Raw genomic sequence first — 115343 nt, 5'->3', positions numbered from 1 at the left:
CCAGTCGTTCAGGTCAACGTCGCAGGCCTGAGCGCAGCGGGTGCTGGCGGGGCTGGCCAGAACAGCAACTGGAACGAAAGCCGTTACGCCCGCGCCAGCGACCATGGTCGCCGGCTGGACGACAGCCCACCTTCGTGGGGCTGGCGTCTGGCGTCGCTCCTGCCTGTCATTGCCCTGGTGGCTGGCCTTTGGGGCATCCACCGCTATTACAAGCAGGAACAGGTTCAGGCCGCCACCGACGTGGACATGGCCCTGCTGACCGATGACCTGCCCCCTGCCGCCTATTCGGATCCCGGTTTTGTGGAATTCCTCAAGACCGACACCGGCCCGACTGTCCGCCCGATCGAAGAGGCGGCCCCCGAGGTGGATGGCGATCTTCAGACCACCGAGACGGCACCGGCTTCCTCCACGCCCTGAGATCTGGTCATGAAGTTGCCCCTGTTCATCGTTCGCACCTTGCCCCCGGCCCTGGCGGCCGTGGGTTTGCTGTGGGCCACACATGCGCCCGCCAAGGCTGACGCGGTGCTGAACAAGGCCAATGCGAGCCAGACCGTGCTCATTGACTCCCCAACCGATTGGCGCGACCTGTCCCCCGAGCAAAAGCAAATCCTTCAACCCTTGGCCCCTCACTGGTCGCGCATGGACGAGACCGGGCGAGACAAATGGGTCAATGTCGCCAAGCGTTACAAGGATCTGTCACCGGCCGAGAAAACGAGGATGCGTGAGCGCATGTCGCAGTGGGCCAAACTGCCTGCACAGGAGCGCGGTGAAGCGCGACTGCGCTTCCAGCAAACCCGCCAACTGTCCCCCGATCAGCGCCAGGAAAAATGGGCGGCCTACCAGGCCCTGCCTGCGGAAGACAGACGGGATCTGACCCGCCAGGCGCAACGCCGCGCCAAGCCAGTCCTGCTGGCAGAGAACATGGTTGGCCCAAGGGAAGCCAAACAGGTGTTCGCTGCCAAGCGCACGGTAACCGCCAACTCATCGGACAAAAAGTCCAATGTGGTTCCCAACGCCATCACCGGCACGGCGCCCACGCCCACAGTGGTTCGCCCCACCATGGTGAAAGCCGGCACGGGGGCCACCACCACCTTGGTCAACCAACGGCCCACGCCTCCGATGCACCAGCACACGGGGATGACCAAGATCGCAGCCAGCAAAGGCTTCGTCGATCCTGTGACGATGCTGCCCAAAAAGGGCGCGCAAAGTGCAGCCATGGCCTCGCTGCCAGCCTCTGCCGTCGGCAACGAGCCTGCCACTCGCCGCTGAAGCTACCCAGGCTGAGCGGCGGCACCAAGCTGGTGTATCGTTCGCGCTCCGCTGATTTCCTTTCCCTGCGTCCATGACGGCTTCTTCCGCCCCCCAGCCCACCACGCTCAGCGCTGCCACCTGCAAGGCGCGGGCTCAAGGCCCGGCCCCTGCATTGCGTCGCCGCATGGCGGCGTTCACCTACGAGGGCGTTCTGCTGTTCGGCCTGGTCATGGTCGTGGGTGGCATCTACTCCGTTCTGACCAACCAGCGCCATGGTCTGCATGGTCGCGAAGGCATGATGGCCGCACAGTTCCTGGCCTTGTCTCTGTACTTCATCTGGTTCTGGACGCATGGTGGGCAGACGCTGGCCATGAAAACCTGGCATGTGCGACTGGTCACCGAAAAGGGCGACCCGATATCACTTGGCCAGGCCTTGCAGCGCGCCCTGCTGGCATGGTTGTGGTTCATGCCGCCGTGGGCGGCCGCGTGGCTGGTGGGATGGCATCAGTCCAAGCTCCTGTATGGCGCCATGGGTGTCTGGATTCTGATCTACACCTCGTTGACGTGGCTATTGCCCCAAGGCCAGTTCCTGCACGACATCATCTGCCGCACCCGGCTGATCGACACCCGCGCCTGAAACACCTCTTTCAATTGTTAGTTAGCAACGAAAGCCTGAACATGTCCTTGTCGCTGTGCGTCTATTGCGGCTCCCGCAATGGCCTGGACCCCGCCCACCTGGCTGCCGCGCGCGAGGTGGGCAGGCAGATCGGCCTGCGAGGCTGGCGCCTGGTCTACGGTGGCGGCAGCACCGGCCTGATGGGCGCAGTGGCGGACGCCGCACTGTCAGAAGGTGCCGAAGTCATCGGCGTGATCCCGCACCGGTTGATCGAGAAGGAGCTGGGCCACGGTGGCGTGACCGAACTCCAGGTCGTCGACAGCATGCACGAGCGCAAGCACAAGATGGCCATGCAGGCGGATGCCTTCATCGCCTTGCCCGGCGGCATCGGCACCATGGAAGAAATCTTCGAGGTCTGGACCTGGCGCCAGCTGGGCTACCACCGCAAGGCGCTGGGCCTGCTTAACGTGGCCGGCTATTACGACGAGCTGCTGAGCTTCATCGACCGCAGCCGCGATGGCGGCTTCCTGTGGCCCGATGTCCAGGAGCTGCTGCTGGTGGACACCGAGATCCACAGCCTGCTGGACCGCATCGAAGATGAATTTGCGCGCCTGAAAGCACAAACGCCGCCGGACCTGGCTCAACCTGGCCCGGGCGGCGTCGCGTCCGAGATCTAACCCCCCCTACGCGCTTCGCGCCCCCCCTCAAGGGGCAACACCAGCAGACCTGCAAAGCCGGATCTGCGGTGTTTGCTTGGTAAGGTAGTGCTGCGCGGAAAAATCAAACAGCTGCTTCGTCGGTCTCGCCGGTGCGGATGCGCACCACTTGCTCGACAGGCGTCACGAAGATCTTGCCGTCACCGATCTTGCCGGTCTTGGCGGCCTTGATGATGGCCTCGATGCAGCGATCGACATCTTCCGTCTTGACGACGACTTCGATCTTCACCTTGGGCAGGAAGTCCACCACGTACTCGGCGCCACGGTACAACTCGGTGTGGCCCTTCTGGCGACCAAAACCCTTGACCTCGGTCACGGTCAGGCCGGTCACGCCGACTTCGGCCAGGGCTTCGCGGACTTCTTCCAGCTTGAATGGTTTGATGACGGCGGTGATCTGTTTCATGGCGGGAACTCCGAAATAAAGTCAGCGAAAAATAGGGGCGATGCTGCATCGCATTGCAGCTATTTAAGCACGTCTGAGGGCTTTTAGGCGCAGGGCAATCTGCGGAAAAGCAATCAGGCGCGGAATCGCGAAGTGATCGGGTAGCGCCAGTCGCGACCAAAAGCACGGTGCGTGATGCGGATGCCCACGGGCGCCTGTCTGCGCTTGTACTCGTTGATCTTGATGAGGCGGGTGACCTTGTCCACATCGGCGCGCGGGAAGCCCGCCGCCACGATCTCTTCGATGGACTGATCAAGCTCCATGTAGCGCTCCAGGATGGCGTCCAGCACCTCGTACTCGGGCAGGCTGTCCTGATCCTTCTGATCGGGGCGCAGCTCGGCCGAAGGCGGGCGCGTGATGATGCGCTCGGGGATGGGCTCGACATGCCCCGCTTCGACGGCCTGGGCATTGCGCCAGCGCGACAGTCGGTAAACCAGGGTCTTGGCCAGGTCCTTGATGACGGCAAAGCCGCCGGCCATGTCGCCATACAGCGTGCAGTAGCCCGTGGCCATCTCGCTCTTGTTGCCTGTGGTCAACACGATGGCGCCCGTCTTGTTGGACAAGGCCATCAGCAAGGTGCCACGGATGCGGGCCTGGATGTTCTCTTCCGTCGTGTCCTCGGCACGCCCCACGAACAAGGGCGCCAGGGACTGGTTGAAATCTTCGAACATCGGCTTGATCGCGATTTCATCGTGGCGCACGCCCAGGCGCTCGGCCATGTCGCGGGCGTCGATCCAGGAGATGTCGGCCGTGTAAGGCGACGGCATCATCACGGTGCGGACCTTGTCGGCACCCAGCGCGTCCACCGCGATGGCCAGCACCAGGGCCGAGTCGATGCCACCTGACAAGCCGATGATGGCGCCCGGGAAGCCGTTCTTGCCGACGTAATCGCGCACGCCACAAACCAGGGCCGCCCAGATTTCAGCTTCGTACGACAACGCAGGGGCCAGCGTGCCGCTGACCTGCCCTTGAGGCTGCAGGGTCACGGCCAGGGTGGCCACTTCAAAACTGGGCGCACGCGCGGCCACCTGGCCTTGGGCGTCCACCGCGAACGAGGCGCCGTCGAACACCACTGCGTCCTGGCCGCCCACCATGTGGGCGTAAACCAGCGGCAAACCCAGGGCACGGGCACGGTCGCCCATGCGGGCTTCGCGCTCGGCACGCTTGCTGGCGTGGAAAGGCGAGGCGTTGAGCACCACCAAAGCCTGCGCGCCTTCGCCCACTGCCGAGTGGGCGGGCTCGTCAAACCAGGCGTCTTCGCACACCAGCAGGCCCACGCGCCAGCCCAGCACGTCCACCACCACCGGGCCCAGGCCTGCCTCGCGGCCACTGATGAAATAGCGGCGTTCGTCGAAGACCTGGTAGTTGGGCAACTCGCGCTTGGCGTAGCTGGCCACCAGACGCCCACCGTGGATCAGGCTGGCCGAATTCAGCCGACGCGGCACGGACCAGGAGCGGGTCCGCACATCGTCACCCGGCCCGGTCTGGGGGTGCCCCAGCACCAGATGGAGATCCGGCAGATCGGCCAGGTTTCGGGCGATGTGCGCGACCATGTCGTCGCACGCCTCCATGAAGGCCGGACGCAGCAAGAGATCCTCAGGGGGGTAGCCGCACAGGGCCATTTCCGGCGTCACCACCAGGCGCGCGCCATTGGCGTAGGCTTGGCGGCTGGCGTCGATGATGGCCTGGGCATTGCCCTTGAGGTCACCCACGACAGGGTTGAATTGCAGCAAGGCCACTTCCAGTGCGTGAGCAGGGGTGGCAACAGACGACACAGCGTTCATGGACAGATTCGATTCAGTGGGTGCGCACAGTCAGGCTGGTGCGCAAGCCAGCATGGTACCGGGCCTGAGGGCTCATTGGCACGAGCGGCTCGATCAGATCCCTTTTGAGCAGTGGGATGAACTGGTGTCGCCGGTTGATGGTGGCACCCCATTCCTGCGCATGGCCCTGCTGCGTGCCATGGTGGACAGCTGCAGCGCCTGCCCGGACACCGGCTGGCAAGTGCAGTTTCTGACCTTGCAGGACGCCACGGGGCGCATCCAGGCGGCCTGCCCGCTGTTCCTGAAAAGCCACTCCTATGGCGAATACGTGTTCGACTGGTCCTGGGCAGACGCGCACGACCGTGCGCTGGCGAAAAACGGTGAGCGCTACTACCCCAAGCTGCTGGGCGCCGTGCCGTTTTCGCCCATACCCGGCCCCAGGCTGCTGACTCACCCGGCACTGAGCGATGCGGCGCAAGACGAAGCACGTGGCCTGTTGTTGCAGACCATGGTCGATCGCTGCGCCAGCGAGGGCTGGTCTTCGGCGCATGTGCTGTTTCTGCCCGAAGCCGAAGCCGAGCGCGCCCGGCGAGCGGGCTGGCTGGTCCGCCAGGGTGTGCAGTTCCACTGGCAAAACCGGGCACCCGTGCCGTATGGCAGCTTCGAAGACTTCCTGGCGAGCCTGCAGCGAGACAAGCGCAAGAAGATCCAGCAGGAGCGGCGCAAGGTTCGCGAAGCCGGCGTCAGCTTCGAGGTCCTCACCGGGCCGCAGATCACGGAGGCCGACTGGGCCTTCTTCGCACAGTGCTATGCCCAGACTTACCACGAGCGAGGGCAGCGCCCTTACTTGACACCCACGTTCTGGCAGATGGCCGCCCATGCCCTGCCCGACAACTGGGTGTTGTTCATCGCCAGCCAGGCAGGCGAAAGGGTGGCATCGGCCTTGCTGGCATATGACCCGGAACATCGTGTGGCCTACGGCCGCTACTGGGGCGCCATGAAAGACATCTCCTGCCTGCACTTCGAGGCCTGTTATTACCAGCCACTGGCCTGGTGCATCGAGCACAGTGTGCGCCGCTTCGAAGGCGGCGCACAAGGCGAGCACAAGCTCACCCGCGGGCTGCTGCCCGTCCCGACTCGCTCGGCCCACTGGCTGCGGCACGAGGGATTGCGCCAGGCGGTTGCCGATTTCCTGATGCGGGAAACGCTTGGCGTTGATCAATATGCAGCCGAATTAGATGCGCGAAGCCCGTTCAAACCCGGAGATCAGGACACTTGACGAAGTGCGACACTGTTCAAGCACATGCACCATCCTAGAAATCAGGGCAAAAGATGTTGGTCTCGACTGCACAGGCTACGGCCGTTGTACCCCCCGCCATACTGGATATAGAGGCATCCGGTTTTGGCCTGGGCAGCTATCCGATTGAAATCGGTTTCGTTCAGCCCAACGGCCAGACCTGGTGCAGCCTCGTCAAACCCCAGGCGGACTGGCAGCACTGGGATCCCAATGCCGCCACGGTGCACAACATCACGCGCGAACAACTGCAGCACAGTGGCCGCAGCCCGTCGGAAATTGTGGACGTGCTCAACGAGCACTTGCGCGGCATGACGGTTTACTCGGACGCCTGGGCGCACGACTACACCTGGCTCAACCGCCTGTACGAGGCCGCTGACCGCAGCCCGACCTTCAAGTTGGAGAGCCTGCGTGCCTTGCTGTCAGACAGCGAAGCCGCGGCGTGGCATGAAGTCAAACGTGGCGTGGCGATCAAGTCCGGCCTGGCACGCCATCGCGCCAGTGCCGACGCACGCATCCTGCAGCAAACGTGGATGGCTTTACGCGGCGAAGAACGCGCTGCAGCCTGACTCGAAACCCAGTCAGTAATTGGGCCGCTGGGCAGCCTCCTGCTGGCGCATGCGCTCGCATTCAGGATGCGCGGCGTAGTCGGCTCTTGAGCAGTGCCGCTTCATGCAGATCGCCAGCAAGATGAAGTTTTTGCCTGCGCAGGCCTTTCGGGGGCTCAGTGGTTCGCCCGCGTCTTCGGCTGCGCTTGTGCCACCATCCTTGCGAAGCTGAGCTTGTTCCTCTCGGGCAGAACGCTTTGGCTTGTTGATGGCGACCGTACTGGCGGGTGAGGCCGCCGACGCGGATGGCAAAGCGCGCTTGCGAGGCTCGGCCGGCAAGCTGGCTGCCTTCTTGGATAAGGTCGAACTGGCCGCTACAGGCGATGACACAGGTTGATCCTTGGGCCGACTGTGCTGCGACCACCACAGTGCCAAGCCTGTCAAGACCGCCATCACCGCCAGGCCCCACTTCAACCAGTTGGACTGAACGGCAACATCACGCTCTGCCTCGCCAGGTTCAGGCATGCCGGTGTTGTCGCGCAATGGCATGGGCACGGTTGGCTCGACAGAGGCATCGCCCAACACCTGGCGAGACTGCGCAGAGGTGGCCTCAGTTGGCCAAGCTGGCGGGCCATTGAGCTTGCCCGCAGCTGGAATCGTCGTCATGTAGGCCTGCGCCTCGATCGCCTGATGGCCGGGTGGCGCCTCTTGCGCCGCGTTGCGCACGAGGACGGTCTGAGGTGACCTCTCTGGATCGGGCGCCTCGGCACCACCAAGCGGCTTGCACACGATGCCGGACAGCTCCTCGCGCCAGGCCGCGACCGAATCAGGCCGGTCTTGCGGCCGCACCGCCAGTGCATGGTCGATGGCCCCGATGAAGGGCTCGCTGAGGTGGCAGTCAAAGTCGCTGGCCAGCCCAGGGCTCATTTGCCTGAGCGTAGGCAAGGCGTCGTGCACGGTGCGCGCCGTGGCCGGCATGGGGGGGCGCCCCGTGATACAGAAATGCACCACGGCCGCCAGCGCGTACAAGTCCGTCCAGGGGCCCTGGCGGATCTGCACCGTTTCCGCGTATTGCTCGATGGGGGCAAAGCTGGGTTTGACGATGGCTGTGAGCGCCTGGGTGTGATCGCCGATGACGTGGCGCGCTGCGCCCAGGTCGAGCAAGACGGGGCGCCCCATACCCGGGCCACTCTCGTCGTCCAGCAGCAGGATGTTGTCGGGGGCGATGTCGCGGTGGAAGACGTTTTCCCGGTGCAGGCACTCCAGCGCGCCCAACAGAGGGATCATCAGGCGACGCAACCACGCCTCGTCCGGCGGGCCACTCATATTGCGGCGCACCTGCTGCAGTGTCTGCCCTTGGTAGTAAGGCATGACCATGTAGGCCGTGCCGTGCTCTTCCCAGAAGCGGTAGACCTTGACCAACGACGGGTGATCAAAACGCGCCAGCAGGCGAGCCTCGTTGATGAAGGAGCGCAAGCCCAGCGCAAAGGTGTCTGCATGCGCGGCGGAGCGAACCACCACCTCCAGATCGGGGCCGCGACCGGCCAGCGAGCCAGGCATGTACTCCTTGATGGCCACCTGGCGCTGCAGCGCGTGGTCCAAAGCCAGATAGACGATGCCGAAGCCACCGACACCCAGGATCTTCCGGATCTCGAATTCACCCAGTCGGGCGCCTGCGGGCAAGGCTTCGTGCTCGAAAATGGTCGGCATGGAATGGCTATGGCCACCCAGTGTGCCGGCAGCCCTCTCAACAGCTTGTCGTTGATGCAATCCACCAGCTTAACTCAGGCTTGCACCGGGGAATCAGGAAACATTCAGTTCAAGATGAGCTAAAGGTCCGGCGCCAGCTTCCGAAATCCCGGATGCTGTTGTTTTGCAGTCGGGGTGTCCATGTCTTCATTCATCCAATCGATGAACATGGGGACGCCCACCATTTACCGTCGCCCCTCGGTCACAGCCCAGTTGCTGTCGGCCGCAGGTCTGGTCCTCGGTCTTGCGTTGTCGTCCTCGCCACAATCTTCCGCCCATATCTCGGGCATCGTGATAGCGGGAATCGCAGGGTTGAGCATGTGGTTCAGCCACAGGCGCATGCATCAAACGCTACAGCGCACGCTCGAGACGGAACGGCTCTGGCAGGCCGTGGCCAAGGGTTGCGAGGTCGGCGTCATGACGCTGGCCGCACGGCGCGATCAGGTCGGGCGCTTCGTGGGCTACGAGATCGTGCAGGCCAACCCGCGCAGTGGCGACCTGTTCCATACAGAGAAGCCCTTACAAGGTCAGTTGCTACTAGACGTGCTGCCTTCGCACCTGCACGCGGCCTTCCTGCACCGGTTGACCTGCGCCATCGAGTTGAACCAACCCCAGGTGGAAGAGCACGCCTTCACCCGCCCAGGCAGCAAATTGCCGGTGCGCTGGTTGCACCATCAGATCGTGCCGCTGGATGATGGCCTGGCCGTGATCACGCGCGACACCAGCGAGGCCCACCACGCCATGGGTGTGGCACGCGAGCAGACGGCCTTCTACCGCACGCTGGTCGACTGCCTGCCCATGGCGGTCTATGCGCGCAGCACGCGCCCCAGCAGTGCGGGCGAATACGTGGTGTGGAACAAGGCTGCGGCGGAAGTCATGCAGTTGCCGGCTGACAAGGTGCTGGGCCGCAAAGCCAGCGATCTGATGCCACCTGACGTGAGCCGCCGCGGCGACGAGCAGGATCTGGCGGTGCTGCGCGACCCGCGCATCCACCACTTCCCGAATCTGACCTACCAGACTCCCAAGGGCGAACGCATCGTTGATCTGATCAAGGCGCCGGTCTATGGCGTGGATGGCGAGGTCGACCACATTCTCTCCATCGCACGCGACGTGACCGACCAGCGCCAGGCAGCAGAGCAGCTCAAACTGGCGTCGCGCGTGATCGACGAAACCGGCGACGCCGTAGTCGTGAGTGACGCCGTGGACCGCATTGTCATGGTCAACCCGGCCTTCCTCAATCTCACCGGCATGACGCCTGCCGAGGTGGTTGGGCGAAGTGCCGAGTTGCTGGGCATGCCGCCACTGCGCGAATCGCATCTCCCAGGTGTCATTCAGGCACTGAAGGGCAACCAGCGTTGGTCCGGCGAAAGCAGGCAGGTCTGCCAGGACGGTCGAACCCTGGATACCTGGCTGAGCGTGAGCACACTGCGCAATGATCTGCAAAAAGTCACCCAGCACATCCGGGTGTTCAGCGACATATCGGTGCTCAAGGCCCATCAGCGTGAACTGGCGGAACAAGCTCGGCATGACAGCCTCACGGGCCTGCCCAACCGCCGGGCTTTCGGGGAGCGGCTCAACCAGGCCATGGCCCGCGCACGCCGCAATCCTCAGGCGCTGGGTGTGCTCTACATTGATCTGGACGGGTTCAAGGGCGTCAACGACCGCTATGGCCACGCTGCCGGCGACCGTCTGCTGGCCGAAGTGGCCAAGCGACTGCTGACCTGCGTGCGCTTGACGGATTGCGTCTGCCGTCTCGCGGGCGATGAATTCACGGTGATTCTGGAAGGCGCGGGCAACCCGGGCGAGGTGGTGCGCATCTGCCAGCGCATCGTGGAGCGCTTGTCCGTGCCGCACGACATGTCGGGGGATTCGGTGGTCGTCAGCCCCAGCATTGGCGCGGCCATCATGCAGGCCAGCGAATCGGCCGAGGCCTTCTGTCAGCGCGCCGATGCCGCCATGTACGCGGCCAAGCACGCAGGCAAGGCCGGTTTCATCATGTCAAAGGATCCCGTTGCGTCAGACGGGGAAACCATGCCTTTGCTACGACAAGGGACGAATTGATGCAAATTACCCGCAATCAAGGGGCGCACCAGGGCGGTGCAAGGCCACATGGCGCAGTGGGTTACTGGTATAAATACTTAGTTCTTTAGGACGCTGGAGCAGAAGTGGCTGGCGTCTGTTCGTACCACCTTCCTTCTTGTCGCGCATGACCCTATCTACCTCGTCGTTTTCTGGTACCGGATCAACCCAAGCGCAACAAAAGCCTCGCGTCGTGATCATCGGCTGCGGCTTTGGCGGCCTCGAAGCAGCCAAGGCGCTGTCTGATGCCGATGTCGAGATCGTGGTCATCGACCGCACGAACCATCACCTGTTCCAGCCCCTGCTCTACCAAGTGGCGACGGCCGGCCTGCCCGCGCCCGCTATTGCCGGCCCGATCCGCCACATCCTGCGTGACCAGATTGCCGGCGGCAAGCTGACGGTGCTGATGGGCGAAGTCACGTCCATCGACACGGCGTCGAACTGCGTGGTGCTGGATGGCGGCGAACACATCCACTACGACAACCTGATTCTGGCCGCTGGCGCCACACACAGCTATTTTGGCAGAGACGACTGGGCCAAGTACGCCCCCGGCCTCAAGACGCTGGGTGACGCCTTCACCATCCGTCGCCGTGTGCTGACCGCGTTCGAACAAGCCGAACGCGAAACCGATCCCGCGCGCCGCGAACCCTGGCTGACCTTTGCCGTGGTGGGCGCAGGCCCGACCGGCGTGGAAATGGCCGGCACCATGGCCGAGATTGCCCAGCAGACGCTGAGCGCCGAGTTCCGCCGCATCGACTCGCGCGTTGCCCGCATCATTTTGCTGGAAGGCGCCCCACGGGTGCTGGGCACCTTCACGGAAGACCTGTCCAAGCGCGCCAAGGAGCAGCTGGAAATGCTGGGCGCCGAAGTGCTGACCGGCGCCAAGGTGACCAACATCACCGCCTTCGGCATCCACTACGACCTCAACGAAACGCAGCCTGACGGCACGACCAAGGCCGTCTCGCACTTCCTGCCCAGCCGCACCGTGGTCTGGGCGGCCGGTGTGGCGGCCTCGCCGCTGGGCCGTGCGTTGGCGAAAAGCACGGGTTGCCAGCTTGATCGCGCCGGCCGGGTCATCGTGCAGCCTGATCTGACCATCCCTGGCCACAACAACATCTACGTGGTGGGCGACCTGGCCTCTGCCAAGAGCTACCTGGATCCGGAGAACCCGACGCCCGTGCCTGGCGTGAGCCCTGGCGCCAAGCAGATGGGCCGCAAAGCAGCGTTCAACATCATGCGCCGCATGAAGGGGCTGGAGACGCAAGCCTTCCGCTACTTTGACTACGGCTCGATGGCGACCATCGGCAAGCGCGCCGCCGTGGCCATGCTGGACATCCCCTTCACCAAGAAGCAGATCAAGTTCAGCGGCTTCTCGGCCTGGCTGTTCTGGCTGTTCGTGCACGTGTACTTCCTGATTGGCTTCCGCAACCGCACCGTGGTGATGATGGACTGGGCCTGGGCCTACTTCACCTCACAGCGCCATGCCCGCGTGTTCCCGGACCCGCACGCGCTGGAGCCCAATGCGATGCTGGTGCGCGTGACGCCGCCGCCCGTGCCACCTGTGAGCGTCACCGCCGCCACGCCGGCGGTCACCCCACCTGCCACGTCGACGCAAGGCGCGCCCGCTACCCAGCCGTCACCTGCACGCTGAGCAAGCCTGGTGGCCGGGTGTCTGACGCCCGCCACCGCTTGCCCCTTGCGCGGCTGAGGCCGGCCTTGTCATGGCAACATGGGGGCTTGTGTCCCTCATGCGCGCTTCCCAGCGCCGCCTGCACGCCGTGAACGCTTCTGCCGCCGCTTCCAGCCCCGCCCCCTCTCCCGTTTCCGCTCGTTTGCAGGCTCTGCGCCAGCGCATGGCCAACAAGGGCTGGCAAGCCGTGCTCATTCCGAGCAGCGACCCCCACCTCTCCGAATACCTGCCTGATCGCTGGCAAGGTCGTGTGTGGCTCAGCGGCTTCACAGGCTCATCGGGCACCTTGCTGGTGTCGGCCGCCCAGGCCGCCGTGTTCACGGACAGCCGCTATTGGGAGCAGGCCGAAGTCGAACTGGCTGGCTCGGGCGTAGACTTGGTCAAGCTCGACGGCCCGGCCGTGCCGGCCTATGTGCAGTGGCTGGCAGCACAGGCTGGGCTTGCATCACCGGCTGCAGCGTCCACGCTGGCGATCGATGGCACCGTGATGGGCCTGGCCCAGACGCAACTCTTGCAGGACGCCCTGAAAATCAAAGGCTGGCAATTGCACACCAACGAAGACGTGCTTGACGGCATCTGGCCGGATCGCCCTGCCCTGCCAGCTGCCGCCGTGTTCGAACACGCCCTGCCCTACGCCGCCACCCCTCGCGCCGACAAGCTGGCCGCCTTGCGCCAGGCCATGAAGGACAAGGGCGCCACCCACCACTGGATCGCCACGCTGGACGATCTCGCCTGGGTGCTGAACCTGCGCGGCGCCGACGTGGAATACAACCCCGTCTTCCTGGGCCATGCGCTGATCAGCCTGGATGACGCCGCCCTGGTCGTGGCAGAGGGCAAGATCGACACGGCACTGCAGGCACGGCTGTCTGCCGATGGGGTGGCCGTGCGCCCCTACGACCAGGCCTTGTCGGCCATGAAGGCTTTGCCGGATGGCAGCACGCTGCTGATCGACCCAAAGCGCATTACCTGGGGCTTGCGCGAGGCCGTGCCCGCGGGTGTGAAGCTGGTCGAGGCCATCAACCCGACCACGCTGGCCAAATCCCGCAAGACGCCAGAAGAAGCCAGCTTCATTCGTGAAGCGATGGAGCATGATGGCGCGGCCATGTGCACCTTCTACGCCTGGCTGGAACAGGCGCTGGGGCACGAACACATCAGCGAGCTCACGATCGATGAGCGTCTGAGCGCCGAGCGTGCGAAGCAGCCGGGCTACGTCTCCTTGAGCTTTCCCACCATCGCCGGCTTCAATGCGAACGGCGCCCAGCCGCACTACCGCGCCACAGCCGAATCACACGCCATGATCAGCACGCCGCAAGGGCTGTGCGAGGAAGGTCTGCTGCTGATCGACTCCGGGGCCCAGTACGTGGGCGGCACCACCGACATCACCCGCGTCTGGCCTATCGGCACGCCCAGCGCCGCGCAAAAGCGCGACTACACCCTGGTGCTCAAGGGCACGATGGGCCTGTCGCGCACGCGTTTCCCGCGTGGCACCCTGGCCCCGATGCTGGACGCCATGGCACGCGCCCCACTGTGGGAACACGGCATGGACTTCGGGCATGGCACGGGCCACGGCGTGGGCTACTTCCTCAATGTGCACGAAGGGCCGCAGTCGATCTCCAAGGCGGTGCCCGATGCCAACATGGCCATGCAGCCCGGCATGATCACGTCCATCGAGCCGGCGCTGTATCGCCCGAAACAATGGGGCATCCGCATTGAAAACCTGGTGCTCAATGTGCTGCTGGAATCAGCGGTTCCCGATGCGGCACCGGGCACGCCCGAGTACGGCGAGTACCTGGCGTTCGAAACGCTGACGCTGTGCCCGATCGACACACGCTGTATCGACCTGTCCCTGATGCGTGATGATGAAATCGCCTGGCTCAATGGCTATCACGCCGAGGTGCGCAGGCGCCTGAGCCCGTTGCTGAAGGATGATCCGCTCGCCTGGCTCATGCAACGCACCGAAGCACTGACACGCTGATAGGCTTGCCCTTTTCAGCCCGCCATGGCCAAGGCCATGGGTTCGGTCTGCCGATCCGAGCGGCGAGCCCCGCCCGTCACGTAGCGCTTGACCACGCGCAGCAAGTCCCCGCGCAGGAAAGGCTTGGACAGGCAATCGTTCATGCCCGCCTGCAGGCATTCCTGCTGCACCTCCTGCTGCGTGCTGGCGGTCAGCGCCACGATGGGCACGGGCGCCACGCCGCGCTGTGACTCGATCATGCGGATGTGCCGCGTGGCATCGAAGCCGTTCATCTGGGGCATGTGGCAATCCATGAGCACCAGGTCAGCCTCGTGTCGGGCCAGCCACTCCAGCGCCAACTGACCGTTTTCGGCATGGGCCACGCGCAAGCCCATCTGCTCGAGTTCGGTGAGTGCCACGATCGCATTGACCGGGTTGTCTTCCACCAGCAGCACCGTAGCAGTTGGGGCCTTGCCTGGCGTCATGGCCACCGGCGTGATGGTGGGTGCCGCCTTGGTGGCAAGCTGCGCAACATGCGCCGTCATGCGCGCCAGCGGCAGGACGCAGCGGAAGGTTGAGCCCTCGCCCGGTCGGCTGTCGCAGCTCAGTTCGCCGCCCATGGCCACGCAAATCTCGCGCGCGATGCTCAGCCCCAAGCCACTGCCGGCCGCCTTGCGCTCATAGCGTCCGTCAACCTGATGAAAGGCATCGAAAACACGGGCCAGTTCATCCTCAGGGATGCCAATGCCGGTGTCGCTGACTTCCAGGCCGATGCGCGATGGCTGATCTGCTTCTTGCGGCAACTCGAACAGGCGCATGGTCACCTGCCCCTGCTCCGTGAACTTCACGGCATTACCCAGCAGGTTGAGCAGGATCTGCTTGAGGCGGCCACCATCCACATGGACCAGGTAGTCGGATGGCAAGGCGGAATCCAGCACCACATCCAGTCCTTTTTCCGTGCCGTTGACCGCGGCGAGCGACGTCACCTCACGAGCCAGTTCGGGCAGGTTCACCGGTGCCGGTGACAGCTCGATGCGGCCGGCCTGCAAGCGGGAGTAGTCCAGCACGTCGTTGATGACACCCAGCAGATGCTGCCCGGCCGATTCGAGCAGGTTCATGCGTTCGTGGGCCTCCTGGCTGCGCAACTCACCGCGAATCAGGCGAGACAAGCCCAGAATGCCGTGCAAGGGCGTGCGCATCTCGTGGCTCATGGTGGCCAGGAACTGACCCTTGGCCTGGCTGAGCGCCTCCGCCTCGCGCAAGGCCACTGCTTGCGACGCGGTAATCCGATCGTTCGTGTAGCGCAAGAAGAGCAGCTCGCCCACACGACGGTGCGCCCGCCCTGTTTCAAGCCACAACACGCCCATGAAGCCCGTGATGCTGATGGCGCCAAACAGGCCCAGTACCGAATTCAAGGTAGCGCAATACAAGGCGACCGAGGCCAGCATGGGCATCAACCAGATGCGTGCAGCCGAACGTTCTACCGTGAGCATGAAAGCCCCGCAGGCGGCCAATCCGGAGAGCGTGCCGATCAAGGTCGCCTGCAAATCGAGATGACCACGAACGGGCAACATCCACAACATGGCGCCCCACCAGGCACTCAGGGCGAAGATGGTGTATTTGATGTTGCGCATCCACCTGGGATGCTGGCGGTCCTTGGCACGAAAATACAGGATGCTGCGGGTGATGTGAATGGTAGCGAGCACGATCAGACCAGCCAGCCAGCCCCACCCCAGGGCACCCATCGGCTCGGCCACCATGTAGTCAACCATGATGGCGATCAGGCAGCCCAGACCAGCCGCAATGGTGGTGCCCATCGGGATGTGCGAAAAAAGCATACGGGTCCTCGCGGAGAGGACCTGTTCGGTCAAATGATCGGCTTGTGCGTGATCGGTGTGCATTTTTCGGCCGCCCGTCAGGAAAGGGCTTGGCACCGGGAAAAGCCCGGCGCCAAGCCAAAGGCAACGCTTTCAGTATCGACAAGACGCGCAAGCCGCAACACGGTGAACGCCCTTGGATGCGCCGCACCAATGCGCCAGACTGCTACATATTCCCACCCTCATATCGGGGGGATGCACCACTTCATGTCAGGCCATCAGGCGATCAAGGCGATCTGGCACCAGTTTCAGGCACAAACCTGACGGCAAGGGGGCAAAAGGGCTGGCATCAAGTTTGCTTACATTCAAGCCAGAGAGGAACGACGTCATGTCGTTGCTTCGAAAAGGTGGCTAGGGTTCCGGTCCCGCTCATGGCGGGATGACTGGTCCGAGAGCTGCCGGCCCGAGTCGGTTCACTGCCGGCACTGGCTCCACGGCGGGACAAAAGCCCGGGAGGTTCGCTTCAGCACTTGAAGTGTCCTCTCTCGTGCTTCCCAACCTGCCCGGAGTCAGTCCCATGTCAGCCGACGAACAGCGTAGTCAGTCCTCCATCAACACGGTGGATGACCACAGTGCCTGGAGCCATGATCGCGGTCGCCACGATCATGGCTCCCCAGGCACCCCTTCTACCGAAACGGCACCTGCCAATCCCCCCGCCGATCAGCCCGTGGACGCCCTGCCCCACTGGCAGCGCTTCGCACCAGATCTGCCCGCCGAGCGCGTGATGTGGTCGGAGGTCGTGCCCGGTGGTGGCCACTGGTCTTACGTGATGCCCCGCGGCAGCCGCCTGCGCATGGTGGCCCTGGATGCCGGCGCCAACCTCAGCATGGTGCTCTACCACGCCAGGGAAAAGCTCGAGCGCTACAACATGCCCGACTCGCTCAAGGCACAGCACACCGCCCACTACACGCGCGGCCACGTGCTGATGAGCGACATGGGCCGCGCCCTGGCCAGCATCACCGAAGACACCCTGGGCTGGCACGACCCCATGGGTGGTCTGCTGGATGCCGAGCGCCTGCACGCCAGATACGGCGACCGCAGCTTCCACACACACCGCAATGCCATGTACCGCAGCGGCAAGGATGGCCTGCTCATCGAGATCGGCAAGTACGGCTTGAGCCGCCGCGATCTGATTGCGCCGGTGAACTTCTTCAGCAAGGTATCGGTGGATGCCGAAGGCCGCTTCCAGTTTGCGCCCGGCCACGCTGCCGCAGGCGCCATGGTGGAGTTGCGCTTCGACATGGACACGCTGATCGCGTTTTCCACCGCGCCACACCCGCTGGACCCACGCCCTGACTACGCCCCCGGCAAGGTCGGGCTGGCCGCCTGGAAGTCAGGCCCTGCGCCCAAGGACGACTTCAACCGCGCCTTCCGCCCTGAGTGCGCGCGTGCACTGCACAACGCCGACATGACTTACCTCTGAACCGGAGCGCCCACCATGAACGCCACCGCAGACAACATGAACACCGCCGCCGCGACGGCCGTGCGCATCCAGGAAAGCCCGCTCGACCCAGCCCAAGCCGTGGTCAACCACGTGCTGCCATCGGGTGAGCCCCATCTGCTGCACATCGCCCAGGGGCAGACCCTGCGCATCGTCGATCTGGAAGGCAACCAGGCGGTCGATGTGATCTTCTACAACGCCAACGACGCGGCCGAGCACTACAGCGCCACGGACACCATGCTCAGCCAGGGTGGCATCTACCTGACCACGGGCTCGGTGCTGATGTCCAGCGAAGGCAACCCCATGCTCACCATCGTGGCCGACACCTGCGGGCGGCATGACACCCTGGGTGGCGCCTGCGCGGCAGAGAGCAACACCGTGCGCTACGCCTTGCAAAAAAAATTCATGCACAGCTGCCGCGACAACTACCTCATCGCCCTGCAGCACGCCGACATCGGCCTGGGCAAGCGCGATCTGGTGCCCAACGTCAACTTCTTCATGAACGTGCCGGTCACCGAGGATGGCCAGCTCACCTTTGCAGATGGGGTGTCGGGCTCGGGCAAGTACGTGGAGCTGCGCGCCGAGATGGACATCCTGATGCTGGTGTCGAACTGCCCGCAGCTCAACAACCCGTGCAACGCCTACAACCCCACCCCCGCGCAATTCCTGGTCTGGGACTGAACGAGCATGACTGACACCTCGCCACAAGCCAAGGGCTTCACCACCGTTCTCATCGCCAACCGGGGCGCCATCGCCTGCCGCATCATCCGCACCTTGCGCAAGATGGGGCTGCGCAGCGTGGCCGTGTATTCCGAAGCCGATGCCGATGCCCGTCATGTGGCCATGGCCGATGAGGCCGTGTGCATCGGGCCCGCCCCTGCTGCACAAAGCTATCTGGACGTGGCCCGCATTCTGGACGTCGCCAGGCAGACGGGCGCCGGCGCCATCCACCCCGGCTACGGCTTCCTGTCAGAAAACCCGGGCTTTGCCCAGGCCTGCGAGGAAGCCGGCATCGCCTTCATCGGCCCCACCGCCAAGCAGATGCTGGCTTTCGGGCTCAAGCACACCGCGCGTGAGCTGGCCCAACAACATGGCGTGCCCCTGCTGCCTGGCAGCGATCTGCTGGCGGATGCCGCAGACGCCCGCACGCAAGCCGCACGCATCGGCTACCCGGTGATGCTGAAAAGCACGGCCGGCGGCGGTGGCATCGGCATGCGCCTGGTACGCAATGAAGCCGAGCTGGACGCGGCCTATGAAGCCGTGGCCCGGCTGGCGCAAGCCAACTTCAAGGACGCCGGCCTGTTTCTGGAAAAATTCGTGGAGCGTGCCCGCCACATCGAGGTGCAGTTGTTCGGCAATGGCCTGGGCCAAGTCGTGGCCCTGGGCGAGCGCGACTGCTCGGCCCAGCGTCGCAATCAGAAGGTGATCGAAGAGACGCCCGCACCTGGCCTGGCACCCGACACGCGCCAGGCCCTGCTGGAAGCCGCCGTGCGCCTGGGCGAGGCGGTATCCTACCGCTCGGCCGGCACGGTGGAATACGTGCTCGACGCCGACACGGGCGCCTTCTACTTCCTGGAGGTCAACACCCGCCTGCAGGTGGAACATGGTGTGACCGAACAGGTCACCGGGGTCGACCTGGTGGAGTGGATGGTGCGCCTGGCCCGCGGCGATCAATGGCCCTTGTACGCGCCCAAGCCCAAGGGCGCCTCCATCCAGGTGCGCCTGTATGCCGAAGACCCGGCGCGCAACTTCCAGCCCAGCGCGGGCGTGCTCACCGAAGTGGTATTCCCTGAAGACGTGCGGCTGGACGGCTGGGTGGAGCGTGGCACCGATGTGCCGCCCTACTACGACCCCATGCTGGCCAAGCTCATCGTCACGGGCGACACGCGTGAAGAAGCCGTGCACAAGCTGCAAAAGGCCCTGGCCGAGACCAGCCTGGCCGGCATCGAGACCAATCTGCGCTACCTGCGCGCTGTGACAGCTGCGCCCGTGTTCGCGCAAGGCGAGATCGTCACGCGCACTTTGGGGCAGTTCGATTGGCACCCGCGTGCCATCGAGGTGCTGGACGGCGGCGTGCAGACCACCGTGCAGGACTGGCCCGGCCGCACCGGCTACTGGGATGTGGGCGTGCCCCCCTCAGGCCCCATGGACGACCTGCACCTGCGACTGGCCAACAAGCTGGTCGGCAACGAACAAGGCGTGGCCGCGCTGGAGTGCACCGTGGGTGGCCCCGCCCTGCGCTTCCATGCCGACATGGTGGTGGCCCTCACGGGTGCCCCCATGCCCGTGACCCTGAACGGCATCGTGCTGAGTACCGATCAAGCCTTCAACCGTGCCTTGCCCATCAAGGCGGGCAGTACCCTGAAGCTGGGCACAGCGCCACTGGCCGAAGGGGGCGCACGCACCTACCTCGCCACACAAGGCGGGCTGGATGTGCCGCTGTACCTGGGCAGCCGCAGCACCTTCACGCTGGGCCAGTTCGGCGGCCATGCCGGCCGCACCTTGCGAACCGGCGACATGCTGCATGTGAGCGCAGCGCCTGCCGGCTCGCCCGCCTTCGGTGACCTGTCCTTGAGCTCGCCCAGCCACCCGGCTCACGCCCTGCCCCAGGAGCTCTCCCCCACGCTCAGCCGCCATTGGGACATCGGCGTGATGTACGGCCCGCATGGCTCGCCGGATTTCTTCACGCCCGATGACATCGCCGTCTTCTTCTCGACCGATTACCAGGTTCACTACAACAGCAGCCGCACCGGCGTGCGCCTGATCGGCCCCAAACCGCACTGGGCGCGCACGGACGGCGGTGAAGCCGGCCTGCACCCCTCCAACATCCACGACAACGCCTACGCCATCGGCGCCATCGACTTCACCGGCGACATGCCCGTGATCCTCGGCCCGGACGGCCCCAGCCTGGGCGGCTTCGTGTGCCCGGCCGTGGTCGTGGGCGCCGAGCGCTGGAAGCTGGGCCAACTCAAGGCGGGTGACACGGTGCGCTTTCATGCCATCACCTTGGCGCAAGCCGAAGCCATGCAACAGGCCGTGGATACGCTGGTGGCCTCCGTTGGCGCGCAACGTGGCCACACAGCAGCGATCAGCGCCCCCGCCTTGCCACAAGGCGTGCCCGCGCATGAAGTCACGAGAAGCCTGTCACCCATCATCGACACCCAGGCTGACCGCGTGATCCGCCAGGCCGGTGACCGCTACGTGCTCGTCGAATACGGCCCCCTGCAGCTGGACCTGACGCTGCGCTTGCACGTGCATGCCGTGATGACCGCCCTGCAGGCCCTGCGAGATCAAGGCAAGCTGCCCGGCATCGTCGACATGACGCCGGGCATCCGCTCCCTGCAGATCCACTTCGATCCGATGGCCCTGCCCCGCACGCAACTGCTGACCGCGATCAACCAGGCCGAAGCCACGCTGGCCGCCAGCGACGACATCTCGGTGCCCACGCGCACCGTGTGGCTGCCCTTGTCATGGGATGACAGCGCCACGCGCCTGGCCATCGAGAAGTACATGCAGTCCGTGCGCCCCGACGCCCCCTGGTGCCCCAGCAACATCGAGTTCATCCGCCGCATCAACGGGCTGGACAGCATTGACGACGTCAAGCGCATCGTCTTTGACGCGAGCTACATCGTGATGGGTCTGGGCGATGTCTACCTGGGTGCCCCGGTGGCCACGCCGCTGGACCCACGCCACCGCCTGGTCACCACCAAGTACAACCCCGCCCGCACCTGGACGCCCGAGAACGCCGTGGGCATTGGCGGCGCCTACATGTGCGTCTATGGCATGGAAGGCCCTGGCGGCTACCAGTTCGTGGGCCGCACCGTGCAGATGTGGAACCGCTGGCGCGACACCCGACACGGGGCAGCCGACTTCGAAGCCGGCAAGCCCTGGCTGCTGCGCTTCTTCGATCAGATCCGCTTCTACCCGGTCAGCGAGGCCGAACTGGCCCAGATGCGCCGCGACTTCCCGGCCGGCCGCATGAAGCTGAAGATCGAAGAAGGCCGCTTCAGCCTGCGTGACTACCAGCGCTTCCTGAACGACGAGGCCGCCAGCATCACGGCCTTCAAGCAGGCCCAGCAAGCCGCCTTCGATGCCGAGCGCGAACGCTGGAAGGTCTCCGGGCAGGACGGCAGCCTCAGCGAGCCCGATCAAGCACCCGCGCGCGACGCAGATGCGCTGCCGGAAGGTGCCACCGCCGTCGGCAGCCCCGTCCCGGGCAGCGTGTGGCAGGTGCTCGTCAAGGAAGGCGACGAGGTGCAGGAAGGCCAGACGCTCGCCGTGGTTGAATCCATGAAGATGGAGTTCCCGGTCCTGGCGCCCGCTGCAGGCAAGGTGCTGCAGGTGCGCTGCCAGGAAGGCAGCGGCGTGTCTGCAGGTCAGAGTGTGGTGGTGCTGGCCTGAGGCTGTTCGCCCCGGTGATCAGGCCAGGTCAGCCCGCCACTTGCCCGGGCTGACACCGAACCAGCGCACGCAGGCCCGGTTGAAGGCACTCTGCTCCGAGTAGCCCAGGCGCTGACTGATCTCGGCCAGCGGCACGCCACCGGTCAGGTACTGGCGCGCCAGGCGCTGGCGCACGGCATCCACTGCCGCCGTCAGGGAGGTGCCAGCTGCACTGGCCTGAGCACGAAACTGCCTGGGCTCCAGAGACATGGCCTGCGCCACGCTCTCCAACGTCAACACACCGTCCGACAGGCAGGCCTCGATGGCGCGGTCCATGCGCACGATGAACTGCTCGCCACGGGCATAGCGCTCGATTCGGCGCTGCATCTCTTCGCGCATGAGGCGGCAGACATCGGGGTTGGACGCGGCCAGGCGATGCCCCAGCAACTGGCGGTCAATGTGCACCGCGTTGCGCCCCCGCTCGAACAGCACCGGGCAGTGGAAGAAAGCCTCGTAACGCGCCTGCGGTGCGTCTGCCGCGTGTGCGAACTCGATGCAACGAGGATGAGACACATTGCCCGTGATCCAGCGCCCGAACTCGATCCAGCCCGCCAAGGCGGCCTCGATCTGCAAGGGCAAGCTGGGCCACGAACCTTGCGCTTGCAAGGTCACCACAGCGTCATCGCCCTCCTCGCTCAATTCACATTGTGCAAAGCCCAGGCGATAGGGCTCGAACTGGCAAAGCAGCTTGATGGCATCGCCCAGGGTGCCGCTGCTCATGCTGGCATAGGCCAGCACATCCAGCGCCACGGGGGTCACGGCCCCTCCGAGTTGCAGGCTCAGCGGCATGCCCTCGGCGCGGTCTTGTGCGCGAAGGGCTTCCTGCAGCAGCTCGTCAACCAGATCCAGCGCCACCCGGCTGCCGGGGTCAGCCAGTTCGGCCAGCACCACGCCCTTGGTCGACGCCAGATCCGCCAGGTCCATGCCCAGGCTCGACATCGCGTCAAGAAGGTATCGCAGATAAAAACCAGCAGCAGTCAACAAGTTAAAGCCCAACGCCACAGAAAGTGAAGGTGATGTCAAAACCGCTTGTCAGCCGCGTCAAGACGCCACACCAGCCCCGACTTTACGCTCAAGGCCAGTCAAACCAACAAGCAAGGTGACATCGTGACGCTTCCCACCTCCGAGGCCTACCAGCAATTCTCCCAACAAGGCGACCCGCTCGCCGATGCCGTGATCTCGGCACTCATGCAAGGCGGGCGGCGCGGCGGCGACCTGTTCAGCCAGGTTCAGCAACTGGCCAAACAGGAAGGCGGCATCTACAAGACCCTCATGGACCAGATCAGCCATGTGCCCAGCTGGGCCGACACGCAGGCCATGCGCAAGGGGCAAGAGCTCTTCCTGCGCTGTGCACCGCTGTCCATTGCCTCGTTCGTGCTGGGCAGCCTGCTGGTGACCTACACACCGCCTGGCTCGGCCAAGGTGCTGCTGCACACGGGCCGGCTGCGTCAGGATGTGGTCAGGCGCTTGTTCGAGACCTCCACCATGGTCCACGCCGTGATGCAGCCCGGCGCGCTGGAAGTGGGGGCGCCTGGCCACCAGGCCATCATCCGCGTGCGCCTGTTGCACGCCATGGTGCGCTACCACGTGATGACGCGTGCGCAGTGGCCGAGCGATGAGCTGGGCAGCCCGATCAACCAGCAGCAGATGGGCCTCACCTCACTGGGCTTCAGTTCCCTGCTGATCAACAGCATGCGCAGCCTGGGTGTGGTCATCCCTGAAGATGAAGCGCGCAGCTACCAGTTGCTGTGGCGCTATGGCAATTACCTGCAAGGCGTGAACCTCTCGCTGCTGCCAGACACGCTCGAAGACGAAGCGCACCTGTACGAGCTCTTCCAGCGCACATTGATGACACCGGACGACAACAGCCGCACCCTGGTAGCTGCCGTGCACCAGGGCCTGGCATGGCAATCACCCTTCTTCCTGCCGCAAGGTGCCCTGGAAGCCATATCCAGAAGACTGCTGGGCAGCAAGCTGGCCGACAAACTGGCCATCCGACGCCATCCCTTGTGGGCCATGGTGATCGCCGTGGCCGCGGGCTTGCACAAGGCCACGGCACTGCGCTACCGTATTCCAGGCTGGCGCGACATGGAAGTGCGTGCAGGCGCGCGCTACTTCACCTACCTGGTCAACAAGGGTCTCAAAGGCAAGCCAGCTGACTACGCCCTGAAAACCTCGACCTGAGGTTCAGAGCCAGCCCCATGGTCCGAAAGGTCTCGCGGCGGCTTTGCTCCTGCACACCATTGAACTTGAGCGACAGCTGATCGGTGACTTCCCAATTGGCCTTCACACTGGTCGTGTAAAGCACTTCGCTGACGTTGTCGCCATCTTCGGCATGGGCCACCCGATAGCCTGACCCCAGTTCGGCACTGACCGTCCAGTCACCATCGCCCCCAAACTTGCGCCCCACCCCGGCGCGCAAGGCTTGCGCCGATTGGTAGTAGCCGAAGCGGTTGTGCCGCACGCGTGGCGACACATAGGCGTCATACGGTGAGCTATCAAAGAACTGCTTGAACTTGATGTTCGCGTCATAACGGTCACGGTTGATCGACTGAGGCGTATCAGCGTCCTTGATGTACTCGCGATCGAAGCGCAACTCCCCGTCCAACTCCCTCTGCGGCAGCAGATGCGCCACATCAACTGCCAGTGTCAGGCGACGGCTGGTGTATTCAGACAAGTGCGCATCACGCCCGCAGTCAGAGGTCGCACCCACGACCCAGGCAAGTTGAGGCAACACAAACGAATGCGCGACCACCGTCGCCCTTCCGCATCAGCCCAGATGAGGGCTGGCATTTCTTGAACTGCTTCAAGGACAGCCCACTTCACCAGATCGAACATCCCCTTGCTTCACATGAGGGTATGTCGCCACCCCAAGCAGGTCCTTCACCAACCGGTACCTCAACGGCACAGCACCGGGTCAGGTTGTCCGCCGGCCCCATCGATACTGGAGAAACAAAGATGAACACTCCGCGCATGGCCAGACTGGCTGCCGCCTTGACGGTGGCGCTGGCATTCGGGGCACACGCTGAAGAAGCCAAGAAGCCCTCACAGTCCGAGATCAACTACCAGGCAGGAACCTCGCCGCTCGCCAATGAGCCGATGTACCAGAGCGCCAATCCCAAAGCGCCCGCCATGACCCAGACGGAATTTGACAAAGCCCGCAAGATCTACTTCGAGCGCTGCGCGGGTTGCCACGGCGTGCTGCGCAAGGGCGCCACGGGCAAAGCATTGACCCCGGACATCACACTGGCCAAGGGTACCGATTACCTCAAGGTCTTCATCGCCTATGGCTCGCCCGCCGGTATGCCCAACTGGATGACCTCTGGCGAGATGAGCGAAGCCGATGTGGATCTGATGGCCCGCTACATCCAGCAGGATCCTCCGCAGCCACCCGAGTTCGGCATGGACCAGATGAAGGACACCTGGAAAGTCATCGTGCCGCCCGAGAAGCGCCCGACGAAAAAGCTGAACAACTACAACATCAGCAACATCTTCTCGACCACGCTGCGTGACACCGGCGAAGTGGCCCTGATCGACGGCGACACCAAACAGATCATCAACATTGTCAAAACCGGCTATGCCGTGCACATCTCGCGCACGTCAGCATCGGGGCGTTACCTTTATGTGATCGGCCGCGACGCCAAGATCAACATGATCGACCTGTGGATGACCAAACCGGACAACGTGGCCGAAATCCGCGTGGGCCTGGAAGCCCGCTCGGTTGACACGTCCAAGTACAAGGGCTATGAAGACAAGCTGGCCATCGCGGGCAGCTACTGGCCGCCGCAGTACACCATCATGAAGGGCGACACACTGGAGCCGCTCAAGATCGTGGCCACTCGAGGCATGACGGTCGACAAGCAGGAATATCACCCAGAGCCCCGCGTGGCGTCCATCGTGGCCTCGCACTTCAAGCCTGAATTCGTCGTGAACGTGAAAGAAACCGGCAAAACACTGCTGGTGGACTACTCGGACATCAACGCACTCAAGACAACCGAAATTGGCACAGCTCGCTTCCTGCATGACGGCGGCTTTGACTCCAGCAAGCGCTACTTCATGGTGGCAGCCAATCAGAGTAACAAGATTGCCGCGGTTGACCTCAAGGACGGCAAGCTGGCTGCCCTGATCGATGTGGGCAAGATCCCTCACCCGGGTCGCGGTGCGAATTTCGTACACCCGAAGTATGGCCCGGTATGGTCCACAGGGCATTTGGGTGATGACACCATCGCACTGATCGGCACGGACCCGGTTCACCACAAGGCGCAGGCATTCAAGGTGGTCGAGACCATCAAGAGTCAGGGCGGTGGTTCACTCTTCATCAAGAGCCATCCGAAATCGAAGCACTTGTACGTAGACAACCCCCTGAATCCAGATCCCGCCATCTCGCGAAGCATCGCCGTGTACGACATCAAGAATCTGGCCAAGGGTTACACCGTGCTGCCAATCGCAGACTGGACTGGCATCAAGGATGGCGGCGCCATGCGCGTGGTTCAGCCGGAGTACAACAAGGCTGGTGACGAAGTCTGGTTCGCCGTGTGGTCGGCCAAGGACAAGCAATCCGCCATCGTTGTGGTGGATGACAAGACGCTCAAGCTGAAGTCGGTCATCAAGGATCCACGGCTGATCACGCCTACTGGCCACTTCAACGTCAACAACACCCAGCACGACATCTACTGATCACAACAGAAGGAAACACATCATGATCAAACAACTGTTGATCCTCAGTTCGCTGGCCTTGGCAGCCACCACAGCCCTTGCCACACCCGACGAGGCCATGGGCAAAGCGGGATGCATGGCCTGCCACACCAAAGACAAGAAGGTGGTGGGGCCGTCCTTCAAGGACATCGCCGCCAAGTACAAGGGCGACAAGGAGGCCTCGGCCAAGCTGACTGAGAAGGTCCGCAAGGGTGGCGCTGGTGCTTGGGGCCCCATCCCCATGCCGCCTCACCCGGCCGACAAGATCAGCGATGCCGACCTCAAAGGCTCGGTTGATCAGATTCTCAAAACCCAGTAATCCTGCAACCAGCATGCCGCCAATCGTCCATGCACATCAGTTCAGGCGATGGTGGGCTGCATGCGTCAATATCGCAGTATGGGGGCTGTGCTGGCTGCCGTTTGGCGCCTGGCCTCAGACACAGACACCTGAACCCGAGCCAACGGCTGTCAGGCAACAGGCCCTCATTCACATCGTCAGGCAGGACTGTGGCTCATGCCATGGCATGCGCCTCACAGGCGGGCTCGGCCCCGCACTGACACCCACATCATTGGCCGAGCGCCCCGTGCCCGCGCTCGTGGCCACCATCCTGCAAGGCCGCTACGGCACACCAATGCCAGGCTGGCAGAGCATGCTGGATGAACAAGACGCTCGCTGGATTGCAAAGCAACTCCTGCGCGGCTTTCCCGAGGTGAAGCAACCGTGAACACCGTACGCTTGATCCTCTCCCTGGCCGCCTCACTGTTTTTGGGCGCCTGCACCACGCCCCCCGTTCCCGTCGGTACGGGTGATCTGGGCGTGGTGATTGAACGGGCCAACGGCACCGTGGCCGTGGTCAACACCAGCTCGCCAACCATCCTGGGCGAGATCAGCGGCCTGGGCGATCTGTCGCATGCATCGGTCGTGTTCTCGCGCGATCAGGCCCACGCCTACGTCTTCGGCCGTGATGGTGGACTCACCAAGATCAATATCCTCACCCGCCAGATTGAAGCCCGCAGCATGCAGGCCGGCAACAGCATCGGCGGCGCCATCTCGCAAGACGGCAAGCTCGTTGCCGCGCAGAACTACGAGCCCGGCGGCGTCAAGGTATTCGACGCCCACACACTGAACCTCGTGGCCGACATTCCAGCCGAATACGCACCCGGCAAGCGCTCCCGCGTGGTCGGCCTGGCAGACTTGCCCGGCCACCGCTTCATCTTCTCCCTGTTCGATGCAGACCAGATCTGGCTGGCCGACCTGGCTGATCCTTCGCAACCAAAAGTGCAGCGATTCACGCAGATCGGCCATCAGCCATACGACGCCCTGGTCACTCCAAACGGCCGCTACTACATCGCCGGGCTTTTTGGTGAAGACGGCTTGACCCTGATTGACCTGTGGGCACCCAAGCCCGAAGCACGACGCATCCTGCAAGGCTATGGCAGAGGGCAACAAGCCCTCCCCGTCTACAAGATGCCCCATCTGCGAGGCTGGGCCGTGGCAGGTCGGCAAGCCTGGTTGCCCGCGATCGGGCGCCACGAAGTGCTGGTGGTCGACACCGACACCTGGCAGGAAGTCGGGCGCATCGCCGTAGCTGGGCAGCCTGTCTTCGTGATGGCCCGCCCTGATGGTGGCCAAGTCTGGGTCAACTTTGCCGTGCCAGATTACCACCGCGTACAGGTCATCGACACGCAAAGCCACCAGATCGTCCGGACGCTGGAGCCAGGCAAGGCCGTCCTGCACATGGAGTTCACACCACGTGGCGAAGCCGTGTGGATTTCATCGCGAGATGCCAACCTCGTGACCGTCATCGACACCAACTCCCTTCAGACGCTCGGCACGCTGAGCCTGCCTTCACCCAGCGGCATATTCTTCACAAGCCGCGCAGCACGAATGGGGTTTTGACATGAACCTGTCCGACCGGCCTGCTCTGGACCAGTTGTTACTCAACGACTGGCAGCGCGACTTCCCTCTGTCCGACTCACCCTTTGCCGCGATCGCTCTGAAATGCGGCAGCGATGAAGCCACGTTGCTGACCACCTATCGACGCCTGTTCAAGGACGGCAGCGTCAGCCGCATTGGCGGCATCTGGGGCGCAGGCGCTGGTGGTGCCGCCATGCTGTGCGCCTTGTCGGTACCGGAAACCCGCCTGAAAACTGTAGCCGAACAGGTCAACGCCATTGAGGGTGTCAACCACAACTACGAACGCGAACACCGCTACAACCTGTGGTTCGTCATCACAGGACGAGACAAACCGGCCGTTCATGGACAGGTTGATCAACTGGAGCACCGAACTGGATTGACCGCACTGCGCTTGCCCATGATTCGGCCCTATCGCATCGATCTGGGCTTCGATCTGCGACAGACCCAGCCAGCGCCCCACCCTGGCGAGGCAACCCTAACAATTCGGCAGCGATCCGTACCCGTAGCAGTTGACGAGGAACGCCTCGCTGCATTGGTCGAAGAGGGACTGCCATTGATGCCTCGCCCCTACGAAGCATGGGCACAAGCACTTGGTTGGTCGACCGACCGCATTCGTGCGACATTGAATCGCTGGCTGCATCAAGGCACACTGCGCCGCTTTGGCGTCGTGGTACGCCACCATGACCTGGGCATCTGCGCCAATGCCATGACGGTGATCGATGTGCCTGACGACCTGGTTGATGGTCTTGGTGCCAGGCTGGCGGTTCAAGATGGCATCACCCTGTGCTATCGCCGTGAACGACATCGAGACTGGCACTTCAACCTTTACTTCATGGTTCATGGCCGGGATCGAGCCACGGTGGGAGGCGTCATCGAAAAGGCCATCGCGCAAGCCGGCCTCGCAGGCCGTCCTCGCCAGACCCTCTTCAGTGGCCAGCGATTCAAGCAAACAGGCGGCCGCTACTTCCGGGTTCAACCCGCACCATCCAGGCAGGAGCTTGCGCATGAACAAGCTGCTTGACCCCATCGACGCACAGCTCATTGACCGGCTCCATGGCGGATTGCCCTTGAGCGAGCGCCCTTATGCCGATGTCGCCACAGACCTTGGTCTGACCGAGGCTGAGGTATTAAGACGTTTGCAGACGCTGCTGGCCAACGGCCTGCTGACCCGCTTTGGCCCGCTGTTCCAGATCGAGCGAGCCGGCGGTCAGTTTCTGCTGGCGGCGATCGCCGTACCAGAGGCGGACTTCGAACGTGTCGCCGAGCAGGTCAATGCGCTGCCAGCCGTGGCGCACAACTATCGTCGCACCCATCGACTCAATATGTGGTTCGTTGTGGCCGGCGAAACGCCAGAGCAAGTGACCCTGGCCTGCCGTCAGATCGAAGCCGAAACCGGCCTGCATGTGTATGCCTTCCCCAAGGAGCGCGAATTCTTTGTTGAACTGCGTTTAAGCGCCCAGGCCGCAATGGCCAAGCAGCAGCATGTACAAGCAGCCAGCCGAGGAGAACCCCATGTCGCTCACTGATTTCGACCGCCGCCTGATCACAGCCACGCAAGGCGGCCTGCCACTGGTGCCGCGGCCGTACGCTGCCGTTGCCGAACAACTGGGCGTGAGCGAAGCCGCTGTGCGCGAACGCATGGCAGGCATGCTCGACGAAGGATTGATCAGACGCATCGGCGCCATACCCAATCACTACAAGCTGGGCTACACCGCCAATGGCATGACCGTGTGGGACGTGGATGACGAACGTGTGGACGAACTCGGCGCCAAGATTGGCGCCCTGCCAACTGTGTCGCACTGCTACCGCCGCCCGCGCGCCCTGCCCGAATGGCCCTACAACCTGTTTGCCATGGTGCATGGGCAAAGTCGCAGCGAGGTCGAACGCGAAGCCATGCGCATCCATTGTCTGCTGGCCGATGCTTGCCGTAGCTTTGACATCCTCTACAGCACGGCCATCCTCAAGAAAACCGGTCTGCGCCTGGCCTCAGCCTGATCGACCGAGAAGCCTCGCACCAGGAGCTCGTCATGTTTCGCATTTCCCAATACCTGCGCGAAGTGGCCCAGGCAGAACAACAAGGCGTCTACCCCATGCCGCGCCGTGGCGGCTCACCGCCAGGGCCCGTCGTGATCTGGAACCTCACACGCCGCTGCAACCTGACGTGCAAGCACTGCTACGCCTTGTCGGCCGACCACGCCTACCCTGGCGAGTTGAGCACGGAAGAGGTCTTCGACACCATGGATGATCTGAAGGGCTATCGTGTGCCCGTGTTAATCCTCTCGGGGGGGGAGCCCTTGCTGCGCCCGGACTTGTTCGAGATCGCCGCGCGTGCTCGTGATCAGGGCTTTTACATTGGCCTGTCCACCAATGGCACCTTGATTGATGCCCCCATGGCAAACAAGATCGCCCAGGTCGGGTTCGACTACGTCGGCATCAGTCTAGACGGACTGCGTGAAACTCACGACAAATTCAGACGACTGGAAGGGGCCTTCGACGCCTCTCTCAACGCGCTGCGACTGCTCAAGACGCACGATGTCAAGCTCGGCCTGCGCTTCACCATGACGGCCATGAACGCACATGATTTACCAGCGTTGTTGACACTCATGCGCGACGAAGGCATCAGCAAGTTCTACTTCTCGCATCTGAACTATGCCGGGCGCGGCAACATCCACCGCGCCAAGGATGCCCACTTCAACGCCACGCGTGAGGCGCTTGATCTCTTGTTGCGCACTGCCTGGCAAGCCGCGCTCGAAGGCCGCAACGAAGAGTACGTGACGGGCAACAACGATGCCGACGCCCCCTACCTGCAGGCCTGGCTGCGCGAACACATGCCGCAATGGGCCCCTGCCTTGCGCGAGCGCCTACGCGCATGGGGTGGCAACGCATCAGGCCTGCACATCGCCAATATCGACAACCTCGGCGACGTGCATCCGGACACCATGTGGTGGCACCACAGCCTGGGCAACGTGCGCCAGCGGCCCTTCTCCCAGATCTGGTCCGATACCAGTGATCCCTTGATGGCGGGCCTCAAGACGCAGCCCCGCCCTGTCGAAGGCCGTTGCGCCAGTTGCGTGCATCTGGATCTGTGTGGCGGCAACACACGCGTTCGCGCCCAACAGATCACCGGCAACCCCTGGGCAGAAGATCCGGGCTGCTATCTCAGCGATCATGAAATCGGCCTGCACCCCACTGATGCGCCGGCCCGGGTGGCCGTCACGCCGTTCTGCAGCACCAAAGTGCCCCATGCCCCCAAGCCCGGCGTGATACCCATCGTGAATCAACTGGCCACCGAGCCCTGAACAAAGCAGACACCCATGAGCACCGACATCATCTGGCGCGTGTTGCTGGCCGCATCCATGCTGCTGATGGGCTTGGACATGAGCCACGCCGCGGAGGCGGCGCCACTCGTGGCGACGCCTCAACTGTTCCAGCAGCACTGCGCCACCTGCCATGGCGAGCAACGCACAGGCGGTATGGGCCCGGCTCTGCTGCCTGAAAGTCTGGAACGACTGCGCAAGGCAGAAGCGCTCAGGGTGATCACGGCCGGACGGCCCGCCACCCAAATGCCAGCCTTTGGCGACAAACTCAGCGAAGCGCAGATCAATCAACTCGCGGCGTGGATCTACACGCCTGTGGCGCCTCCGCCCAACTGGGCCGAGGCCGACATCCGCCAGTCTCGTACAGAAAACAAGCCAGTCCCATCAGCCAAGGACAAACCCGCCTGGACGGCCGATCCGCTCAACCTCTTCGTGGTTGTGGAAGGCGGTGATCACCACGTGTCCATTGTCGATGGCGACAAACTGGAGGTCATCCACCGTTTCGCCAGCCACTATGCCCTGCACGGCGGCCCGAAGTTTTCGCCAGATGGCCGCTTCGTGTACTTTGGGTCCCGCGACGGCTGGATCACCAAATACGATCTCTACCAACTGCGCGTCGTGGCCGAAGTGCGAGCGGGCCTGAACATGCGCAATGTGGCCGTCTCAGGCGATGGTCAATGGGTGCTGGCAGGCAACTACCTGCCCGGCAACGTGGTGCTGTTTGATTCGCAACTGAACCTGGTGCGCATCTATCCCGCCACCAGTCTGGATGGCAAGCAGACCTCTCGTGTCTCGGCCGTGTACGACGCGGCACCGCGCCAAAGCTTCATCATCGCACTCAAGGATCTGCCAGAACTGTGGGAGATCTCTTACAACCCCCAGGCAGCGCCAATTCACGATGGCTATGTGCATGACTTCCGAATGGGCGAGGGCATCGCCAAAACGGGCTACCTGGGGGTACGCCGCACGCCGTTGAGTCAGGCTCTGGATGACTTCTTCTTCGACCCGCCTTATCGACATGTGATCGGTGCGGGGCGTCCAGCGGCCACCAAGCGTAGCGTCGAGGCGTCGGCCGCATCGGCGACGTCGACTGCGGCATCCAGCACCGCCGTGAATGACGCACCCAGCGCACAGGTCATCAACCTGGATGCCCGCCAACGCGTGGCAAGCCTGCCCTTGCCCGGCATGCCCCATCTGGGCTCAGGCATCAGCTTCCAGTATCAAGGGCGGGCCGTGCTCGCCACGCCCAATCTGCAACAAGGCCTCATCAGCGTGATCGACATGAAGACCTGGCAGATCATCCAGCAGATCCCCACACCGGGGCCCGGCTTCTTCATGCGCAGCCACGAACGATCCCACTATCTGTGGGCCGACTCGATGATGTCCCCACAAGCAAAGAACACCCTGACCATCATCGACAAAAAGACCCTGCTGCCCGTCACGCAAATCAAAGGCCCCGAAGGCCAGACCTTGGCCCACATCGAGTTCACACGAGATGGGCGTTACGCGCTGGCCAGCCTGTGGGAGATGAACGGCGCCTTGATCGTGTATGACGCGGCTACATTGAAAGAAGTCAAGCGACTTCCCATGAGCAAGCCCGTTGGCAAATACAACGTGTTCAACAAGATCACGCGCTCGGAAGGCACCTCGCATTAACCCAGCATTCGCCTGGGAATTGCCATTCGATTGACGAGCATCAACAGGAAGGTTATTTGATAACGGAACACTATATGTAGCGTTTTAGATCACACACAAACACTACAGATAGTAGGAGCCCGCATGTCAGACAGCCCCCTCGTATCCGCGCAGACCTGTGCGGTCGCCGTCATCAAGCGCAATGGCGCCACCGCCAGTTTCAAGCTCGACAAGATCACGCGAGCCATCGAAAGCGCAGGCAAGGCCTCCGGTGAATTCGACGCCACACGTGCGGCCGAACTCGCCCGGCAAGTCAGGCAAGCCTTGCAACGTCGCGTCCCCACCGTCGAGCAGATTCAGGATCAGGTCGAACGGGCGTTGATGGATGCGGGGCACTTCGATACCGCCCGCGCCTACATCGTCTACCGCGAACAACGCAGTCAGTTGCGCGCAGACAAGGCCTGCGCAGTGGATGTGGAGCGCTCGGTCAACGAATACCTCTCTCAGCAGGACTGGCGTGTCAATGCCAACGCCAACCAGGGCTATTCTTTAGGCGGGTTGATCCTCAACGTATCAGGCAAGGTGATCGCCAACTACTGGCTGGCCCATGTGTACCCGCCCGAAATCGGCCAGGCGCACCGCGAGGCCGATCTCCATATCCACGATCTGGACATGCTTTCGGGCTACTGCGCCGGCTGGTCATTGCGCACCTTGCTCCACGAAGGGCTCAACGGTGTGCCAGGCAAGGTGGAGGCGGGCCCGCCCAAGCACCTGTCCAGCGCCGTGGGCCAGATCGTCAACTTCCTGGGCACGCTGCAAAACGAATGGGCTGGTGCGCAGGCCTTCAGCTCGTTTGACACCTACCTGGCCCCCTACATCCGCAAGGACTGCCTCAGCTACGAACAAGTACGCCAGTGCATCCAGGAGCTGGTCTACAACCTCAACGTGCCCTCTCGCTGGGGCACGCAAACGCCCTTTACCAACCTGACCTTTGACTGGAGTTGCCCGGAAGACCTGCGTGAGCAGGTGCCCATCATCGCGGGACAGGAGATGCCTTTCGCCTACGGCGATCTGCAAACCGAGATGGACCTGATCAACCAGGCCTACATCGACGTGATGATGTGCGGCGACGCCAAGGGCCGTGCCTTCACCTTCCCCATTCCCACCTACAACATCACCAAGGACTTCCTCTGGGATCATCCCAACACCGACCGTCTGTTCGAGATGACGGCCAAGTACGGCCTGCCCTACTTCCAGAACTTCCTCAACTCGGATCTGCAGCCCAACATGATCCGCTCGATGTGTTGCCGCCTCCAGCTCGATCTGCGTGAGCTGCTCAAACGCGGCAATGGCCTGTTCGGTTCCGCCGAGCAGACAGGCTCCCTGGGCGTGGTCACCCTCAACTGCGCGCGGCTGGGCTACCTTTACAAAGGCGATGAAGCCGCCCTGCTGGCCCGCACCGATGAGCTGATCAGGCTGGGCAGGACCAGCCTGGAGATCAAGCGCAAGGTCATCCAGCAGCACATGGACAACGGGCTCTTCCCCTACACCAAGCGCTACCTGGGCACGCTGCGCAATCACTTCTCCACGCTCGGTGTGAATGGTATCAACGAGATGATCCGCAATTTCACGGGCGATCAGGAAGACATCACCACCCCATGGGGCGAAGCCTTCGCGCTGCGCTTCCTGGACCACATCCGCGCCCGCATCACGGACATCCAGGAAGAAACCGGCCACCTCTACAACCTGGAGGCCACACCGGCAGAAGGCACCACCTACCGCTTCGCCAAGGAAGACCTCAAGCGCTTTGACGACATCCTGCAAGCCGGGCCCAGCGACATGCCGTACTACACGAACTCATCGCAACTGCCCGTGGGCTTCTGCGACGATCCGTTCGAAGCCCTGGAGCGACAAGAGGCCTTGCAAGCCAAGTACACAGGGGGTACCGTATTGCATCTGTACCTGGGTGAGCGCGTCTCATCTGCGCAGGCTTGCAAGGAACTGGTCAAACGGGCCCTGACGCGTTTCCGCTTGCCCTACATCACGATCACGCCCACGTTCTCGATCTGCCCCGTACACGGCTATCTGGCGGGCGAACACGAGTTCTGCCCCAAATGCGACGAAGAGGCACTGGCACGCAACCGCACAGCCAGCCCATCCGACAGCAACTGCTGCGCTCATCACTGATCCCGACCGCTCTTACCAACCGTCAAGCAAAGCTTCAACAGGAGTCTCACCACATGAACACCATCCGCCATCCCTCGCAAGCTCACCCCGCACTCGCCGAGGGCGAACGCCAGCGTTGCGAGATCTGGACCCGCGTCATGGGCTACCACCGCCCGGTCTCGTCGTTCAACACCGGCAAGAAGGGCGAGTTCGCCGAACGCATCTACTTCAAGGAGCCCGGCCAGCCCTGCGCCACGCGTTCGCTTGAAGAGGCCTGTGCGTAAGCCCTTGCGCTTGTTGACAATCCCATGCTGAAAATCGGCGGCTTCACACCCTTGAGCACCACGGACTGGCCAGGCAAACTGGCCGCCGTGGTCTTTGTGCAAGGCTGCCCCTGGCGCTGCCACTACTGCCACAACGTCGACTTGCAAACCCGCGAAGGCGGCCTGCCTGGTGGCTGGCTAAAGGTTCTGGGCACACTGGCGCGCCGGCAAGGTTTGCTCGATGGCGTGGTGTTCAGCGGCGGCGAGCCCACACTCGATCCCGAGTTGCCGGATGCCATTCAAACCGTGCGCACAATGGGCTTCAAGGTTGGCTTGCACACCGCTGGCGTCTACCCTGACCGACTCGAAGCCATCCTGCCTTACGTGGACTGGATCGGCTTTGACATCAAGGCCAACTTCACCGATTACGAAGCCATCACTGCGATCCCCAGAAGTGGCCAGCCTGCCTGGCGCAGCCTCCAGGCCGCGCTGCAAGCGGTGAAGCACCAAGGCCTTGAACTGGAGATCCGCACCACCTGGCATCCCCAATTACACCGCGACAACGCGCTGGTCGCCCTGGGTCAGGCTCTGGCCGAGATGGGCATACAGCGTTGGGTGCTGCAACCCTTTCGAGATGCCCATATTCAAACGGCCGAGCACGCAGAACTCAGCGCCAGTTGGACCCCGCCGTCAGCCGAACTGCTGCAACGCCTGCGCGATACCGGCTTGACGCTGGAAGTGCGCTAGCGATCAAGCCTGTTGGCCCGGCACAGGCGCGGCACGCACAGGCGGCTTGGGCGGGAAGGAATAGCGCCACATCGCCGACAAATACTGACGAATGGCCACACCCCAGTTCGGATTGCACTTGTAGGGAATGTTGTACTTGGCGCAGACCTGCTTGACCTCCCGGGCCATGTCCGGGTAATGGCGCGAAGGCACATCGGGGAACAGATGGTGCTCGATCTGGTAGTTCAGGTGCCCCCACAAGATGCTCATGCGGCGGCCACCCTTGAAGTTCACGGTTGAATCAAGCTGAGACAGGTACCAGCGGCCTTTGTGCGCCAAAGCATCTTCCGGCTGCAAGGGTTCGGTCAGGTGCGTGGCCTGGATGGTCAGGCTGATCCAATAGTTGTTCAAACCATCGACCAGCATGTTGCCCAGCATCACCTTGAAGAAGGAGTAGCCCGTTGCAAAGGCCAACAAGGGCATCACCAGGTACTCCTTGGCCATCACGCGCCCGACAGACAGCCAATGGCGGCGCCTGAGCGTCTTCTCATCGCCACCAGGGAACACCGGTGCATAACCCTCGTTGCCCTGCGGAAACCGCGTGGCGCGGTCAGCCTGCCTGAAGCCCAGGTTCTGCGCGTTGAAACCGTACAGCACGATGGGATAGGCCGCGAACAGATAGGTGGGCACCTGCCACAGATGGTACTTGTTCCACGGCTGCCTGTCATTCATGCGCAGGATGCCATGGTTCAAATCGGGGTCCATCTCGTACACATTGGTGTGCACATGATGTTGCCCATTGTGTTCACGCCGCCAGCCCTCCTCGTCCACCGGCGCCTTCCACTTGAAGTTGTGTGAGTGGAACTGCGGAATCTCCGGGAAATAGTCGTACTGACCATGCAGCACGTTGTGCCCGATCTCGATCGACTCCAGATTGCGATGCAACCAGGTAAAGGCCACACCCAGGCTGAAAGTCAAAGGGTCCGGACTGATCCACAACAGGCCACGCCCCAGCACCTCGGCAATGCGAGACTTGAGGCGCAAGCCCTTGATATAGGCCACGTCCTCAGGCCCCAATTTGGCCCGATACCGCTGTTTGATGGCATCGAACTCTGCCTCGATCTGATCGTAGAGGGCCTGGCGGTCGGCCTCATCACAGGAGGCATGCTCGACAACAGCGTGTTTCATCTCATGCAAGAGGGGAAGACTGAACAATGGCCGGCATGTTAATGAAGCTCGTTAAATTGCCACCCAATGTTTTCCCTTGCATTCGCGCCCCGACCACGCAGCCCAGGGAGGGGTCAACCCGGACGCCCGTCCACCCGAGGCTGGCCGTACCAACGCCCATAACGCAGAGACCAGGCGCCCATGACCAGCAGCCACGCGCTCGCGGCCCCCACCAGCAAGGCAGGAGATGAGGCACTCCACAGCACAGCAGACATGCGCAACAGCACGGCCACCTGCAGCCCCCAGAAGAGGCCCCACGCCAGGTTGTCTGCCGTCAAAGTGCGGCCACTGTGCCCGCAACTCACGCGTGTGACCATGGCGATCAACACGCTGCCCAGAAACCCCATGGTGAGCGCATGCAGGGGCAAGAGGCTCAGCTGAACCTGCCCGACTGCGCCCAGAATCACCGAAGCGGCATCCAGGCAGAAAGCCAGGCCCAGCCACACAAAACCAATGTGGAGCATGGCCAGCAGGCGAATCCGCAGGCTTTGGACCAAACCCCAACGCACAGCCAGCCCGATGACCAGCGCACCCGATGCGCTGGATGCCACGGCGCGCAAGCCCAGCCAGACGGGCCCTTGCCATCCCAGCTCTTCGAGCACCAACCAACATCCCTGCACACCAACCAGGCCCAGCAAGGTCCACAACAACCAGTTGGGCCGCCAGGCATCCAGCACAGGCAAGGCTGACGCCGTGAAAAAGGGAATCATGCGGTGCGCGACGGTCACGTACACCGGCACGATGAACCACCACAAGCCCAGCAAGGCAGCCAGGCGGATGATGCGGTAGTCGCCCAAAACAAGGCACACCGCGGCGCTCAGCATGACCAGCACGCCCAAGCTGCATGCAACTGCGATGAGCTTGGCGTGCAGGCGATCCCGCGCCGGGCTACGCCGAACCAGACCAAGGAAGCGCCAGGTCAACATGGCCCAGCCGATCGCCGCAAGGGCCACGCCGGCAGACGCCAGCCCATGGCTCACGAGCGAACCGCACAGCAAAGCCAGCCACCCGGCACCCGTGGTGAACACACCCGGCGCAATCGCCCGAGCTTGAACCTCACCCATCTGCAGCCACTTCGGCCCAGCCGTGAACAGGAAACCACTGAAGAACAAGGGCATGAAGCCCAGGCTCATCACCACGGCATGAACAAAAGTGGGGGGCACTGCCATTTCCAGTGAAGGCCACGCACCTGACCTGGCCAGCATTTCGACCCACCACCAGGCAGCCGCAGCCGACATCACGCAGGTCGCCGTGAAGAAACTCAGCCTGTGCGGCGCAGCCAGCAAGGTCGACAAGCGCCAGGGCCTGGCACCGTCACCCGGCATGGTGCGCCCCCGTCGAACGTGAGGACGCTCCGGAGGATGGCCAACGTGGGGGCCCCACGGCATCCAGCGTGTTCTTCAGCAAGAGGCCGAATTCGGTGTCGCCCTCCATCACCATAAGGCGATCAAAGAACAAGGTGTCGGGGTCATCACGGCCTTGCAGCAAGCGCCAGTAAATCGGCGCACAGGCCTTCAAGCGCAAAGCCACGGTCTGACCGCTTGCCGCTGGCACCAAGCCTTGCGGTCCGGCCATCAAGCGGAAAACCACGCCAAGGTCATCCACACACAATTCGACAACACGGCCGGACAAGGCCTTTTGTGTCTCGCCGTCCACCATCGGCCACCACAAGCGGTTGAGCGCCTGCGCTGCCACCAGTGAAGGGGGCCACGATGGCAGACGAGTCGCGATCTGCCGCAGCCACGGCGGCACAGGTAGGGACTGATGGCGGCTCATGATGTCACCCACTCCAACCCGGCACGTTTGGGCTGGGCAAAACCGTTGGACAAAGGCCCGGGCAAATCCAGATCCTTTAGAAGCTCGATGGCCGCCGTTGCGGGCGCACCGCCATTCATCACGGCGTCAAACTGGCGCACGACCTCGGCAAAACCACGCGACGTGGGAGACAGGCGCAAGCGCGTCACACCCGCCTGGACCAGTGCAGCCTTCTCACCCAACAGGCAATGCACCGAACCCGACTGTGTCTGTATCCCGTTGATGGCCAGGAAGTCCTGCCCTTCACGCGTACGCAGCACCAGGCCATCGGGATCATCCAGGCAACGGAAGCCACAGGTGTCCTTCTGGAGATGATGATGGCGGGCCGTGAAGCAGCGCGCCGACAAGGCCAATGGCATGCGCCCGAATGCGAATACTTCAGAGGGCACCAGAGAGCCCGGCGGATTGATCTGCCCTACAGCCTGCAAAGACAACTCAACCGGAGCCACCCAACGCCTCGCACCCAAGGAGATGTACTCCGCCAGCGCGGGTGCGCTGTACACGTTGACATGCAAGCCGATCACCCAGGGTGCATGCCCGGCCAGCAGGTGCACAGCAGCGGCATCATTGGCCTCCACAATGAAATCGCCTTGCTCGGCCAGACGGCGCAAGGTGCGCAACTCGGCTTCGGTTTCAATCAAGGCCTGTGTACCGATGACGACGTCCTTGCCGGACTGGCGCAAATCACGAGCGAGATCCAGCCAGTCATCCGGCTTGAATTCATGACGCCGTGAACACACCACCTCACCCAGGCAAACAGATGTTGCGGCCGAATCAGCCACATCAGCATAGAAGTCAATCACCGCCTGCCTGGACCAGTAGTACTGCACTGGCCCCACACTCAGGTCAAACATGTTTGTCCTCAAATGGGCTGCGAGCCCTTGTTGTCAACGACTATTGCCAAGGGCGCGAGTAGGCACCCAATGTGTGCTGCTGGCCTTCGGCGAGGCGCCCCAGCGTGCTTGTCCAGACTGGGTGCACTTTGTAGAGATCTGGTGCGACCAAACAGGCATCAATGGCCTGCCGCCAGGTGCGTGTAACCTGCTCCACATAAGCTGCGCTGCGCTGGCGCCCTTCAATCTTGATCGCCGATACGCCCGCCTTCATCAACTCAGGCAGGATGGCCAGCGTGTTCAGGCTGGTGGGTTCTTCCAGCGCATAGCCCACATCACCCGCTACTTCAAAACGACCTTTGCACAAGGTGGGATAACCGCGCGACTCATCTGCCTCGAAACGGTCGATCAGGATGCCGCCCAGGCGGGCGTCCACGGCATCGCCTCGCGCATCCCAGCGCACCGCAGAAGGCGGCGAGCACACACCCGCCGTATTCGGCGCCTGCCCCGTGGCGTAGGACGACAAGGCACAACGCCCTTCCACCATGACACACAGGCTACCAAAGCCAAACACCTCAACTTCGACGTCGGTGTGACGAATCACATGAGCCACTTGCGACATGGTCAACACCCGGGGCAAGACAGCACGCTGGATGCCATAGTGTTCACGGTAGAACCCGATGGCCTCGTAATTGGTGGCCGAGGCCTGAACGGACAGATGCAGCCTGAGATCAGGGTGGCGCTTGCGGCTATAGGCCATCACCGCAGGGTCAGCCAGAATGATGGCATTCACACCCAGATCCGCCGCCATGTCCACCGCGTTGAACCAACGACCAGGATCGTCGGCCTGGGCATAGGTGTTGAGCGCCATTAACACCTGACGCCCTCTCTCTCGCGCATAACGCACACCTTGGCCTGCCTGATTCTGATCGAAATTCAAGCCCGCAAAATTGCGGGCGTTGGTCGCGTCTTTCAAACCCATGTACACCGCGTCGGCCCCGGCGTCCACAGCCAGTTGCAAGGCACGCAATGAGCCTGCAGGGCAAACAAGATCCGGCCTCTTCAAGATTGTCATGATGAACCTTTGACTTCACTGCAGGTGGTAGCGAGACAGGCCCTGGACGTCCAGAATCCGAATATCCCGCCGGTCAATCGCGATGAGGCCGCCATCCTCCAGTTCCCGCAACACACGCGAGAAATACTCGGGCGTCAATGACAGCAGTGATGCGATCGTGGCCTTGCTCACGGGCAAGGACACCGTGGCCATCTGCCCTGGCCCCACGTCCTCCAGGGACTGGTCGCGCAACAGGTAGCCAATCACACGCTGGATGCCTGAGTGCAAGGCGGAGGACTCCACGTCTTGCACCAGACCGTGCAAGCGCCGAGAAATACCGGCCAGCATGCGCAGGGCAAAACGAGGATCCCGCTCGATTTCATCCATCACGGCCTGCTTGCGGACCGTCAGGATCAAGCTTTCCGTCAGAGACTGTGCATTCACAATATATGGCTTGCCTGTGAACATCAACGCTTCCGCAAACGTGTTGCCCGGGCTGATGAGCTCAATCACCTTTTCATGGCCGGTGGGCGCCAGTGCATACAGTTTGACCTGGCCGCTCATCACCACATGAAAGCCATCACAAACCTGGCCGACATGGAAGATCTCGTCACCTCGCTCGCAGCGCTTCAAGACGGCTGACGCTGCAATGCGCTCCAACTCTGCGGGCCGCATTTCATGGAACAAAGGCAATATCGACAGATAGGCAGGAATGTCCAGACTGGATGGCGGCATGTGAGGACTCCTTGAGGGCTGTGAGGACGGACTGCCGCGGATTCTGAAAACACGATTGCTTCATGGATTTGCGTTAGCGCAAAGTCCACCAGTCGACCGATGCACCCATGTGGTGCCATCGTTCGAAATGAGTAGTCACAGAAGAACAGGCGTGGACAAGGCCATTTGACTCACCGCAAGGCACGCGGCGAAGCCGTGAAGACCCTCTCGCGATTGCCATAGCATCACGCTTCACGCGCCTATACAACAGTGCACCAGGGATCGCAGCCTCATGACCGAATCCATCATTCCCAACTACAGCGGCGACGACGCGATGCTCGCTCCGATCATCAAGGCCTTACGCCGCGTGGTCGACCCCGAATTGTCCTTGTCGATTGTGGATGTCGGGCTGATTTATGGCATCTCCGTGATGCCCGACAAGGTGCATGTCCTCATGACCATGACGTCTGCCGCCTGCCCAGTCACCGACATGTTGGTGGACGAGGTTTACGACGAACTGGCGCAACTCTTCCCCATGGAAGTGGACATCTGCGTTGAACTGGTTTGGGCCCCGGCATGGACGCCCGAGCGAATGAGCCCACGCGCCCGCGCCCTGATGAACTGGTAAGCGGGTGAGTTGATGTTTACTCTCGCCACTGGTGCACTCCGGCCAAGCTTGATCGCGCTGATTGCCTTCAGCCTGCTGTCCGGGGTCGTGGGCGGACTGTTGCGTGCCGGCGTACCCGTCTTCCAAGCCATCCCATCCGAATGGGTCATCACCACGGCCAGCCAGCACGCAGCCCTCATGATCTGCGGCTTTCTGGGCACCGTCATCGGCGTTGAGCGCGCCACGGCCATCCATGCGCCTTGGACATTTCTCGCGCCCATTTCGTCGGCACTTGGCGGGCTATTCCTGACCACGGGCCACGCTGGCATCAGCCTGTGGCTCTTTGTTCTGGCCGCCCTGGTGTTCGTGATGGTCAACGTGTTCATCGTTGGCCGGCAAGCCACCGTCCACACCTATCTGCTTGTGTTGTCCGCATTGTTGTGGCTGGCTGGAAATGTGCGCTTCATGCTACACGGCCTGCACAACGCCACATTGACCGCCTGGTTCGCGTTCCTGGTGTTCACGATTGCAGCAGAACGCCTGGAGATGGCCCGACTGACACGACCTCACGCTTTCTCACTGCCCTTGCTGGGATCGGCCCTCGCCATCGTGCTTGCAGGCACCGTCGTCATCGAGTGGCACGACAGCATCGGCTGCGTCTTGTTTGGGACAGGCCTGCTTGCCCTGGCCCTGTGGCTCATCCGATTTGACATCGCCCGCCATACCGTCAAGGCGCCTGGCTTGAGCCGCTACATGGCCGCATGCCTGTTGACAGGCTACGCCTGGCTGGGCGTGTCCGGCCTGTGCTGGGTGGCCTTGGGCATGGGGCAATCCACACGCGATGCGGCGCTGCATGCGCTGGCCCTCGGTTTCATCATGAGCATGATCATGGGGCATGCGCCCGTGATTCTGCCTTCTGTGGCCGGCATCAAGCTGCATGTGGACGCCCGCTTTTACCTGCCGCTTGCCCTTCTGCACTTCTCTCTATTCGTGAGGCTGGCACCAGGCCATGCAAACGCCATCTGGCAAGCACACGGCGGCATGCTCAATGCGCTCGCCATCCTCGCTTTTGCCTTGACCGTCGTCAGCGCCATATGGTCGTGGCGACGTCGCCATCCAGAGCAGCGCCCAGACAGGCGTCGCACCAACAGACTGCGTCACTAAGGGGGTAGCCATGCCGAGGAACACCGATCATCAAGCCCTGGTCTACGCCTGCTCCGGCTGCTCAAACGCAGCGCAACTCGCCAACCACCTGGCCGTGCGCCTGGACCGAGATGGCATCGCGGAAATGTCCTGCATCGCGGGCATCGGTGGACGTGTACCCAGCCTGATCAGAAAAGCTGAAGCTGCAGCCAGTTGCGGCCGCAAAATTGTGGCCATAGATGGATGCGCATTGAGTTGCGCCAAGGCTTCTCTCACTCAACTTGGCATCGCCACCCAACTCCATGTTCAGCTTGCCACGTTGGGCGTGCGCAAGGCCTACCGCACCGATTTTGACCCAAATCAAGCACGCGACCTGCTACAAGATCTGACGCGACAATTGCAAGCAGTCGACACCGACGACAGCTGATCCAATCGGCTTGAGCCACATCAACTACAAGCCCCCTCGTCCAAGCCTTGTGTGACGTACTGCCATTGAACGCCATCACATACAGCCGAAGTGAGCCGAATATGCGTTCAGCAACGTGCCGATATGAGCGCGCTTTCAGGAGAGGCCCCACTTATCACTTCAAGAGGTGAATGGTGAAACGCATCTCCCTGCGCATCGGGCAAAGACTTGCCATCGGATTTGGATTGTTGCTGGCCATGTTAACCCTGGCCACCTTGTTCGCGGCCTGGCAGTTCAACAGCATCGGCCAGATCAATCAACGCATCATTGAGCAGGACTGGCAAAAGGCGGAGGCGGCCAACTTCATCAACGCCACGACACGCACCAATGCCCGCCTGACCATGGCACTGCTCATCACGGATCAACCTTCGCGCTTGGCCGATATCAACCAGCGCATCGATCAGAACAAGGCCCTGATCGATGGTGCCATGGCCAGGTTGGACAAATTGGTCTACAGAACAGATGGGCGAGCCTTGCTCAAGGACATCAAGGACAAGCGCCGTCAGTTCGTTGCATCCTTCAGCAAGGTAAGAATGTTGGTCGCCAACGGACAGCGAGCGCAAGCCACGGAACTCATGAACAGCGAGACGTTGGAGGCCATCGATGCGCTGCAGGCCCCCATCACTGCATTGTCCGATCTGCAAAAGCAGATCGTGAGCGAAAGCAGTCAGCTCGTTCAGGGCAAGATTCAACAGGCACAAATGCTGATGATGCTGTTGGCGCTCACTGGCCTGATGGCCGGCGTGGCCGCGGCACAATTGATCAGCCGGTCCATCACCAGGCCCTTGGATCAAGCCGTGTTGCTGGCACAGCGCGTCGCGGCGGGAGACTTGAGCACCCACATCGACGTGCAAGGTCACGATGAACTGGCCAGACTGCTCCAGGCACTGCAGAGCATGAATGGCAGTCTGGTTCAGATCGTCCGTCACGTCAGGACAGGGTCGGGCTCCATCTCGACCGCCACAAGCGAAATCGCATCAGGCAACATGGACTTGTCTCAGCGCACCGAAGAGCAGGCCAGTTCGTTGCAGGAAATCGCCGCCTCTCTGGAGCAACTCACCGCCACGGTTCAGCAAAACCTCGATAGCGGCCGATACGCCAACCAGATCGCTGGGTCCGCCGCAGACGTCGCACTCAAGGGCGGCGATGTGGTCGCCCAGGTCGTTCAGACCATGGATGCGATCAACGAGTCGTCACGCAAGATCGCTGACATCATCGGCATCATCGACGGCATCGCGTTTCAGACCAATATCCTGGCGCTCAATGCTGCAGTGGAAGCAGCCCGGGCCGGTGAACAAGGTCGAGGGTTTGCGGTCGTGGCTTCCGAGGTTCGCAGCCTGGCTGGTCGCTCTGCCAGCGCTGCCAAGGAAATCAAGGATTTGATCAACCACTCCGTTGGCAACGTTTCAGAAGGCTGCAAGCTGGTGGAGCAGGCGGGTAGCACCATGGACGAAATTGTCGTGAGCGTGCGCCGGGTGGCCGACATCATGGGCGACCTGACGAGCGCGGCCAAGGAGCAATCAGCCGGCATCAGCCAGATCAGCCAGGCCATGGGACAAATGGACCAAGTCACGCAAGGCAATGCTGCCCTGGTCGAACAGGCTGCAGCGGCGGCGCAATCCCTGGAGCATCAGGCCAAGTCACTGGTTGCTTCCGTGGATGTCTTCAAGCTCGACGAATCCGCCACTTTGCTGGCAGCCTGAAAGGCCTCAACCATGGCTTACTTCGAATGGGCGGATGACCTGGTCATCGATCGCGGCCCCATTGATCAGGATCATCGCCATCTGATCGACCTGGTCAATGAGTTACACACTGCTACCAGCCGGGGCTGTGGACACGAGGTGGTGGGCGACATCCTGGACAGGCTGTCGCAATACACCCACGAGCATCTACGGCGAGAAGAGCAGGTGATGGCATCGGTTGGGTTCCCTCATCTTGAGGGGCATCAGCGCGGTCACGGGAAATTTGTTGCCGATCTCGAATCTCTGCAAACAAAGTACGAACATGGCAGCATCACCACGGCTGCTCAACTCTCCGCCTTGCTTCGCGATTGGCTGTCGCTCCACATCAGGCGGTCTGATCGCGAGTTGCGCAACTATCTGGAGGGCAGCGTGCGCAGCGCCCGGCATCAGGCGGAAAGCTGACCGACGATCTGTGTCAGACGCGACACCAGTTCTTTCGGCTTGTGCACCAGCGCATAGCCATGCTGCCCGAACAGATACGGCAGGTAATCTGAGGCCTCTTCGTCAATCGTGATGCAGAAGGGATGCAAGCCGGCCGACTTCGCTGCTTGCACGGCGTGACGCGTGTCCTCCAGGCCGAATCGCCCTTCATAGTGATCCAGATCATTGGGCTTTCCGTCGGTGAGCAACAGCAACAGTCTTTGCTTCTCCGGCCTTATGGACAACTCCCTGGTGGCATAGCGAATGGCAGCGCCCATGCGCGTGTAATAGCCGGGTTTGATCGCACCAACCCGATCACGCGTGAGCGCACTCCAGGATTCGTCAAAACGTTTGAGTGCGTGTACACGCACATTGTGGCGCTTCACCGAACTGAAACCCAGCATCTCGAATGGATCGCCCAGGCCCTCCATGGCCTGCCCGAAAACATACAAGGCCTCTCGTATGACATCGATGACGCGCGCATCTTGCGAAGCCCACGCATCGGTGGACAGTGACAAATCCGCCAACAGCAAGGTCGCTAGACTGCGCTCACTGCGTTGAGGCCGGGCAAAAACTCGGGGTTCGCTCATGATGGCCAACGTCCCGTCATCGCCACGGCATTCGGTCTGCCAACGCACCCAGGCATCCATGTCGAGCCGTTCGCCACTGGTGTAACCCGCCTGCCATCGAGGCAAGGCTCGCAGGCTCTCCAGCCGGCGGCGCATGCGTGAGGCCGTTGTGCGCAAGGACGCCGGAACCTGCCAGGGTTCAACCACAGTCGGCAGCAGCACCTGCACCGAACAATGTTGCGGCAAGAGGCTCGCCTTGCGGTGATCCCACTCTGGCAACTTGATACCTTGTGCGATCACCACGTCATCGGCGGCCGAGCTAGGCAGATCCAAGTCGAAGCGAACACGCGAAGCCAAAGTCTGCCCGCCTGGCGCCAGTGACAAAACATCCATGTCATTGGCGACCTGACTGGCATCGTCCAGTTCGTCTTCGTCCGTCTGCCGGTTGACACGCACGAACTCCGTCCACGACAGCAGCGACTCGGCGCGGAAGAACATCATCAAGCCATGCTTGTCGTTCGTGGCATCAGTTTGCCGGGCACGCCTGCGGGCGCCATCCTTTGGCTTGGGCGCCTGTTCTTCCCCACCACTTTCACGATTGAGCTCCTGGCGTGCTGGCGACAGCATGCGAACCTGGGAAGCGGACACGTCCACCCACAGTGTCACGGGGTGGACTTCATCGCTACCAACATCCTGCGCGCCCGCGGGCAACGCCCACTGCCCGACCAGCGAGCGGCGCAAGGCCTGCTGCACAAGTTGCTCCGCTTGAGCCTGTCGGCCCTTGAGGCCAGCCACATCTGGCCGTTGCAACAAATGCGCTTCAAGCAAACGGCGATATCGCGATTGCCAACCTGGATAGTGCATCAACAAAGCTCGCGTGGCCTGGAGATTGCCCTCCACCCATCCTCGCTCAGCCAACTCGCCCCCCGCCAGCCATTGCAGACGCATCGCGCCCTGCCCCGCCAGCCACAGGTACAGATCTCGATTCAACTCCAGCTTGTCGAACAGGGCCAGCACGGGGGGCAAAGCCAAAGTCTCAGCGTCCAGCACGGGCGTCGCAAAGCGTTGACCGCCCCCTGCAATCTTCTGCATGAGCGTGCGCGAACCACCGTGAAGTCGCTCAGACGCTGATGCCAGGCGCCACTGAGGCAATCCCCCCATGGCGCGAAAGATCACCCCCAACTGGGTATTCATGTCTTCGAGCCGCACCGCTGCCTGCGGATACTGCCGATCCGCCAATCTCGTCACAATGCGGTGCCACCATTGGCCAACCCATTCTTCCATCAGCGGGCCTCCTTCGACACCGACTCACCCTGCAAGGCTTGCTGAGCCTGTTCGGCCTTTTTCTGTCGCAAGGTTTCTCTCACCGCGTCCACGCCCACTGCCCAGCTCAGCACGGGGGTTCGATCCTGCAGGCCTTGGGAACGATCGCACTGACTGAGGCACTGTCCGCACTGCACGCATGAAAACATCATGCGCTTGATGTCGCGTGGGTGCAGTCGCATGGGGCAGGCATTGTCACAGGCCGATCCGATTGGTGCATCGCAGGTTCGGCATTCCCTGGCACGTTCGCGCTTGAACGCCACGACCATCCCTTTAGGGTTGGCCATCCAAACCAGGCTCTGGAACAGGCCGACCGCACAACCAAAACGGCAAAACAGGTGACGGGCCAGCACAAACTCGGCGGTGAACGCGGCGGTACCGATCCACAGGAAGCGGGCTTCTACCGCCGTCAATGTGCCCTGAAACAGATGAGACCAGATCCGCACGGGTGGCAACAAATAGCTCAGAAGCGTGATCGCCCAGGTAAAGCCCAACGCCACACTCAACACCAAAAAGACAGGCCACCAGGCTTTGCGGGGCGGGACCAGTTCTCCGCGACCATCTCGGCGTCGGCTCACATGTTTGTCCCACAGGCTGAACTTGCCCATGGCCCGGTGCAAGGTCTGATTGAGAAGTTCGACGGCAGAGAAGTGTGGGCACAGCCAGCCGCAATACAAGCGCCCGAACTTCCAGGCCACGGTCAAGAACGTGCCGACAACCAAGACGATAGGCAACAAACCGCGCACCAGCAACTCCAAGCCTGCCTGGGTCGCGGTGATCTGCCCCTTCATCAGGGCATCGATACCCAAGGACCACTTGAATCCCAGCACCCACAGTTGCGTCTCTGTCAGATCAAACCGGAACAGGTTGAGTACCGGCGCCAGCAAGAAGACCACAAAGAACCCCACCTGCCAACGCAAACGCCGGCTTTGCAGGTCAGGGGCTGTCAAAGACACCACGTACGATCTCCATCAACGCTGCGGCGGTATCGACATCGTCGGTCAGCGCGTCCACGACCGCAGCACGGCAGGCAGTATTCACATTCATGCCAGCACCGATCAGCCGCGCAGCCATCACCAGCAAGCGGGTGCTGGCCGTCTCCTCCAGATCATGATCGGTGACGCGGCGCAATGCATGCGCCAGGCGCACCAACCCTGCAGCCACGTCGGCATTCACACCTGACTCACTGCGCACAATGTCTTGTTCGACACCAGCCTGCGGATACTCAAACGTGAGGGCCACGAAACGCTGGCGGGTACTGGGCTTGAGCGCCTTGAGCAGATTCTGGTAGCCGGGGTTGTAGGAGACCACGAGCATGAACTCCGGCGGTGCAATCAACAACTCTCCGGTGCGCTCAATGGGCAACACGCGCCGGTCATCGGCCAGTGGATGCATGACAACGGTCGTGTCCTTGCGGGCCTCTACCACTTCGTCAAGATAGCAGATGGCGCCCTCACGCACAGCACGCGCCAGCGGCCCATCCTGCCAGATGGTACTGCCCTGCCCGATGAGGTGCCTGCCAACCAGATCGGCAGCACTCAGGTCATCGTGACAGGACACGGTAATCAGAGGCCGCCCAAGGCGGGCGGCCATGTGTTCCACAAAACGGGTCTTGCCACAACCCGTCGGCCCCTTGATCAGCAGGGGCAACTGGCAACGCCAGGCGTGCTCGAACAAAGCGCATTCCTGCGCCTGCGGTACGTAATGGGGAAGCCCTTGCGGCGCTCCCACCAAGTGCCTTGCACTGAGCATGTCCATGCTGATCTCTCTAGGCTGACGGGTCGGTTCTATCAGGCTCGTTGAGCCGGTACAGCGCGGGCATCACCGCCAGCGGCGGCAAGCACAGGCTCCTCTCCGCCGATGAAGAAGCTCATCAGATAGGTCACCAAACCTACCAAGAATCCCACGCCACCCCACAACCGGATCCAGTAGAAGAAGTTCAACTGATCTTGCGTGGCCATGAAGGGTGTTGGGTTGGTGGCCATACGTTGCAACCAGACTTGCAGGATGCCAGCACCCGTCAAAGCCAGCACCATGATGCCCATGCTAACGGTCATGATCCAGAAGGACCACATTTCGACATTCTGGGCACGCTGGCTGTTGGCCACACGACCACGCAATGTGGGCATCGCGTAGCTGATCATCGTGATGACCACCAACACGTAGGCGCCATAGAAGGCCAGGTGCCCGTGTGCTGCAGTAATCTGCGTGCCATGGGTGTAGTAGTTCACGGCAGACAGGGTATGGATAAACCCCCACAGACCGGCCCCCAGGAATCCCATCACCGAGGTACCCACCGCCCACAGCACAGCTGCCTGGTTAGGGTGTTCACGGCGGCGACGTTGCACCATGTTGAAGGCAAACACCGTCATCATGAAGAAAGGAATGGGCTCCATGGCGGAGAAGATGGAACCAATCCACTGCCAGTAGCCAGGCAGACCAATGAAGTAGAAGTGGTGGCCGGTACCCAGAATGCCAGTCATCAGCGCAAAGGCGATGATCACGTACAACCACTTGTCAATCACTTCGCGGTCCACACCCGTGGTCTTGATCAGCACGAAGGCCAGCAAGGCGCCCAGGATCAACTCCCACACACCCTCCACCCACAGGTGAACCACAAACCACCAGTACATCTTGTCGCGGACCAGGTTGCTGGGATTGACAAAGCTGAACAGGAACATCAGCGCCAGCCCCCACAAACCGATATGCAGCACCAGGGAAATACTGGTCTTGCGCCCCTTGAGCAAAGTCATCGAGGTGTTGAAGAGGAAGCCCAACGCCACGATGACGATGCCGACTTTCGTTGGCAACGGCTGCTCAAGGAACTCTCGCCCCATGGTGTTGAGCAAGTCATTTCCAGTCCACTCGGCCAGCTTGGCGTAAGGCACCATGAGGTAGCCCACCACCGTCAGTGCACCAGCCAACAGGAAGATCCAGAAAAGGGCCAAAGCCAGTTTGGGACTGTACAACTCTGTTTCAGCCTCTTCGGGCACCAGGTAATAGGCTGAGCCCATGAACCCGAACAGCAGCCACACGATCAGCAGGTTGGTGTGGACCATGCGGGCCACGTTGAAGGGAATGGCTGGGAACAGGAAGTCCCCAACGATGTACTGCAGCCCCATGGCCAGGCCGAAAACGATCTGCCCGACGAACAGCAGCAGTGCGGCCGCGAAGTAATACTTGGCGACCGATTGCGATTGGTATTTGAGTGTCTTGATCATGATGTCGCTCCGCCTTGATCAACCTTCGACGTTAGGAGGCCACTTCTCGGTGTTGACCCCATTGGTCCACTTGAGAAACTCCACCATGTCATCGAGTTGCTGGTCGCTGAAGTTGAACTGCGGCATCTGGCGACGCCCCGGTGCGCCCGTGGGCTGCCCCTTGATCCACGCCTTGATGAATTCGGGCCCACGGCGTGTGTAGACGTTGCCAAGTTCAGGTGCGAAATAGGCCCCTTCCCCCAGCAACGTGTGGCAACCGATGCAGTTGCGCGTCTCCCATAAGTGCTTGCCACGCACTACCGCTTCCGTGATGTTCTCGGCGTTGGATCGCTTGGGAATCTTCTGCTCGGTATCGAATACGATGGCCGCGAACACGAGTATGAAAAATACGGTGCCGCCATAAAAAATATTGCGGGCGGCCTGCTTGGTAAAGCCGCCTTGCTTGCCCTGGGTCATGCCATTCTCCTTATTGTCAAGGGACGACAAGAGCCTAGGGCTTGACCTGAGACATTTCCTTGAACCGCTTCAAGAAACAGGGCCCGAAGGCCCCGCATCGTTCTTCAGGCTTAGTCACCACCAAAGCATGCGGTGAACTCGCTCTATCAGGAGAACTGCGCCAGCCCATGTGCATCCCGAATGTGGATGTGGCGCCGCTCCACCTCGATCAAGCCTTGGGCTTGCAGGTCGTGCAGGATGCGAGAAAAATGCTCTGGCGTCACAGACAACAGGGAAGCAATCGTGCCCTTGCTGGCAGGCAATGACACGGTCAGATCCCTGTTCACGTCTTGGACATCCCCCACGACTGGTGAATGCAGCAGGTAGTCCACCACCCGCTTGACACCTGAGTGCAAGGTCACGGCTTCTATGTCCTTGACCAGTCCATTCATTCGCCTGGACAAGCCCTTGAGCAAACGCATGGCCAGGCCAGCGTTGTGCTCGATCTCGTTGACCAGCACGTCCCTTGGCACCACCAGCAACTGCACATCCATCAGCACACTGGCGTTCACGCTGTGGGCACCTTCGCTGAACATCAAGGCTTCTGACACGCAACCGCCAGCACCTATCACCTCCATGACCTTTTCCTGACCACTAGGCGCCTTGGCGTACAGCTTGATCATGCCGTCGATGACGAAGTACAAACCTTCGCACACCTGCCCGGAGTGAAACATCTCCTGCCCTCGCGACAGGCGCCTGACACTGGACGCCGCAGCGATCCGCGCCAACTCCGGCGCCGACATGTCCTTGAACAAGGCCAGGCTGCCCAGGTAGGACACCACATTCAGTCTGCGCGAACCCATCATATTGCTCCTCGAATTCCCATGAACCTGAGTTCATTCTGGGCACCCACAAAAAGCATGGATTTGACAAGGCGCAAATATGGCCAACAGATTCACTAGGGTAAAGGAGCTAAGCATTTCGGACGACAGCCATGACGCCCGTTTGACGCATCAGCGCCCCTGATACCAGGACGCGTCCACCTCGTTGAAGATGGAGCCACTATCTGGATCGACATCCTGGTAGGGGCCCGTCCCGCTGTGCTCGGCGTGAGAAGCAGGCACGAAACTGCCGGACTTCACGTCAAACACATGTACCTCGCCCTCTTCAATGACGTAGTGCCATCCGTGTAGTGAAATCTGGCGTTTTTCCACGCGTTGCCGCACCATGGGATAGTCCATCAGCCGCTCCAACTGCAGCACGATTGAGCGTTGCTCCGTACGCCGCAGGGCCTCCTCGGACACCTGAACCGGCAAGGCCGCTTCACGGGCCAGATCCAGCCACGCCTGCAGGTTTTTGGCCTCCGGCGAAATCTCTTCGTACAAGGCCTTCATGGCCCCGCAGTGAGAGTGCCCGCACACGATGATGTGACTCACGTGCAGATTGAGCACAGCGTACTCAATGGCAGCGGCCGTGCCATGCAAGCCGTGCAGGCCGTTATAGGGTGGCACCAGCGCCCCCACGTTGCGAACGATAAACAGCTCGCCAGGGCCCGTGCCTGTGAGCATGTAGGGCACGAGACGAGAGTCCGAGCACCCAACGAACAGGATCGTCGGGTGCTGCCCCTGCTCTACCAGGTTTTGGAACTTGTCCTTGTAGTCAGGGAAGAAGTCGTTGTGGAAGCGCCGCAGGCGCTCCAGTAAATGGTCATCCATGGATGATCACTGTAGCAAAGGTGAATCCGCCGAATTCAGATCTATACCCTGCACATCCCAACGAGATGCCAGCACGCTCATGGTTTGACGCAAAGCGGTGATCCAGGCCTGCTGGTGCAGGGCCTGCGCCACGGCTTGGCGTACCACTTCGTAGGGCTGGGCCTGCCCTGCCTGACGTGCCAGCACTTCCACCACATGCAGGCCGAATCGGCTGTGCACCAGACGAGGCAAGACGCCCACATTGGCCTGAGCCTCGTCCTGCGCAAACAACTCCTTGGCGAACTCCGGGGCGCAATCCTGGGCGGTCAGCCAACCCAGATCTCCGCCCTTTTCACTAGACGGGCAGTTCGACAACTCACGGGCAACCTCGCCGAATCGTTCCGGATCAGCACGCACGTCCAGCAAGGCCTGCTCGGCACGTGCACGCAAGGCTTGCACATCAACGCCTGGCGTCACGGCAAACAAGATGTGACGAGCCTGAATGGCCTCACCGATGGCGTACTTGGCTGCGTGAGCCGCATGGTATCGCCTGCACGCCTCTTCGTCAGGTTCGGGCACGGTCACATGCTCCAGCAGATAGCGGTCAATGGCTTCGATCGCTTCTTCCGTGAAGACACCACCCTGCGGTGGCGCGTCGCTGGCTGCGAGCAGGCCCACCTCAATGGCAGCCTGCCGCAGCAACTCCAGACTGGCGCGCTGACGCTTTTCGGCGTCCGACAAGCCCATCTCGTCATCAGCCAGGATCACCTGACCAACTCTCAATACAGCGGGAAGATCAAGGTTTTCCGGCAACATGGCTATTCCCTTTGAAAATATCACAGACCGGTGCGACGGCTACGCACCACTTGCCAAGGACGCAGCACATAGCCTGCAACGGCAAACCCGCTCCACACATGAACAAGACGGGTGAAGGGAAAGATCGCGAACAGCGACATGCCCATGAACATATGAACCTTGAACACCATGGATGCATCCGCGATGAAGCTTGGCGCATCACCCTGGAATGTCACCAGATGTTGCGCCCATGACATCAGCTTGAGCATTTCGCCACCATCGCTGTGGTGCAGTGACAGAGGAATGGTGGACAAGCCCAGCATCAAGGTCGCCAGGATCCAGAACAAAACCAGAAAATCACGGCCACGGGAAGTAGCACGGATGCGGCTGTTGCTCAGGCGGCGATGGATCAGGATGATGAGCCCGATCAGACCAAGACTGCCCAACGTGCCGCCGGCCACCACGGCCAGCAACTGCTTCTGAGAGGCCGTCACACCCAGTGCGTGGATGATCTCAGGCGGCGTCAGCATGCCGAAGAAGTGCCCGAAAAACAAGCCGATGATGCCCAGGTGAAACAGGTTGGAACCCACACGCAGGCTGCCAGTAGAGAGCATCTGGCTGGATTCGCTGCGCCAGGTGTACTGGTCGCGATCAAAGCGGATCAGACTGCCCAACAGGAAGATGGCGCCGCAGATGTAGGGATAGATGCCGAATACGAATTGATGAGAGAGGCTCATGCTGCTGCTCCTCGTTGTGGTGTCGATGTAGTACGCCGCACGATCTGAATGGGCTGCGGCTGACTAGGGCTTTGTTGGCCTTTGCTGGTGCACCCGGCAAAGGCTTCAGGCTCTGCCCAGGCAGCGTCCAGATCCTCGTCTTCCGGCACATCCGGTGTGGCGATCTCTTGCTGACCGATCTCCAACACGGCTGCCAGCACGTGGGCGTACAGGCTGCGGCGCTTGATCAAGGCTGCGTGGACAGCATTGAGAATGTGCGCGATCTCAGACAGGAATTCCCGCATCTGCGCCGCCGGCAAGGTGGAGGCGAACTCCAGCACCACCGGCAGATAGTCAGGCAACTCGCCTCCGATCTTGTCGGGATCCAGTAACAAGCCACCTTGTTCGTAGGTCTTGACCAGGTCGATCATGGCCGGGCCACGATCTCGGGAGTCGCCATGCACATGCTCGAACAGGTGCAAGGACGTGGCGCGGCCACGGTCGAACAGCTCGACGTAGGCCTGCTCCACTTCCATCACGTCTTGATCAACCAGGGAGCCCAACAACATGTTCAGGCCACGCAGGCGAGCCGGCGACAAAACAGACTCACTCACGAGCACCTTTTGCAAGTCAGGTACCAGCTCGCGCAAGGCTGCGTCCGGATAGGTGAGCATCCGAGCCAAGGCACGCAGGGTGTAGGGGGTTGTCATCATGTTCAAACCTCCGACTTGATGGGAATGGTGCGCTTCTTCTTGCTGCCGAACAAGCTGGTGTCCGTGGCGCCATCTGAGCAGCCATTGCCAAAGGAGAAGCCACAGCCACCGCGCACATCGAAAGCATTTTCGGCGTATTCACGGTGAGCGGAAGGGATCACGAAACGGTCTTCGTAGTTGGCAATCGCCATCACGTGGTACATGTCTTCCACGGTGTGTTGGTCCATGCCGACCTGCTCCAGCACACGCTTGTTCTCCACGCCATCCACATGCTTGCTGCGCATGTAGCCGCGCATGGCCAGCATGCGTTCCAGGGCGCGCGTCACCGGCATGGTGTCGCCAGCTGTCAGCAAGTTTGCCAAGTACTTGACGGGTATGCGCAACTGGTTGACATCAGGGATCTCGCCGTTGACGCCAATCTGGCCACTGTTGGCAGCCGACTGGATCGGCGACAGCGGTGGCACATACCAGACCATGGGCAAGGTACGGTACTCTGGGTGCAGCGGCAATGCGACCTTCCAATCCACGGCCATCTTGTAGACCGGGCTGTTGCGGGCAGCCACCAGCCAGGCTTCCGGGATACCGTCCTTGCGGGCCTGCTCGATCACCTTCGGATCGTTGGGATTCAGGAAGACGTCCAGTTGGGCCTGGTAGAGATCGCGGTCCTGCTCGACGCTGGCGGCCTCCTCGATGCGGTCTGCGTCATACAGCAGCACGCCCAGATAGCGGATGCGGCCCACGCAGGTTTCCGAGCACACGGTCGGTTGACCGGCTTCGATACGGGGGTAGCAGAAGATGCACTTCTCGGCCTTGCCAGACTGCCAGTTGTAATAGATCTTCTTGTACGGACAACCGGAGACGCACATGCGCCAGCCGCGACACTTATCCTGATCAATCAGGACAATGCCGTCTTCCTCGCGCTTGTAGATCGAGCCCGACGGGCACGATGCTACACATGCCGGATTCAGGCAGTGCTCGCACAGGCGAGGCAAGTACATCATGAAGGTGTTCTCGAACTGACCGTAGATATCCTTCTGGATATCGTCGAAGTTCTTGTCCTTGCTGCGCTTGCTGAACTCGCCACCCAGAATTTCTTCCCAGTTGGGGCCCCACTCGATCTTCTCCATGCGCTGACCTGTGATCAAACTGCGTGGGCGGGCGGTCGGTGCGGCCTTCATCTTCGGTGCCGACTGCAGGTGTTCGTAATCGAACGTGAAGGGCTCGTAGTAGTCGTCGATCTCCGGCAGATTGGGGTTGGCGAAGATCTTCATCAGGAGGCTCAGCTTGCCGCCTTGGCGAGGCGCAATCGTGCCGTCCGACTTGCGAACCCAGCCACCATTCCACTTATCCTGGTTCTCCCACTCCTTGGGGTAACCAATACCGGGTTTGGTCTCGACGTTGTTGAACCAGGCGTACTCGACGCCGGGGCGACTGGTCCAGACGTTCTTGCAGGTCACCGAACAGGTGTGGCAACCGATGCACTTGTCCAGATTCAGCACCATGCCGATTTGAGCGCGGATTTTCATGCGTGTACTCCTTCGGTTGTGGCCTCGTCATCCAGCCAGTCAACCTTGTTCATCTTGCGAACGATCACGAACTCGTCGCGGTTGGTACCGATGGTTCCGTAGTAGTTGAAGCCGTAGCTGAACTGGGCATAGCCACCGATCATGTGCGTAGGCTTGAGCACCACACGCGTCACCGAGTTGTGAATACCGCCTCGGGCACCAGTGATCTCGGAGCCAGGTGTGTTCACGATCTTCTCCTGGGCGTGGTACATCATGGTCATGCCAGGGTTCACACGCTGACTCACCACCGCACGGGCTGCGATCGCACCGTTTGTGTTGAACAGCTCGACCCAGTCGTTGTCCACGATGCCTGCGCTCTTGGCGTCGTCTTCACTCAACCAGATTACCGGCCCACCACGGTTGAGCGTGAGCATCAACAGGTTGTCGGAGTAGGTGGAGTGAATGCCCCACTTCTGGTGCGGCGTGATGAAGTTGAGCGCGATCTCCTTGTTGCCATTGGGCTTGACACCGGCCACATCGTCGAGCGTCTTGAGGTCCACCGGCGGACGGTAGGACACAAAGCCCTCGCCAAAGGCGATCATCCAGGGGTGATCCATATAGAACTGCTGACGTCCAGTGAGGGTGCGCCATGGAATCAGCTCGTGCACGTTGGTGTAGCCCGCGTTGTAAGACACCTTCTCGCTTTCCAGGCCAGACCAGGTCGGCGAGGAAATGATCTTGCGAGGCTGCGCCTGGATGTCGCGGTAGCGGATCTTCTCGTCTTCACGATGCAGTGCCAGGTGGGTGTGATCGCGGCCTGTCTGCTTGCCCAACGCCTCCCATGCCTTGACTGCGACATGCCCGTTGGTCTCGGGTGCCAGCATCAATACCACCTCAGTCGCGTCAATGTCAGACACGATGCGTGGCAAGCCCTTGGTGGTCCCCTCTTCGCGCACGACGCCGTTGAGACTGGCCAGGCCATTGACTTCGTCTTGTGTGTTCCAGCCGATGCCCTTGCCACCATTGCCCAACTTGCTCATCAGCGGGCCCAGAGAAGTGAAGCGCTTGAAGGTGTTGGGATAGTCGCGTTCGACCACAGTGATCTGCGGTGCAGTCTTACCAGGAACCAGATCGATCTCACCCTTCTTCCATTCCTGCACACCGAATGGCTGAGCCAGCTCGGCGGCCGTATCGTGCATGATTGGTGTGAGCACCACTTCCTTTTCGACGCCCAGGTGACCCACGCACACTTCGGAGAACTTCTGGGCGAAACCCTTGTAGATCTCCCAGTCGGAACGGGCCTCCCATGCAGGGTCCACCGCTGCGGACAGCGGGTGGATGAAAGGGTGCATGTCAGAGGTGTTGAGGTCGTTCTTTTCGTACCATGTCGCTGTGGGCAACACGATGTCCGAGTACAGGCATGTGGTGCTCATGCGGAAGTCCAGCGTGACCAACAAGTCCAGCTTGCCTTCCGGCGCCTGAGCGTGCCATTCCACCTCCTGAGGCTTGGCGTCGTTGGCACCCAGATCCTTGCCTTGCACACCGTGACTGGTACCCAGCAGGTGCTTGAGGAAGTACTCGTGACCTTTGCCTGATGAACCCAGAATATTGGAGCGCCACACGAACATGTTGCGCGGCCAATTCAGTGGGTTATCAGGGTCCTCGCAGGACATCTTGAGCGTACCGGCCTTGAGCGCCTGAACCGCATAGTCCTTGGCATCCATACCCTGTGCTTGCGCGTCCTTGATGACCTTCAGCGGGTTGGTTTGCAGTTGCGGCGCCGACGGCAACCAGCCCATGCGCTCGGAACGCACGTTGTAGTCGATCATGCTGCCGCCAAACTTGCGCTTGTCAGCCAACGGCGAGAGTACCTCGTTGACGCCCAGCTTTTCGTAACGCCACTGGTCGGTGTGCGCATAGAAGAAGCTGGTGGAGTTCTGCTGACGTGGCGGACGCGCCCAGTCCAGGGCAAAGGCCAACGCCGTCCAGCCAGTTTGTGGCCGCAGCTTTTCCTGACCCACGTAGTGGGCCCAACCACCACCAGATTGGCCGACACAACCACACATCATCAACATATTGATGATGCCTCGGTAGTTCATATCGCAGTGATACCAATGGTTCATCGCGGCGCCGATGATGACCATGGACTTGCCCTTGGTTTTGTCGGCGTTGTCGGCGAACTGACGCGCCACGGCGAGCACCTGGGCACGGGGCGTGCCAGTGATCTGCTCTTGCCATGCGGGTGTGTAAGGCACGTTGTCGTCAAAGGACTTGGCGCCGTCGTCCACCAACTCGCCCTGGGCGGTCTTCAGACCGCGGAACACCCCGTAGCTGGCCACCTGCAGGTCGAACACGGTGGCCACCCAGACTTCCTTGGTCTGGCCGTCTTGCTGGATGCTCAAGCGCTGCATAGGCACATTGCGCAGCAGCACATCGCCTTGCTTGTTGGACGGGAAGTTCGGCGTATCGATGCCACCGAAATACGGGAAGGCCACCTTGTTGACGGCGCCCGCAACCACTTCGGCCTTGCTGGCGTCCTCCAGCACGGAAAGCTTCAAGCTGACCTCGGCGTTGCCCACACCTTCCTTGGTCTCCAGGTTCCACTTGCCCTCGTCGGAGCGGCCTGCAGCACCCCAACGGAAGCCGATCGAGCCGTTCGGCGCCACGATGCTGCCGTCAGCGTTGTAGGCCAGAGTCTTCCACTCCGTGTTGGTACCTTGAGCGAGATCGCCCGACATGTCGCTGGCACGCAAGTAGCGCCCCGGCACCAGTGCTTTGCCGGCTGGTGTGTCCTGCTCTTCGAGCATGACCAGCATGGGCAGATCGGTGTAGCGGCGAGCATAGTCATCGAAGTAGGCACTGCGCTTGCGATCACCTTCACCGAAGTAGAACTCCTTGAGGATCACGTGGCCCATGGCCATGGCCACGGCGGCATCGGTGCCCTGCTTGGGGTGCATCCAGATATCGGCCAGCTTGGCAACCTCGGAGTAGTCCGGGGTGACCGCCACCGTCTTGGCGCCCTTATAGCGGACTTCGGTGAAGAAGTGCGCATCAGGCGTACGCGTCTGGGGCACATTGGAACCCCAGGCGATGATGAAATTCGAGTTGTACCAATCAGCCGACTCAGGCACGTCGGTCTGCTCACCCCAGATCTGTGGGCTCGAAGGAGGCAGGTCGCAATACCAGTCGTAGAAGGACATGCACACGCCACCGATCAGGCTCAGATACCGACTGCCCGCCGCATAGCTGATCATGGACATGGCCGGAATCGGCGAGAAGCCAATGATGCGATCAGGGCCGTACTGCTTGATCGTGTAGACGTTGGAGGCGGCCACGATCTCGTTGACTTCCTCCCAACTGGTGCGCACGAAGCCACCCAGGCCACGTTCCTTTTGCCAGGAACGACGCATCTGCGGGTTGCTCATCAAACTGGCCCAGGCGTCCACTGGTGTCTTGGATACAGTGCGTGCTGCCCGCCAGTGCTTGAGCAACTCACCACGCACCATGGGGTGCTTCACGCGGTTGGCGCTGTAGAGGTACCAGGAATAGCTGGCACCGCGAGCACAACCACGAGGCTCGTGGTTGGGCAGGTCGTCGCGAGTACGGGGGTAGTCCGTCTGCTGGGTTTCCCAGGTCACGATGCCGCCCTTGACGTACACCTTCCACGAGCAGGAGCCCGTGCAGTTCACGCCGTGGGTGGAGCGCACGACCTTGTCATGCTGCCAGCGGTTGCGATAGGCGTCTTCCCAAGTGCGGTCTTCGCCGTTGGTGACGCCATGACCATTCGCGAACGTTTCCTTGGGTTGCGCGAAAAAGGTCAGTCGGTCAAGAAAATGACTCATGTTGGATTCCTTGCTATAGCTCGAAGGCCATGAGGACGATCATCGCGAGAACAGCGACCAGGCGCCATACCCTGCAATAGCTAGTCCTAACAGCAGGTTCAAAGGGCGCGTACGCTCATTGGCCTGCGGGATGAACAGCGCGTCAATGCGCATGGCCTCCGTAAGCGGATGGCGAACGATGCTGGCCAGCACCAGCGTGACGCCGTAAGCGACGGCCCCTGCATTGACGACGATGTCCATGGCGCTACTCCTTTTGAACGATGTCAGGCAGCTTGACCGAGGTCGATGCGCTTCATGCGCTCCTTCTCGGCTTCAGAAAGCTTGTCCCACCAAGTACCGCCGCCGTTGCCGTAGTCAAAGCGCTCAGCACCGTTGCGGGTGTAGTACCACCAGTTGATCAGCAGCGAGTACACGTAAAACACAGCGGCACCGATGAAGAAGGCGTTGACCGCTCCGGTCTTTTCCAGCGATGTGGCGATCAGCGAATTCCAGACGAAGGGACCGAAGGCTGCCCAGGCACCCGTCCAGCCCAGCATCTGCGCGCCCTTGGCAGGCGAGTACGCAAACACGATCGGGTACTGACGGAAGGTGGCCGCATTGTTGATGCCGGACATCAGGAAGATCCACAGCATGCCCCACAGGAAGCCACTGAACTGATCAATGCTGGTGGGAGTCAGATAGCCGCCAATCACCAGGAAGGCCACGCCACCAATCTGACCGACGGTCGTCCATTGCATTCCCTTGGAGCCACCGATTTTGTCGAAGAAGCCCCCCGACAACATGCGCACCAGGCCGCCCAGCAGAGGGCCAATGTAGGCGTACTGCAGTGGATCAGGTGCACCATCAAAACCACCATACAGTGTCTTGATCAGCATGGGGAAGGCCGCAGAGAAGCCGGAGAAGGACCCGAAAGAGCAGATGTAGGTCATCGTGCAGTTCCAGGTGTGAACGCGAGCGCGATTGCGACCGCTCAGGATCTCGAACTGCCCCATGAAGCCGCGCGAAGGCATCTGCAGGCTGCGCAGGAACACGGCAGACAGCACAAAGGCCAGCAACAGGAATGGCACCCACACAAACGCTGCGTTCTGCAGCCACATGGGCTTCTTGACCACATTGCGCAACGCCACATCGGTGATCGCACCGGCGTCGTTACGTTTGACTTCCAAGCCCATGCCCTTGGTCGGATTCACCGCGGTGATCACGCCATCGGCATCCTTGACCACATCGGCCTTGATCAGCTTGACTGTGTCGGTCTCGCGCAGCTTCACGTCCTTGAGCGCACCGGCCTCATCACGGATGATGTCGATCGCACCGACATACTCAGGCTTGTTGACCTTCACATCCTTGACGATCTTGCCCTCCTTGACCACAGTCAGCGCCCCCTTGACGGGCTCGCCTTTTGTGAAAACGAGTGGGCCACCAGCCGTGGCACCCAGTGCCGCCACACCAATGATCCAAGGTGCCACGAACTGGACAATGGACACACCGAAGTTGCCCAGACCAGCCTGGATGCCCATGGCCGTACCTTGCAATCGCTTAGGGAAGAAGATCGATGTCGATGGCATGAAGGACGAGAAGTCACCTCCGCCCAAGCCACACAGAAAGCCGATGATCATGAAGGTGGTCCACGGCGTATTCAGGTCCTGAACAGCGTAGCCCAGCCACACCATGGGGACCACCTTGATGATCGTGGAGATGCTGATCACGGGTCTGGTACCCAGCACCGGGATGAAGTTCGAGTGGATCAGACGCAAGATGCCTGACGCCAGACCTGGAATGGCGGCCAGCCAGAACAACTCAGACGTGCTGAACTTGAAACCGATGGCCGGCATGCGCACGACCACCGCGCTCATGACAAACCAGGTCGCGAAGGAGAAGATCAGCGAGAAAGTAGTGACACCGCAGGTACGCCACGCGAGGGCGCTCCCCTGCTCACGCCAGAAGATGGGGTCTTCTGGCTTCCAGTTTTGGATCTTTGCCATGGTAATTCCTTGAGAGAGTTCAATGCTTGAACGATTGGCTGAAAGGGGCAGCCGGGGCGTTGCGGCCCATGACCTCGGTCTTGCGAACCTCGGTCCAGTACATCCAGATCAGCGAGACCCAGACCACCGCGTACAGCAACATGAACGCGCTGGAGCGAATCCCGGTGACATCAAGCAGGTAGCCGAACAGGATCGGCAGGATGAAGCCACCCATGCCGCCAGCAAGGCCCACGATGCCGGAGATGGCACCGATGTTGTGGCTGTAGTCATCGCTGATGTACTTGAAAACGCTGGCCTTGCCAAAGGCCCAGGCGACACCCAGCACCCCCATGATGGCGGTGAAGGCATAGACGTTCAGGCCAATATGAAAAGTCTGCGGTCCGTTGATCGTGCTGATGGTGAAATCGGTCTGCGGATAGCTCAGCACGAAGAGGCAGATCCAGCTCACCCACATCACCCACCAGGTCACGGTATGGGCGCCGTACTTGTCAGACAGCCAGCCCCCGATCGCACGCAGCACGCCGCCAGGCAAAGAGAAGCAGGCAGCCAACAAGGCGGCCACACGGATGTCCAGACCGTATTCACCCACGTAGTACTGCACCATCCAAAGGGACAGGCCGACATAGCCACCAAACACGATGGAGTAGTACTGGCAGTACTTGAGAACCTTGGGATCCTTCAAGGCCTTGAGCTGTGCACCCAGACCACCCTTGACCGGCGGTACCACGTGAGCTGGATCGTGCGAGCTGCCAAACCAGAACAGGATGGCTGTGCCCAACATGATGGCGGCGTACACCTTGGGCACCATGGTCCAGCCAGCGGCAACCAGAATGACGGGGGCCACAAACTTGTTGACGGCCGCACCAGAGTTACCGGCGCCAAACACCCCCATGGCAAAGCCCTGCTGACTCTTGGGGAACCAGCGCGCCACGTAGGGCGTCCCTACCGAGAACGAACCACCTGCCAGACCAACGAAGAGCCCCAGCACGAGAAAGTGCCAGTACTCGGTGGCATAGCTCATCATGAAGATGGGCAGCACGCATAGCAACATGCACACAAAGAGCACGATGCGGCCACCGAAGCGGTCCGTCCATATGCCCAGAGGCACACGAACCAGGGAGCCCGTCAAAACGGGTGTGGCCGTGAGCAGGCCAAACTGGGTGGCCGTGAGGCCAAGTTGCTTCTTGATCGGGATGCCAATCACCCCGAACATCATCCACACCATGAAACACACTGTGAACGACAGTGTGCTCACGGCCAGCACCGACAGTGCCGTGCGCCTGTAGCTTGCAGTCATGGAGGTCTCTCCTTTTTCCATGACTGGCAGTGTGGGAATTTCAGCCTTCTGCGACCATCCTTCTATAGATCAAGTGCAGTGCAGCAAAAGAACGAGACGCCACATGATCGGGCCGACAAGCATCGTTCGGATGGATGAGTCAACCACCACCCTTGATGCGTGTCAAACACCCCCATCCACCGTTAGGGTAACCTGCGAAGGTTTCACGTGTTTTTCACGTCGCCATCAGGCGCCACGTGTGGTGGCATACACAGCCGCCTGCACACGCGAGGTCAAATTGAGCTTGCGCAGGATGTGTTGCACATGGATCTTGACCGTGGTCTCCGCAATATCCAGCGAACGCGCGATTTCTTTGTTGCTGGCACCGCGAGCAATTTCCCTTAGGATGTCCCGCTCACGCGGCGACAACCTCGCCACACCAGCATCCTCTTGAACAGGACTCACTGGCACGGGTGTGGACGCCCCCTTGACCTCACGGGCCTGGACAGGCGCGCCTGCGTCTGACTCTTCGTCCGCTGGCGCAATCAAAGCCGACCGATAGGCGGCCACCAGCTTGCTCGTCATTTCAGGTGACACCACGGACTCCCCGGATACCACACGCTGAATGGCATCAACGAGGTCGTCGCCCTCAACAGTCTTGAGCAAATAACCTGCCGCACCACGCGCCAGCGCTTGAGCCAGGTCATCCGCATCCTCGCTGACGGTGAGCATGATGATGCGCGTGGCAGGCAAGGCAGTACACAGTTGCGGCAAGGCCTCCACGCCATGCACGCCGGGCAGATGGTTGTCCAGCAGCATCACGTCTGGTTGATGTTGCTGCCCCAGCTTGAGCGCCTCGCCTGCATCACCGGCTTCAGCCACGATGCTCAGGCGAGGATCTCTTGACAGCAGGGCAATCAAGCCTCGGCGAAACAAGGTGTGATCATCAACAACCAACAAACGCAGAGTGGGGGAAGGTGTCGTCATGTCGCTAAGGAGGCGATGTTGAGGGATGAAGGCGCTTTGCTGGCCGACACTGGCGGCAAACGCAACTCCACTCGAGTACCGTTCGCACCGGACTCGAATGAGAGCGCCCCACCTATACGCTGCGCACGCTCACGCATGATACGCAAACCCACATGGGTATCGTCCGGCGGCCCCGCTGCAGGATCAAAGCCCTGTCCGTCATCCCGCACGCTGACCCGCCAGCCCGGTTGGGTATAGACATCCACCCAGACCTGGGTAGCCTGCGCGTGTTTACGCACATTGGACAAGGCCTCCTGAACCACGTGCAGGACCTGGATCTGCACGTCTGGCGGCAGCGGCAAGCCATGCCCGTGGATGGTCAAGGTCGATTTCAGGTGGGCCTGGTGTTCAAACTTGGAAAGGGTTTCGCGCAAGGCCGGCTCAATGTCGTCTGTGTGGGTACGGACCCGGAAGTGCAGCAACAGTTCGCGCACGTCCGCATAACTCTCGCGCACACCGGCATCCAACTCCTTCATGGTGACTTCAATGGCGGAGTGGTCGTTCTTTTCCATGGCGTCACGCAAGATCTGCATCTGGATCTTGAGGAAAGCCAGCGACTGGGCGATAGAGTCGTGCAACTCCTGCGCCAGTAGTTGTCGCTCGTTGGCCACCGCAGCCTCGCGACCCATGGCGGCCGCTCGCAAACTCTCCATCGCACTAGCGAGGTGACTGGACAGCGCCTCATATAGCCCCCGCTCGCTGTCGCTGATCACCGGCATCCCGCGATAGAACAACTCCACCTCACCCAAGGTTCGCTGATGCAAACCCAGCGGCACGGTAACCAGCGTGGTGTAGCCTGCGCGCTCGCAGTGATCTCGCACCTGCGTGCCGCTTTGGCGCCGCATGTCGTTGGATGCCTCCATGATGGGAATCACGCGCAAGGCCAACGAGCCACCCGTTTTGAGCGAATTGCCACAAAGGCAGTCCCCAGAGAGGACGCATTGCTCCTCCTGCGCCATGACATGGGGCAGACAGTCACTGGCCAGCAAGACATAACGCTCGTTGGCCTCGTTGGACCACCGGATGGCCACCGCATCAGCGCCTGCGATACGGCGGATTTGCTTTGCAAAGCCCTGCGCCAACTCATCGAGCTTGTCTGTGCTGGCTACAAACGCTGCTACTTCATAGAGTGCCGCCAGACGCTGTTGCTGCTCTTCGAGTCCCGCAGTCTTTTCCCGAACCTTCTGCTCCAGATTGACGTAGAGCGACTCCAGCTTGGCGGCCATGGCGTTGAAGCCCTCCCCCAAGGCGCCCAACTCATCTCTGGTAGACACCCGTACCCGCGTCTCAAAGAAGCCCGACTCCATCCGCCCGAGAGCCAGCTTCAAGCGGGAGACCGGCTCCAGCACCAGCGACCTCAAAGCGTAGAACAAAGCCAGCGAGCTGAGGATGGCAAGCACCAGCATCGCGACCTGGACCGAGTGCAACACCCCCGTCCATCGAGCCAGATGCCGCTCAATGGCGGAGACCAAATCATCAATGTGTCGAACGAACTCATCCACATCCTTGGGAAAGGCATCCGGGGCTCGTTCACCTCGGGCAATCTGCCGGGCTTTGGTCTGAAGGTCATCCCAATCGGCTACCACACGATCGAACTGATGACGGGAATCCGCATCCCAAGGCACAAACAGGGGGCGCACAGCATCCCCAACCCGCAACAGGGCCAAGCTGTCGTCAAACGCCGCCAGACGTTTGTCCACCACACCAATGAGCAAAGCTCTGTCCGCCGGACTCGTTTGCGTCAGCGTCAACGCCAGTTCGTAGCCCCGCATGCGCATTCGGCCTGCCTCATTCACAGCAGCTGCCCCGCCAACCAATTGCCAGGTGACCCACATGGTCAGTGCAATCGACGCCATCGCCACGGCAAAGAAGGTGCTGCCAATGGCGATCAGCTTGGACGTCAGCGACATGCCGGCCATGCGCCGCCCCAGATAGCTCTTTGGCATGTCCACCCCGTCAAACACCGACGTGGTGGCACTGGCCGATGTGTCCTCTTGTGGTTCAGTCACCCACGCCCCTCACATAGAAAAGCACCCACAGACAGGGCACGATAGCCAGATTGTCCAGCCGGATGAGGGTCTGCGCAACGTCGACGCGGCCATCAGCCGCCAGTCTGGGACATGAAACGCACGATTTGCTGCGGTCGCTCGTTGAATTCGTGCCGCTCAGGCTTGGCGGCGATGCCAGCCAGAATGGCTTGCGTCAGGGTGGCGTCATCGGCGCCATTGCGGAGCAATTGCCCCAAGGGCACCCTGTCATTTTGACCCAGGCAAAGGTAGAGCGTGCCATCCACACCCAACCGCACGCGGTTGCAGGCCGAACAGAAATGCTGAGACATGGGCGTGATCACCCCCAGACTCATGCTTCCGTCTGGCGTACACCAGTAGCGGGCCGGCCCCGCACCCTGCCCCAGCAGCTGCGGCAACAAACCATGTTCACGAGCCAGCGCCTCGCCCAGCAAGCTCAGGTCCACACCCTGGCTGGCGCGCCCGGTGTCACCCACCGGCATGGGCTCGATCAGGCGCAGCACAAAGCCTTGCTCGATGGCAAACCCCACCATGCGGCGAACCTCGTCCAGATTGACGTCTGCCTGCACCACCATGTTGAGCTTGATGGGTGCAAATCCTGCCGCACGGGCCTCGCGCAAGCCATCGAGCACATCAGCCAGGCAATCGCGCCCAGTGATGCGAGCGAAACAGTCACGATCCAGTGAGTCCAAGCTGATGTTGAGTCGATGCACACCAGCCGCTTTCAAGGGACGCGCATGCCGAGCCAATTGCGTGCCGTTGCTGGAAACGGACAAATCATCCAGTCCAGGCAGCTTTGTCAGTGAGCGCGCGAGATCGGTCAGACCGCGACGCAACAAGGGCTCCCCGCCTGTCAGGCGCACCTTTCGCACCCCCAGCGACGTGAACAAGCCAACCAGCCGAGTCATTTCATCGTGACGCATCCAATGAACTGGCTCCTCAAAGCCTTTGAAGCCCTTGGGCATGCAGTAGGTGCAGCGAAGATCGCATCGGTCCGTCACGGACACACGCAGATAGTCAATGCGACGCTGGAAGGAATCAATCAGACGGGCACTCATTTGAAACACCTTGGCACCAGAGAATCAGCACCAGTTACCAGCACTCTAGTCAGCACGACCGAGTTTGACCATCGACCGGAAGGATTAGTCCTTGAGCGCTTCACAGGGCTACCACAAGCGTGGTATCAATGTCGCATGCGTCCGCCACTGCAACCCATTGCCCCCTGCATCGACGACCCGATCGAGTTGCTCATGGCCTGCCACGAGAAGGTCAGGCGCTTTGCGAGCCTGACCGTGAAGTTGCGCGACCACCTCACCAGAAAAGGCCCGGATATCCAAGCCCAGGAAGCTGCGCAATCCATCCTGCGCTACTTCAACATCGCCGCACCGTTGCACCATGATGACGAAGAATCGGATCTATTTCCCGCATTGCGGCAACTGGGGCATGAGGCGCTGAACACCAGCATGGCAGCGTTGGAAGCACAACACGCCGAACTGGCAATGCTCTGGCAAAGCCTGGGGCCCTGGCTCCAGGCAATCTCACAGGGCACGGCTCATGCGCCACCGGCCACTGTGGACGACTTTGCACTGGCTTACCCTGCACACGCACAGCGCGAAGAAGACGAGGTCTACCCCTTTGCCTCGCAGTTGGCGTCGGCGCAGATCAAGCGCATCAGTGACGCCATGGTCGCACGACGCACTGCAAGCTGAAGACCTTCACTTCGCGCCAAGGCGTCACTGGCCAATTTGGCAGCCTTGGCATCAGCCACGTGGCATGGACATGACCAGCGCCATCGTGGCATGCGCCAGCAGGTTGACCACAGCCTCTTCATCGGTCTGCCGTTTTTCTGCCAGCGCCAGCCCGAATTGCAAAATCAGGCTGACGATGCCTTCGGCGACCAGAGTGAGCTGATGGGGTTTCAAACCAGCCGTGAAAGGCAACTCCGCCACATCGGCCACCAACTCATCACGAATGTCGCCGAGCAAGGTCTGCGCGCACGCACCCAATGTGGATGCCGGGCGGTACTGCTCAGACAAGAAGACCCGCAACAGATCCGCATGCTCGATGCAGGCCCTGATGGAGATGCGAAATGACTCACGCGAGGCGGCCACGACATCTGATGCACCACGCAGCGGCTGGCGAGCCTCACGCAAAGACTTGCGAAGTTTGTCCACGATGTCGGTGGCAAGCTCTTCCAGCAGCGCCTCCATATCAGGGAAGTGAACATAGAAAGTCGGCTGGGCCACGCCGACGATCTTGGTCACAGCACCCGTCGTCAGGGCCTCACGCCCTTTTTCCAGCAGGATGGACATGGCCGCCTGCAGAAGGCGCTGACGGGTAACGAGCTTGGCCTCCTGCCGGCTGAGAGGGCGTGCAATTTGCGACATGGCGCCGATCTTATGAGCAATTCAGCCCCCTTCCGGCGCTTCAGGTCAACGATCCATGTCGTAGTAGAAAAGGTCCGTCGCCCTACGGTTCGTGCCCTCGAAGATCTCCCGAACCAGTTTCGGATTGCGCCAGAGGTACCAGTCGCCAAACATGTCGAACTTGCGGCACGAGGTGGTGATGCCGTGGCGCTTGATGGTGCCGTAGTGCTGCCCGAACTGCCTGCCATGCGCCTTCAGCCGCAGCGCAAAGTCGATGTCTTCCACGCTCAGCAGATTCTCGTCAAAGCCCCCCACCGCGTCAAAAGCGTCGCGCTTGAACCAGAACATGCCGGCGGATACACCCCGCTTGAGCACATAGGGGATCACCACCAGCATGCTGAAGAAGATACCTACCGACACCCGCTCGGGCCACATATAGGTACCGCCACCGATGTAACGCGGGTCATGCACGTGGCGCAGCACGGCCGACACGCTGCCCGGCGCCATCCAGCTGTCGGCGTCCAGGGTGACCACGGCCTCGGCGGTGGTACCTCGCACCGCCTCGTTGCGCACCGCAGCAATGCACTTGGTGTCGTTGACCACGCAGCGCGCGCCAGCCGCCTCGGCGATGGCCTGCGTGCGGTCAGTACAGCGGTTGAGCGCCACCACGATCTCCACCGGCACACCGGCCTGTGCCGCAGAGGCCTGGATGCTCTCCAGGCAGCGCCCGATGAAGCGGGCTTCGTTGTGGGCGGGAATGGCCACGGACAGGGCTGGTTTCATGGTTGAACGGGTCAATCGGGTGGGATGCGGGAATCGGACGCGACAAGCCGCGTCGCAGCCGATTTCTTGATGTGTGCATGCTATGCGCATTCCGCCATCTCTCCATCGCCAGACGCCGCATGTGACCTTCACCCTATCCAGATCAGGGCCTGATTTCTTGATCTCTCTACAGTTATATGCATGGCTGGCACGAACCGATGCAAGGGGACGTCAGCCCAGCAGTCAGATGCCACCGCAGTTCAGGCATCTGGCGTTGTCAGACAAATGTTCTCGTGGAGACCTGCAAATGACGAAATACCTCAAAGGCTGGCTGATGCCAACGCTGGCCGTACTGATGATGTACATGGTGGCGCAAGGCGGCTGGTACATGTGGGCACCCTGGGCCTTCGTGCTGACCGTGTTCCTGTCGGCCGACATGTTCCTGCCGCATGACCTGTCCGAGCCACCCAAGTACCAGAACGCGTTTCTGCTTAACCTGCCGCTCTACACCATCCTGCCCATGCTGGCGCTGCTGAACTTCACGGTGCTGTGGATGGTTGGTTCCGGCGACATGCTGGGTTTTGGCGCCTGGGTGCAACAGCACATCGGTCTCGATCTGTTTGCAGCACGGGCCAAGACCGACCACTGGGCCATGTGGGCCGGTTGCATCCTGGGCGTGGGCCTGATGAACGCTGTGGGCGGCACCGTGGCCGGCCATGAGTTGACCCACCGCTCAGGCAAATTCGACCTCTTCATGGGGCGCTGGATGCTCGCCTTCACCTGCGACACCTCGTTCGCCATCGAGCACGTGTATGGTCACCACGTTCGCGTGGCCACGCCTGCTGACCCGGCCACGGGCCGTCGCGGCGAAAGCTTCTACCAGTTCACCGTGCGCTCGACCATCCAGAGCTATGTGCATGCCTACCAGCTTGAAAAGGCTCGACTGGCCAAGCTGGGCAAGTCGGTGTGGAACCCTTTTGCCAGCCCCTTCCTGCGCGGCAATCTGGAAAACATCTTCATGTTTGTGGCGGCCTACCTGATCGCCGGCCTGCCTGGCCTGGGCTTCTGGGCCTTGCTGGCCTTCGTGGGCAAACAGTACCTGGAAATCACCAACTACTTCGAGCACTATGGCCTGATCCGCGTGCCTGGCGAACCTGTGCAACCCCGCCACTCGTGGAACTCCAACCACTGGGGCAGCACCAATGTGCTGTGGAGCCTGGCTCGCCACTCCCACCACCACGCTGAAGGTGAAGCGCCTTACTGGACCCTGCACGCCTACCCCAACGCCCCCATGCTGCCCAACGGCTATCTGGGCATGCTGTTGATCGCGCTGGTACCACCCCTCTTCAAGAAGTTCATGACACCCGCCTTGAACGAGTGGGACGAGAAGCACGCATCGCCAGCCGAACGCAAACTGGCCCAACAAGCCAGCCGTGAATCCGGCATGGCAGGTTTGAAGATCATCAATGCCAAGCTGGCTTGATGAGTGCAAACTGTTCATGAAGTAGCCGTGCGCCGATGTACTCGGCGCACACACCGACCGCAGGCCAACCGGCCTTGCGGTCTTTGTCTTGACAGGACACCCGCCGTGCCCCCCAGCCTGTTCAGCCGCCTGTTTGGCAGCAGCCCTTCCGAATTCAAGTTGCAGGTCAATTCGCCCGATCTGACCGTGACCGCACAGGCCAAGGAAAGCCTGTTGCTGGCCGCCTTGAACCAGGGCATCGCCTTTCCCTACAACTGCCGCGTAGGCGGCTGCGGCGAATGCAAGTGCCGGCTCGTGTCGGGCAAGGTCAAGGAGTTGACCGACAAAAGTTACCTACTGTCGGCCGAAGAATTGAAGCAGAACTACATACTGGCTTGCCAAAGCCTGCCCAAGTCGGATGTGGTTGTTGAAGTGGTCCTGCGTCAGGGTGTGGTCAACCACCCCATCGTGGAAACCTCGGCCCGTATCTCAGCCCTCACGCCACTGACGCACGACATCCTGCACGTGCAGATGCAAGCCGAGCGCCCCTTGAACTACACCGCCGGGCAGTATGCCGAGCTCGTCATCCCCGATGCGGTTGAAGCCGAGGCTGGCAAGGGCCGCAGCTATTCGTTTGCCACGGCACACGATGCAGCGCGTCCCAACGCGCTGGATTTCTTCATTCGCAAGGTGCCCGGTGGCGCCTTCACCGAGTGGCTGTTCACCAAGGCCGAGGTGGGCCAATGGCTGAAGCTGCGGGGCCCGTATGGTGATTTCTGTCTGCGTCCCAGCGCCAACGCCATCGTGTGCATTGCGGGGGGCAGCGGGCTGGCGCCGATCAAGGCGCTGCTGGAGCAAGCCATCAGGGACAAGCAGGCCAACCGGCCACTCGTGATCCTGTTCGGCGCGCGCACCCAGCAAGACCTGTACGGCCTGGACGCCATCGACCAGATCCGCCGCAACTGGACGGGCCGCTTCCTGTTCGAACCCATCCTGTCGAACGAGCCGCAAGGTTCGAGCTGGCAAGGCCGCCGCGGCCTGATCACCGATCACCTCAAGCCGCTCCTGGGTGAACGCCTGCCCGATCACCATGCCTATATGTGCGGCCCACCGCCCATGATCGACGCCTGCGTCGAGGTGCTCACGCAAGGCGGCACGCCCTCCGGCCAGATCTTCTTCGACAAGTTCCTGGACAGCGGGCACGCCGCGCACCCGGCTGCCTGACATTCAGAGCCCCTCCATGCCAGCCGGCATCGGGGGGCTCGCCAAGGCCATCGCTGGCTTGGCGACGGGCAAAGGCCAGGCGTCCCGCTGGGCGGACCAGCCGCCTCCCAGGGCCTTGTACAACAACACGGTATACAGCGCCCGAGACACATCGCCCTGGATGGTCTCGTCTTCACGCTGCAGGGCCGTAGCCTCGGCCTCCAGCGCCGGTTGCAGCAACTCCTGACCGGCCACGAACAACGACTGCTTGTGCTCGGCCACCTTGCGCGCCAGCCTGGCCGAGTTGCTCAGCTTGTCATAACGCGCGTCAAAAGCCTTCTTGGCCGTGAACGCATTTTCCACATCCTCCAGCGCGGTCAGCACCGCTTGCTCATACTGAGCTGCCACGCCTTCCAACTGCGCCTGATTGACCGCGATATTGGCTCTGATCCGACCACCTTCCAGCAAAGGCAAACGCATCCCAACACCGAGAGACTGCACACTGAAGTTGCTACCCTCGATCGCATCAGGATGCATGCGCCCGGCCAAGGCACCAAAGCCAATGTAGAACTTGGGGAACAACTCAGCCTTGGCAGAGCCCAGTTTCGCCGCCTGTGAGCGCACCTTGCGGGCGGCGCCTCGCACATCGGGTCGACGCTCCAGCACGTCACTGGGCATGACCTCAGGCAAAGCAGTTGGCAAGCGCAGACTGGTGGGCTGGGTTGGTAGCGCTGTCAATGTCTCGGGGGCTCGCCCCATCAACACGGCGATGCGCCTGATATGGCTTTGAAGCAAAGCCTTGAGAGGCTCGATTTGCGACTCGGTGTAGTCAACCTGCAAAGCCGCTCGGTCCACCTCGGAGGCTGTGGTTTGCCCGGCCTTGAATCGACCCTGAGCATACTGATGAAGGCGCCGTGCCACGGTGACGCCTTGCTGAAGCAGGATCAGGCGACGCTCAGCGCCACGGGCTTCGAAATAGCGGCTGGCGATGTCGGAGGCAACGAGCAACTGGGCACCGTGCTGCTGCTCCTGCGCGCCAAACATCAGTTGGCGCACCATCTCGGCTTCACTGTGACGAGCGCCGAATATATCGACCTCCCAGACCGCATTGAGCCCGAAGCCATGCGTGTTACCAAGCGACGTGGAGGGCTGGGTGTCCACCTGCGGCATGGGAATGGGCAGATCAGCTGGCATCTGAATCTGGTTCTGAATAGGCACCGGTGTGTTTTGTCTGGTGCGCCCTGCCCCGGCGCTGGCTTCGACCGTCGGGTAGTAGGTTGACTCTGCCACACCCAGATAGGCCCGAGCTTCCTTGACGCGGGCCAGTGCCACGCGCACATCGGTGTTGTTCTTGAGTCCTTCGTCGATAAAGCCGGTGAGAACCGGATCGTCCAGTGTCTGCCACCAATTGGCCAGGTCGGCCATGGGCGTGCCAGGGGCGCGAGGCGACGCGGCATCCATTTGCCCCGGCAACACGGTCTGCAACTCAGGCATGTCGACCTTGACGGTTGTGCAGGCAGGTAGCACCGCAACAGCCAAGGACACCGCAAGCATCTTGAACAAAAATGCGTTATGTGGGGTACTCACAAGCAACTCCATGAGTCCATCAATCGATGAAGAATCAACCTTGGCGAGCCAGCATGGCCCGAAAGCGCAGCAGCGCCATGACCAGAAAGGCCCCGCCTATGCCAGCCACAGCCAGCATCTGGGGCCAAACGATGTCCACGCCTGCTGCGCGGTACAGGATGCCCTGCGCCAAGCGCACGTAATGTGTCGATGGCGACAGCAACATCACGTTCTGCAGCCACGCAGGCATGCTTTCGCTGGGCGTGCCGGAGCCCGACAGCAGGTACATGATCACGAAAACGGGTACGGACAGCAGTCCGAACTGCGGCATGGAAGACGCCACCGTGGCCAGCAGGATGCCCAGCGCGGTCAGCGAAAACAGGTAAAGCCCGGTGCCGACCAGAAAGAGCGTCAGCGAGCCGGTCACCGGCACCTTCAACAAGCCTTGCACGACCAGCAGCACAGACAACCCTACAGCCAGCAAGATCAACAAGCCATTGGCCACGATCTTGGCCACCGCGATCTCGCTGGGCCGCACCGGCATCACCAGCAAGTGCTCGATGGTGCCGCGCTCTCGCTCGCGGATCACGGCCGCGCCTACCAGCACCACCGAGAGCACGGTCACGTTGTTGATGACCTGCATGATGGAGGTGAACCAGCTCGTGGTGCTATTGGGGTTGAACAACACATGGACCACCGAGCGTGTAGGCAGCATCGAGTCGAAGTTCTTGACGCGCAGGTAGTCCAGCGTTTCACGCAGGATGATCTCGCTCACGTAAGCCATGCCCAGCCCGCCCTGGGCCATGGCGGTGGCATCCACAGCCACCTGTACCGCAGGCGAACGCATGCCTTGTACATCGGCCTCGAAGTGTTCGGGGATGTAGAGCACGAACATCAGGCGCCCCTCGTCCATGGCCACCTGCGCTTCCTCAGCTGACATCTCGATGGGTGGTTTGAACATGGGCGGGCGCAAGGCATCACGCAAGCGCATGGACAGCCCTGTCCGATCAGCGTCCACGATGCCGATGTCGACGTTGGTGACGTCACTCTTGGCACCTGTTGCCACCACATAGACCGCCACCGTGAAGGACACCAGGATGGCCCCCATCATGGTCCGGTCACGCAGGGCGCAACGCAACTCCTTGATGCTCAGATGTAGCACATTGATCAGCCAGATCATGGTTCACGCCTCCTGCTTGCTGACAAACAACCGGGCCAGCGACAGGTAAGCCACCGCGAAACCCATCATGGCCAGGCAGGCCGGCCCCAATTGCGCCCATTGCAGGCCCCAGCCCTTGGTCATCACGCCCAGGCTGACGCTTTGGAACCAGGAGGCCGGAAAGCCTACGGCGATCAGGTAGTTGCCGCCCGACAAAGTCGAGATCGGCGTCAACAGGCCCGCGAAGTTGGTGGTCAACACCACGCACAGGATGGCTGTGAGGAACTGGGCCGCCACCTGTGTCTGCACAAAGGCCGATATCAACAAACCCAGCCCTGTGACGGCGAAAGCGTAGGTCAAGGCACCCAGCGTCAGGGCCAGCACATTGCCTGTGATCGGGATGCCCAGAATCCACACCAGCACGGGCAGCAGCACCGTGTAACTCAGCATCGTGAGCGCCACATAGGGCAGTTGCTTGCCCACCAGGAACTCGCCGATGGCCCCAGGCGAGGCGTACAGGTTCACGATGGTACCCATCTCCTTTTCGCGCACCACGCCCAGGGCGGTGAGCATGGAGGGAATGAGCGTCAAGGCCAGCATCAGCATGCTGGGCGCAAAGGCGTACTTACTCAGAAAGCCCTGGTTATAGGCCATGCGAGGCTCGATGCGCACCGGCAGCTCGCCCAGTTCCACACCAGGCACAGAGCGGGCAAAAGCCAGTGCATGCTCCATGGCCACGGCTCGGGCCCCATTGGCGATATTGGCGGCACGCACCAGCGTTGCCCCGTCCACAAAGAAGCCCACTTCGGGCTGACGCCCGCCGATCAGGTCTCGCCCAAAACCCGGCGGAATGTCGATCACCAGCCAGGATCGCGACGAGCGCATTTCGGAATCGATCTCACTGGGCTCGCTCAACTCCGACTGCGGCGAGAAGAACGACGAGCCGGCAAAGTGCTCCACCAAGCGGCGGCTGTCGGTGGTCTGGTCGCGGTCCAGCACGGAGAAGCGGATGCGATCCACATCGAAGCTCATACCCCAGGTGCCAGCGCACAGCACGATCAAAGGGCCCAGCAAGGCAAACGACAAGCGGATCGTGTCATGGCGCAACTCCATGGCTTCGCGCCGGGCATAGGCCCACATGCGCGCTACCCAGGTTCGCCAGTTCACGTGGTGCGTGTGCTCGACCAGAATCGGTGGCGGATCGTCGGCGCTGGGCTCCTCCTGCGCGTGGATCGGGTCCATGTGCTCGGCCTCGCTGTCGGCCTCCAGATAGTCGATGAAGGCCTGCTCCAGCGTCTCGCAGCCCTGGCGTTCACACAGCTCGGTGGGCGAACCCACGGCCAGCACGCGGCCATGGTGCATCAGCGAGATGCGGTCACAGCGCTGGGCTTCGTTCATGAAGTGGGTCGACACGAACAGCGTGACGCCCTCCTCGCGCGACATGCGCACCATGTGGCGCCAGAACATATCCCGCGCGGCGGGATCGACGCCCGAGGTCGGCTCATCGAGGATCAGCACCTCGGGCTTGTGCAAGCAGGCCGCCGCCAGTTGCAGGCGTTGACGTATGCCCAGTGACAAGCTGGACGGCAAGGTGGATGCGTGCTCGCGCAACTCGAAGGTGTCCAGCGAATGTTCAATGGCCTCCCTGGCCACGGCGGGGTCCATGCGATACAGCCTGGCATGCAGATCCAGGTTCTGCCGCACCGACAGTTCTTCATACAGCGAGAACAACTGCGACATGTAGCCAATGTGCAGACGGGTGCTCAGGTCACTGGCGTCCACGGGCTCGCCCAGCAACTTCGCTGAACCCTCGGTGATGTCCAGCAAGCCCGTCAGCATCTTCATGGTGGTGGTCTTGCCGCAACCGTTCGAGCCCAGGAAGCCGAAGATTTCACCACGCGGGATGCAAAAGCTCACGTCGCGTGCGGCCACGAAGTCGCCAAAGCGGCGGGTCAGGCCCTGGGCCTCCATCGCGGGCGGCCCGTCGTGATGCGGCAAAGGCGGGATCACCAGCGGCGTGGCGTCACCCTTGTTTGACAACCTCACGTACGCCTCTTCCAGCGAGGCGGAGCGTGTCGCTTCCAGCACCTCGATCGTCGGGGCGCACACCAGCACCCGGCCCTCGTCCATGGCCACCAGGTATTCGAAACGCTCGGCCTCTTCCATATACGCCGTGGCCACCAGCACCGTCATCTGCGGGCGCAGGGTCCGCAGGCTTTCAACCAGAGCCCAGAACTGACGGCGAGACAGCGGGTCCACCCCCGTGGTGGGTTCATCGAGCACCAGCAGATCAGGGTTGTGAACCAGTGCACAACACAGCGACACCTTCTGCTTCATGCCGCCAGACAATTTGCCCGCAGGCCGATCAGGAAAGGGGCCCAGGCCGGTGGCCTGCATCAGCGAACGGATGCGGCCATCGCGCTCGCCCGCAGGCACGCCAAACAGGCGCGCCGCAAAATCGATGTTGTCGTAGACAGACAGCGAGCGATACAGGTTGCGCCCCAGGCCTTGGGGCATGAAGGCCACCCGCGGCGCGAGCGCTTGCCGGAAGGCTCGGTCTTTGATGTCGCCGCCCAGCACCTGCATGCGCCCTGCCTGCGTCTTCTTGACGCCAGAGATCAGGCTGAGCAAGGTGGATTTACCCACCCCATCCGGGCCCACCAGGCCGATGGTGCGCCCTGCGGGCAGGGTCAAGTCGATATTGTCCAGAGCCTGCTGCGCGCCATAACAATGCGACAGGCCTTCGATGACGACGGCGTGTTCCATTTGCCGCCCCCATCAATTGGGGAAGGACGATGGCAGCCCCCCATTGGATTGTTGAGGCCAGCTGTTCTCAGGCGTGCGCACACGCACAAAGCCATTGCCCGTCAAGCCGGCCTTGAGCAAGCCGGCATTGGCGACGGCCACATCCTCGGCCAGACTGAGCTTGACGCGGTAGGTCAGCTTCTCGCGCTCGCTGGGTGTTTCCACATGCTTGGGCGTGAACTGGGCCTCGGCCGCCACGAAGGACACCTTGGCCGGCAAGGGCATCTGCGGCGCGGCATCCAGCACGATGCGCGCCTCATCGCCCACGCGCAACTGCCCCGCCACCTTGGTGGGCAGGAAGATCGTCATGTGCACATGCGCCGTATCCAGCAAAGTCGCCACGCGGCCGCCGGCGGGGATCACCGAACTGGGTTCGACCACACGGTACTCGATGCGACCGGCGACCGGTGCGCGCAAGGTGTGGTCTGCGATGGCGATCTTCAGGCGTTTGATGCCCGCATCCGCCTCGTCCCGCGCAGCAGATGCCTCACCGACAGCCGCCGTGGCAATGTTCACGCCGGTCTGCTCGCCATCTCGCTGAGCCTGCCGGCGCTTGACTTCGGAATCCGATACCAGCACCTGCTTTTGCAAATCCACGGCATTGTTGTATTCCATCTGGGCCACATTGGCCTGAATGCGGTGCACTTGTGTTTCACCTTGTGCACGCGCCATGGCCTGAACCGCACGCTGACGCATGGCTTGCACCCCGACCAACTGAGCCTCCAGATCGCTGGTGTCCATCCTGGCGATCACGTCGCCGGACTTGACCATGTCGCCCTCCTGGATAGGCACGTCCAGCACACGCCCGGGGAATTTGGTGGCGATCTCGATGCGCGCCACCTCGATGCGTCCGTTGGCTTTGATGACGTCATCGGCAGCCCCCGAGGGCTTGAACACCGACCAGGTGCCCCATGCGGCCGATATGGTCAGGGCAGACACCAGAGAACCCATTGCAAAACTGCGGTAAATCACGATTGGCTCCTTCAAATCCAGACTGGATCAAGGTATCCATGCGCGTTCTTGTTCATGCTGTCTCCTTGTTGACCCAGGTCTTTGCCTGGCACCCAGTCTGGCAAGACCCGACTGGGTTTGGCCCCTAGCAAAAGTTAGGTTTTGAACAAGATGAACGACACGATGTCGCCATGGCATCCCAACAGGTCGCACGCCATGCCCAATGGTCGTCTGCGCCCACTGCTTGGCGCCAGCACGCCGATGCTGCGCCCCAGGCTGGCTTTACCGGAATCCGTGCAACAGGGACACTGCACCGTGGTCAGCCTGGTGGCACCTGCCGGCCATGGCAAGACCACACTCATGGCGCAGTGGATGACGGCATTGCGCCAGAAGGCCTGTGCCTGCGCGTGGCTTACGCTGGATGACAGCGACAACGACCCTGCCCGATTCCTGCGGCATCTCATTGCTGCGCTGCAGCGCAGCGGCATCCACGCCGGCGACGCCACGCTGGCCCATTTGTCGGACACCCTCGCTTCGCAGTTCCGCAGCGTGACCGAATCCCTGGCGATGGACCTGGGCAGTTCGCCCCATCGACTGATGCTGATGCTCGATGATGTCCATGTGCTGCACGACGAAACCGTGCTGGACGTCGTGGATTGGTTGCTGCATTACGCTCCCAGCCAGATCCAGATCACACTGGGATCGCGCAACGAACTGCCCTGGCGACTCGGTTCCTTGCGCGTACGTGGCCGGCTTCACGAGCTCGACCATCGGCAACTGCTGTTCACCACCCAGGAGGCTCGGAATTTCTGCGATCAGCACGCGATCACCAAGCTGAGCGATGACGATCTGCAACTGTTGATGAGCCGCACTGAAGGCTGCCCGACCGCACTGGAGCTGGCGCTGGAGGCCCTGGGAAGCCACCCCAACGACCCCCATCATGCATCCCGACTGATCGAGCAGTTCGCCAACAGCAGCGACGACGCCGTCGCCTACCTTTGTCAGCATCAGCTCCAGCACCAGCCACCGGTGTGGCGCAAGCTGGTCATGAGCCTGTCGATGCTCGACCGCTTCGATGCCGAACTGGCGAGGGAAGCCTCAGGCCTGCATGACGTCGGGCATTTGCTCACACACCTGCAAGGCATCCGCGCCTTTCTGATTGCCACGGACAGCACGGGCCAGACATGCCGGCTTCATGATCTGCCACGCGCTTGGTTCAGGCATCACTTCCTGGCCACGGCACCAGACGAAGCCAGACAGGTGCTGATCAGATCAGCCCAATGGCGCTGGCGCCACGGCGAACACGAAGAGGCCCTGACTTACGCCTTGCAAGCCCAGGCCTGGGAGTTGGCCACGCCCTGGTTGGCCACGTGCATGCCCGCCACGGCGCAACAGCGCGGTGAACTGCAACTGGCGCTGCACTGGATGAACAGCATCCCGTCCGAATGGCTGGATCGCTACCCGCAAATCCGCATCGACTATGCCTTTGCCTTGTCATTTTTCCCTCAAAAACCAGAAGTAGCCACGCAACTGAGAGCCCTTCACGCCATTCGCCAACGCCTGATGCAGAGCGACGCGCCTGACCTGCGCACCATTGACCAGATCGACTGCGCCATGGCTTTTCAGCGCGTACTCTCACTGGGCCTGACCGACCAGGGGCACCCCGCCCGCAACGCTGCCAGAGACTGGCTGACCCGATGGCCGCATGCCCCCGCCCTGCAACGTGGCATCGTTGGCAACGTGCTTTGCTTTGGCTACAAGACAACAGGCGAGTTGGACGAAGGCCTGCAAATCGCTCATTTGGCCGGCACCTGGCTGGAGCAGGATCACGCCTGGTATGGCCTGGCATGGAACGCCTCGCTGGAAGCCGTGCTGCACATCAAGCGGGGCAGCTATCCGTTGGCACGGGCGGCCTGCCAGCGCGGCCTGCAGGTGATCAACAACCACATGGACGGCCACCGCACCCACGCCAGCGTGCAACATGTGCTGCTGGCTGCCATCGACTACGAGGTCGATGACCTGAGCGGCGCACAGCGCCACATGGACCACTCACTGGACAGCCTGGCGCAATACGGTGGCGCCGACATCCTGATCGCAGGCTGGCTGACGCGTGCGCGCCTGCGCTTTGCGCAACACGACACCGAGGGTGGCCTGAATGTGCTGCACGAGGGCCGAACCCTGGCATTACGCCGCGGCCTGCCTCGCGTGCTCGTGTCGCTCGTTGCGGAGACCTGCATCCAACTGTGCCGCGCTGGCCGGCACACGGAAGCACGCACACTGGCCCGATCCCAAGGACTGGACGTCTTCCCCCAGCCCGTGAACGAGCAACCGGACAACCCTTATCAGGACCCGCTGGGCAGCATCCAGGCGGACCGGGCTCAACGCGTGGCCGCCCGCCTGCTGCTGCCAACCCATCCCGCACAAGTCATGGCCGACCTGAGCATGCCCATTGCCCGTTGCGCGCAACGCGGGCTCATACGCAAGCAGATCGAACTGTTGATCCTGCAGGCGATCGCCGCGCATGCATGCCACCGCAAGCCTGATGCCCGGCAAGCATTGAGCCTGGCCCTGACGCTGGCTGCGCAACATGACCACGTGCGCATCTTCAAGGATGACGAAACCGCGCTGCGCCCCGTGCTCGCGTCATGCAAGCCCACCACGCCACTGCCACCACCAGCTCAAGCCTTATGGCAAAAACTGACGACCGCCGGGCCTGCCCCCCTGGACGAAGGCGAGCACCCGGATCTCCCCAACGTACAGGGCCTGACCCGCCGAGAAATCGGCATCCTGCAAAGGCTGGCCTCTGGCTTGAGCAACAAGGAAATCGCCGAAGCCATCTTCATCAGTGAAGGCACGCTGAAATGGCACCTGCACAACATTTACGGCAAGCTGGGCAGCAAGAACCGCACAGGCGCCCTCACTCAGGCACGGGCCATCGGCGCCATTCAATAGTTACAACAATAGGCAAAGTACGGTTGACAGAGAAACATTTCATTGGATATGATTTTTTACATAGATATGTAATGAATCATGCCACCCAACCCGAAAAACCTGATCCTCAACCTCCTGCTGGCCAATGATGGCGCGCCCTTGAGCGCAGCCGATGCCGTGGGATCGTGCGCGCTGTTCGGTATCCGCGAGAACAGCGTGCGGGTGGCACTTGTGCGCCTGGGCTCGGCCGGCATGATCGAATCTGCAGGTCGCGGGGCCTACCGCCTGGGACCACAAGCCGCCGGTCTGGCCCAAGAACTCTCACGTTGGCGCAGCAGTGAATCACGTGTCTGCGACTGGTCTGGCGCCTGGATCATGGTCAGCACCGGCAGCCTGGGCCGCAGCGATCGCACCGCATTGCGCGGCCGGCAACGGGCCCTGGCACTGCTGGGATTCCAGGAGCTGGATGACAGCCTGCATGTGCGGCCAGACAACCTGATCGGCCACGCCCCAGCCATCCGTGAACGCCTGCGCAAGCTGGGCCTGGAAGCGCAAGCCCCGGTCTTTACCGCCACCGATCTGGCGCCTGAACTGGAGGCCAAGGCACGCTCGCTCTGGCAGGGTGACGCCCTCACCAAAGCCTACGAACAGACGCGCCAGAAGCTGGAAGCCTGGCTGGCGCATGCACATGAACTGGAGCCCGAAGTGGCCGCACGCGAGTGCTACCTGCTGGGCAACGAAGCCATCCGCCAACTGGTGTTCGACCCCCTGCTGCCCGAGCCGCTGGTGAACGTGGCCGAACGCCGCGCCTTCACCGACATCGTGGTCGCATTTGATCAAGCGGGCCATCGCATCTGGGCCGAGCAACTGCCAGCTGCCTTGCAGACCAGACAGGCCAAGCTCCTCGCCACCAACCCTTCCCCCAAAGGCCGCCGGCCTGCCACCCATTGAGCACAGCGCACCATGTCCAGCTCCCTCGCCCAGCAGCCTGAATTCACGGCCACGCCCACTGATCTGCCCGCCGCCACCAAACGGCGCCTGAAAGACCTGTTCACCCGCGAGCAGATGGCCACCTTGACGGCGCGCTCCGATCTGTGGGGCGCCTGGGCCGTGGGCTCCACATGGGGTGTCATCGCCCTGGCCTTTGCCGCACTGGCACGCTGGCCGAATGTTTTCACATTTGTTGCCGTGATGGCCGTGCTGGGTGGTCGCCAGCTTGCACTTGCCATCCTGCAACATGAGGGCTCGCACGGCACCCTGTTCAAGCGCCGTTGGGCCAACGATGTGCTCACCGACTGGCTGTGCGCGCGCCCGATCTGGCAGAACCTGGGCAAGTACAAGGTGCACCACCTGGGCCACCACACCAAGACCGGCACCAACCAGGATCCCGATATCTCACTGCATGAAGACTACCCCGTGAACCGCGTATCGCTGGTGCGCAAGATGGCGCGCGACATCTTCGGCCTGACGGGCCTCAAGCTGGTCTTCGGGCTGGTGATGATGGATGCGGGCGTCTTCAAGTGGACGGTGGCCAACAACGTCGAACGTCTGCCTCAAGAAGGCCGCACCTGGCCCGAACGCATCAGCACCACCCTGCGCAACATGGGGCCCATGTTGATCACCAACGGTGTGCTGTGGGCTGTGCTGGCCGCCACGGGCCACGCGTGGCTCTATGCCGCCTGGGTGCTGGCCTTCCTGACCTTCCTGCCCCTGTTCATCCGCATCCGCTCGATCGCCGAGCATGGCTGCCTGGACCGCTCGCCCGACATGTTCCGCAACACCCGCACCACGCGAGCCGGCTGGCTGGCCCGCGCCACCGTGGCACCGGTGAACGTGAACTTCCACATGGAGCATCACCTGATGGCATCGGTGCCCTTCCACCGCCTGCCGCAAATGCACGCCTGGTTGCGTGAGCGCACGGATGTGCCCGAACCACCCAGCTATCTGGATGTGTTGCAGCTGGCCAGTTCAGGCCAGCCAGCTCGATAAGGCTTGGTCAGCCCATCACCACCGGGCCGCCCTTGGCCAGCGCACGCTGGTAGGCCGGCCGGGCTTCCATCCGCTTGATGTAGGCTGACAGGTTCGGGCAGCGTTTGGCATCGTCCGCACGCGACATCAAGGCCGACACGGCAAAGCTCATCTGGAAGTCGGCCAGTGTCAGGCGATCACCGGCAAACCACGGGTGCTTGCCCAGGTGGTCTTCGATGAAGGCCGTCGAGGTTTGCAGATTCGGATCGATCAACTGCTTTTGCACCTTCTTGCAGATCTCGCGCGCAATGGGCTTGACGAAGAAAGGCATGGGCTGCGTGGGAATGGTCATGAACACCAGCTTCATCACCAGCCAGTTCATGAGCGAGCCTTCGGCAAAGTGCATCCAGAAGCGCAACTGCATGTGCTCGGGCGTACCAGGCTGCGTGCTCAGTTGAGCGGCGTCACCCTGCGCCTGCGCGCCGTAGCGCTCGACCAGGTATTCCAGAATCGCGGCCGACTCGGCCACCACCAGATCGCCATCGGTGATCACGGGTGATTTGCCCAGCGGATGGATCTTCTTCAACTCGGGCGGCGCCAGCCTGGTAACCGGGTGGCGCTTGTAGATCTTGAGCTCATAGGGCAGGCCCATTTCTTCAAGCAACCACAGCACGCGCTGCGAACGGGATGTTTCGAGGTGGTGAACGGTGATCATGCGCGGCAGCATACAACGACAGGCATTCACCTGTCTGCTCACGGGCCATGCCACTGCCCCTTAAGATCACGCCATGAGCAAGGTCACCATCTATCACAACCCGAAGTGCGGCACCTCCCGCAACACCCTGGCCCTGATCCGCAATGCGGGTATCGAGCCTGACGTCGTCCTGTATCTGGAGTCGCCGCCCGATAGCGGTCAGTTGGTCAAGCTGATCCAGGACTGCGGCCTGAGCGCCCGTGAGGTGCTGCGCAGCAAGGGCGATCTGTATGACGAACTCCAGTTGCAAGACAGCAAGTGGACGGACGATCAGTTGATCGACTTCATGATCGCCCACCCCATTCTGATCAACCGCCCCATCGTCGTCACACCGCTTGGCACCCGACTGTGCCGACCTTCCGAACTGGTGCTGGACATCCTGGATGCGCCGCAGCAAGCCCCATTCAGCAAGGAAGACGGCGAAGTGGTGATCGATGCTCAGGGAAAGCGCGTAAAGTAATCTGACAACCATACATGTCACACTACTGATCCCTCACGACTTCAGGATGTGACATGGCGATTCCAGATCTGCGTGACAAATGGGTGCTGGTGACGGGGGCGGCCTCGGGCATCGGGTATGAAACGGCGCTGGCCTTTGCGCGACGCGGGGCCCACATCTTTGCCACCGACATCAATCAGACAGGCCTGGAAGCGCTCCATCAGGAACTGATCAGGCTGGGTGTCCGCAGCCTGAATGCCGTGATCGATGTGTCCAACGAAGTCGCCATGCGTGACCTGGCCATCGATGTCGTGCGCTGTGTGGGTGCGCCACACGTGATCGTGAACAACGCTGGCACAGCCTTTCTGGGCCCCTTCGTGAACACGCCCATGCAAGCCTGGCGACGCCTGCTGGACATCAACCTCATGGGCGTGGTGCACGGTTGCTACTTCTTCGTGCCCGAGATGAAGAAGGCCGGTGGCGCCAGGCATGTGGTGAACATCGCCTCGGCCGCAGGCATCACCCCCAGCCCGAATCTCAGCGCTTATTCGGCCACCAAGCATGCCGTCATGGGCATGAGCGATGCCTTGTCCCTCGAACTCGATGGCACGGACATCGGCGTGACCGTGGTCTGCCCTGGTGTGATCAACACGCCCATCGTGCGCAACCGCAGCGCGGTCTCACCTGTGATTCCCGTTCAGCAGCTCGACAAGCTGGAGCGCTTTTATGGCACCACAGGTGCACACCCCTCGGTGGTGGCAGAGCGCATCGTGCGCGCGGTCAGGCGCGGCGACGACATCGTGCTGGCAGGGCCTTCTGCGCGCCTGCTGTTCAACCTCAAGCGCCTGTCGCGCCGACTCACTCACAGGTTGACCATTGAAGGCTGCAAGCGCAACGGCTATCTGTGGCCATTCACGCTGCCAGAGCCCACTGCCGATGGCGACCAGCCCTCCACTCGCAAGCAAGCCTGAAAGGCCACCACATGGCACGCAATGCAGCCAGCATCAGCCCCACGGCGCACTACACCGGCTACACCTGGTTTGCGCATGGCATGTCGCATCCTGCGCTGGTCACGCCGCAAGGCCGCCTCATGCATGGCGTCTTGCGCCCCCTGCACCGCCTGGCCATGCTCACGGGCGCGCCAACCTTGCAGGCCTTCCTGCTGGCCAGGCATCGCCTGATCGACCTGCTGCTCACCCAGGCCATCCGGGAAGGGCGCGTGAGCCAGGTCATCGAGGTGGCGGCAGGCCTGTCCCCGCGAGGCTGGCGTTTCAAGCAAGCCCATGGCGACAAACTGCGCTACATCGAAGCCGACCTGCCCGACATGGCGCAACGCAAGCGCGACCTGCTCCAGCAAGCCGGCCTGCTGCGTGGCGGGCATGAGGTGGTGACCCTGGATGCCCTGGCCGATACCGGCCCCACCTCCTTGAGCGCGCTGGCCGACAAGCTGGACCCGAATCAGGGCACAGCCATCATCACGGAAGGCCTGGTCAACTATTTCGACACCCCGACCGTGGTCGCCATGTGGCAACGCTTTGGCCGCGTGCTCAACCGCTTCCCCGAGGGCCTGTACCTGTCAGACATCCACCTGCACAACGCCAACAAAGGCGCTGGCGTGCAAGCCTTCAAGGCGGTGTTGTCCACCTTCGTGAAAGGCCGCGTCTTCCTGCACTTCGACAACGAGGTGCAAGCTGAAACCGAGTTGCGCGATGCCGGATTTGCGCTGGCCGAACTGCACAATCCGACCCGGTTTGCCGGGCAACTGGGCATGACCATGCACCCTGGCGCCAACGCCGTGCGCGTGATCGAAGCGCGCACCAACAAGCCAGGCTCAGAGCACGTATAGCGTGCGGGTCACGCTTAAGGCAGGCTTAAGCGCCGACAAGGACAAATCGTTTGTCATCGTGAGAACACGTCCCTACAGTGCCCCGTAGTTTCTGACTGCAGGTACTGCTCAGACGCCACGAGGACACCCCATGCAAGCCATACCCAAAATCGTTCAAGGTGCTGCGCAGCCCCCTGAGAATGCCGTGAACACGCCAACCGTGTGTGTGTTCTGCACGCACAACTGCAGCGTGAGGGTCGATGTGAAGGACAACGCCATCACCGCCATTCGAGGTGATGAGTCCAACCCCAACACGGCGGGCTACACCTGCAACAAGGTCCAGGCAATACCGAACTACGTGCGCCATGCCCAACGCCTGGAACACCCCTTGAAACGGCAGCCGGACGGCAGCTTCCAGCGCATCAGCTGGGACCAGGCGATCTCGGAAATCGCCGCCAGGCTCAACGCCATACGCCAGCAACACGCACCACGCTCGATCGCCATGTTCGGCCTGGGTGGCCAGGGCAATCACATGAATGCGTTTGGTGCGTTGCCGTTCATGTTCAGCCTGAACTCGCCGGTGTACTTCAATGCCCTCGGGCAAGAGAAGACGCAACACGCGCTGGTCTGGCGCCACATCTTCAAAGCGACGCCGGATCTCTATCTCTTCGCCGATGAAGAGGAGTCCGACTACCTGCTGGTGCTGGGCACCAACCCGCTGATCAGCAACCGCGGACTCAAGCCCACGGACGTCTACAAGCATGTAGCAGCTAACCCGAAGAAGAAGCTCGTGGTGGTTGATCCGCGCGTGTCTGAAACCGCCAAACGAGCAGACCGACACATCCGCGTCCGGCCCGGTGGTGATGCCTATCTGCTCATGGGCTTCATCGCCGTGATCCTGAACGAGCGGCTTCAGGACAAGCCCTACCTCCGTCAACGTGTCACCGGCTTCGAGCAACTGGCCGCAGAGTTCAAGGAAGTCGATCCCATCCGGATGGCCGAGTACGCAGGCGTCAGCCATGAGGACCTGATCAACACAGCCCGGGAATTTGCCCAGTCGCCCTCGGCCTGCATCAGCTGGGATCTGGGCGTCGAGCAAACCGTTCACTCCACACTGATCTCCTACCTCATCAACGTGATGCTGCTGATCACGGGCAATGCCGGCGTGGCCAAGGGCAATCTGTTTGTCGAGCAATTCGGGCCGAAGGGCATCTTCCAGGAGAAGCAGGCCAAGGCACTCGCCTCTGGCCTGGAGGCCATTCCCTTCATCCTGCCGGTGGGCATGTTTTCGCCCAACCTGGTCGCCGAAGAGATCACTTGTTCACACCCCGATCGCGTCAGAGCCCTGATCGTCGACGCCTCCAACCCCTTGTTGAGCTATGCAGACACCAAGGCCTTGAAGGCAGCATTTGCTCAACTCGAACTGATGGTCGTCATCGAAGTGGCGATGACGGAAACCGCCCACATGGCGCACTACGTGCTGCCTGCACCCGTCGGCTACGAGAAGTGGGAACATGCCACCTTCCCGCACGGCAATGGCTTCACGCCTCAAGTACGCCCGCCCATCGTGCGAGGCCCAGAAGAGGCCCTGCCGGAGCAAGAGATCTACTACCGCCTGTCCAGGGCCATGGGCCTGGTGCCCAAAGCGCCAGCCATCCTGCACACGCTGGCCAGGAAGGCTCGCAGCCCCTGGGGTGCTCCGATCTATCTCGCCACCATGGGCACCTTGGCAGCCTTGCGTGGTGGCGGCCTGTTCCCGATCGCCGGGCGCATGGCCACCTGGTTGTACGAAACCTTGGGGCCCACACTGCCGTCCCCCGCCTTGGCGATAATCTGGCTGATGTCTCATGGCTATGCACTGACACGGCGCAAGGCGCTGAACAACGCGCTACCTCAGGCCCGGCAACTTCGCAATCCCTTCGCCGCTGGCGAGCTGGTGTTCAAGCAACTGCTGGATCACCCTGAAGGGGTCCTGCTGGGCCACATGCCCAAATCCGAGAACTTCGAGCAAGGTTGCAAACACCCTGACGGCAAGGCGCGCATCTACCACCGGGAGTGGTTGGCCGACATCCGCAAGCTGAGCCAGACAGCGCCATCGCAGCGCGATCCCGCCTACCCTTTTGTGCTCAATGGCGGCTTGCGCACAGGCTGGACGGCCAACACCATCATCAGGGATCCGGCCTGGCGCAAAGGCAAGGGGCCACATTGTCCAATCATCCTCCATCCCGACGACGCATCCGAACTGGGCATCGCCAACGGTGCCATGGTCCGGCTGGAAACGCGCAGAGGCATGGTGGAAGGGCCCGCCAGGCTCGATGCAGCGACCGCCCGCGGGCACATTCAGATCCCCAATGGATTCGGCATGAAGTTCCCGGACCCCGTCACGGGCGAATTGAAGCAGGTTGGCATCCTGGTCAACGAACTCATGGACATCCAGGACCGGGACCCCTACACCGGCTGCCCTCACACCAAGTACATCCAGTGCCGCATCGAGCCCATCGCCACGGCGCAAGCAGCCTGACGTCACTCCCCCCTTACATGATCCCGAAAGTAGCTGTATGACCTTTGTCGTCACCGAGGCCTGTATCCAGTGCAAGTACACCGACTGCGTCGCCGTCTGCCCTGTCGATTGTTTTCATGAGGGACCGAACTTTCTCGTCATCAACCCGGACGGCTGTGTGGACTGCGGCATCTGCGTGCCCGAGTGCCCTGCCAACGCCATCTTTGCAGACGTGGATCTGCCTGCAGATCAGTCGCACTTCCTGCAGCTCAACGCCGAACTGGCCAGACACCCCGCGTGGACTGTCATCAATGTGCAAAAGGATCCTCTGCCCGATCACGCCACCTGGCTCGAAGTGAAGCCCAAGCTCGATCAGCTGGATCGCCATGGCGCCTGAGGCCACGCCCACCTCCTCGCCACCGCTGACCGATCAACATGGGCGGCGCATCAGCTACCTGAGGTTGTCCATCACGGACCGGTGCAATTTCCGTTGTGTCTACTGCATGGCCGAGAACATGCAGTTCATGCCCAGGGACGAGTTGCTGTCCGTCGACGAGATGGTCACGGTGGCAGCCAGCTTCGTGCACCTGGGCGTGCGCAAGATCAGACTGACCGGCGGGGAGCCACTGGCGCATCCGGCCATCGTGTCCCTGGTGGCAGAGCTGTCAGCCCTGCCCGGTCTGGATGAACTGGCCATGACCACCAACGGCTCACAACTGTCCCAGCTGGCCCCGGCGTTGAAAGTCAACGGTCTGAGTCGCCTCAACATCAGCCTCGACAGCTTGCAGCCAGACCGGTTCAAGGCCTTGACCAGAACGGGGCGACTGCGGGATGTACTCGACGGCATCCAGGCTGCCAAGGCTGCAGGCTTTCAGCGCATCAAGCTCAACAGTGTCATCCTGCGTGGGCGCAATGATGACGAAGTGGTCGATCTGGTGCGGTTCGCGCGCCAGCACGAACTCGACATCGCCTTCATCGAAGAGATGCCACTGGGTGTCATTGATGAACATGACCGTGCAGCCACCTTCATGCCCAGCGCCGACATCCTGGCGCGCGTCAACGAAACCTATCCATTGACCGCCAGCATCGAAAACAGCGGCGGCCCGGCACGCTATCACCGCATGGCAGACAGCACGACACGTGTCGGCGTCATCTCACCGCACAGCCACAACTTCTGCGGCAGCTGCAACCGTGTACGGCTGACGGCAAGCGGTCAGTTGATGCTGTGTCTGGGCAATGAAGACGCCGTTGATTTGCGAACCATCCTCAGGGCGCATCCAGGCCAGCAGGAGCCCATCAGACAGGCCATCACGGAGGCGATGACGCGCAAACCTGAACGCCACCACTTCCGACTCGATGCCCCGCCTCAGATCATCCGTTTCATGAATGCCACGGGCGGCTGAGCCAGGGACGCATGGCCCCTGATCAAGGTTGAGCAGCCTCCAGACCACCACCTGCCGACTGATACAGCGTCACCAAGGCATTGAGGCGGTTGAGCCGATTGGCCGCCAGGTTGTTCTCGGCCTGTCGACGCGTCTCTTGCGCATCCAGCCAGGTCTTGAGCGGCACGGCACCCGCGCGATAGCGCGCTTCGCTCAGCCGCTCGCCATCCTGAGCGGCCTTGACAGCCAGTGCGAGCTGCACACCCTGGTTCTCGTATTGCACGCGCGCCGACAAGGCGTTTTCGACATCCGCCAAGGCCTGGTACCAGCTCTGCCGATAGCCCAGTACGGCCACCTCGTAGTCAGCCTGTGAGATGTCGACACTGCGCTGCATGTCACGCCATTGCACGAAGGGCAGCGCCAGGCCTGCGCCAAGTGTGCCCACCGGGTCGCTCAGCACCTGGGACAAAGCCGTGCTGCTGCCCCCCACGCTGCCCGTGAGCGACAAGGTGGGGTAGAAGCTGGCTCTGGTCGCATCCACCGATGCCAACGACTTGCGCAGACGCAGCTCGGCGGCCTGCAAATCGGGGCGACGCGCCAGCAAGGATGCCGGTGCGCCGGGCTGCACATCGGGCAAGGTGCCGTCTGGCAAACGCAAGGTTTCCTTCGTCGTGACAGAGGGCGGCACATCAAACAGGATGGCCAGGGCGTTGCGCGCCTGCACACGCTGTTGCAGCCACTGTGTGTGGCTGGCTTCCTGGGCAGCCAGCGCCTGCGTGGCTTGCGCCACCTCCAGACCGGACGTGGCCCCCACCTTGTATTGCGCCTCCACCAGCTTGAGTGTCTGGCGGGCGTAATCGATGCTTTGCTGGCTGACCTCCACGCGCTGATTCAGGTAGGCCACCTGCCAGTACAGATTGGCCACCGTGCCCACCAGTGACATGGCTGCCGCCTGCCGGTCCTGCTCGGTGGCCTGGGCTTCCCAGTCGGCGGCGCTGCGCAGCGAGGCCAGGCGGCCCCACAGGTCCACCTCCCAACTGGCGCCCGCCGTGACGGTGCTCAAACGGGTCGTCGGGCCACCGTCGAGCTGGCGCGATGCCGTGCTGCTGCCCTTCACGCTCAGAGAAGGCAGCTGATCACTGGCCGCCTGACCGGCCACCAGTTGGGCCCGCCTCACCTTGATGGCTGCTTGCGCCAGGTTGTTGTTGCGAGCCAGGGCATCCTGAATCAACTGGGCCAGCACCGGATCCTGCAAGCCTTGCCACCAGGGCGCCAGCGCGGCCTGTCTGGCGGCATCGCCTTGTTGCCAGGCCTCGGGCACCTTCACGTCTGGCCGTGCGTAGTGCCCCGGTGCAGCGCAGGCACTCAGAAGCGCTGCAGCCAGGGCCACGCTGCCCCAGGTCCATCCGGTGTACCTGTATGTCTTCACTGTAGTCACGATCTGTTTTCTCATGCGCATCACTGCCTTGACAAGGCATCCACGGGATCCAGCTTCGCCGCATTGCGCGCCGGCAGGAAGCCGAACACCACACCGATCAGGGAGGACACCCCGAAGGCCGCCACGATGGACGACATCGAATACACCATGGTGAAGGTGCCTCCGCCCAATTTGTCGAACCCCAGCCCGATCAGCAAGGACAGCCCGATCCCCAGCACCCCACCGATCAGGCAGACCAGCACCGCCTCGATCAGGAACTGCCTCAGGATGTCGCTCTGACGCGCCCCCACCGCCATGCGCACACCAATCTCCTGCGTGCGCTCGGTCACCGACACCAGCATGATGTTCATCACACCGATGCCGCCCACGATCAGCGAGATCACGGCGATCGACGAGATCAGCAGCGTCATCGTCTGCGTGGTGCTCTCGATGGTCTGGCGGATGCTGTCACTGTTGCGCACAAAAAAGTCCTGCGTGCCATGACGCTGTGTGACCAGCTTGACGATGCCCTGTTCGGCCGCTGCAGAAGGCACGTCATCGCTGATGCGCACCGTGATGTTGCGCAACCAGCGCACACCCAGCAGCCGCCGCATGGCCGTGGTGTAAGGCACCCAGACGTTGAGGTTATCCGAGACCATGAAGCCGCTCTCTTGCGGTGAGGTCACGCCGATGATGCGCACGGGCACCGAACCCAGGAACACCACCTGCCCCACAGGATCTTCGCCATCGGGAAAAAGGGCCTTGCGGGCATTGGGATCAATCACCGCTTCCTGCGTCTGGCGGCGCACGCTGTCGGCATCGAAGACCTGGCCCTGCGCCATCGTATAGCCCTTGACGCGGAAAAAGTCTTCCCCGACACCATTGACGTTCGCCGTGGCCTCCAGATTGCCGCGCCTCAGGGTCACGCTGGTGCTCACCGTGGGCGTCACGCTGTCCACATAGCTCAGCTTGGACAAGGCATCCGCGTCACCTGGCACCAAGGTGCGGATGCGCCCGGCCTGCCGATCACCGAAGTTCTTGCCCGGGAAGATGTCGATCGTGTTGGTGCCCATGGCCGAGATGTCCTTGAGCACACGCTGGCGCGAGCCTTCACCCAGGGCCACCATCGACACGACCGACGCAATGCCGATGATGATGCCCAGCATGGTCAACAACGTGCGCAGACGATGCCCGGCCATGGCGCGCAAGGCCATCGTGAAAGCTTCGGTGAACCGATCCCAGTTGGCGCGCCATGGATGAGGGTCGGGCGTGCCTTGCTCCTGCTTCACGGCACGCCGGGCATCGGCGCCATCCTTGTAGCGATCCGAGACGATCTCGCCATCGGCCACCTCGATGATGCGCTGCGCATGCTGCGCCACCTTCGGGTCGTGGGTCACGATGATGACCGTGTGCCCATCGGCATGCAGCTCCTTGAGGATGCGCATGACCTCCTCGCCGCTGACGCTGTCGAGCGCCCCGGTGGGCTCATCGGCCAGGATCACGTCGCCGCCGTTCATGAGCGCGCGGGCAATGCTGACGCGCTGCTGCTGCCCGCCTGACAGTTGCCCTGGGCGATGTCGAACGCGATCACCCAAGCCCAGACGCCCCAACAGCGCTGCCGCGCGGGCATGTCGCTCGGCCGGGCCATGGCCCGCATAGATCGCCGGAATCTCGACGTTGCCTGCCGCCGTCAGATCACCCATCAGGTGATAACGCTGGAAGATGAAGCCGAAGTGCTCGCGACGCAGGCGAGCCAGTTCATCGGGCTCCAGCGCAGCCGTGGGCTGGCCCGCCACCTTGTAGACACCCCGCGTAGGCCGGTCCAGGCAACCCAGGATGTTCATCAGCGTGGACTTGCCCGAACCCGAGGCGCCAATGATGGCCACCATCTCACCGGCATGGATCTTGAGGCTGATGCCCTTGAGCACAGCGACCGAGCCTTCGCCCGAAGGATACTCGCGCCACAGATCCTGCACTTCCAGCAAGGCGGGCGCAGTTGACTGTTGTGAAGTCGATGTCATGGCGTCAGAACATGCCCGGCGGACGACGTGAACCACCTGAACCACTGCCCGAGCCCGTGGCCTCACCCACCACCACCAACTCGCCTTCCTTCAGGCCTTCTAGCACCTGGGCCTGAACGCGGTTGTTCAAACCGATCTTGACCTGGCGCGTCGATACCTTCTGCTGGCCTTCAGGCCCTTCCAGCACGCTCACAGCGTAAGTCTTGGTCTTGCGATCGCGCTTGCCCAGGGCAGAGGCTGGGATGACGAGTGCATGGTCTGCCTTGCTCAACACGATGAAGACCTGCGCCGTCATCAGCACGCGCAGCTTGCCCTCCGGGTTGGGCACGTCGAACAGGCCGTTGTAGTAGATGGCCGAGGTCGTGGCGGTGGAGGTCGTGACCTTGGCATCCGTCTGACTTGCCTCGGGCACGGGCTCCACGCCGCGTAGCTTGGCATCAAAGCGATGCAGCGGCTCGCCCAGAATCGTGAAGTAAGCCGGCATGCCGGGTTTGACCCGCACCACATCGGCCTCCGAGATCTGCGCCTTGATCTGCACCTGATCCAGCTTGGCCAGCTTGATGATGGACGGTGCAGACTGGATCGCGTTCACCGTGCGGCCTTCTTCGGCGATCACCGCGATCACCACGCCATCGATGGGTGCCAGGATGCGTGTGTAGCCCAGGTTGACCTTGGCCGTGTCCACGGAAATCGATGCCTGCCGGATCTGGGCGTCCAGCGCGCCGATGTCGGCCGTGGTGGTGGCCAAGGCGGCTTCCGCATCTTCCAGATCGGCCTTGGCGCCGGCATCCAGCCTGACCAGCTCCAGCTTGCGCTTGTAAGTCAGTTCAGCCTGCTTTTGCAGCGCCACCTTGGCACGGCGCTGGGCTGTCAGCAAGGCCACCTGAGCCTCGGCATTGCGCAAGGCATTGTTCTGCGTGGTGGAATCAATCTCGGCCACCAACTGGCCCTTCTTGACCTTGGAGCCCAGATCCACATACAAGCGCTTGATCTGACCCGAAACCTGAGCCCCGACGCTCACTTCCTTTTGCGCCTGGATCGTGCCGCTGGCCAGCACCGTGTCTTCCAGATCTTCATACGCCACCTTGGCCGTGATCACCTGAGGTGCGGCAGGCGGCGTGAAGAAATAATGTTTGATGCCCCAGCCAGCCGCCGCCAGCACCACCACACCGGTTGCCAGCCGCCAGCCGGACAACCATTTGTTCTTTGTCATCGTGTTCATCTCGCCAGTTTCCCGGGGGCTTGTTATCAATGCACGTCCACGCGGTTAAGGGAATGTAAAGTCACTGCATGAAACCGGTCACACTCATCACGGGCGCCAGCCAGGGCATCGGCGCCGCCACCGCACGGCTACTCGCCGCGCAGGGCCACAGCCTGCTCATTCACTACGCCCACCAGGCCGATCTGGCCCGGGAGGTGGTGCAGTCATGTCTGCAACTCGGTTCACCACACGCCATCATCGCGCAAGCCGACCTGTCCGATGAAGAACAGGTGCTCAAACTGTTCACCATCGCAGACAAATCTCTGCCGCCCTTGACAGGGCTGGTCAACAACGCCGGCATCGTGGACCAGACCTCGCCACTGGCCGACATGTCTGCGGCGCGCATGCAACGCATGCTGGCGGTGAACGTGCTGGGGCCCATGCTGTGCGCCCGCGAGGCCGTCAAACGCATGTCGACGCGGTTGGGTGGGCAAGGCGGCGTGATCGTCAACGTCTCCAGCAGTGCCGTGCGCACGGGCTCGCCCAATCTGTACGTGGATTACGCGGCCAGCAAGGGCGCCATCGATGTGCTGACCAACGGCTTGTCCAAAGAGGTCGCGCCGGAAGGTGTGCGCGTGGTCGCGGTACGCCCCGGCATTACCGACACGGGCATTCACGCCACCGGTGGCGAGCCAGACCGCGCTGCCCGCCTGGGGCCCACCCTGCCCATGGGGCGAGCCGCGTCGCCCGGTGAAGTCGCGCAAGCCATCGTCTGGCTGCTGTCGGACAAGGCCAGCTACACAGCCGGCGCCATCCTGGATGTGACAGGCGGCCGCTGAACCGGCCAGCTTCATCTCAGGTCAGAAAGACGCCTGGGCCGAAAGGTACAAACCCGCCTGGTCTTCCTTGCCGACGATATTGCCCAGGTTGACCCAGGCCAGCGTCAGACTGCCGCCTCGACAAGGGAACCAGGCCAGGAACAAGTCCCAGGCGTTGTCTTCACGAAGAATGGCGCCGCCAGACGCCAGGTTGTTGGGCTTCATCCGGTATTCCGCTCCCAGCACCAGGTCGTCACGCAGCATGAGCCCCAAGCTGCCTTCCAGTTGCAGCTTGTGCGTCTCATGCCCGGGGCCTCCAAATCCGACGAGACCAAACTGATTGGCGCGGGTCAGGCGCGCCGTCCCCGAGGCGATCACGTTACGCCCCGCCAGGCCGCCCAGCCATAACTTGGTGGCTGTGGCGTAGACATCGATGTCGCTGGTACCCGTAGCACCCAGAGACTTGACCAGATCGCGGTCGCTGGCCGCCAGTTCCTTGAGTTGCGCCCCCACCGCCACCTGCGGCATGAACGTATCCTGATCGTACACAGCATCGCCGGCCACCTTGAACTTGGCACCCAGCACATTCATCTCGATCGCTTTGCCTGGCACGGTATCGCCCAGCTTGAACGACCATCGTGCCATGCTGAGCTCGATGCTGTCCTTGATGCCCACAGCCGCACCGCTGATCTGCAGGTCGTAGCCGTCCTGCGTCCTCAGCCACGTCGCGAAGACCGATCCACCGTTCTGGTTGCTGCTGCCTGAGCCCGTGATCGTGGCCCAAGGCGTCAGACCTCCACCACCTGCGCCGTCCACTTCGCTGACTCCCCAGGTACCCAGCAGGCGATCACCAGCATGCGCCTTGGGCGCGACAGATACCGCCACCAAAGCCAGTCCAAGCCATCCCAGGCGCCACCAGGATACGGTGGTCGTGTTGCGTGCCTGTTGCACACAACCGCCATTGCTTTCGGACATTTTTCGCTTCATGGTCGATCCTCGCGTGAGATCTGACCAGTCAATACCCGGCCAAATACGGAGACAAATATCGACAGATTTGGTGCAACATGAAGGCACAATCCCTCGCATGAGGGGGATAGCGTGAATTTGAACCCCCTGTTTGCAGGATGAGTTATGCCGATGAGTAGCCCGATCACCACGTGGACCAGCCTGAGCGAAGACAGCCGCCGCCACTCGAAAATGGCCGTCATCGGCATCGCCATCAGTTGGACGCTGGCCATCCTGATGGCCTGCACCACCACGGATGGCAAGACTGCGCTCTACCAGCAACTGGGTGGCGCCCAAGCCATTGAAACCGTCACTGACCGCACCCTGGATCGGGTCTCGACCGACCCTCGCACCAAGCGCTCATTTGACGGCATCAAGATGGCAACGCTGAAAAAGAGCGTGGCGGCCTACGTCTGCAAGATGGCCGACGGCCCTTGCGTCTACGAAGGTGAAACCATGGCCAACTCGCATGCCAAGACCAATATTTCAGGCGCCGAGTTCGACATCATGGTGTCGATGCTGCGCGAAGAACTAGATCGAGCTGGTGCGTCAGACGCCGCCAAAAACGAGCTGTTGCGTAGATTGGCCCCAACGCGACGCGACATCGTCAAATACTGACCCGACTGGCAAATCACACCATGCACCCGCGTTGGTCTCTCACCTGGCTTGATCGACACCCAGCGGCGGCGCTGATGGGGATGACACTGGCGCTTTGCGACACACCTGTGTTCGCCGCCAATCAGTCCATCCAAGTGCAAGGTGACGGAGGTCAAGCCATGGAAGGTGCCGCTGTCTCGGTGTTTGTCAAAGGCACCAAACCCACAGCAAGCCCTGATGTCACTGCCGACATGGCGCAGAAAAACAAGGCCTTTGCCCCCACACTACGCGTGGTGCAGACAGGGACATCGGTGAGCTTTCCGAACTTCGACACGGTCAGGCATCACGTCTATTCGTTCTCGCCCGTCAAGCCTTTCGAGATCAAGCTGTACGCAGGCACGCCAGCCGCCCCGGTGATCTTTGACAAACCGGGCACCGCCACCTTGGGTTGCAACATCCATGACCGCATGCTGGGCTACATCCATGTGGTGGACACGCCCTACTTCGGCGTCACGGATGCAGCAGGCAAAGTGACTCTTGATCTGCCTGCCGGAGAGCACCGAGTGCGCGTGTGGACACCCACCATGGGTGAGACATCGCCTGGCGTGGAGCAAGGCCTCAAGACCGGCCAGGACGTGGTAATCAGGCTCGACAAGCCCTGAACCTGTCATCGTCCTTTCACATTGAAATTGCACACTTCGCTTCGAACCGGGTCAGGCATGAACCAGGCCCGGAGGGATAAAGCAGACCAGGGTTGTCGGTCACCGCACTCAGGATCCCGCTTCCACTCCCACCTTATTTCATCGGCCTCCTGCTCGCTCACACCCCCATCAGATAGAGCATGAGCGCCACCCGGGCCTGAGCTGGCGTCAGCTCGCCACAAGCCGGGAACACATCGCCCTCACGAGACGCCACGCCACCGCGGGCCACGCGCGAACTGCGCCAGACCGTCACCCCCCGCGCAACCGCCTTGCTCAAGCCGCCCTCAAGGCCCTTGTGCAGCGTCCCGTGGCCAGTCCCAGCCAGGATCAGCCCATCGAGCGGACCATGGCTTTCTCGATAGGCCAGCACAGCCTCCACCAGCCAGCCATCCGCATCTGCATGGCTGTAAAGGATTTCCACCCGAGGACAGCGAGCCGGGCTCAGCACCGACCAATCCACATCGCCACACACAGGCCAGCTTGAAGCCGCCTGCCGCCACTGCCCTTGTTCATCCAGGACGGCAAGAGGTGCATGCCCGCCTCCATCAAAGGCGTTCAGGGCAGAGGAATGGGCCTTGCGAACCTGCTCGGCAGCCCAGATACAGCCCTGCATGACCGCCACCACGCCCCCCAGCCCTCTATGGGAAGCCCCCTGAACGACGCGCACGGCATCACGCAGATTGGCCGGCCCGTCGGCATCAGAGGCCGTGGCAGGCCGCATGGCCGCCGTCAGGACCACGGGCTTGCGGGCGCCCACCAGGCGATGCAACAGATAGGCGGTTTCTTCCAGCGTGTCCGTGCCATGCGTGATCACCACCCCGGCGACGTCCTCGCGAGCGAGCTGGCGTTGGAGTTCTGACCCCAGGGCCCGCCAGACAGCCCAGCCCATGTCCTTACTGTCCACCTGCGCGACCTGGATGGTCTCCAGGGCCATGCCAGCGAGCCCCGGCACGGCATCGACCAGTTGGGCAACTGACAGTTGTGCGGCCCGGTATTGCCAACTTCGATCAGGATCCGTGCCAGTGCCAGCGATGGTGCCGCCCGTTCCCAGAATCACAACGTTTTGCATGCTTGGGTCAGGTATCTCTAGAAAACACTGGACAAACCAGCAGTACTGTATAAAATGACAGCCAACGATTCATCCAGCGTTAGCTACAGATGTCGAACGATAAACCCAAACTCACGCCGCGCCAGCAGGAAATCTTCGAGTTGATCCAGCGTGCCATTGCGCGCACTGGTGCACCGCCTACTCGTGCTGAAATCGCCACGGAACTCGGCTTCAAGTCAGCCAATGCCGCTGAAGAGCACTTGCAGGCGCTGGCCCGCAAAGGCGTGATCGAACTGGTGGGCGGCACCTCGCGCGGCATCCGCCTCAAGGCCGGCACCCTGCGTACCGTCAACGAAACCCGCAAGCGCACCGGCGATACGCCTTCCAATGTGTTGCCCTTCAATCTGCCCCTGCCCGGCCTTGAACAGCTGGTGCTGCCGCTGGTCGGCCGAGTGGCTGCCGGTAGCCCAATCCTGGCTCAGGAGCACGTGGAGCAAACCTATTCGGTCGAACCTGGCCTGTTTGCCCGCCGCCCTGATTACCTGCTGCGCGTCAAAGGCATGAGCATGAAAGACGTCGGCATCATGGATGGCGACCTGCTGGCCGTGGCACGCACCCGAGACGCCCGAAACGGCCAGATCGTGGTGGCCCGCATCGGTGACGAGGTCACGGTCAAACGCTTCCAGCGCACGGCCAAGGGCATCGAACTGCTGCCCGAGAACCCCGATTTCAAACCCATTCTGGTCTCACCTGACCAGGATGACTTCGAACTGGAAGGTCTGGCCGTGGGGCTGATCCGCAACCAGTTACTGAACTGACTCTCGCGCCACCAGACGGGTGGCGGGCATTGGCATCACCTGGCCGGTGATGCGATCCCGTCTGGTGGTCCCTGTTGAATCCTGCCGAACTTCATCTGCTGTCAACCGGAGTTCACCATGATTCATCACCTGGCCCGTGCATTCTTCGTTCGCAACGCCGCTACCCAAGGCGCTGCAGGCAATCCGCCCTCTGACGGGTCCCGCCCCGCCAACGCACCGGTAGCCCGCCCCGTCAAGGCTCGCCCCATCACGCCGTGGGGCACGCCACCTGCGCGTCAGCAAGACAAAAGCGCCAGCGCTGCAGTCATCACCTTGCGCCCGGCTGCACAGCAAATGGCACCGGTACACCGCGTCCGCATCAGCACAGATCCCAGCGATGCACGTCGCACCGTGATCACCGGCCGCTTTGCCGAGGTCTGCGCCGCACTGGATCGCCTGGTGATGGAGCAGGAAGCCGCGGCCTGAGTAGGCTGGCCCTGCCCATTCGCGGTAGGTTCCCATGAAAAAACCCCGCGGGCATCGCTGCCTCGCAGGGTCTGGTGAGCCGGTTGTCCATCAAGCCGGCGCGCCCAGCGGCCCAGGCTCGACGAGCAACTCATCAGCCCATATGCAGGCCACCGTTGACCGAGAAGTCGGCACCCGTGGCAAAGCCGGCATCTTCGCCCGCAACCCACGACACCATCGCCGCAATTTCTTCGGGCGTACCCAGACGCTTCACAGGGATGGTGGCCACGATCTTGTCCAGCACGTCCTGGCGGATCGAACGCACCATATCAGTGCCAATGTAGCCTGGCGACACGGTGTTCACAGTCACGCCCTTGTTGGCCACTTCCTGAGCCAGGGCCATGGTGAAACCGTGCATACCGGCCTTGGCAGCCGAGTAGTTGGTCTGACCGAACTGGCCCTTTTCACCGTTCACCGAGCTGATGTTGACGATACGGCCCCAACCGCGATCCACCATGTCGTCGATCACCTGCTTGGTGACATTGAACAGGCTGTTGAGGTTGGTGTCCATGACCGCATCCCAGTCGGCCTTGGTCATCTTGCGGAACATGCCATCACGGGTGATACCGGCGTTGTTCACGAGGATGTCGACCGGGCCGTGCTCCGCCTTGGTCTTGCGGAAAGCATCCACCGTCGAATCCCAATCGGCCACGTTACCGACGGAGGCATAGAAGGTATAGCCCAGAGCCTTTTGCTCATCAAGCCACTTGACGTGGTCACGGCTGGGGCCGCAACCAGCGATCACCTTGTAACCGTCCTTGTGCAGGCGTTGGCAGATGGAGGTACCGATACCGCCCATGCCACCGGTCACGTACGCTACTTTTTGGCTCATGATGTTCTCCTCTTTGGGATGTATGAAAGACTACTTTTCAGTCGGGGTCAGCGTTCGATGGTGAGGGCCACGCCCATACCGCCACCGATACACAGAGATGCGATGCCCTTGTGAGCATCGCGCTTCTGCATTTCATGCAACAGGCTGACCAGAATCCGGCAACCTGATGCGCCAATGGGGTGGCCGATCGCGATGGCGCCACCGTTCACATTGACCTTGCTGGTGTCCCAGCCCATTTCATTGTGAACAGCGCATGCCTGGGCCGCGAAGGCCTCGTTGATTTCCAGCAAATCCAGATCGGCGGGCTTCCAGCCGGCACGCTCCAGCGCACGGCGCGACGCCGTTACAGGGCCCATGCCCATGATGGCGGGATCCAGGCCGGAGCTGGCGTAAGAGGCAATGCGCCCCAGCACCTTCAGGCCCAACTCCTCTGCCTTCTTGGCACTCATGACCATCACGGCCGCAGCGCCATCGTTGATACCTGAAGCATTGCCAGCCGTCACGCTGCCAGCCTTGTCAAAGGCAGGGCGCAAGCCAGCCAGCGCTTCCGCGTTGCTCTTGCGGTTGAGGTACTCGTCGGTATCGAACACCAGCGGATCGCCCTTCTTCTGCGGGATCAGCACCGGCACGATCTCGTCCTTGAAGCGACCGGCATCCTGCGCCGCCGCCGCCTTTTGCTGCGAACCCAGCGCCAGTGCATCCTGCGCTTCACGTGTGATGCCGTACTGCTTGGCCACGTTCTCGGCCGTGATGCCCATGTGGTACTGGTTGTAGACGTCCCACAGGCCATCGTTGATCATGGTGTCGACCATCTGCCAGTTGCCCATGCGCATGCCTTCACGCGAGTTGGGCACCACATGGGGCGACATGCTCATGTTTTCCTGGCCGCCGGCAATCACGATCTCGGCATCGCCATCGCGGATGGCCTGCGCGGCCAGCATGACGGCCTTCAGGCCGGAACCGCACACCTTGTTGATGGTCATGGCGGGCACCGTGTTGGGCAAGCCCGCCTTGATCACCGCCTGGCGTGCCGGATTCTGGCCACAGCCGGCTTGCAGCACCTGCCCCAGGATCACTTCACTGATCTGATCACCGCTCAGGCCTGTACGCTTGAGCAGCTCCTTGATCACCGTCGCGCCCAGTTCGGACGCGGGCGTCTTGGCCAGGGATCCGCCGAACTTGCCAACGGCGGTTCGGGCTGCAGCAACGATGACGATGTCAGACATGGTGATCTCCTTAAATGGTCAAGTGTTCAGGCCTTGCGAAGGACGTAACGACCAGGGGCAGCCTCGATGGGCTGATGGCGCTTGTTGCCAGGCTGCTTGGGCGCCGGCACTTTCGCGCCGGCTTGTTTGCCCAACCACTCGGCCCACACCGGCCACCAGCTACCAGGGTTCTCCTGCGCCGTTGCCATCCATTCCTGGGCCGTTGCTGGCAAGCCCCGTGCCAGGTTGCTGGAAGTCCAGTAACTGCGCTTCTTTTTCTCGGGCGGATTGATCACACCGGCAATGTGCCCGGATGCACCCAGCACGAAAGTCTTGGGGCCTTGCACGATCTTGGTTGACTCATAAGCACCGCCCCACGGCACGATATGGTCTTCGCGCGAACCATAGATGAAGGTGGGCATGTCCAGACGGCGCAGGTCCAGCGGCACACCGCACACCTTCACCGCATTGGGCTCACGCAGCTTGTTTTCCAGATACGTGTTGCGCAGGTACCAGGTGTAGAAAGGCCCCGGCAGGTTGGTACTGTCGCTGTTCCAGTACAGCAGGTCAAACGCGGGCGGCATCTCCCCCTTGAGGTAGTTGCCAACCACGTAGTTCCAGACCAGGTCGTTGGGGCGCAGGAAGGAGAAAGTGGCCGCCAGATCGGTGCCCTTCATCAGGCCACCGCATTGTGGGCTGGTGGGACCCATGGTCATTTCACGCATGCGCACCATGGCCTCGTCCACGAAGACATCCATGATGCCGGTGTCGGAGAAATCCAGGAAGGATGTCAGCAGCGTCAGGCTGGCTGCAGGCTTCTTGCCTTGCGCGGCCAGTGTGGACAGCGCACAGGCCAGCATCGTGCCGCCCACGCAGAAGCCCAGCATATTGGCCTTGTTGGTGCCAGCTACATCCAACGTGACGTCGATGGCCTTCATCACACCCTGCTCGACGTAGTCGTCCCAGGTGGATTGGGCCAGGCTGTCATCCGGGTTGACCCAGCTGATCATGAACACGCGGTGGCCCTGCGACAGCAGATAGCGCACAACCGAGTTGTCCGGCTGCAGATCCAGGATGTAGTACTTGTTGATGCAAGGCGGCACGAAGAGGAATGGCACTTCGTGGACCTGAGGCGTCAAGGGCGCGTACTCGATGAGCTGGAAGTACGGGTTCTCGAACACGACCGTGCCGGCCGTGGTCGCCACGTTCTTGCCCACTTCGAACACGCTCTCGTCCGTCTGGGACATGTGCCCCTGACGCAGGTCGTTCATCAGGTGTTGCAGGCCTTGCTGAAGGCTTTCGCCCTTGGTGTCGACTGCTTTCTTGAGCGCTTCAGGGTTGAAGGCCAGGAAGTTGCTGGGCGACGCCGCATCAGCCCATTGCTGCACGGCAAAACGCACGCGCTGGCGCGCCTTGGCATTACCTTGCAGGTTGTCAGCCAGCTTCTGCAGCGTGCGGGCATTGAGCAGGTACATCGACGCCATGAAGGCGTTGACCGGGCTGCTGCCCCACTCCGGTGCATCAAAGCGGCGGTCACCAGCCTTGATCTGTTCGGGCTTCTCCAGCGAGCGGTTCCACAGTTCGGTGGCCTGCTTCATGTAGTCATGCTGGATGTCCTTGAGCGCTTCAGGCGGCACGGACAGGCCGGCCACGGAGGTCAGGGTCGAGCCCAGGCTCTTGCCCATGGATTCCATGGCTTGCTGCATGGGCTTGAGCGCGTCCAGCCCAGGCGGCATGGCCTCGGCAGACTTGCCCATCCACTGCTTCATGGCCTCGGAGGCCTTTTCAGGCAGGCCTTGCAGATCCAACTGATCAAAGCCAGGCACCTTGAAGGCGCTGAAAGCCTTGGCAGCCTGCTCGAACGGCGCGGTGAAGGCCGATGCATTGGCAGCCTTGGCTGCACCTGCGCTCGGGGCCTCCGTTTGTGCTGGCTCGGGTTTGGGCTCGCTAGCACGGGCTGTCTTGCGTGCCGGTGCGGGTCGGGCGGCCTTGCTGACGCCATCGGGCTTGGCTGATGCAGCCGGCTTGCTCGCCGCTGTTTTCCTGGGTGTAGCGGCAGCCTTCTTGGCGGCTGCTCGTTTGGTCTTGGCTGCGGGCTTGGGTTGCACAGCAGCATTGCGCGGCGTCACGTCCTCGGCAGCGACAGCGCGCTGCGAGCGTGACCGTTGAGGAACAGCCATATGTCTCCTACTTGGAATCCTGAGCTGATGCATCCGAAAAAATGATGCCCCAGCATGTTGCCGTATTCTGACCTCGTATTTTTTGAAGCGACAAGTCAGGCAGATGACTTTTGGCCAGTTTTCAACATCGGCCCAACGGTCATCAATCTGACTTGCTCACGCGCCTTGCAGCAAGAGCTGTTCCAGAATAGATGCAAGCAACTTGGCATGACTGATCTGCATCAATCATGTTGAGTGCATCGCACCGCCATGTCTGCGGGACTTTCACCAATCGGATGACGTTGGATGTGGATTGTTGTTATTGCCTGGCTGTATGTGGCCGTGACGATGTCGTTGGCGGAGGCCACCAGCCCCCAGGGCACGGTACTGGGCGCCTTGATCACCTTTGTGTTTTACGGCGTGGGCCCGCTCGCGCTGGTGATGTACCTGTTGGGCGCGCGAAATCGACGCAAGGCCAGGCGCAAGGCCGAGGCAGGAGAGCGCAGGCGCTATGTGGCCAGCCTGGCCGAGTCGGCAGAGTCAGCCGCGAAGGCAGATGCCGGCAGCCTGCCTGCCGGTGACGCGGTCGCGCCGGAAGGAAAAGAACCTTGAGGCATCGGAGACGGTGCACCATGTGCCACCGCTGATGTGCTCGACGCCGCAGCTTTGAAGGATGTCGCGGGCCAGGCCAGGCAGGTCTGCGAGCCATTTGGGCTGCGCGCCTCGTTGGTCATCCGCAGCCGCTTCGCCGCCCTTGGAGTACAGGGCTGGATCGCTCGGCGTGAACCTGGGGTGCGGCAGCGCTTCTCGGGGATCCACACCAAAACCGATCAACACATCCGCGCCCACCTCGAAGTGCTGCGGCCCGATGCATGGCCCCAGCCAGACTCTCAACTCAGCCGGATCACAGGAAGCCGCCTCACACAAGGCAGCCACACCGGTATGCACGATGCCCCGCCCGGCCATGGCACCCGCACCCGCACCGGCCAGACCACGCCAGCCGGCATGCAATGCCGCCACGCCACGCCCCTCGGGCGCCGCCAGCAACAAGGGCAGGCAATCGGCCACCATCACGGTGCAAGCCAGGCCAGGCTCCGTCGTCAAGGCGCCATCGGCCTCAGGTTGCCCGTCCGAACCCTGCACATCAACCGGGTTGAAAAGATCCCCCCCAGAGGCCCCGTTCGTCAGCCTGATCATCCGATTGCCATGCACCTGCGTGAGCCAGGCCGGCCGAGCCTGCAACTGCGCCGCAAACACCTCACGGTTGTGCGCCACGGCCTGCGGATCATCCTGAACGTGGTCACCCAGATTGCACTGCGCGTAAGACGCCTGACTGATGCCGCCAGCGCGCGCACTCATGATCGCGCCAAGCCTTTGCGCCAGCCCTGCGCCGAAATCGATGGCCATCCAGCCCGCAGGCCGTCGGGATGGCAGTGAGTTTGATGTCATGAAGCGCGTTCGGCCCGAGGCCCGCTATGATCCCGCCCCGATGCTACCTCGTCTGCCTGCCGTACCCCGACTGAACGCCGCCCGCGCCCGCCGCGCTGGCGGACGTCGCCAGGCCGTCCCTGCCCGCCTGCGGCAGTGGCTGTCAGCACCCGGCTCGCTCACGGCTCGGCTGCGCCTGCATGGCCAGGTCAGCGTGCAGGTGATCAGCCAGGGGCGGCAGACTTTGTGGCCGCAGGAACAGAAGGCGCTGCGCTGCACGCAAGGCCACGTGCGCGAGGTCGTGTTGCGCATCGGTGGCAGGCCGGCCGTGTGGGCCCGCAGCAGCACGCCCTTGAACGCCGTGAAGGGCCCCTGGCGCGCCATCAAGGGCTTGGGCACCCGCCCGCTGGCTGAACTGCTGTTCGAGCACAGCCAGGTGCGGCGCGACCCGCTGATCACCCAGGCTTTGGCCACCCAATCGCCCGAGCGCCGTCATCTGGCCCGCCAATGGGCCCACCTGACACCGCCAGCTGACTCCCTTGCACCCCTGTGGACGCGCCGCTCGGTGTTCTGGCACAGAGGGCACCCGCTGCAGGTCCTGGAGAGCTTCGCCCCCTGGATCACACAATTGCCAGCAGGACCCAGGCGGCGGTAACGCCAGGTTGATGCGGCGACAAAGCGGCGGCAAGGCACCCCGGCCACAGGGCTTGAACCCTGTGAATTGCCGACCACAGCCCGAGGAATAGCCCACTAGTTGCCCTAAACTGCTCGGATGCTGTTTTCACGCCGAATCGAGCACTGCCAGGTCTGTGGCACGCCGGTTGAGTACAAGGTTCCCGAGGATGACAACCGGGAGCGCGCCGTGTGCCCTTCCTGCAGCCACATCCACTACGTCAACCCGTTGAACGTGGTGGGGACGCTGCCTGTCTGGGGCGAGCAAGTGCTGCTGTGCAAGCGCAACATCGAGCCACGCAAGGGTTTCTGGACCCTGCCCGCCGGCTTCATGGAGCTGGGTGAAACCACCGAAGAAGGCGCCGCCCGCGAAACCGACGAGGAAGCCGGCGCCCACATCGAAATGCAAGGCCTCTACTGCATCCTCAATGTGGTCACGGCCGGCCAGGTTCACCTGTTCTACCGCGCCCGCCTGCTGGACACCGAGTTCGCGCCGGGCCCGGAAACCATGGAAGCCAAGCTCTTCCACCAGCACGAGATCCCTTGGGACGATCTGGCCTTCCGCACGGTACGCATGACCCTGGAGCGCTTCTTCGCCGACCGCGTCAAGGGTCAATTTGACGTGCATTGTGCCGATATCCGCTGATACCGCCGCGCTGACCCCTGGTGTCTCGTGCGGCGCAAGACCTCACGACCACACACATGACCGCCACGCTGGATACCTCTGATCCGACCTCATCCGCGCCGCCTGAAGCGCCCGCCCAGGCAGGAACGGGGCCGCGCCTGCGCGAGGACCTGATCGCGCCGGATCCCCTGCTGGACTGTCTGGTCGAGGTCTGCCGGCAACATGGCATCCCCGCCTCTCGCGCCTCGCTGACGGCCGGTCTGCCGCTGGACAAAGGCGCCCTGCCCCTGACGCTGGCCGAACGTGCCGCCGCCAAGGCTGCCCTGGCCACCAAGCTGCAGCGGCTCGACTTGAGCCGCATTGACAACCTCACCCTGCCCGCCATCCTGATCCTCCACAACGATCAGGCCTGCGTGCTGCTGGGGCGAGACAAGGAGCAATGGCGCATCCTGCTGCCTGATACAGGCCAGGGTGCGATCACCCTGAGCTCTGAAGAACTGCAAGCTCGCTTCACCGGCGTGGTGCTGTTCGCTCGCCCGCACTTCAAGTTCGATTCCCGCACGCCGGAGATCCGCGCCACCAAGTCCGGACACTGGTTCTGGGGCCCGGTGCTGGCCCAGCGTTTTGTCTACCGAGACGTGATGTGGGCCGCGCTGCTGGTCAACCTGTTTGCGCTGGCCTTCCCGATTTTTTCGATGAACGTGTACGACCGCGTCGTGCCCAATCACGCCACCGAGACCATGTGGGTGCTGGCCATCGGCGTGTGCCTGGTGTTCTGCGGCGACCTGTTCATGCGCTTGCTACGCAGCCATTTCGTGGACGAAGCCAGCGCGCGCATCGACGTGCAGATCTCGGCCTCGCTGATGGAGCGCGTGCTGGGCATGCGCCTGGAGAACCGCCCGCAATCGGTCGGCTCGTTCGCATCGAACCTGCGCGGCTTCGAGCAGGTGCGTGACTTCATTGCCTCCAGCACCGTCACGGCGCTGATCGACCTGCCGTTTGCGCTGCTGTTCGTGATCGTGATGGCCTGGATCTCGCCCTGGCTGATCCTGCCAGTGCTCACGGTGTTCACGGCGATCGTGGTGTCGGGCTATGTGCTGCAACACCGCCTGCACGAGCTGTCGCAAAGCACCTATCAGGCGTCTGCGCAGCGCAATGCGACGCTGGTAGAAAGCCTGACCGGTATCGAGACCATCAAGTCACAAGGTGCCGAAGGCCTGATCCAGGCACGCTGGGAGCGCGCCAACCAGTTCCTGTCCACCTTGAACGTGCGTATGCGCGGGCTGTCGTCCACGGCCATGTACACCACGGCCACGCTGCAGCAACTGGTGTCGGTCAGCATCATCCTGATCGGCGTCTACCTGATCACCGACAAGCAACTCACCATGGGTGGCCTGATTGCCTCGACCATGCTGGCGGGCCGCGCACTGGCCCCCGCTGGTCAGATCGTGGGCCTGCTGATGCAGTACCAGGGCGCCCGCACGGCCATGGAGTCGCTCAACAAGATCATGGAGCAGCCGGTGGAACGCCCGGACGGCACCAACTTCGTTCAGCGCAAGGAACTCAAGGGCGAGATCGAATTCCGCCACGTGTCCTTCGCCTACCCGGGTCGTCAGGACTCGGCACTCGACAACATCAGCTTCAAGATCAACCCGGGCGAAAAAGTCGCCCTGATCGGCAAGGTGGGCTCGGGCAAGACCACCCTGCAAAAGCTGATCCTGGGGCTGTATCAGCCTGCTCAGGGCGCCGTGCTGCTCGATGGCATCGACATGCGCCAGCTGGATCCGGCTGATGTGCGCCGCAACCTGGCTCATGTGTCGCAGGACGTGACGCTGTTTTATGGCTCGCTGCGCGACAACATCACCTTCGGCATGCCGCATGCGCAGGATGACGCCATCGTGGCCGCCAGCGAAACAGCGGGCATCACCGAGTTCGTGCAGCGCCATCCGCAAGGCTATGACATGCAGGTCGGCGAACGCGGCGAGTTGCTTTCTGGCGGCCAGCGCCAGAGCGTGGGCATTGCCCGCGCCGTGCTGCACAACGCCCCCATCCTGTTGCTGGACGAGCCCACCAGCGCGATGGACTTCTCGACCGAAGCCCTGGTGACGCAACGCATGCAGGCCTTCTCGGAAGGCAAGACAGTGGTGCTGGTGACGCACCGCACCTCGATGCTGTCTTTCGTGGACCGCGTGATCGTGGTCGACCAAGGCAAGATCGTGGCCGATGGCCCGCGCGAACGGATCATGCAGGCGCTGCAAAGCGGCCGCATTGCCCGCGCTTCCTGATCAAGGCAAGGAGATCAACATGAGTACCTTGCTGAACGCCGGACAAAAACTGGTCAATGCGCTGGAGGCCGTGCGCCGCAAGCTCGCGCCCTTGACCGATCGCGTGCTGGACAAGCTGGCTGGGCCACGCGTCACGCCCGAGACGGCCGCCGATGCGGGCATGCGCTCCTTCGAGCTCGATGCCCATGCGGTGATGAGCACCGAACAAACCTACCGCGCCCAGACGCTGGTGCGCACCGCCTTGCTGCTGGTGGCTGTGCTGCTGGTCTGGGCTGGGCTGGCCAAGATCGACGAGGTCACCAAGGGCGAGGCCAAGGTGATCCCCTCCAGGCAGTTGCAGGTGATCCAGTCACTGGATGGTGGGGTGGTCTCCGAGATCCTGGTCAAGGAAGGCCAGGTCGTGGAAGCTGGCCAGTTGCTGCTCAAGATCGATGAAACCCGCGCCACCTCGGGCGTGCGTGAAAGCGCCGCGCAAGCCTTTGCCTTGCGGGCAAAGCTGGCGCGCTTGAAGGCCCTGGCGGAAGGCCATGCCTTCAACCCGCCTGTGCCCAAAGAAGGCAACGCCGAAGAACAACGTGTGATCGACGAGGAACGCCAGCTCTACGACGCCAAACGTTCCGAGCTCAAGGCGCTGATCTCCATCAGTGAAGAACAGCTCACGCAGCGCGAGCAGGAACTCAGCGAAGCCCAGGCCAAACGCGATTCGGCCAAGCGTTCGCTGGAACTGTCGCAGCAAGAGCTGAGCAAGACCAAGCCCCTGCTGGCGACCGGTGCCGTGTCAGAGGTGGACGTGCTGCGACTGGAGCGTGACCTGACCCGCGCTCGCGGTGACAAGGAACAAGCCAGCGCGCAGGCCTCGCGTGCCAAGGCCGCGATCTCGGAAGCCACCCGCAAGATCCAGGAGACCGACCTGTCCTTCCGCAATGAAATCCGCAAGGAACTCTCTGAAGTGCTGGGCCGCCTCAACGCGATCAATGAAGGTGCCGTGGCCCTGGCTGACAAGGTCGACAAGTCTCAAGTGAAGTCACCTGTGCGAGGCCGTGTGCAGCGCCTGCTGGCCAACACCGTGGGCGGCGTGATCACGCCCGGCAAGGACATCGTTGAAGTCGTGCCGCTGGATGACGCGCTGGTACTGGAAGCCAAGGTCCAGCCGCGTGACATCGCCTTCATCCACCCCGGCCAGCCTGCCACCGTCAAGTTCACGGCCTATGACTTCTCGATCTATGGCGGCCTGGATGCCGTGGTCGAGAACATCAGCCCGGACACCGTCACCGATGAAAAGGGCAACACTTTCTATGTGGTGCGTGTGCGCACCAAGCAAACCAACTTCAGCGACAAGATGCCCATCATCCCGGGTATGACGGCAGAAGTGGACGTGCTGACGGGCAAGAAGACCGTGCTGTCTTACCTGCTCAAGCCCGTGCTCAAGGCGCATTCGTATGCGCTGCGGGAACGCTGAAAGAGACGCTGAAGAAAGCGCTGTCCGAACATGCAGTCGCCTGCACCTTAAGTCGCCAACAACCCCGTCCACATGTGACGAAAGCCCTTCACAGCGGGCCAGACAAGCCGACAAGAGATTGTTGGACATGTCTGGCCCGTTTCACTTGGTGGCAAAGCCATCGAAACAGCGCACAACCCTGATGAGGGCTGCGCTAAAGCGTTGATTTATTCGGCGCAAGGCCGGAATTGTTCACGGACTGCGGTCCGACCAATTCACCTTGAGGACAGCCCTCTGGCTATCCTCGCTGCAACGGCTTTAGTTACGTTTCGAGAGGTTTTGCCATGCCCAAATCCGCGCAAGTTCCAGGCGGTATCGTCTCCACCCTTCAGGGACGCGCCAGTGTCATTTCGGCAGGCGAAAAGACCGCTCGACCACTGCAGGAAGGTGACACCATCCAGCCGGGTGATGTCATCCTCGCGGCTCAGAATGCCGAGCTGCAGATCACCGATGTAGACGGCAACGCATGGATGCCGCGCGACATGCAATTGGCTCTGGCCGATGTCAACGACAAGGCTGGCGCCAACAAGAAGCCTGCTCATACCAGACACACCGTTGACCACAAGACGCTGGACGACGCCATCAACGCGGTGGAACGTGGCGATGAAGATGCAGCTGCGGCAGCAGGCGTGACGGGTGGCGGCGGCGGATCGATGTCACCCGGCTTGCGTGTGGACCGCGTGATCGAAGCCGTGACGCCGCAGGAGTTTGCCTACAGCACACCTGACCGTGAGGCGGGCATCCCGATTGCCGAGGCAGACACGCCTCAAGGCAATCGCGCGCCTTATGTGGATGACCCGGGCAACAACTACAAGCCCGCCAGCGGACGCTATCAGTTCGAAACACCTGAGGACAAGCCGGTGTCCGGCCAGGTCAAGGCCTCGGACCCGGATGGCGACGCACTGACCTTCAGCAAGGGCACTGATCCCCAGCATGGTACCGTCACGGTCAAACCCGACGGCACCTGGGTCTACACCCCCAACAAGGACTATCACGGTGCGGACTCGTTCACCGTGACCGTGTCCGACGGCAAGGGCGGCACCACCACGGCCTATGTCGACATCGGCATCACGCCCATCAACGATCCCCCCAAAATCGACGACCCCAATGTGGACCCGGCGACGGGTCATTACAAGCTCACCACGAACGAAGACACCGCGGTATCGGGCAAGGTCAAAGCCAGCGATGCGGATGGCGATACCCTGAGCTTCAGCAAGGGCACCGACCCGCTGCACGGCACGGTCACAGTCAACGCCGACGGCAACTGGACCTATACGCCCAACAAGGACTACACAGGGCCTGACACCTTCACCGTGACGGTTTCGGATGGTCATGGCGGCATGACCACGTCCACCATCGACATCGGCGTCATTCCTGCCAATGATCCGCCGAAGATTGATGATCCGACCAACCCCAATCTGGATCCAAACACCGGTCACTACAAACTCACGACCGACGAGGACAAGCCTGTCTCCGGTCAGGTCAAGGCCACTGATCCGGATGGCGACGCCCTGACTTTTGCCAAGGGCTCCGGCCCTGTGCACGGTACCGTGACGGTCAACGCCGATGGCACCTGGACGTACACGCCCAACAAGGATTACAACGGTTCGGATTCGTTCACCGTGACCGTCTCTGACGGCAAGGGTGGCATGACCACGGCCACCATTGACATCGGCATCAACCCCGTCAACGATGCCCCCAAGATCGACGATCCATCGAACCCCAACCTGGATCCCGCTACCGGCCACTACAAGCTCACGACCGACGAGGAAAAACCCATCTCCGGTCAGGTCAAAGCCACTGATCCGGATGGCGACGCGCTGACCTACGCCAAGGGCTCCGCCCCTGCGCACGGCACGGTCACCGTCAACACCAACGGCACCTGGACCTACACGCCAGCCAAGGATTACAACGGCGCAGATTCGTTCACCGTCACCGTCTCTGACGGCAAGGGCGGCACCACGACCGCGACGGTCGACATTGGCATCAACCCCGTCAACGATCCCCCCAAGATCCATGACCCGGACAGCGAAAACTTCGACCCGGTCACTGGTCACTATGTGCTCACGACCGACGAGGACAAGCCCGTCTCCAGCCAGGTCAAGGCGATCGACCCGGATGGCGACGCGCTGACCTATGCCAAGGGCTCAGACCCCGTGCATGGTTCGGTGACCGTCAATCCCGACGGCACCTGGACCTACACCCCGGCCAAGGACTACAACGGCGCGGACTCGTTCACCGTGACCGTCTCTGACGGCAAGGGCGGCACAACCACGGCCACCATCGACATCGGCATCAACCCCGTCAACGATGGCCCCAAGATCGACGATCCTTCGAACCCCAATCTGGATCCCGCCACCGGCCACTACAAGCTGACCACCGATGAGGACAAGCCCGTCTCCGGTCAGGTCAAGGCGACGGACGCCGATGGCGATGCGCTGAACTATGCCAAGGGTTCCGACCCGGTGCACGGTACCGTGACTGTCAACGCCGATGGCACCTGGACCTACACGCCTTCCAAGGACTACAACGGCGCAGATTCGTTCACCGTCACCGTCTCTGACGGCAAGGGCGGCACCACGACCGCGACAATCGACATTGGCATCAACCCCGTCAACGATCCCCCCAAGATCCATGACCCGGACAGCGAAAACTTCGACCCGGTCACTGGTCACTATGTGCTCACGACCGACGAGGACAAGCCCGTCTCC

99 protein-coding genes and 1 riboswitch (1 of these 100 running past the window's edge) are annotated in these 115343 nt (G+C 62.0%); of the genes, 53 read left to right on the top strand and 46 right to left on the bottom strand.

Annotated elements, in window-relative coordinates; genetic code table 11:
* From HY836_RS16400 to HY836_RS16385, 4 genes are all read left to right on the top strand, one after another.
* On the top strand, positions 1-417 hold the 3' portion of the coding sequence (locus HY836_RS16400) for a DUF3619 family protein (RefSeq protein WP_290678156.1). It extends 210 nt beyond the left edge of the window; 417 of the gene's 627 nt are visible here — the last part of the coding sequence; the start codon falls outside the window, past its left edge; its stop codon occupies positions 415-417.
* 9 nt (positions 418-426) lie between these two features.
* Positions 427-1269 carry a DUF3106 domain-containing protein gene (locus HY836_RS16395; RefSeq protein ID WP_290678153.1) on the top strand — a complete coding sequence of 281 codons (843 nt, stop codon included), beginning with the start codon at positions 427-429 and terminating at the stop codon, positions 1267-1269.
* Between the two features lie 73 nt (positions 1270-1342).
* Entirely contained in the window at positions 1343-1888 is a 546-nt protein-coding gene (locus HY836_RS16390; protein WP_290678151.1) for an RDD family protein, read from the top strand.
* A gap of 41 nt (positions 1889-1929) precedes the next feature.
* Positions 1930-2544, top strand: coding sequence for a TIGR00730 family Rossman fold protein (locus HY836_RS16385; RefSeq protein WP_290678148.1), 615 nt, complete (start codon positions 1930-1932; stop codon positions 2542-2544).
* Between the two features lie 103 nt (positions 2545-2647).
* On the opposite strand, the gene HY836_RS16380 is transcribed toward HY836_RS16385, so the two are convergent.
* Complete coding sequence (locus HY836_RS16380) at positions 2648-2986, bottom strand: P-II family nitrogen regulator (RefSeq protein ID WP_290672164.1); 339 nt, start codon at positions 2984-2986, stop codon at positions 2648-2650.
* A 113-nt stretch (positions 2987-3099) separates the two neighbouring features.
* Positions 3100-4809: an NAD+ synthase gene (locus HY836_RS16375; protein ID WP_290678145.1), complete on the bottom strand. Its 1710-nt coding sequence runs from the start codon at positions 4807-4809 to the stop codon at positions 3100-3102.
* Here HY836_RS16375 and HY836_RS16370 point away from each other — a divergent pair.
* Positions 4808-6067 carry a GNAT family N-acetyltransferase gene (locus tag HY836_RS16370; RefSeq protein WP_290678142.1) on the top strand — a complete coding sequence of 420 codons (1260 nt, stop codon included), beginning with the start codon at positions 4808-4810 and terminating at the stop codon, positions 6065-6067. The genes HY836_RS16375 and HY836_RS16370 overlap by 2 nt on opposite strands.
* Positions 6068-6120: 53 nt before the next feature.
* Positions 6121-6651: a hypothetical protein gene (locus HY836_RS16365; RefSeq protein WP_290678139.1), complete on the top strand. Its 531-nt coding sequence runs from the start codon at positions 6121-6123 to the stop codon at positions 6649-6651.
* Positions 6652-6663: 12 nt separating this feature from the next.
* On the opposite strand, the gene HY836_RS16360 is transcribed toward HY836_RS16365, so the two are convergent.
* On the bottom strand, positions 6664-8340 hold the full coding sequence (locus HY836_RS16360; protein WP_290678137.1) for a serine/threonine-protein kinase: 1677 nt from the start codon (positions 8338-8340) through the stop codon (positions 6664-6666).
* 180 nt (positions 8341-8520) lie between these two features.
* Between HY836_RS16360 and HY836_RS16355 the strand changes: the two genes are divergently transcribed.
* The 3 genes from HY836_RS16355 to HY836_RS16345 all read left to right on the top strand — a co-directional run bounded on the left by HY836_RS16355 (position 8521) and on the right by HY836_RS16345 (position 14123).
* Positions 8521-10440: a diguanylate cyclase gene (locus HY836_RS16355; protein ID WP_290678135.1), complete on the top strand. Its 1920-nt coding sequence runs from the start codon at positions 8521-8523 to the stop codon at positions 10438-10440.
* 145 nt (positions 10441-10585) lie between these two features.
* A complete protein-coding gene (locus tag HY836_RS16350; RefSeq protein WP_290678133.1) occupies positions 10586-12109 on the top strand; it encodes an NAD(P)/FAD-dependent oxidoreductase in 1524 nt (507 codons plus the stop codon).
* Positions 12110-12206: 97 nt separating this feature from the next.
* A complete protein-coding gene (locus tag HY836_RS16345; protein WP_290678131.1) occupies positions 12207-14123 on the top strand; it encodes an aminopeptidase P family protein in 1917 nt (638 codons plus the stop codon).
* A 14-nt stretch (positions 14124-14137) separates the two neighbouring features.
* Here HY836_RS16345 and HY836_RS16340 read toward each other — a convergent pair whose 3' ends face one another.
* Positions 14138-15919 carry an ATP-binding protein gene (locus HY836_RS16340; protein WP_290678128.1) on the bottom strand — a complete coding sequence of 594 codons (1782 nt, stop codon included), beginning with the start codon at positions 15917-15919 and terminating at the stop codon, positions 14138-14140.
* A 400-nt stretch (positions 15920-16319) separates the two neighbouring features.
* Positions 16320-16437: riboswitch (guanidine-I (ykkC/yxkD leader) on the top strand.
* 59 nt (positions 16438-16496) lie between these two features.
* On the opposite strand from HY836_RS16340, the gene HY836_RS16335 reads away from it, so the two are divergent.
* The 3 genes from HY836_RS16335 to uca are packed head-to-tail and all read left to right on the top strand — an operon-like array spanning position 16497 to position 21821.
* The gene (locus tag HY836_RS16335) at positions 16497-17402 is read left to right on the top strand and encodes an urea amidolyase associated protein UAAP1 (RefSeq protein WP_290678126.1); all 906 of its coding nucleotides are present in this window, start codon (positions 16497-16499) and stop codon (positions 17400-17402) included.
* Between the two features lie 60 nt (positions 17403-17462).
* The gene (locus tag HY836_RS16330) at positions 17463-18101 is read left to right on the top strand and encodes an urea amidolyase associated protein UAAP2 (protein ID WP_290678193.1); all 639 of its coding nucleotides are present in this window, start codon (positions 17463-17465) and stop codon (positions 18099-18101) included.
* 6 nt (positions 18102-18107) lie between these two features.
* Positions 18108-21821: an urea carboxylase gene (gene uca, locus HY836_RS16325; RefSeq protein WP_290678124.1), complete on the top strand. Its 3714-nt coding sequence runs from the start codon at positions 18108-18110 to the stop codon at positions 21819-21821.
* A gap of 18 nt (positions 21822-21839) precedes the next feature.
* On the opposite strand, the gene HY836_RS16320 is transcribed toward uca, so the two are convergent.
* Positions 21840-22784, bottom strand: a complete 945-nt coding sequence (locus tag HY836_RS16320) for an AraC family transcriptional regulator (protein ID WP_290678122.1) — start codon at positions 22782-22784, stop codon at positions 21840-21842.
* Between the two features lie 183 nt (positions 22785-22967).
* Here HY836_RS16320 and HY836_RS16315 point away from each other — a divergent pair, with 183 nt between their 5' ends.
* Positions 22968-24044 carry an oxygenase MpaB family protein gene (locus HY836_RS16315; protein WP_290678120.1) on the top strand — a complete coding sequence of 359 codons (1077 nt, stop codon included), beginning with the start codon at positions 22968-22970 and terminating at the stop codon, positions 24042-24044.
* Here HY836_RS16315 and HY836_RS16310 read toward each other — a convergent pair.
* On the bottom strand, positions 24001-24597 hold the full coding sequence (locus HY836_RS16310) for a DUF481 domain-containing protein (protein ID WP_290678118.1): 597 nt from the start codon (positions 24595-24597) through the stop codon (positions 24001-24003). The two genes, HY836_RS16315 and HY836_RS16310, sit on opposite strands and share 44 nt — an antisense overlap.
* Positions 24598-24818: 221 nt before the next feature.
* On the opposite strand from HY836_RS16310, the gene HY836_RS16305 reads away from it, so the two are divergent.
* The 12 genes from HY836_RS16305 to HY836_RS16250 all read left to right on the top strand — a co-directional run bounded on the left by HY836_RS16305 (position 24819) and on the right by HY836_RS16250 (position 36601).
* Complete coding sequence (locus HY836_RS16305; protein WP_290678116.1) at positions 24819-26537, top strand: nitrite reductase; 1719 nt, start codon at positions 24819-24821, stop codon at positions 26535-26537.
* Positions 26538-26562: 25 nt separating this feature from the next.
* On the top strand, positions 26563-26874 hold the full coding sequence (locus HY836_RS16300; RefSeq protein ID WP_290678190.1) for a c-type cytochrome: 312 nt from the start codon (positions 26563-26565) through the stop codon (positions 26872-26874).
* Positions 26828-27280 carry a cytochrome c gene (locus tag HY836_RS16295; RefSeq protein ID WP_367114725.1) on the top strand — a complete coding sequence of 151 codons (453 nt, stop codon included), beginning with the start codon at positions 26828-26830 and terminating at the stop codon, positions 27278-27280. The genes HY836_RS16300 and HY836_RS16295 overlap by 47 nt, the downstream gene beginning before the upstream one ends.
* A gap of 14 nt (positions 27281-27294) precedes the next feature.
* Positions 27295-28455, top strand: a complete 1161-nt coding sequence (locus tag HY836_RS16290; protein ID WP_290678184.1) for a cytochrome D1 domain-containing protein — start codon at positions 27295-27297, stop codon at positions 28453-28455.
* A 1-nt stretch (position 28456) separates the two neighbouring features.
* The gene (locus tag HY836_RS16285) at positions 28457-29494 is read left to right on the top strand and encodes an Lrp/AsnC family transcriptional regulator (protein ID WP_290678114.1); all 1038 of its coding nucleotides are present in this window, start codon (positions 28457-28459) and stop codon (positions 29492-29494) included.
* Entirely contained in the window at positions 29487-29999 is a 513-nt protein-coding gene (locus tag HY836_RS16280; protein ID WP_290678181.1) for an Lrp/AsnC family transcriptional regulator, read from the top strand. Before HY836_RS16285 ends, HY836_RS16280 begins: the two co-directional genes overlap by 8 nt.
* Positions 29986-30468: an AsnC family transcriptional regulator gene (locus HY836_RS16275; RefSeq protein ID WP_290678112.1), complete on the top strand. Its 483-nt coding sequence runs from the start codon at positions 29986-29988 to the stop codon at positions 30466-30468. The genes HY836_RS16280 and HY836_RS16275 overlap by 14 nt, the downstream gene beginning before the upstream one ends.
* 32 nt (positions 30469-30500) lie before the next feature.
* Complete coding sequence (gene nirJ, locus HY836_RS16270) at positions 30501-31772, top strand: heme d1 biosynthesis radical SAM protein NirJ (RefSeq protein ID WP_290678111.1); 1272 nt, start codon at positions 30501-30503, stop codon at positions 31770-31772.
* 66 nt (positions 31773-31838) lie between these two features.
* On the top strand, positions 31839-33446 hold the full coding sequence (locus HY836_RS16265; protein WP_290678177.1) for a nitrite reductase: 1608 nt from the start codon (positions 31839-31841) through the stop codon (positions 33444-33446).
* Positions 33447-33569: 123 nt separating this feature from the next.
* Positions 33570-35612, top strand: a complete 2043-nt coding sequence (locus HY836_RS16260; RefSeq protein ID WP_290678109.1) for a ribonucleoside triphosphate reductase — start codon at positions 33570-33572, stop codon at positions 35610-35612.
* 53 nt (positions 35613-35665) lie between these two features.
* Entirely contained in the window at positions 35666-35875 is a 210-nt protein-coding gene (gene nrdD, locus HY836_RS16255) for an anaerobic ribonucleoside-triphosphate reductase (protein WP_290678107.1), read from the top strand.
* A gap of 24 nt (positions 35876-35899) precedes the next feature.
* Positions 35900-36601, top strand: a complete 702-nt coding sequence (locus HY836_RS16250) for an anaerobic ribonucleoside-triphosphate reductase activating protein (RefSeq protein WP_290678105.1) — start codon at positions 35900-35902, stop codon at positions 36599-36601.
* Positions 36602-36604: 3 nt separating this feature from the next.
* Here the strand turns inward: HY836_RS16250 and HY836_RS16245 are convergent, their stop codons facing one another.
* The 6 genes from HY836_RS16245 to HY836_RS16220 all read right to left on the bottom strand — a co-directional run bounded on the left by HY836_RS16245 (position 36605) and on the right by HY836_RS16220 (position 42244).
* Positions 36605-37768, bottom strand: a complete 1164-nt coding sequence (locus tag HY836_RS16245; protein ID WP_290678102.1) for an acyl-CoA desaturase — start codon at positions 37766-37768, stop codon at positions 36605-36607.
* A gap of 113 nt (positions 37769-37881) precedes the next feature.
* A complete protein-coding gene (locus HY836_RS16240; RefSeq protein WP_290678099.1) occupies positions 37882-39132 on the bottom strand; it encodes an NnrS family protein in 1251 nt (416 codons plus the stop codon).
* A complete protein-coding gene (locus HY836_RS16235) occupies positions 39122-39583 on the bottom strand; it encodes an SCP2 sterol-binding domain-containing protein (RefSeq protein WP_290678096.1) in 462 nt (153 codons plus the stop codon). The genes HY836_RS16240 and HY836_RS16235 overlap by 11 nt, the downstream gene beginning before the upstream one ends.
* Complete coding sequence (locus HY836_RS16230) at positions 39580-40476, bottom strand: U32 family peptidase (protein WP_290678093.1); 897 nt, start codon at positions 40474-40476, stop codon at positions 39580-39582. The genes HY836_RS16235 and HY836_RS16230 overlap by 4 nt, the downstream gene beginning before the upstream one ends.
* A 40-nt stretch (positions 40477-40516) precedes the next feature.
* Positions 40517-41530 carry a peptidase U32 family protein gene (locus tag HY836_RS16225; RefSeq protein ID WP_290678089.1) on the bottom strand — a complete coding sequence of 338 codons (1014 nt, stop codon included), beginning with the start codon at positions 41528-41530 and terminating at the stop codon, positions 40517-40519.
* A 15-nt stretch (positions 41531-41545) separates the two neighbouring features.
* A complete protein-coding gene (locus HY836_RS16220) occupies positions 41546-42244 on the bottom strand; it encodes a Crp/Fnr family transcriptional regulator (protein ID WP_290678086.1) in 699 nt (232 codons plus the stop codon).
* Between the two features lie 271 nt (positions 42245-42515).
* On the opposite strand from HY836_RS16220, the gene HY836_RS16215 reads away from it, so the two are divergent.
* The 5 genes from HY836_RS16215 to HY836_RS16195 all read left to right on the top strand — a co-directional run bounded on the left by HY836_RS16215 (position 42516) and on the right by HY836_RS16195 (position 46583).
* On the top strand, positions 42516-42851 hold the full coding sequence (locus HY836_RS16215) for a metal-sulfur cluster assembly factor (protein WP_290678083.1): 336 nt from the start codon (positions 42516-42518) through the stop codon (positions 42849-42851).
* Between the two features lie 12 nt (positions 42852-42863).
* Entirely contained in the window at positions 42864-43994 is a 1131-nt protein-coding gene (locus HY836_RS16210; RefSeq protein WP_290678080.1) for a hypothetical protein, read from the top strand.
* A gap of 10 nt (positions 43995-44004) precedes the next feature.
* On the top strand, positions 44005-44400 hold the full coding sequence (locus tag HY836_RS16205) for a putative zinc-binding protein (protein ID WP_290678077.1): 396 nt from the start codon (positions 44005-44007) through the stop codon (positions 44398-44400).
* Positions 44401-44573: 173 nt separating this feature from the next.
* A complete protein-coding gene (locus tag HY836_RS16200; RefSeq protein ID WP_290678074.1) occupies positions 44574-46142 on the top strand; it encodes a methyl-accepting chemotaxis protein in 1569 nt (522 codons plus the stop codon).
* A 12-nt stretch (positions 46143-46154) separates the two neighbouring features.
* Positions 46155-46583 (top strand): bacteriohemerythrin, encoded by a 429-nt coding sequence (locus HY836_RS16195; RefSeq protein WP_290678071.1) that lies wholly within the window; start codon positions 46155-46157, stop codon positions 46581-46583.
* Here the strand turns inward: HY836_RS16195 and HY836_RS16190 are convergent.
* The 18 genes from HY836_RS16190 to moaA (HY836_RS16105) form a co-directional block, all read right to left on the bottom strand.
* On the bottom strand, positions 46568-48454 hold the full coding sequence (locus HY836_RS16190) for a VWA domain-containing protein (protein WP_290678067.1): 1887 nt from the start codon (positions 48452-48454) through the stop codon (positions 46568-46570). The two genes, HY836_RS16195 and HY836_RS16190, sit on opposite strands and share 16 nt — an antisense overlap.
* Entirely contained in the window at positions 48454-49449 is a 996-nt protein-coding gene (locus HY836_RS16185; RefSeq protein WP_290678064.1) for a 4Fe-4S binding protein, read from the bottom strand. The genes HY836_RS16190 and HY836_RS16185 overlap by 1 nt, the downstream gene beginning before the upstream one ends.
* A complete protein-coding gene (locus HY836_RS16180) occupies positions 49430-50251 on the bottom strand; it encodes a CbbQ/NirQ/NorQ/GpvN family protein (RefSeq protein ID WP_290678061.1) in 822 nt (273 codons plus the stop codon). The genes HY836_RS16185 and HY836_RS16180 overlap by 20 nt, the downstream gene beginning before the upstream one ends.
* A gap of 32 nt (positions 50252-50283) precedes the next feature.
* Positions 50284-51714, bottom strand: a complete 1431-nt coding sequence (locus HY836_RS16175) for a cbb3-type cytochrome c oxidase subunit I (protein ID WP_290678058.1) — start codon at positions 51712-51714, stop codon at positions 50284-50286.
* 18 nt (positions 51715-51732) lie between these two features.
* Complete coding sequence (locus HY836_RS16170; RefSeq protein ID WP_290678055.1) at positions 51733-52170, bottom strand: c-type cytochrome; 438 nt, start codon at positions 52168-52170, stop codon at positions 51733-51735.
* 146 nt (positions 52171-52316) lie between these two features.
* A complete protein-coding gene (locus tag HY836_RS16165; protein WP_290678052.1) occupies positions 52317-53012 on the bottom strand; it encodes a Crp/Fnr family transcriptional regulator in 696 nt (231 codons plus the stop codon).
* 150 nt (positions 53013-53162) lie between these two features.
* The gene (locus HY836_RS16160; protein ID WP_290678049.1) at positions 53163-53864 is read right to left on the bottom strand and encodes a carbonic anhydrase; all 702 of its coding nucleotides are present in this window, start codon (positions 53862-53864) and stop codon (positions 53163-53165) included.
* Positions 53865-53870: 6 nt separating this feature from the next.
* Positions 53871-54659, bottom strand: coding sequence for a peptidylprolyl isomerase (locus HY836_RS16155; protein WP_290678047.1), 789 nt, complete (start codon positions 54657-54659; stop codon positions 53871-53873).
* Positions 54660-54679: 20 nt separating this feature from the next.
* Positions 54680-55375: a respiratory nitrate reductase subunit gamma gene (gene narI, locus HY836_RS16150; RefSeq protein WP_290678044.1), complete on the bottom strand. Its 696-nt coding sequence runs from the start codon at positions 55373-55375 to the stop codon at positions 54680-54682.
* Positions 55372-56067, bottom strand: a complete 696-nt coding sequence (gene narJ / locus HY836_RS16145; RefSeq protein WP_290678041.1) for a nitrate reductase molybdenum cofactor assembly chaperone — start codon at positions 56065-56067, stop codon at positions 55372-55374. The genes narI and narJ overlap by 4 nt, the downstream gene beginning before the upstream one ends.
* 2 nt (positions 56068-56069) lie before the next feature.
* Positions 56070-57593: a nitrate reductase subunit beta gene (gene narH, locus HY836_RS16140; protein ID WP_290678038.1), complete on the bottom strand. Its 1524-nt coding sequence runs from the start codon at positions 57591-57593 to the stop codon at positions 56070-56072.
* The gene (locus HY836_RS16135) at positions 57590-61414 is read right to left on the bottom strand and encodes a nitrate reductase subunit alpha (protein WP_290678035.1); all 3825 of its coding nucleotides are present in this window, start codon (positions 61412-61414) and stop codon (positions 57590-57592) included. The genes narH and HY836_RS16135 overlap by 4 nt, the downstream gene beginning before the upstream one ends.
* A 39-nt stretch (positions 61415-61453) precedes the next feature.
* Positions 61454-61654 (bottom strand): hypothetical protein, encoded by a 201-nt coding sequence (locus HY836_RS16130; protein ID WP_290678032.1) that lies wholly within the window; start codon positions 61652-61654, stop codon positions 61454-61456.
* Between the two features lie 23 nt (positions 61655-61677).
* Positions 61678-63396 (bottom strand): hypothetical protein, encoded by a 1719-nt coding sequence (locus HY836_RS16125; protein ID WP_290678029.1) that lies wholly within the window; start codon positions 63394-63396, stop codon positions 61678-61680.
* 19 nt (positions 63397-63415) lie between these two features.
* Complete coding sequence (locus HY836_RS16120; RefSeq protein WP_290678026.1) at positions 63416-64693, bottom strand: nitrate/nitrite transporter; 1278 nt, start codon at positions 64691-64693, stop codon at positions 63416-63418.
* 225 nt (positions 64694-64918) lie between these two features.
* On the bottom strand, positions 64919-65659 hold the full coding sequence (locus HY836_RS16115) for a response regulator (protein WP_290678023.1): 741 nt from the start codon (positions 65657-65659) through the stop codon (positions 64919-64921).
* Positions 65656-67707 (bottom strand): type IV pili methyl-accepting chemotaxis transducer N-terminal domain-containing protein, encoded by a 2052-nt coding sequence (locus HY836_RS16110; protein ID WP_290678020.1) that lies wholly within the window; start codon positions 67705-67707, stop codon positions 65656-65658. The genes HY836_RS16115 and HY836_RS16110 overlap by 4 nt, the downstream gene beginning before the upstream one ends.
* Positions 67708-67799: 92 nt before the next feature.
* Positions 67800-68783, bottom strand: a complete 984-nt coding sequence (moaA, locus tag HY836_RS16105) for a GTP 3',8-cyclase MoaA (protein ID WP_290678016.1) — start codon at positions 68781-68783, stop codon at positions 67800-67802.
* Positions 68784-68918: 135 nt separating this feature from the next.
* On the opposite strand from moaA (HY836_RS16105), the gene HY836_RS16100 reads away from it, so the two are divergent.
* The gene (locus tag HY836_RS16100) at positions 68919-69434 is read left to right on the top strand and encodes a hemerythrin domain-containing protein (RefSeq protein WP_290678013.1); all 516 of its coding nucleotides are present in this window, start codon (positions 68919-68921) and stop codon (positions 69432-69434) included.
* A 51-nt stretch (positions 69435-69485) separates the two neighbouring features.
* On the opposite strand, the gene HY836_RS16095 is transcribed toward HY836_RS16100, so the two are convergent.
* Entirely contained in the window at positions 69486-70112 is a 627-nt protein-coding gene (locus HY836_RS16095) for a TetR/AcrR family transcriptional regulator (RefSeq protein ID WP_290678009.1), read from the bottom strand.
* Between the two features lie 45 nt (positions 70113-70157).
* Positions 70158-70874, bottom strand: coding sequence for a glycosyltransferase (locus HY836_RS16090; RefSeq protein ID WP_290678007.1), 717 nt, complete (start codon positions 70872-70874; stop codon positions 70158-70160).
* Positions 70875-71160: 286 nt separating this feature from the next.
* Between HY836_RS16090 and HY836_RS16085 the strand changes: the two genes are divergently transcribed.
* Both HY836_RS16085 and HY836_RS16080 read left to right on the top strand, forming a co-directional pair.
* Positions 71161-72336, top strand: coding sequence for an alkane 1-monooxygenase (locus tag HY836_RS16085; RefSeq protein WP_290678005.1), 1176 nt, complete (start codon positions 71161-71163; stop codon positions 72334-72336).
* A gap of 105 nt (positions 72337-72441) precedes the next feature.
* Positions 72442-73539 (top strand): 2Fe-2S iron-sulfur cluster binding domain-containing protein, encoded by a 1098-nt coding sequence (locus tag HY836_RS16080; RefSeq protein WP_290678002.1) that lies wholly within the window; start codon positions 72442-72444, stop codon positions 73537-73539.
* A 3-nt stretch (positions 73540-73542) separates the two neighbouring features.
* Here the strand turns inward: HY836_RS16080 and HY836_RS16075 are convergent, their stop codons facing one another.
* The 4 genes from HY836_RS16075 to HY836_RS16060 are packed head-to-tail and all read right to left on the bottom strand — an operon-like array spanning position 73543 to position 80020.
* Positions 73543-75105, bottom strand: coding sequence for an efflux transporter outer membrane subunit (locus HY836_RS16075; RefSeq protein ID WP_290678000.1), 1563 nt, complete (start codon positions 75103-75105; stop codon positions 73543-73545).
* Positions 75106-75139: 34 nt separating this feature from the next.
* Positions 75140-76264: an ABC transporter permease gene (locus HY836_RS16070; protein ID WP_290677997.1), complete on the bottom strand. Its 1125-nt coding sequence runs from the start codon at positions 76262-76264 to the stop codon at positions 75140-75142.
* Between the two features lie 3 nt (positions 76265-76267).
* A complete protein-coding gene (gene rbbA, locus HY836_RS16065) occupies positions 76268-79009 on the bottom strand; it encodes a ribosome-associated ATPase/putative transporter RbbA (RefSeq protein WP_290677994.1) in 2742 nt (913 codons plus the stop codon).
* A 12-nt stretch (positions 79010-79021) separates the two neighbouring features.
* Positions 79022-80020 (bottom strand): HlyD family efflux transporter periplasmic adaptor subunit, encoded by a 999-nt coding sequence (locus tag HY836_RS16060; RefSeq protein ID WP_290677991.1) that lies wholly within the window; start codon positions 80018-80020, stop codon positions 79022-79024.
* Between the two features lie 150 nt (positions 80021-80170).
* Between HY836_RS16060 and HY836_RS16055 the strand changes: the two genes are divergently transcribed.
* The 3 genes from HY836_RS16055 (at position 80171) to HY836_RS16045 (ending at position 84919) form a co-directional block, all read left to right on the top strand.
* Positions 80171-82951, top strand: a complete 2781-nt coding sequence (locus HY836_RS16055; protein ID WP_290677989.1) for a LuxR C-terminal-related transcriptional regulator — start codon at positions 80171-80173, stop codon at positions 82949-82951.
* A 78-nt stretch (positions 82952-83029) separates the two neighbouring features.
* The gene (locus HY836_RS16050) at positions 83030-83881 is read left to right on the top strand and encodes a PaaX family transcriptional regulator C-terminal domain-containing protein (protein ID WP_290677987.1); all 852 of its coding nucleotides are present in this window, start codon (positions 83030-83032) and stop codon (positions 83879-83881) included.
* A gap of 114 nt (positions 83882-83995) precedes the next feature.
* Entirely contained in the window at positions 83996-84919 is a 924-nt protein-coding gene (locus HY836_RS16045; protein WP_367114727.1) for a fatty acid desaturase family protein, read from the top strand.
* Between the two features lie 7 nt (positions 84920-84926).
* On the opposite strand, the gene HY836_RS16040 is transcribed toward HY836_RS16045, so the two are convergent.
* Complete coding sequence (locus HY836_RS16040) at positions 84927-85613, bottom strand: glutathione S-transferase (protein ID WP_290677982.1); 687 nt, start codon at positions 85611-85613, stop codon at positions 84927-84929.
* A 73-nt stretch (positions 85614-85686) separates the two neighbouring features.
* Between HY836_RS16040 and arsC the strand changes: the two genes are divergently transcribed.
* From arsC to moaA (HY836_RS16010), 6 genes are all read left to right on the top strand, one after another.
* On the top strand, positions 85687-86112 hold the full coding sequence (arsC, locus tag HY836_RS16035; protein ID WP_290677979.1) for an arsenate reductase (glutaredoxin): 426 nt from the start codon (positions 85687-85689) through the stop codon (positions 86110-86112).
* Positions 86113-86165: 53 nt separating this feature from the next.
* Positions 86166-87062, top strand: a complete 897-nt coding sequence (locus tag HY836_RS16030) for an SDR family oxidoreductase (protein WP_290677975.1) — start codon at positions 86166-86168, stop codon at positions 87060-87062.
* An 11-nt stretch (positions 87063-87073) separates the two neighbouring features.
* Positions 87074-87937, top strand: a complete 864-nt coding sequence (locus HY836_RS16025; RefSeq protein WP_290677972.1) for a class I SAM-dependent methyltransferase — start codon at positions 87074-87076, stop codon at positions 87935-87937.
* 130 nt (positions 87938-88067) lie between these two features.
* Entirely contained in the window at positions 88068-90437 is a 2370-nt protein-coding gene (locus tag HY836_RS16020) for a molybdopterin-dependent oxidoreductase (protein WP_290677969.1), read from the top strand.
* Between the two features lie 37 nt (positions 90438-90474).
* On the top strand, positions 90475-90813 hold the full coding sequence (gene fdxA, locus HY836_RS16015; protein ID WP_290677967.1) for a ferredoxin FdxA: 339 nt from the start codon (positions 90475-90477) through the stop codon (positions 90811-90813).
* Entirely contained in the window at positions 90803-91819 is a 1017-nt protein-coding gene (moaA, locus tag HY836_RS16010) for a GTP 3',8-cyclase MoaA (RefSeq protein WP_290677964.1), read from the top strand. Before fdxA ends, moaA (HY836_RS16010) begins: the two co-directional genes overlap by 11 nt.
* 22 nt (positions 91820-91841) lie before the next feature.
* Here the strand turns inward: moaA (HY836_RS16010) and HY836_RS16005 are convergent, their stop codons facing one another.
* The 3 genes from HY836_RS16005 to HY836_RS15995 are packed head-to-tail and all read right to left on the bottom strand — an operon-like array spanning position 91842 to position 96449.
* Positions 91842-93236 (bottom strand): efflux transporter outer membrane subunit, encoded by a 1395-nt coding sequence (locus HY836_RS16005; protein WP_290677961.1) that lies wholly within the window; start codon positions 93234-93236, stop codon positions 91842-91844.
* A 20-nt stretch (positions 93237-93256) separates the two neighbouring features.
* Positions 93257-95236, bottom strand: a complete 1980-nt coding sequence (locus HY836_RS16000; protein WP_290677958.1) for a MacB family efflux pump subunit — start codon at positions 95234-95236, stop codon at positions 93257-93259.
* A 4-nt stretch (positions 95237-95240) separates the two neighbouring features.
* Positions 95241-96449: an efflux RND transporter periplasmic adaptor subunit gene (locus tag HY836_RS15995; protein WP_290677955.1), complete on the bottom strand. Its 1209-nt coding sequence runs from the start codon at positions 96447-96449 to the stop codon at positions 95241-95243.
* Between the two features lie 77 nt (positions 96450-96526).
* On the opposite strand from HY836_RS15995, the gene HY836_RS15990 reads away from it, so the two are divergent.
* A complete protein-coding gene (locus tag HY836_RS15990) occupies positions 96527-97276 on the top strand; it encodes an SDR family oxidoreductase (RefSeq protein ID WP_290677952.1) in 750 nt (249 codons plus the stop codon).
* Between the two features lie 21 nt (positions 97277-97297).
* Here HY836_RS15990 and HY836_RS15985 read toward each other — a convergent pair whose 3' ends face one another.
* Positions 97298-98230 (bottom strand): DUF3034 family protein, encoded by a 933-nt coding sequence (locus tag HY836_RS15985; protein WP_290677949.1) that lies wholly within the window; start codon positions 98228-98230, stop codon positions 97298-97300.
* Between the two features lie 162 nt (positions 98231-98392).
* On the opposite strand from HY836_RS15985, the gene HY836_RS15980 reads away from it, so the two are divergent.
* Both HY836_RS15980 and HY836_RS15975 read left to right on the top strand, forming a co-directional pair.
* A complete protein-coding gene (locus tag HY836_RS15980; RefSeq protein WP_290677946.1) occupies positions 98393-98878 on the top strand; it encodes a group 1 truncated hemoglobin in 486 nt (161 codons plus the stop codon).
* Positions 98879-99036: 158 nt separating this feature from the next.
* A complete protein-coding gene (locus HY836_RS15975) occupies positions 99037-99519 on the top strand; it encodes a methylamine utilization protein (protein ID WP_290677943.1) in 483 nt (160 codons plus the stop codon).
* 157 nt (positions 99520-99676) lie between these two features.
* Here the strand turns inward: HY836_RS15975 and HY836_RS15970 are convergent, their stop codons facing one another.
* Positions 99677-100627: an asparaginase gene (locus HY836_RS15970; protein ID WP_290677940.1), complete on the bottom strand. Its 951-nt coding sequence runs from the start codon at positions 100625-100627 to the stop codon at positions 99677-99679.
* 89 nt (positions 100628-100716) lie between these two features.
* On the opposite strand from HY836_RS15970, the gene lexA reads away from it, so the two are divergent.
* Both lexA and HY836_RS15960 read left to right on the top strand, forming a co-directional pair.
* On the top strand, positions 100717-101424 hold the full coding sequence (gene lexA, locus HY836_RS15965) for a transcriptional repressor LexA (protein WP_290677937.1): 708 nt from the start codon (positions 100717-100719) through the stop codon (positions 101422-101424).
* Between the two features lie 117 nt (positions 101425-101541).
* Positions 101542-101889 (top strand): hypothetical protein, encoded by a 348-nt coding sequence (locus HY836_RS15960; RefSeq protein WP_290677934.1) that lies wholly within the window; start codon positions 101542-101544, stop codon positions 101887-101889.
* 133 nt (positions 101890-102022) lie between these two features.
* Here the strand turns inward: HY836_RS15960 and phbB are convergent, their stop codons facing one another.
* Genes phbB through phaC form a run of 3 tightly spaced genes read right to left on the bottom strand, consistent with a single transcriptional unit; the run spans position 102023 to position 105659 of the window.
* Positions 102023-102760 (bottom strand): acetoacetyl-CoA reductase, encoded by a 738-nt coding sequence (gene phbB / locus HY836_RS15955; protein WP_290677931.1) that lies wholly within the window; start codon positions 102758-102760, stop codon positions 102023-102025.
* 47 nt (positions 102761-102807) lie between these two features.
* Positions 102808-103986 carry an acetyl-CoA C-acetyltransferase gene (locus HY836_RS15950; RefSeq protein ID WP_290677928.1) on the bottom strand — a complete coding sequence of 393 codons (1179 nt, stop codon included), beginning with the start codon at positions 103984-103986 and terminating at the stop codon, positions 102808-102810.
* Positions 103987-104012: 26 nt separating this feature from the next.
* Positions 104013-105659, bottom strand: coding sequence for a class I poly(R)-hydroxyalkanoic acid synthase (gene phaC / locus HY836_RS15945; RefSeq protein WP_290678174.1), 1647 nt, complete (start codon positions 105657-105659; stop codon positions 104013-104015).
* 771 nt (positions 105660-106430) lie between these two features.
* Here phaC and HY836_RS15940 point away from each other — a divergent pair.
* Positions 106431-106736: a hypothetical protein gene (locus HY836_RS15940; RefSeq protein WP_290677925.1), complete on the top strand. Its 306-nt coding sequence runs from the start codon at positions 106431-106433 to the stop codon at positions 106734-106736.
* On the opposite strand, the gene pgeF is transcribed toward HY836_RS15940, so the two are convergent.
* The gene (gene pgeF, locus HY836_RS15935; RefSeq protein WP_367114723.1) at positions 106665-107573 is read right to left on the bottom strand and encodes a peptidoglycan editing factor PgeF; all 909 of its coding nucleotides are present in this window, start codon (positions 107571-107573) and stop codon (positions 106665-106667) included. The genes HY836_RS15940 and pgeF overlap by 72 nt on opposite strands.
* Here pgeF and HY836_RS15930 point away from each other — a divergent pair.
* From HY836_RS15930 to HY836_RS15910, 5 genes are all read left to right on the top strand, one after another.
* Positions 107572-108207 (top strand): chorismate lyase, encoded by a 636-nt coding sequence (locus HY836_RS15930; RefSeq protein WP_290677922.1) that lies wholly within the window; start codon positions 107572-107574, stop codon positions 108205-108207. The two genes, pgeF and HY836_RS15930, sit on opposite strands and share 2 nt — an antisense overlap.
* Before the next feature lie 117 nt (positions 108208-108324).
* Positions 108325-108870: an NUDIX hydrolase gene (locus HY836_RS15925; RefSeq protein WP_290677919.1), complete on the top strand. Its 546-nt coding sequence runs from the start codon at positions 108325-108327 to the stop codon at positions 108868-108870.
* A gap of 56 nt (positions 108871-108926) precedes the next feature.
* Positions 108927-111134, top strand: coding sequence for a type I secretion system permease/ATPase (locus HY836_RS15920; protein WP_290677916.1), 2208 nt, complete (start codon positions 108927-108929; stop codon positions 111132-111134).
* Positions 111135-111153: 19 nt separating this feature from the next.
* Positions 111154-112593 (top strand): HlyD family type I secretion periplasmic adaptor subunit, encoded by a 1440-nt coding sequence (locus HY836_RS15915; protein ID WP_290677913.1) that lies wholly within the window; start codon positions 111154-111156, stop codon positions 112591-112593.
* A 323-nt stretch (positions 112594-112916) separates the two neighbouring features.
* The coding region (locus tag HY836_RS15910; RefSeq protein WP_290677910.1) for an Ig-like domain-containing protein at positions 112917-115343 on the top strand (2427 nt) is incomplete at its 3' end.

The organism is Aquabacterium sp. (assembly GCF_016234775.1).
GTDB lineage: Bacteria > Pseudomonadota > Gammaproteobacteria > Burkholderiales > Burkholderiaceae_C > Aquabacterium.
Note: the sequence above shows the minus strand (reverse complement) of the source record. Positions and strands in the feature narration are given on the sequence as shown.

Coding starts and splice junctions, on each gene's coding strand:
- HY836_RS16395 (WP_290678153.1), top strand. CDS start 427: ATGAAGTTGCCCCTGTTCATCGTTCGCACCTTGCCCCCGGCCCTGGCG.
- HY836_RS16390 (WP_290678151.1), top strand. CDS start 1,343: ATGACGGCTTCTTCCGCCCCCCAGCCCACCACGCTCAGCGCTGCCACC.
- HY836_RS16385 (WP_290678148.1), top strand. CDS start 1,930: ATGTCCTTGTCGCTGTGCGTCTATTGCGGCTCCCGCAATGGCCTGGAC.
- HY836_RS16380 (WP_290672164.1), bottom strand. CDS start 2,986: ATGAAACAGATCACCGCCGTCATCAAACCATTCAAGCTGGAAGAAGTC.
- HY836_RS16370 (WP_290678142.1), top strand. CDS start 4,808: ATGGACAGATTCGATTCAGTGGGTGCGCACAGTCAGGCTGGTGCGCAA.
- HY836_RS16375 (WP_290678145.1), bottom strand. CDS start 4,809: ATGAACGCTGTGTCGTCTGTTGCCACCCCTGCTCACGCACTGGAAGTG.
- HY836_RS16365 (WP_290678139.1), top strand. CDS start 6,121: ATGTTGGTCTCGACTGCACAGGCTACGGCCGTTGTACCCCCCGCCATA.
- HY836_RS16360 (WP_290678137.1), bottom strand. CDS start 8,340: ATGCCGACCATTTTCGAGCACGAAGCCTTGCCCGCAGGCGCCCGACTG.
- HY836_RS16355 (WP_290678135.1), top strand. CDS start 8,521: ATGTCTTCATTCATCCAATCGATGAACATGGGGACGCCCACCATTTAC.
- HY836_RS16350 (WP_290678133.1), top strand. CDS start 10,586: ATGACCCTATCTACCTCGTCGTTTTCTGGTACCGGATCAACCCAAGCG.
- HY836_RS16345 (WP_290678131.1), top strand. CDS start 12,207: ATGCGCGCTTCCCAGCGCCGCCTGCACGCCGTGAACGCTTCTGCCGCC.
- HY836_RS16340 (WP_290678128.1), bottom strand. CDS start 15,919: ATGGGCACCACCATTGCGGCTGGTCTGGGCTGCCTGATCGCCATCATG.
- HY836_RS16335 (WP_290678126.1), top strand. CDS start 16,497: ATGTCAGCCGACGAACAGCGTAGTCAGTCCTCCATCAACACGGTGGAT.
- uca (WP_290678124.1), top strand. CDS start 18,108: ATGACTGACACCTCGCCACAAGCCAAGGGCTTCACCACCGTTCTCATC.
- HY836_RS16320 (WP_290678122.1), bottom strand. CDS start 22,784: ATGGACCTGGCGGATCTGGCGTCGACCAAGGGCGTGGTGCTGGCCGAA.
- HY836_RS16305 (WP_290678116.1), top strand. CDS start 24,819: ATGAACACTCCGCGCATGGCCAGACTGGCTGCCGCCTTGACGGTGGCG.
- HY836_RS16295 (WP_367114725.1), top strand. CDS start 26,828: ATGCCGACCTCAAAGGCTCGGTTGATCAGATTCTCAAAACCCAGTAAT.
- HY836_RS16285 (WP_290678114.1), top strand. CDS start 28,457: ATGAACCTGTCCGACCGGCCTGCTCTGGACCAGTTGTTACTCAACGAC.
- HY836_RS16275 (WP_290678112.1), top strand. CDS start 29,986: ATGTCGCTCACTGATTTCGACCGCCGCCTGATCACAGCCACGCAAGGC.
- nirJ (WP_290678111.1), top strand. CDS start 30,501: ATGTTTCGCATTTCCCAATACCTGCGCGAAGTGGCCCAGGCAGAACAA.
- HY836_RS16265 (WP_290678177.1), top strand. CDS start 31,839: ATGGGCTTGGACATGAGCCACGCCGCGGAGGCGGCGCCACTCGTGGCG.
- HY836_RS16260 (WP_290678109.1), top strand. CDS start 33,570: ATGTCAGACAGCCCCCTCGTATCCGCGCAGACCTGTGCGGTCGCCGTC.
- nrdD (WP_290678107.1), top strand. CDS start 35,666: ATGAACACCATCCGCCATCCCTCGCAAGCTCACCCCGCACTCGCCGAG.
- HY836_RS16250 (WP_290678105.1), top strand. CDS start 35,900: ATGCTGAAAATCGGCGGCTTCACACCCTTGAGCACCACGGACTGGCCA.
- HY836_RS16245 (WP_290678102.1), bottom strand. CDS start 37,768: ATGAAACACGCTGTTGTCGAGCATGCCTCCTGTGATGAGGCCGACCGC.
- HY836_RS16240 (WP_290678099.1), bottom strand. CDS start 39,132: ATGCCGGGTGACGGTGCCAGGCCCTGGCGCTTGTCGACCTTGCTGGCT.
- HY836_RS16235 (WP_290678096.1), bottom strand. CDS start 39,583: ATGAGCCGCCATCAGTCCCTACCTGTGCCGCCGTGGCTGCGGCAGATC.
- HY836_RS16230 (WP_290678093.1), bottom strand. CDS start 40,476: ATGTTTGACCTGAGTGTGGGGCCAGTGCAGTACTACTGGTCCAGGCAG.
- HY836_RS16225 (WP_290678089.1), bottom strand. CDS start 41,530: ATGACAATCTTGAAGAGGCCGGATCTTGTTTGCCCTGCAGGCTCATTG.
- HY836_RS16220 (WP_290678086.1), bottom strand. CDS start 42,244: ATGCCGCCATCCAGTCTGGACATTCCTGCCTATCTGTCGATATTGCCT.
- HY836_RS16215 (WP_290678083.1), top strand. CDS start 42,516: ATGACCGAATCCATCATTCCCAACTACAGCGGCGACGACGCGATGCTC.
- HY836_RS16210 (WP_290678080.1), top strand. CDS start 42,864: ATGTTTACTCTCGCCACTGGTGCACTCCGGCCAAGCTTGATCGCGCTG.
- HY836_RS16205 (WP_290678077.1), top strand. CDS start 44,005: ATGCCGAGGAACACCGATCATCAAGCCCTGGTCTACGCCTGCTCCGGC.
- HY836_RS16195 (WP_290678071.1), top strand. CDS start 46,155: ATGGCTTACTTCGAATGGGCGGATGACCTGGTCATCGATCGCGGCCCC.
- HY836_RS16190 (WP_290678067.1), bottom strand. CDS start 48,454: ATGGAAGAATGGGTTGGCCAATGGTGGCACCGCATTGTGACGAGATTG.
- HY836_RS16180 (WP_290678061.1), bottom strand. CDS start 50,251: ATGGACATGCTCAGTGCAAGGCACTTGGTGGGAGCGCCGCAAGGGCTT.
- HY836_RS16175 (WP_290678058.1), bottom strand. CDS start 51,714: ATGATCAAGACACTCAAATACCAATCGCAATCGGTCGCCAAGTATTAC.
- HY836_RS16170 (WP_290678055.1), bottom strand. CDS start 52,170: ATGACCCAGGGCAAGCAAGGCGGCTTTACCAAGCAGGCCGCCCGCAAT.
- HY836_RS16165 (WP_290678052.1), bottom strand. CDS start 53,012: ATGGGTTCGCGCAGACTGAATGTGGTGTCCTACCTGGGCAGCCTGGCC.
- HY836_RS16160 (WP_290678049.1), bottom strand. CDS start 53,864: ATGGATGACCATTTACTGGAGCGCCTGCGGCGCTTCCACAACGACTTC.
- HY836_RS16155 (WP_290678047.1), bottom strand. CDS start 54,659: ATGTTGCCGGAAAACCTTGATCTTCCCGCTGTATTGAGAGTTGGTCAG.
- narI (WP_290678044.1), bottom strand. CDS start 55,375: ATGAGCCTCTCTCATCAATTCGTATTCGGCATCTATCCCTACATCTGC.
- narJ (WP_290678041.1), bottom strand. CDS start 56,067: ATGATGACAACCCCCTACACCCTGCGTGCCTTGGCTCGGATGCTCACC.
- narH (WP_290678038.1), bottom strand. CDS start 57,593: ATGAAAATCCGCGCTCAAATCGGCATGGTGCTGAATCTGGACAAGTGC.
- HY836_RS16135 (WP_290678035.1), bottom strand. CDS start 61,414: ATGAGTCATTTTCTTGACCGACTGACCTTTTTCGCGCAACCCAAGGAA.
- HY836_RS16130 (WP_290678032.1), bottom strand. CDS start 61,654: ATGGACATCGTCGTCAATGCAGGGGCCGTCGCTTACGGCGTCACGCTG.
- HY836_RS16125 (WP_290678029.1), bottom strand. CDS start 63,396: ATGGCAAAGATCCAAAACTGGAAGCCAGAAGACCCCATCTTCTGGCGT.
- HY836_RS16120 (WP_290678026.1), bottom strand. CDS start 64,693: ATGACTGCAAGCTACAGGCGCACGGCACTGTCGGTGCTGGCCGTGAGC.
- HY836_RS16115 (WP_290678023.1), bottom strand. CDS start 65,659: ATGACGACACCTTCCCCCACTCTGCGTTTGTTGGTTGTTGATGATCAC.
- moaA (WP_290678016.1), bottom strand. CDS start 68,783: ATGAGTGCCCGTCTGATTGATTCCTTCCAGCGTCGCATTGACTATCTG.
- HY836_RS16100 (WP_290678013.1), top strand. CDS start 68,919: ATGCGTCCGCCACTGCAACCCATTGCCCCCTGCATCGACGACCCGATC.
- HY836_RS16095 (WP_290678009.1), bottom strand. CDS start 70,112: ATGTCGCAAATTGCACGCCCTCTCAGCCGGCAGGAGGCCAAGCTCGTT.
- HY836_RS16090 (WP_290678007.1), bottom strand. CDS start 70,874: ATGAAACCAGCCCTGTCCGTGGCCATTCCCGCCCACAACGAAGCCCGC.
- HY836_RS16085 (WP_290678005.1), top strand. CDS start 71,161: ATGACGAAATACCTCAAAGGCTGGCTGATGCCAACGCTGGCCGTACTG.
- HY836_RS16070 (WP_290677997.1), bottom strand. CDS start 76,264: ATGATCTGGCTGATCAATGTGCTACATCTGAGCATCAAGGAGTTGCGT.
- rbbA (WP_290677994.1), bottom strand. CDS start 79,009: ATGGAACACGCCGTCGTCATCGAAGGCCTGTCGCATTGTTATGGCGCG.
- HY836_RS16055 (WP_290677989.1), top strand. CDS start 80,171: ATGAACGACACGATGTCGCCATGGCATCCCAACAGGTCGCACGCCATG.
- HY836_RS16050 (WP_290677987.1), top strand. CDS start 83,030: ATGCCACCCAACCCGAAAAACCTGATCCTCAACCTCCTGCTGGCCAAT.
- HY836_RS16045 (WP_367114727.1), top strand. CDS start 83,996: ATGGCCACCTTGACGGCGCGCTCCGATCTGTGGGGCGCCTGGGCCGTG.
- HY836_RS16040 (WP_290677982.1), bottom strand. CDS start 85,613: ATGATCACCGTTCACCACCTCGAAACATCCCGTTCGCAGCGCGTGCTG.
- arsC (WP_290677979.1), top strand. CDS start 85,687: ATGAGCAAGGTCACCATCTATCACAACCCGAAGTGCGGCACCTCCCGC.
- HY836_RS16030 (WP_290677975.1), top strand. CDS start 86,166: ATGGCGATTCCAGATCTGCGTGACAAATGGGTGCTGGTGACGGGGGCG.
- HY836_RS16025 (WP_290677972.1), top strand. CDS start 87,074: ATGGCACGCAATGCAGCCAGCATCAGCCCCACGGCGCACTACACCGGC.
- HY836_RS16020 (WP_290677969.1), top strand. CDS start 88,068: ATGCAAGCCATACCCAAAATCGTTCAAGGTGCTGCGCAGCCCCCTGAG.
- fdxA (WP_290677967.1), top strand. CDS start 90,475: ATGACCTTTGTCGTCACCGAGGCCTGTATCCAGTGCAAGTACACCGAC.
- moaA (WP_290677964.1), top strand. CDS start 90,803: ATGGCGCCTGAGGCCACGCCCACCTCCTCGCCACCGCTGACCGATCAA.
- HY836_RS16000 (WP_290677958.1), bottom strand. CDS start 95,236: ATGACATCGACTTCACAACAGTCAACTGCGCCCGCCTTGCTGGAAGTG.
- HY836_RS15995 (WP_290677955.1), bottom strand. CDS start 96,449: ATGACAAAGAACAAATGGTTGTCCGGCTGGCGGCTGGCAACCGGTGTG.
- HY836_RS15990 (WP_290677952.1), top strand. CDS start 96,527: ATGAAACCGGTCACACTCATCACGGGCGCCAGCCAGGGCATCGGCGCC.
- HY836_RS15985 (WP_290677949.1), bottom strand. CDS start 98,230: ATGTCCGAAAGCAATGGCGGTTGTGTGCAACAGGCACGCAACACGACC.
- HY836_RS15980 (WP_290677946.1), top strand. CDS start 98,393: ATGAGTAGCCCGATCACCACGTGGACCAGCCTGAGCGAAGACAGCCGC.
- HY836_RS15975 (WP_290677943.1), top strand. CDS start 99,037: ATGGAAGGTGCCGCTGTCTCGGTGTTTGTCAAAGGCACCAAACCCACA.
- HY836_RS15970 (WP_290677940.1), bottom strand. CDS start 100,627: ATGCAAAACGTTGTGATTCTGGGAACGGGCGGCACCATCGCTGGCACT.
- lexA (WP_290677937.1), top strand. CDS start 100,717: ATGTCGAACGATAAACCCAAACTCACGCCGCGCCAGCAGGAAATCTTC.
- HY836_RS15960 (WP_290677934.1), top strand. CDS start 101,542: ATGATTCATCACCTGGCCCGTGCATTCTTCGTTCGCAACGCCGCTACC.
- phbB (WP_290677931.1), bottom strand. CDS start 102,760: ATGAGCCAAAAAGTAGCGTACGTGACCGGTGGCATGGGCGGTATCGGT.
- HY836_RS15950 (WP_290677928.1), bottom strand. CDS start 103,986: ATGTCTGACATCGTCATCGTTGCTGCAGCCCGAACCGCCGTTGGCAAG.
- phaC (WP_290678174.1), bottom strand. CDS start 105,659: ATGGAATCCATGGGCAAGAGCCTGGGCTCGACCCTGACCTCCGTGGCC.
- HY836_RS15940 (WP_290677925.1), top strand. CDS start 106,431: ATGTGGATTGTTGTTATTGCCTGGCTGTATGTGGCCGTGACGATGTCG.
- HY836_RS15930 (WP_290677922.1), top strand. CDS start 107,572: ATGAAGCGCGTTCGGCCCGAGGCCCGCTATGATCCCGCCCCGATGCTA.
- pgeF (WP_367114723.1), bottom strand. CDS start 107,573: ATGACATCAAACTCACTGCCATCCCGACGGCCTGCGGGCTGGATGGCC.
- HY836_RS15925 (WP_290677919.1), top strand. CDS start 108,325: ATGCTGTTTTCACGCCGAATCGAGCACTGCCAGGTCTGTGGCACGCCG.
- HY836_RS15920 (WP_290677916.1), top strand. CDS start 108,927: ATGACCGCCACGCTGGATACCTCTGATCCGACCTCATCCGCGCCGCCT.
- HY836_RS15915 (WP_290677913.1), top strand. CDS start 111,154: ATGAGTACCTTGCTGAACGCCGGACAAAAACTGGTCAATGCGCTGGAG.